The organism is Nitratidesulfovibrio termitidis HI1 (genome assembly GCF_000504305.1).
Classification (GTDB): domain Bacteria; phylum Desulfobacterota; class Desulfovibrionia; order Desulfovibrionales; family Desulfovibrionaceae; genus Cupidesulfovibrio; species Cupidesulfovibrio termitidis.
In genome coordinates, this window is record NZ_KI632512.1 from 949,267 (window position 1) to 1,064,609 (window position 115,343).

Here is a 115,343-nt window from a genome sequence, read left to right on the forward strand (position 1 = left end):
TGCCGCCGTTGGCCACCACGCCCTGCGCCGGATCCACGTCGTCGTTGACGGCCGTGATGGTCACCGCCGCCGTCGGGGCCTGGGTGTCCACGGTCAGGGTCACCGGGCCGGAGTCCGCGCCCACGTTGCCCGCAGAGTCCTCCACCCGCGCCGTGTAGGCGTAGTCGCCGTCCGCGAGCCCGGAATCCTGGAACGTCCAGGTCGTGCCGGACACGGAGGCTTCGCCGATCTTCACGCCGTCGCGGTAGATGGCCACCACCTCGTTGCCAGCCAGCGCGGAAGAGACCGTGCCCTCAAGCAGCGGCGTCGTGTCGTTGGTCGGAACGTTGAACCCGAAGCTGCCCGTGCCGGCAACCTGGTCGTCCGCGTACCCGTCGATGCTCACCGTCTGCGTGGGCGCCGTGCCGTCCACGTTGATCACGTACTCGCCGCTCTGGCAGATCAGCGCGCCGGTCCCGGGGTTTTCCACCTGCGCGGTGTAGGTATGCTCGCCGTCGGCCACGCCGCTGTCCGCGAAGGTCCAGGACGTGCCGGTAACCGTCGCCGTGCCCACCACCACGCCGTCGCGGTAGACCGCAACCACCTCGCCGCCGGACAGCGCCATGAACAGCGAACCCGTCACCGTCGGCGTCGCGTCGTTGGTCCAGCCGTGGTTGGTCACAAGGCCCGTGTCCGGAGCCTGGTCGTCGGTCACGCCAAGGATGCTCACTTCCTGCACGCCGCCGGAGGTGTCCAGGGTGATCTGCCAGCTGTTCGACGAAGCACCGGCGTTGCCCGCGCCGTCCACAACCTGCGCGGTGTACGTGTAGCTGCCGCCGCTCGAAAGGCTGCCGTCCGTGAACGTCCACGTGGTCCCGCTCACCGTCGCCGTGCCGATGTCCACGCCGTCGCGGAACACGTGCACTTCCTCCGTGCCCGAGAGCGCCGCGGAGATCGTGCCGTGCAGTTCCGGCGTCGAGTCGTCAGTATGCCCGCCGTTGGCGACCGGACCCGTGGCAGGGGCCATGTTGTCCACGACTTCCGTGATCGCAACCGTTTGCGGCGGGGAAACCGTGTCCACCGTGATGGTGTAGATGTTCGACATCGCGCCCTGAAGGCCCGTGCCATTCTCCACCACCGCCGTGTAGGCGTGCTCGCCGTCGGTCACGCCGGTGTCCGTGAAGGTCCAGTTCGTGCCCGAAACCGTGGCCTCGCCCACCTTCACGCCGTCGCGGTAGACCGCGACCACCTCGCCGCCGGCAAGCGCGCCCGAAAGCGTGCCCGAAAGCGCCGGGGACGTGTCGTTGGTCTGGCCGCCGTCCGCCACCACGCCCTGCACCGGGTCAACGTCGTCGTTGATGGCCGCGATGGTCACCACCGTGTCCGGACCCGTGGTCTGCAGCGTCAGGCCGTACGCCGGGGAAACCGCGCCCGCGTTGCCCGCCGCGTCTTCCACCACCGCCGTGTAGCTGTACGTGGAGCCGTTGCTCAGCCCGCTGTCCGTGTACGTCCAGCCCGTGCCCGACACCGTGGCCTCGCCCACCTTCACGCCGTCGCGGTAGATCGAAACCACTTCGTCCGCGCCAAGCGCCGCGCTCAGCGAACCGCGCAGTTCGGGCAGGGAGTCGTCCGTGGCGCCGCCGTTGGCGATCACGCCCTGCACGGCCCCCACGTTGTCGTAAATCGTATCGATGCGCACCGTCTGTGACGGCGCCGTGGTGTCCACCGTGATCACGTAGTCGGAGGAAATCCCGCCCACGTTCCCGGCCCCGTCGACCACGCGCGCCGTGTAGGTGTAGGTATGCCCGTCCTCAAGGCCCGTGTCGCCGATGCTCCACGTCGTGCCCGTCACCGTCGCGGTGCCGATCACCACGCCGTCGCGCAGCACTTCCACCACTTCGCCCGCGCCCAGCGCGCCGGACAGCGTGCCCGAAACCGCCGGGGCGGTGTCGTTGGTGCTGCCGCCGTTGGCCACCACGCCCTGCGCCGGATCCACGTCGTCGTTGACGGCCGTGATGGTCACCGTCTGCACCGGCGCCGTGGTGTCCACCGTCAGCGTCACCCCCATGGACTGGAGGCCGGCGTTGCCTGCGGCGTCCTCCACCCGCGCCACGTAGGAATAATCCCCATCGCCCAGACCCGCGTCCTGGTACGTCCACATCGTGCCCGACACGGACGCAGTGCCAATCCTCACGCCGTCGCGGTAGATCGCCACCACTTCGTTGCCGGCAAGCGCGGAAGAAATCGTCCCTTCCAGCACCGGCGTCGTGTCGTTGGTCGGCACGTTGAACCCGAAGGTACCGGTCACAGGAGCCTGATCGTCCATGTATCCGCTGATCGTGACCGACTGCGGCGGTGTCGACGTATCCACGTTGATCACATAGGCGTTGCTCATGGCCCCCAGCGCGCCGGTCCCGGGGTTTTCCACCTGCGCGGTGTAGGTATGCTCGCCGTCGGCCACGCCGCTGTCCGCGAAGGCCCAGGACGTGCCCGTCACCATCGTCGCTTCGCCAACCTTCGCGCCGTCACGGTAGACCACGACCTTCTCGCCGCTGGACAGAGCCGCGAACAGAGCCCCCGTCACCGTCGGCGTGGCGTCGTTGGTCCAGCCGTGGTTGGCGACACGCCCCTGCACGGGGTCACGGTCGTCTTCCACGCCAAGGATCGACGTCGTCTGCACGCCGGTGGAGGTATTCAGGCTGATTGTCCAACTGTTTGACACCACGCTCGTATACCCCGCCGCGGACACAACCTGCGCGGTGTACGTGTAGCTGCTCCCGCTCGAAAGGCTGCCGTCCGTGAACGTCCACGTGGTCCCGCTCACCGTGGCCATGCCGATGTCCACGCCGTCGCGGAACACGTGCACCGCTTCCGTGCCCGAGAGCGGCGCGGAGATCATGCCGTGCAGTTCCGGCGTCGAGTCGTCCGTCTGGCCACCGTTGGGGATGGGGCCGGTGGCAGGATCCATGTTGTCCAGCACTTCGGTGATCGCAACCGTCTGCGCCGGAGGAACAGTGTCCACCGTGATGGTGTAGATGTTCGACACGCTACCCTGGTCGCCCAGGCTGTTTTCCACCACCGCCGTGTAGGCGTGTTCGCCGTCCATGGCGCCGGGGTCCGTGTACGTCCAGTTCGTACCGGAGACCGCGGCGTTACCCAAGAACGCACCGTCACGGTAGATCGAAACCACTTCACCACCCCCGAGCCACGCCGTCAGCGTGCCCGAGAGATTCAGGATCGTGCTGTTCGTATGCCCGCCGTTCGCGACCACGCCCGTCACCGGGGCGGCATCCTCCGTTATCTCGGTAATCCATACGTTCTGCACGGGACCAGTGGGTTGCAGCGTCAGGTCGTACGCCGGGGAAACCGCGCCCGCGTTGCCCGCCGCGTCTTCCACCACCGCCGTGTAGCTGTACGTGGAGCCGTTGCTCAGCCCGCTGTCCGTGTACGTCCAGCCCGTGCCCGACACCGTGGCCTCGCCCACCTTCACGCCGTCGCGGTAGATCGAAACCACTTCGTCCGCGCCAAGCGCCGCGCTCAGCGAACCGCGCAGTTCGGGCAGGGAGTCGTCCGTGGCGCCGCCGTTGGCGATCACGCCCTGCACGGCCCCCACGTTGTCGTAAATCGTATCGATGCGCACCGTCTGTGACGGCGCCGTGGTGTCCACCGTGATCACGTAGTCGGAGGAAATCCCGCCCACGTTCCCGGCCCCGTCGACCACGCGCGCCGTGTAGGTGTAGGTATGCCCGTCCTCAAGGCCCGTGTCGCCGATGCTCCACGTCGTGCCCGTCACCGTCGCGGTGCCGATCACCACGCCGTCGCGCAGCACTTCCACCACTTCGCCCGCGCCCAGCGCGCCGGACAGCGTGCCCGAAACCGCCGGGGCGGTGTCGTTGGTGCTGCCGCCGTTGGACACCACGCCCTGCGCCGGGTCCACGTCGTCGTTGACGGCCGTGATGGTCACCGCCGCCGTCGGGGCCTGGGTGTCCACGGTCAGGGTCACCGGGCCGGAGTCCGCGCCCACGTTGCCCGCCTCGTCCGTGGCCGTGACCGTGATCGTATGGTCACCGTCCGTCAGCGGGGTATCCGGCGTGAACGTCCAGGTGCCGTCCTCGTCCACCGTCACCGAGCCGATCACCTCGTCGCCGTCGTGAATCGTGATGGTGGAGCCGGGCTCGCCCGTGCCGGAGAGCGTGGGCTGGTTGTCATTGGTCGCGGCGCCATCCTGGACCCCACCCGTGACCGGGGCCACATCGTCGTCGATGCCGCCGATCACCGGAGCGTCCGGCGCCTGGGTATCCACGGTGACGGTGATGGGATCGGAGGGGGCGCTCTCGTTGCCCGCCGGGTCCGTGGCCGTGACCGTGATCGTATGGTCACCGTCCGTCAGCGGGGTATCCGGCGTGAACGACCAGGTGCCGTCCTCGCCCACCGTCACCGAACCGATCACCTCGTCACCGTCGTGAATCGTGATGACCGAACCTGGTTCACCCGTGCCGGAAAGCGTGGGCTGATTGTCGTTGGTCACATCGCCATCCTGCACCGTGCCGGTGACGGGGGCGACGTCGTCGTTGATGCCGCCGATCGTCGGCGCATCCGGCGCCTGGGTATCCACGATGACGGTGGTGGGATCGGAGGGGGCGCTCTCGTTGCCCGCCGGGTCCGTGGCCGTGACCGTGAACGTGTGGTCACCGTCCGTCAGCGGAGCATCCGGCGTGAACGTCCAGGTGCCGTCCTCGTCCACCGTCACCGAGCCGATCACCTCGTCACCGTCGTGAATCGTGATGACCGAACCCGGTTCACCCGTGCCGGAAAGCGTGGGCTGATCATCATTGGTCACATCATCGATGGCATCGATCGTCGGCGCATCCGGCGCCTGGGTATCCACGGTGACGGTGATGGGATCGGAGGGGGCGCTCTCGTTGCCCGCCGGGTCCGTGGCCGTGACCGTGAACGTGTGGTCACCGTCCGTCAGCGGGGTATCCGGCGTGAACGTCCAGGTGCCGTCCTCGTCCACCGTCACCGAGCCGATCACCTCGTCACCGTCGTGAATCGTGATGACCGAACCCGGTTCACCCGTGCCGGAAAGCGTGGGCTGATCATCATTGGTCACATCATCGATGGCATCGATCGTCGGCGCTTCCGGCGCCTGGGTGTCCACGGTGACGGTGATGGGATCGGAGGGGGCGCTCTCGTTGCCCGCCTCGTCCGTGGCCGTGACCGTGAACGTGTGGTCACCGTCCGTCAGCGGAGCATCCGGCGTGAACGTCCAGGTGCCGTCCTCGTCCACCGTCACCGAGCCGATCACCTCGTCACCGTCGTGAATCGTGATGACCGAACCCGGTTCACCCGTGCCGGAAAGCGTGGGCTGATCATCATGGGTCACATCATCGATGGCATCGATCGTCGGCGCATCCGGCGCCTGGGTATCCACGATGACGGTGATGGGATCGGAGGGGGCGCTCTCGTTGCCCGCCGGGTCCGTGGCCGTGACCGTGAACGTGTGGTCACCGTCCGTCAGCGGAGCATCCGGCGTGAACGTCCAGTGGCGGTCAGAACCCACAAGTGCGGAACCGATGGCCCTGCCGTTGTCATAGATGGTAATGGTGGAGCCTGGTTCACCGGTACCGCCCAAGGTGGGACGGGTATCATCGGTCACGCCACCGTTCGCGATCGGCCCCGTGACCGGACGCACATCGTCCTCAACAGCATCGATGGTCGGCTGGCCGGGGGCCTCGGAGTCCACCAAATGCCCGCCTCCTGAACCACCCCCATCGCTTGCCAGAAGGGCCGTGGCCACGACACCGCTCAAAATCCCCAGCAGAGCAACAACAGCCCCGCTGTCATCAATAGATTCGTAGGTCACCAACGGATCCAGAATGCCGTCACCGCTGGCTTCCAGGGCCTGGTCGAAAGAGGTCAGCCAACTGCCGTCGTGGACAAACACAAGGTTATGGTAGTCCGCTCCATGTTCGAAAAACTGCGCGATGCGCAGTTCCCGTCCATCAGCGAACGAGATGATCAGGTCATTCCCTTCACGGGCATAGTTGGACACGCTGGATTGTTCGGCGGCAATGAAAAAGTTCGTCGGGGAATCAGACGCACCAATCAAGCGGGAATCAAGCGCGACCTGCACATTCACGTGATCTGCCAAAGTGGAAGAAGAAGCCATTAAACACCTCTTTTTGTTGGTGTAATTTTTATTTTGCTTTAGCCCCCCTCAATCAAATCTTTGGGAGGTGAAGATTAGCTAACACCGCCTTCTTTTATTTTTCTTACAAATCCGACACGCGACTCCCCACCTTCCAGCAGCAGGCAACCGGCCCCATCAATCCATCGCTGCCGCCCCTTCCATGCGCGCCGGGCAGGTGCGCATCTCTCCGGGGACCAGACCGTCCAGCCCCCCCCTCGTTGCGTCACGAAAACAGCGTCTCAGGCAATGAAAAAGATTTCAGCACTTCCTCTCCGCACGTTGCGGAGTCCCCTTGCCAGGACCGGCCCGCACCGCACGCGGTCTTCAGACAGGCGCCATCCCAACTTCAGGGCCTTGGCATGCTGCTTTCCACGCCAAAAACAAAATCCGATACGGCGACAATCACGCACGTATCGGATTTTTCAAGCATGGAGCCAGCATGGAGACTTGAACTCCAGACCTGCTGATTACGAATCAGCTGCTCTACCAACTGAGCTATGCTGGCACTATCGAGATAACCTTCTCATCAATACCCTTAAGCAAAATTTACCAATCGCTATATTTTGCAAAACAATCTACAATAAAATACAACACACCACGAGATAAAAATCATTCATTCCGGAGAAAAAGCCAATCTGAAACCAACACAATCAAATCGAACCCCAGGAGCATTGCTACTACGCGCAGAAGACTGGCAAAACACAGCATCATCCTTCCAGCTACAACCGCGTGCGACACGACCAGTCCCTGCTGCGGGGCCTACAGGATCCGTTTCATCCGCTGCAGGGTACTCGCCAAACCAGTCCTGCACCCACTCCCATACATTGCCGTAGATGTCATACAACCCCCAAGGACTGGCAGCCTTCAGCCCTACAGGACTAGGACCCAATCCGGAATTACCCCTGAACCAAGCATAGTCAGCCAGATGCGCATTGGCATTCACAAAAAACGGCACGCCCGCGCCCGCACTTGCCGCATACTCCCATTCCGCCTCCGTGGGCAGCCTGTAACGAACATGCCCTTCCTTCTGATTCAGACGGCGGATAAATTCCTGGGCGTCATTCCACGAAACCTGTGCCGGTCGTTCGGCGTCCTCGGGTTTGCCCTGAATCTGCATGACGGAGTACCATTGCTCACGGGTCACCTCGTAGCGCCCCAGGTAAAACGGCCTGCTGATGGTCACCGTGCATGAATCCGCCCTCCCCGCCCCGCCAGCCGACGAATCTCCATGCACAATCAATCTTCTTTCCCTGATAAACGCTCCGGGAGAAATAAAGACAAATTCCATTCCGGCGCTATTCGTAAAATCAGCCCCGCTAGCCAGGAGCGGACGAAAGACATCGCAAGCCGCACAGGCCGTCACGACCAGGCCGAAGAGGAATGCGCCCAAACGCCACGTCTTTTCAATGCGCATACGTCCCCAGGAAGGCCCACCCAGATGGGGCCCGGCAAGACAGGCAGCACTGACACCACCAGTGAGTGACTTCGCAAGCCGTTACACTCGTGCAATCACGCCGCACACGTGTGCGTAAACCATCCGGAGCCAATCAAATCACACGTCACAAGTCGAACAACGCCCAGATTTCTTTTAATTTGACATCGCTAGCTTATATTTTTCTTACACGGCAGATGTGACCAAACCTCCCTCCCCTCCCATTCATGACATGTAACGGTGTTAATCAAAGAGTGACGCGCGCCACACATGGTTAGCGCCCCTCAGGCAACGTCACCTCTCTCCTGGCCCGACAGGCAGCGCCCCCCTCTGGAAAACGGGCAGGCTCGCACCCCTGCCGTCCCCTCCTGCGGTAATTCTGCCCCAAAAGCGAAATGAGACGCGATGGCCGTGACCACGAAACCGCTGAAGGAGACGCAGCGTGTTTTAGGTGATGTCCCGCCCTCCTCGCGTGGCGACATCCTTCATAACAAGGTCAATGGCCGCCTTACTCCCTCCCGGGGCATGGATTTGGGGGCGTATTCCCCGGAGGCGGCGTACCAACATGAGCAGCGCAGATTGCAACGGTTGGCGGGAAAAAGCACCACCGTGTCGCATGTCGCGCCCTGCTTGCTCCAGACGCATGGGTCCGAGGGCAGGGACGTGGACAAAAAGAAACTCGCCCCAATCCGAGGCGAGAGAGAGGGGGGCTCAGGTCCGCCATCCACATGTCCGCCCGGAAGGCTTGGGCGAAAATCGGGAGCGTCCCGGTGGGAGAGCTAGCCGACCGCAGCGTTGTCCAACGCCGCGCTGCCTATGCAGGCCAGACCGTTGAGCGGGGCATACCCAAGTATTTGCCCGCCTCCAAGGGATGGAAAGAAGTTGTTGCTCCGGCATGATACGCCCTTGCCGTCAGAGAGAGGAGGGGCGGGGGGGGGCATCTCTCACGAAAATTCGCAACGACCGGTTTACCGTATCACGCATGGCCTGCGAGGGATTGGAAAACAGGCTGGCAAAGCCCCCCGCTTCCGCCCCTTCGACGGCGGGTATTTCGTAGGTGCGCCCGGCGGCAAAATCATGGCTGAAGGGAATGCCTTTCTGATACTGACGATCACCCCCTGCCACATTTCTGGTATAGTCAAAAATGAAGTCATGCCTGCCTTCGGGGATTTGCACAGACGCGAAGGCATCACCAAAATCAGAGGTCCAGTTTACCCCATTGCCGTCAAAACTCACTGCTGTAAACGTAGATTCTATCTTTACTGTGCATTTATTTTCCTGCTACGCTGTGTCGCAATATCGCAACTGAGTCAACGACAGCCGCATCCCCAAGACGCGAGAACTAAAAAATATACAACGATTGCGAAAATGCGTTCTGATGCTTTTTTTATCATGCCAATTCCCTGTGCTATTCTAGAAATACTGCTGCAGACATAGGGCCACTCTCCGTTGGGGAGCAGCCCCAGATAAGCCAGCTACTGTGATACGCAGAGCACGTCGGTCGGCCAGGCTTTATTGAAATCGCAACCTCTGACGACTGGGCCGTTATCATTCCAATCCCCTAAACACACCGCATGATCTGAAGAGTACTCCGTTCCCGCCCAGTAGCGTGCACCAAGAGGCAGGCCGGAAGGCCACGGGGCATTTATGGCCCCAAACGGCGGGTCCACGGGCATGCCCGCGGAAGTGGCAGTCAAATACCCGTCTCCAGGCCCCATGTGATTCACTTCGGGCAAGCGCATGCCTTGGGATGCGCAGTAAGCTTTGGCACCTTCCCAATCCATTTCGCTCTGAGCCAACAGATATTCGGCAAGTGTCACCGTGGCCGTGTAGTTCTGGCCGTTCACCGTGGCCTGCACGGTGACGCTGCCGCCACCCGCATTCAGGCCGGTCAGCGTGGCCGTGGCCGCGCCGGAGGCGTCCGTGGCGGCCTGCTGGCCACTCAGGCTGCCCAGCGTGGAGCCGGAGATGACGGACCACGTCACCGGCAGGTTGCCCAGCCCGGCACCCGTCAGTTGCAGGGTCAGCCCGGACGTGCCGCCGTCGGCCATGATCTGCGTCGGGCTGGCCGTCAGGCTGCCGCCCGACACGGCGGACACATCGATGGTGGCCGTGTAGTTCTGGCCGTTCACCGTGGCCTGCACGGTGACGCTGCCGCCGCCCGCGTTCAGGCCCGTAAGGGTCGCCGTGGCCGCGCCCGAGGCGTCCGTGGCGGCCTGCTGGCCGCTCAGCCCGGCCAGCGTGCCCCCGGAGGTGATCGACCACGTCACCGGCAGGTTGCCCAGCCCGGCACCCGTCAGTTGCAGGGTCAGCCCGGACGTGCCGCCGTCGGCCATGATCTGCGTCGGGCTGGCCGTCAGGCTGCCGCCCGCCACGGCGGACACATCGATGGTGGCCGTGTAGTCCTGCCCGTTCACCGTGGCCTGCACGGTGACGCTGCCGCCGCCCGCGTTCAGGCCGGTAAGGGTCGCCGTGGCCGCGCCGGAAGTATCCGTGGTGGCCTGCTGACCACTCAGGCTGCCCAGCGTGGAGCCGGAGGTGATCGACCACGTCACCGGCAAATTGCCGAGGCCCGCACCCGTCAGTTGCAGGGTCAGCCCGGACGTGCCGCCGTCGGCCTGGATCAGCGTCGGGCTGGCCGTCAGGCTGCCGCCGGTCATGGCGGACACATCCACCGTGGCCGTGTAGTTCTGCCCGTTCACCGTGGCCTGCACGGTGACGCTGCCGCCGCCCGCATTCAGGCCGGTCAGCGTGGCCGTGGCCGCGCCGGAGGCGTCCGTGGCGGCCTGCTGGCCGCTCAGCCCGGCCAGCGTGCCGCCGGAGATGACGGACCACGTCACCGGCAGGTTGCCCAGCCCGGCACCCGTCAGTTGCAGGGTCAGCCCGGACGTGCCGCCGTTGGCCATGATCTGCGCCGGGCTGGCCGTCAGGCTGCCGCCCGCCACCGAGGACACGTCCACCGTCGCCGTGTAGTCCTGCCCGTTCACCGTGGCCTGCACGGTGACGCTGCCGCCGCCCGCGTTCAGGCCGGTCAGCGTGGCCGTGGCCGCGCCGGAAGCATCCGTGGCGGCCTGCTGGCCGCTCAGGCCGGCCAGCGTGGAGCCGGAGATGACGGACCACGTCACCGGCAGGTTGCCCAGCCCGGCACCCGTCAGTTGCAGGGTCAGGCCGGACGTGCCGCCATTGGCCACTATCTGCGTCGGACTGGCCGTCAGGCTGCCGCCCGCCACGGCGGACACATCGATGGTGGCCGTGTAGTCCTGCCCGTTCACCGTGGCCTGCACGGTGACGCTGCCGCCGCCCGCGTTCAGGCCGGTAAGGGTCGCCGTGGCCGCGCCGGAGGCGTCCGTGGCGGCCTGCTGGCCGCTCAGCCCGGCCAGCGTGCCCCCGGAGGTGATCGACCACGTCACCGGCAGGTTGCCCAGCCCGGCACCCGTCAGTTGCAGGGTCAGGCCGGACGTGCCGCCGTCGGCCTGGATCAGCGTCGGGCTGGCCGTCAGTTCGCCTCCGGTGATTTGCGCGAGGTTCGGCACTTCCAGCGGGAAGGTTTCCGACGTGTTGCCCGCCTTGGCCGTAAGGTCCACCATGCCCCCGCCGGGCTTGCTGACGGTGCCCGTCACCGTGCCGCCGGGACCGGTCAGGTCGGATGTGGGGGTCACTGTGGCCCCGTCGTCCACGGAAAGATCCATCCGCACGCCGGAGGGATACCGGCCAAAGCCGTCCTGCAGACGCAACACGAACTCCCGGGTTTCCCTGTTGTAGCTCAGCAGGGTGATGCGGTACGCGCCGTCCTTGGCCCGGTATTCCAGAATGATCCGGTTTTCGCGGTCCACGAATTCGTGCTTGGCGCCGGACACCGTGCGCAGTTCCGAAACCTTGGAAGGAGATATCTGCTCTTCCCACGGCATGTCGAAATGCCAGGTAACATTCAGGCCGAACTCGGTGTCGGTACGGCCCTGCTCCGTGGCCCGTTGCGAAACGAAACCCGACACCAGCGGAATGGGCGTGTATTCCACGCCGTACGACCACACCTTGGGGTCCTTCTCCAGGTCGTCCGCGCCGAAGACGCCCACGTGGTCACCATACCACTGGCTGTAGGCGCCGGTCAGCGCCACGTGCCGGTAGAATGGCAGATACGCCTTCAGCCGCGCGTCCCAGCCCTCTGCCGGGCGTTCCTGAATCAGCGAACTGTCGAAGTCGGGCGAATCCTTCCAGCCGGACAGCGGGTAATAGTAGTTGGTCGAAAGGCGCAGCCAGTCGTACTGCGCTTCCGCGCCCACCCCGCCGCGCTGGTGCCCGCGCGTGATGTCGTGGTCGTAGAAGGCGTTGTACCCCAGCATCAGGTTGCCGGCGTCCTTCTCGTCCACGGCGAACGGGTACCAGCGCTGCCCCAGGCCGAAGTTGCCCATCCAGCGGTCGTCGGTGCTTTGCGCGGCCATGGACCGCACGCCCACCTGACTGAAGATGGTGGTGTACCGGCTGTCGTAGAACGGCAGCAGCACGTCGCCTTCACCCCGGAAGTAGCCGTCCCAGTCTATGGTGAAATTCAGCCGCGCGCGGCCACCGTCCACCAGGTCGGAGACCGCCGCCTCGCCCATGGAATTCAGGAAGCCAAGGCTGCGAGACAAGGCCCTGTCCTGCGCCCGGCGGGAAAGGTCGATATCATCGTAATCGCCATAGCCGCCGTCCATGTCCCTGCGCAGGGCGTCGCGCCGGTCAAAGAACGGATCGTCGTCGGGGTTGAAACCGTAGGCGTCAAGGCCATACCCAAGACCGGAACGCAGATACGAGGCGGCGCGCTGGCCACGGTCCGACGGGCCGTGGTCCGAAGAGCCGCCCGCCTTGCGCATGGTGCCGTCCTGATGATAGCCGAGGCCCTCGTCACGGCCCGGCTCCAGAGGGCCGGGGGCATCCAGCAGCGAGGCGAACTGCTCCAGCAACACCGCCGTCATGGAACGAGGCATGTCCAGGGTTCGCGCCGGGGCGCTGGTGGCTCCTTCCGCTGCGGGTATCCATATCCATGCAGTTTCGCTGTCCGGATCGGAAGCGGAAGCGACCACCACGGCTGCCGCAGGAGGCACGGGCACCAGCCCCACAAGGGCGCGCTGCCGACCAGGCGAATGTTGTGAACCCTCTACCATACGGCCCACGCCAGCACTGCATCCGGAAAGAATGATCATCGAGCACAGAAGTGCGATCAACAGTATGGCTGCCGGGCTTTCCGCGCTACAAAACCTGTGTCGGAAGCTACGCATGGAGACTCCCTCCGAAGCATTCCACCCCAGACAGCGCTCTTGAGCCGCCCGGAATTTCGGAGAGAGTACATTTCCTCTACTCTTTTTTTTCTCACCTTCCCTCGCAAGCCACCTTTGCTCTGGCGCGGGAGCAACCGCATGATGCACCGCCCAACAAATCGTAAACAAATATAAACCCTGACGGCATATATATCGCACAACAAAATAAGACATGAAAGAATGCCCGAAGTGCCATTTCCAGAGTTTGCGCCCTGCCGGGGGCCGCTTCAAATGCCGTCGGCGCGGCAGTGAGTACTCGTGGAACACCGCCTGGGCACTTGTCCCTCTTGCCTACATGGGGAAGCTCAAGACGTCGGGACTCGTTATTCATGGCGTGCCGGTGGTTCGACAACGCTTTCGAGTCAGGGCGAGAGTCCCGATGCCGGAGCCCATGTTCCGCATCTGTCACGCCGGTCGCGCACGAGGAAAAATGCCGGGCCCTGCCCTTTCAGCGCGATGAACGCCCCCCGGCACGCACCGCCCTGGACAGGAAAAAAGCGGCCCGGATGCGAGGGGCTGTTGCCGCAGCCGCCAGCACATCCGGGCCACTTCGGAGGGCTCCGGGGGATCGGGAATGCATTACCTTGGTCAGAAAAGGGGGAGCCCCACAACGATTCAGGATTATGGGCTTCCGGCAGGAGGCGCCTTGAACTGACCCAGCCTGCACCGCTCATGAAGTTTCTGCATGTAAACCATACGTCAATGACCCAGCAAGGCTCTTTCTTCCTGATGTGAGACACATGTAAGAATGTCTGTGGTTTGGTAAAAAGGAAGGCCCTAATCATCGATAGATTTTAGTCTGGCTCCAGTTTTGCGACTGTCAATGAACACCGGATTGCAAAGGGACACCTTGAGGGATGGCTATGCATAAGGGAAAGAAAAAACCGTTAGCAGCCAAGAAAGGGGCCAATCTGCCCGAACTCTTTCATCGTGCCATCAGCCACCATAAGAACGGTCAGTTGCAGGAAGCACTGACCATCTATGACCGCATACTTGCGCTCAAACACGACCATGTCGATGCCCATACTAATCGCAGTGTTGCGTTGCGCCAGATGGGTCGTTATGCCGAATCCCTGGCAAGTTGCGACAGGGCCATCGCGCTTAAACCCGACTACGCTAGGGCTCATTGCGAACGAGGCATCGTACTGACCAGCCTTGGTCGCCATGACGAGGCCTTGGCGAGCTACGACCGAGCCATCGCGCTCAAGCCTGATCTTGTCGTGGCCCATGGCAATCGTGCAGGCATACTGTACGAGATGGGCCGTTATGCGGAGGCTGTGGCGGGCTGCGACCGAATCATCGCTCGCAGAGCCGACGACATACACGCACATCACAATCGCGCCAACGCATTGCTGAAGCTTGGTCGCTATGATGAAGCGTTGGCGGGTTGCAACCGCGTCATAGCGCTCGACCCGCAACATGCCTCCGCATGGCTCAAGAAGGCGCTGATGCAGTTGCTGCTCGGCAACTATGCAAAAGGACTTGTGAACTACGAGTGGCGCTGGCGATGCACAGGCGAGCTTGGACCACGTGATTTCATGGCCACCCTGCCCCAATGGCATGGCGAACCGATCGCGGACAAGACCATCCTGCTGCATGCCGAACAGGGACTGGGCGATTCCATCCAGATGCTGCGATACCTGCCGCTGGTAAAAGCAAGGGCCGCGCGCGTCCTGCTGGAAGTGCCCGAAACGGTCCAGCCGCTGCTGGGGCCGCTGACCGACGGCGTCCCCCTGCTCACACGGCGTTCGCTCCTGCCGTCGTTCGATGTGCATTGCCCGCTGATGAGCCTGCCGCTCGCCTTCGGTACCCGCCCGGACACCATCCCGGCACCGGTTCCGTATCTGACGGTCCCGGCTGGGCGCATGGCGACGTGGCGGAGTCGCCTGCCCAAATCCACAAGGTCGCGCGTCGGGCTCGTCTGGTCCGGTTCCACCTGGCATCTGCACGACCGCGAGCGCAGCATCGCGCTCGACCGCCTCGCCCCGCTGCTGCGCCTTCCCGGCATTTCCTTTCTCAGCCTGCAGCGGGAATACCGGGACACGGACCTGCCCGCCCTCGCGCGCCTGCCGATTGAACGCATCGACGGCGCGCTTGCCGACCTGGGGGACACCGCGGCGGCCATCGGGCAGTGCGACCTGGTCATTTCGGTCGATACCGCGGTTGCGCACCTTGCGGGCAGCCTGGGCAGGCCACTGTGGCTCTTGCTGCCCTACGTCCCCGACTGGCGCTGGCTGCTCGGCCGGGCCGACAGCCCCTGGTATCCCGGCGCGCGGCTGTTCAGGCAGGACAAGCCCGATGATTGGGAAAGCGTCATCGCCGACGTGGCCAACGAGCTTCCGGCGTTCGTTGCAGGTGTGCACCATGCCGGGCGCGACGGCGGGTAATGCGACACCGCACGCGAATATGCAGCAGGTTGCTCCCCGGATGATTCCTTCCGGCTACGCTCGGCTCCACCTGCCCACCGACGTCTTGCCGGTGGGTATTTGACGTTTGCGGAATGCGTTATCTGGCCAGTTCGGTCCGGTTGATCGCGCCGGCGCTGACCAGCATGCGCAGACGGGCCGAGCGTCATTCCGCCTGGCTGCGGATGCGTTCCTGCTGCGCATCGAAGAATGCGGCCTGGGTGTTGAGGTGTAGTAGTCCCGACCTGAGCTCGCACCTGCCCTCTTGCAGGAGATGATGCAAGACCAGATCGGGACTACCGCAATTCCCCTGCACGCGGTGCCGCAAAATCGGAACGGCACTCCAGATCAATCCTGAGCTAATAAATATCAAGCCTTGGCATACATCTTATTGTTTCTTTTTTGCTTTTTCGTCGACAACGCGGCGTCGCTCCCACAACTGCATATCTGTCATCTTCTTGCGACGCGCGCGCTGCAACGATTTGCAGACCAGCGGAACTCCTTTCTTGTAGCCCCACTTCTCTCGATATCCGTCAGGGTCCATTTCATGTTGCGCAAGATGCTTCCTAGTAATTATCTTGAAGGACTTGCCGCACTCAAGACAGGTAATGCTTCGCTCCTTGATGGCTTTTGCCATCTGCTTCTTGTCAGCACGACTGCGGCTCTGGGCGCACTCATCCGCCGCGATCCTTACGTCCGACTGCGAAGCCTCCTGAAGGGTTCTGGCAATCGCCCGAGCCATGCTCATCATCTCTTCTGCCGTCATCGTCCTCACAGAGGCTTGCGCTCTGACGAGTTCCAAAGCCGCCTTGAGCAAATCATCCATGGCCATACCTCTCGTTTGAATTGTTGGCTGGAATAGGATGTAGCGTTAACCTGCTATAGTACTTAACATGGTTTTCTCACATTTTGCTGCCACAATAGCAACGACAGGGAAACGCTGCATACCACGACCACCTCGCCCCCTAGCGTTGGAACTCCCCGGACAGCTCATCCTTCACGCAATCACATGCGTTGCACAATGCTGCACAAGGGAAATATCAGGTCGGCACGGTAGACTGTTTGCCAGATATCCCTCCCGTGCCCATCTACGTCGCACGGATGGCGAGAAATCCGGAGGAATCCCATGCCTGAATCCGCGAGATGGAGGCCCGAGGGCTTATGTCCGATGGCTCTCCCGGCACTATACTTGTTGTGCATTCTTGCAATGTTGTCGGGGTGCGGCACGCGACATCACGACTACCCCGCGGAACGGGGCCGCGCGTGGGCGGGGGCGACGCACGGCAGATCGTACGATGGATTCGGCGGCCCGACCTGGCACCGCCACATGCCCGCGCGCCACCATGAACGGCTCCGGCCAGCCCCCGACCACGGGGCAAAAGCAGGACCGCCGCAAAGACAACACCACATGCGCGACGAGGAAGGCCCCGGACCTCGCCGACATCGCTCGGGGAATCCCCGTCCCCGGCGACACTTGAACGATCACCCCGCCGCGGAGGGGCGCCAGCAACAGCATGTCCGGCCGCCCAATACTGACAGGCAGGACATACGGGATTCCGTGGGCAGGACCGGACACGGCTCGCGGCGTCAAGCCGGGCGGGCTGGACAGGTTGGGCGCTGACCTCCTGGTCCAGGCATGCGCCCCCCCCTTCCCGGTTGCGGAGATGCCGTACCACCATGCTGCGAACGCGGCATGGCCGGGCGGTCGCCTCTCTCCGTCCACGGCCAGCCAGCAAAACTATGGCACGGCGTTGTCACGTACCGCGCTTTGGCACCTTGATGTCCAGCGAAAACCGTTCGCAACCGACAATGCAGCAGAACGTTCAATGCGCCGATCGCGCATCTAAGCATGGATGGTAAAGATGGAGCTCAGCAAAAAGCATCTGCGCATCGTCCGCAAAGCGCTGGATGGATGGCAATCCGAAGGGATCCTGACCACAGGGGAACGCACTCGGTTGGAGGAGAGCATTTCGGCTTCCTCTTTTGACTGGCAACGTTTGGCGCGCTACGCTTTATGGATTGCCATCGCCTGCCTCGTTACCGCATTGGGAAGCCTATTCTCAGACAGTTATTTACTGGAACAGCTGCTCCTGATATTCCAGCTATCCGCCATTTACCGCGCCGTTCTTTCTGGAACTATTTCCGTGGCGTTATACGCATGGGGTTTTACACGCCGCCATCGGCATCCTGAGCGTCGATATACCAACGAAGCATTGCTCTCCATAGGGGTTATCGCAACTGCAATAGGCATATGGCAGCTGGGCGTTGCCCTGAGCACAGACAATAACAATCCCGCGCCGCTCCTTCTCATGGGGTGCGGTATTTATGCCACGATCGGATGGTTTGGCCGTTCAGGACTTGTATGGACGTTCTTTCTGCTATCCCTTGGCAGCTACGTTGGCCTGGAAAGCGGCTATCAATCCGGCTGGGGTGCATACTGGCTTGGCATGAACTACCCCTTGCGGTTCGTGCTGTTCGGAGCATTACTGACCATGGCGGCGTATGCGCTGCGTTCGCCGTTGATGCACAGGGGGCTTGAGCGCGTAACCTTGTCCATGGGCCTGCTTTATCTATTCGTTGCGCTGTGGATATTGTCTATTTTTGGAAACCTTGATTCCGGGCGATGGCAGGGCACACGGCAGTCGGAGCTTTTTGAATGGAGCCTTCTCTTCGCCATCGCCGCATGTACCGCAATATGGGTGGGGCTGCGCACAGACTGCGGCATGCTGCGTGGATTTGGCATCACGTTTCTTGGAATAAACATCTATACAAGATATTTCGAAATCTTTTGGGACAGCATACATAAAGTCGTTTTTTTCACGGTACTGGCCGTGAGCTTTTTCCTGATCGCGCGCCATGCGGAACGCATTTGGCAACCGGCAAGCCATCGTGGGGCGCGAGACGCCAGCCCCCCCGGACCACCTGACTAGAGCGCACGAAAAGGCGACGCTTGTCACGCGCGGCGGAGTCGCCTGCTTGCGACCGAACCCGTTCATCCACGCCCCGTGCTGAAAGTGCTGAAGGCAGGTACGCTGCACCACCCGCAACGAGCCTGCGTGCTCGAGGCTGATGCGACGGAGACAGCAGTGAGGTTGCGCCTGCGGCGGCCCGCAGCCAGAGAGCGCGTCGCGACGGGCAGGTGATCAAGCCAATGCAGGTCCGACCACACAGAGCCCTCGGCCACGATACTCCGGCGGAACTGGTTTTTGCCTCAGGCCAGCCATGTCCGACCTGAGGCAAAAAACGGGAAAATCCTCACACCGAACGGCCCGGGGCTGGGGGCATCTTCACACACCCCCGGCAACCTGCACCATTGGGAACCGGCAAGAGGTAGCCCGGAAAGGCCCAGGTTCGGCATATCCTGGCAATATGGTTCGTTTGCATTTCCAACAAAACAGTGTTCCCTCCCTTGCTCAAAAGCGGGAAGCATCAGACCAAGTCGAGCCTACCGCACTTTGACCAACCGCTCCACATCCACAATCCTCATCTATTTCACCATACAACTCCACGGTATCACCTGGCGCTACATTTTGCCCGGCCCATTTGTCCTGGTCAATTTCGACACTGATCGATTCCGTGGTATCCTTGAATAAATACTTATCCTTCCCAAGGTGTTGTATGATGCTGCCGCGCAACACGACGGGATAGTCATCACGCATGCCATGCGCTTGCTGCACCGTTCTGAAGGATACCCCAGGCCCGGAAAATCCGCCGGACAACGGAGCACTATGGAATCCTCCCTGACTTGTCGCGGCAAATGTTCTGGGCAGCCATGGCGCGGCAAGCAGCAACAACACGGCAAAGATACACAATCTCATTTTCGTCGGCATGGTACACCTCGCAGTTGTGGAAAGAGTATCGGTTGGTGTTTTCTTTGGGAATGGCACGCCGCATATCCCGTTGCCACCAGTACAAGTCATGCCGCGCACTTTTTCCCTACAGGCATACTCGCCGTCACCGCCACCGGCTCCGGCGTCTTCACCTGCCGACTCGCATGCTGTTCATCGTTGCACATCGAAACACCACAGCCCGACCGGGAAGCCGGGCCAGAACCCCGCGCGGGCAAGATGCCCTTCTTGCCGGCTGTCAACAGTAAGAAATATGCAAGACTCGTAGCGAATTTTCATATCTAAGGGCGGGGCAGGCGTGTAGGAAATGAAAGCATACCATCAGGAGGAAACAACATGCGGCTTATCGACAGCAGGAATATGGGACGAGGCAAGCACGGATGGCTGGACAGCCACTTTCACTTCTCCTTTGCCGAATATTACAATCCGGACAACATGCAGTTTGGCGTTCTAAGAGTTCTCAACGACGACACGGTGGCACCCGGAACGGGATTCGGACCGCATGCCCACGCAGACATGGAAATACTCTCGTATGTCATTGACGGCGAACTGACCCACGCCGACAGCATGGGGAACGAACGGACGCTGACGCGGGGACAGGTGCAATACATGAGCGCGGGGACAGGGGTGCGGCATAGCGAATACAACCACGGGAAAAAACTTCTGCGGTTCCTGCAAATATGGATTTTACCCGACCGGAAAGGGTATGCGCCTCAATACGGCGACCACCGCTTCGCGTTCACGGAAAGAGTAAACAACTGGCTGCCAATCGCCACGGGTGTACAGAACAGCCAGTCAACGGCGCCGATCAAAATCCATGCGGACATCAATGCCTATGCGACGTCAGTAAGCCAAGGGCAGCACATGGAATTCTCGGTATCTTCCGGACGGCAGGCGTATCTGGTGATGATCGAAGGGCAGGCCACGATCAACGGCACCAGAGTTTCCATGCGTGATGCCGTTGAAATCGTTGAAGAAAACATTTTCATACACCCTGAAAGCACGGCGCACATGCTGATCATAGAAATGGCAAAGGCATGAGCAAGAACGGAGTGAGGCATGCCGGATTCTTGCAATTCCTGTCGTGCCCTGCGGGCACGGCGACCTGAACGCGCCTCATCCCCGACATGCGCTGACAACCGCAGCACAACGCCCTGCTTTTGCCAACAACGACACAAGGGGATGTCATGAATGACCATGGCGTGATTCTCGTCAATGCCAAAATCACCACGCTGGACCGCCACACCCCCACGGCACACTCCGTTGCAATCCGTGACGGTCGTTTCCTTTTCGTCGGCCCCGAAGCCGAGGCGCGCGCCGCGGCCCCAAACGCCGCGATTATCGATGCCCAAGGCAGACGCGTCATTCCCGGCCTGATCGACAGCCACACCCACGTCATCCGGGGCGGTCTGAACTACAATATGGAATTACGCTGGGATGGCGTTCCCAGCCTGTCCGATGCGCTTGCCATGCTCAGGATACAGGTCGACCGCACGCCTCCGCCGCAATGGGTGCGCGTCGTGGGCGGTTTTACAGAGCATCAATTCGCCGAAAAAAGGCTGCCCACGATCGATGAGTTGAACGTCATCGCTCCCGACACGCCGGTGTTCATCCTGCATCTCTATGACCGGGCCCTGCTGAACGCAGCGGCACTGCGCGCCGTCGGGTACACGAAGGACACGTCCGACCCGCCTGGCGGAGAAATCGTGCGCGATGCCGCCGGTCATCCCACCGGGCTGCTGCTGGCCCGGCCCAATGCCACGATCCTGTACGCCACACTTGCCAAGGGGCCAAAACTGGCGCCGGAATACCAGATGAATTCCACGCGGCACTTCATGCGCGAACTCAATGCGCTCGGCGTGACCAGCGTGATCGATGCAGGTGGCGGTTTCCAGAACTACCCCGAAAATTACGAGATCATCGAAAAGCTGCACGCCGAAGACTTGCTGACGATTCGCATCAGTTACAACCTGTTCACGCAAAAGCCGAAGGAAGAACTGGCGGAATTCTCGTCCTGGGTAAAGCGGCTTTCGCCGGGCCAGGGCGATGACAGATACCGCCACAACGGCGCCGGGGAAATGCTTGTCTATTCCGCTGCGGATTTCGAAGACTTCCGGATGGAGCGTCCTGAAATGCCGCCGAACATGGAGGCGGACCTCGAACCCGTCATCCGCCTTCTGGCAGAGCACAAGTGGCCCTGGCGTCTGCATGCCACCTACGACGAAACCATAGGGCGCGCGCTGGACGTCTTTGAAAAGGTCAATCGGGATATCCCGCTCTCCGGCATCAACTGGTTCTTCGATCATGCCGAAACGATAAGCGACCACAACATAGACCGCATCGCGGCGCTTGGCGGCGGCATTGCCGTGCAGCATCGCATGGCCTACCAAGGTGAGTATTTTGTCGAACGCCATGGCGCGGCGGCCGCGGCGCGCACCCCGCCCATCCGCCGCATGCTGGAGGCGGGGCTTCACGTCGGGGCCGGTACGGACGCCACGCGTGTGGCGAGTTACAACCCGTGGGTTTCGCTTTCCTGGCTGGTGACATCGAAAACCGTCGGCGGGCTTTCCCTCTATCCGGCAGCCAACCGCCTGGACCGCGAAACCGCGTTGCGCCTCTGGACCGACGCGAACACCTGGTTCTCTGCCGAGCACGGCAAGAAAGGCCGGATCAGCGTCGGCCAGCTTGCGGATCTGGCTGTTCTTTCAGATGATTATTTCTCCGTGCCAGAAGACCAGATAGTGCATTTGCGGTCCGTGCTCACCCTTTTGGGCGGCAAGGTAGTTCACGGCGAGGGGGATTACGCCCCACTTGCGCCGGAATTGCCAAAGCCGATGCCGGCGTGGTCGCCAGTGACCAGTTTTGGCGGCTATCACCGGCCGCAAGAATTCCGCACGAAGCTGGCCCGGCATTGCGGGTGCGCCAACAACTGCGTGGTGCATGGCCATGACCACGCGGCGGCGCTTGGCGCGGCGTCCCCCGCAGCGGACGCCAGAACCTTCTGGGGCATCTTCGGATGCAGTTGCTGGGCAGTGTAGCAACGCCTGCACGCACACCTTTGGGCGCACGGCGTTGCCGTGCGCCCCGTCTGCGGAAAGGCCGTGCCGCCGGTCCCCGTTCCCTGCATGGCCGAACCGGCACATCCCCCCCCGAGAGGCCGCAAGGGAAATACCCTGCCCCTCGCCCATGGAAGGCGCATCATGACTGCATCGCGCAACGTGAACCCGTTGAGTACCCCGGTATTCCGGGCGCTATGGATCGCCACCATCATCTCCAACATCGGCACCTGGATGCACGATGTGGGGGCGGGTTGGCTGATGACGTCGCTATCGCCCAGCCCGCTTCTGGTGGCGCTCGTGCAAGCTGCGACAACCCTGCCGATGTTCCTGCTGGCGCTGCCTGCCGGGGCGCTGGCCGACATTGCCGACCGACGGCGCATGCTGCTTGCCGCGCAGACGGCAGGGCTTGTTGCGGCCGCCATTCTCGCCGTAATGACGTGGCAGAACCTGACGACGCCATTCGTGCTGTTGGCCGCGACATTCGCGCTGGGCATATCCGCCGCGTTCAGCGCCCCCCTCCAGCAGGCCATCGTCCCTGAACTGGTCAGTCAGGCGTCCCTGCCTGATGCCGTCGCGCTCAACAGCCTGGGGGTCAACATTTCACGTGCCATCGGCCCGGCGCTTGGAGGCGTGATCGTCGCGCTCGCAGGTCCACCCGCCGTTTTCGCGCTGAACGCCCTTTCCGTCATGGCGGTCCTGCTCGTCTTGTTCCGCTGGAAACGCCCCCCTCCTTCCCACCCCTTGCCCCCCGAGCATTTTCTGGGCGCGGTCAGGGCCGGCTATCGCTATGCCCGCCACGCCCACGCGGTACGCCTTGTCCTCATCCGCTCCGCCGGTTTCTTCATATCCGGCAGCGCGCTGTGGGCAATGCTCCCCCTTGTCGCCAGACGCGGCCTGAGCCTGGGCGCGGCGGGTTATGGGACACTTCTTGGCTGCATGGGGGCAGGCGCGGTCATGGGTGCACTCCTGCTCAAACTGCTGCGCAAGCGGACCTCGGCCAACAGGGTATCCGTTGGCGCGACAGTGCTGTTTGCCATTGCAACGGCTGCGCTGGCGCTAGCGCGGAGCATCTGGGAAGGAAGCGCGATCATGTTCGTGGCCGGCCTTGCCTGGATCGGCATGCTGACATCCTTGAATGTCACGGCGCAAATGGCCGCGCCGAACTGGGTGAGGGCGCGCGTCCTGGCTGTCTATCTGCTTGTGTTTCAAGGCGCCATGACGGGGGGCAGCATACTTTGGGGGACCGTCGCGGCCCGCACCGGTGTTTCCACGGCGCTGGCCCTGGCCGCCTGCGGCCATGTCGTCGGGCTGCTCCTGGCGCGTGTCTGGCGGCTTCCGGAGGATTCCGGCGCGGATCTGGCGCCATCCAATCACTGGGCGGAGCCTGTGGTTTCAGTGCAGCCCGCCGACGACAAGGGCCCCGTGCTTGTCCAGATCGAATATCGGGTCTTGCCGGAACAACAGGTGGAATTCATCAAGGCCTTGCGCCGTTTTCGGGCTGTACGCCAGCGCGACGGAGCCCTGCGCTGGGATATATGGGAAGACCTCGCCGAACCGGGCCGGGTGATGGAATGCTTCGTGGTGGAAAACTGGATGGAGCACCAGCGCCAACACGTGCGCATCACACATGCAGACCAAGCTGACCAGGGGATTCTCAATGCATTCCATGACAACGAGAATCCCCCGGTCATACGTCATCTGGTGAAACCCGCCTGAAGTGTCACGGGCGCTTCCGGTCGCCCGATGCCGAAGCGTCACTTCTGGCTGGCAGCATGGGTGTGGCTGGTGATGAGATTGCCGTAGGCAGGCATATAGCTGGCCAGCAACCCGGCAAGCCCCTCCATGTCATTGCGCCAGTCGCGCATGAGTTCGCAGGCGACGCTGAACCAGTTGAGAAGTTGGGCGCCGTTGGCGCTCATACGATTCCAGGAAGCATCGCGGACCTCCGGGGTGAACGTCCCCGAAGCATCGGTCACCACGAAGACCTGGTACCCTGCCTCAAGCGCGGACAGCGTCGCGTGGGCTACGCACACATCGGTCACGATGCCCGCGATAATCAGTTGCTTGCACCCCGTCTTTTCGACTGCTTTCACGAAATCTTCATTATCCCAGGCATTGATCTGACCGGGACGGTGCACCAAGGGAGACTTAGGGAACATTTCCTTCAGTTCCGGAAGGATGGGACCGTTGGGACCTTTTTCCAGACTCGTGGTCAGGATGGTCGGCAAGTTGAAGAACTTGCCTATGGCGCCAAGGGCAAGGACGCTGTTCCTGAAGTCGGCCGGAACATAATCCTGCACCAGGGAAAAAAGTCCCGTCTGGTGGTCTACCAGAAGCAGGGCGGCATCTTTCTTGTCGAGTCGGACGTACGGCTTTCTTTTCATTGTGCACTCCTTCGGTGGAAATTTCTAAAGGCTCTAGACCATCAGGTCTTCGTTTTTTGAGACTAGTCGCTTCAGTTCGCCAATGAGTTGGGGCAGAGGTTTGTTGTAGCGCCATTCACATTCTTTGAGGTGTAATTCGAAGTTCTTCTTCACCCCATTGAATTTTGTGAGGCGGCGCTTGGTGAAACTCCAGAAAGCCTCTATCCCGTTAATATGAACACCATTCTCGGCGAAGTGCTTGGCTTTGTTGACGCGAAAGTGTTTGTCATAGCCGACATCGTATCCTCGCCACCCATCGGAGTGCACGACGCTTTCAAAGGCAACCTTTCCCCGGATGATCGCCTGGAGCGACTTGGCCGAGCAGTCTGGCACCAGTTCGGTATATACGGAGCCGTTTCGCTCGTAGATCCCAAACACGGATTGCTTGAGCGTCCCTCTTCCTCGCTTTCTGGGGCCAGGGCGTCCTCTGACCCTGGCGGGACCGAAGAAGCTTTCATCAACCTCGACAACGCCCAGGATTTTCTCCTTTTGGGATGTCTGGTGAACATAAATCAGCGTCCTGAATGCCAGAAAATACCTGTTCACGGTCTTCCGGTTGAACTTCAGGAGCAAGGCAGTTTTAGTGGCATCAATATCGATGCAAAAGCATTCAGCAATTTTTCCGGCTTTATATCGGCTTAATTTGCTGTTTTTAAACATCATCCTAGCCTATCAGGGCTTGCCCTGATGGTCTAGAGCCTTCTAAATTTTTGGGACACACCTGCTAAGCATCCTTAACGGCCAATACGTCATCTCAACCATGGACACTTGTACCATGACAAGGCATATTTCCACAAAACACGCAAGAAATACTTTTGTAAGATAAAAACAAGAAGAACAGGTTCATCCCGAGATAACAGACGGGCGTCCAGACAGGCATGTTACACTGGACAATAGCCATACGCAGCATCAGGGGAATGAGACCCAAGCTTGGGACGCCACTCGTATTATCTTCCCGCCACATACGGCTGAATGCGGAGTTGTCGTGCCGATCCACCAGACATGCATTTTCGGCCATATTCGGCGTGATGGAATGTGCTGAACTAGTATTATCTGACAGTAGGCCATCCGAAAGGAAGTGGTCATGCCGTGCCCGACGGGGGTAGCGATGAGGTTGCGACACTTCATCAACCACCAGCCAGGAGACCGACATGACCACTGGCAAGAAGGTAGCACGAAGAAAGCTTAGCCTGCTGGAGCTTGCAAGCGAACTGGATAGCGTGAGCAAGACGTGCCGCATTATGGGGTATTCACCGCAGCAATCCTACAAAATCCGTCGCGATTACCAGGCGTTCGGGGCTTAAGGACTCGCGGACCGTCTGCCAGGGGTACGAGAGTCGCACCCGAACCGGGTGGATGAGACGACGGCGGAAAAAATTCTGGAGTACAGCCTTGAATTCCCGGCGCACGGCCCGGTACGCGTGGCCCAACAACTGGTGCTGCAAGGTGTGCAGGTCCCCTCCGGGGGGCGTGCGGGGCGTCTAGAACCGCAGCCGGATGTTGACCCGACATGAGCGGCTGCTGCGTCTGGCGCGGCATGTGCGAGATACCGGAATCGCCCTGCATGACGACCATGCTCGCAACTTGGAGCGGCTCAGCCCAAAATTCCGGTGCCATATCGAAACCCGGTGCAGCGGCGGCTTGGTAGCTGTGGACAAATTTTCGTGGGCACAAATCTACCTGCAATCACCATCGCCGGCCATAGCCGTTACGCCTTCGGCAGGCTGTACACCAGCAATCAGCCGGTTACGTCGGTACTCATGATCAACGAGCCCGTGCTGCCCTTTTTCGAGGAGCACGACACGGCGATCATCACAGTACTTTCCGACAATAGCCGGGATGTTGCAGTCGTCCCGACAGGCACTCCTACGAACTGTTCCTGCAACTGGAAGGCGTCAAACACCGGACAACCCGCGTCAGACGCCCGCAAAGCAACGGCTTCGTGGAGCGGCTGGACAGGACATTCACGAACGGGCGCAGCAAGGCAGAAACATGAATGGTCGGATACCCAGCCATCTTTGATGGCCTCCCCAAAGGTCGGCAGGAAGAGGACAACAAAGGGCAACAGACAGCCTGACAGCACCCCACCGGACACGGCAGTGTCAGGTGAATACTATCTCTGTACATGCATCCGTACCTTTGGCCGCAAAAAATGCTTGCCACCTCGGCGCAGTCCATACATGTCTCTGTGCATATGTTATTATGTATAAATTCATCTTCCTTCATCATTAATCAACGTAGACTATCGAATTATTTCTACGCATCAACGTCGTTATTTACTATTTTTAAGTACGATCCCAGCATATCATTGCCTAGCATTACGGCATATACCACCCTCAAAAAATCATTACCAGTATAAGCACAACGTTTAGATAGATCTAAAATACTTATACGCACCATCTACTCTCTCCATTACATACCCACACTTCTGTCATTCATAAATACTCATGTATATATTACATATCTGAGCAAACAGATATTTTTTCTTATATACCCCGAAATGCCTATCATAGCGTTTCTCATTCCAAGGAGTCGCCATGGACAGCCTTCAGTACACCTCCCCCGAGGTCACCGACCTCGCCAAGGCCCTCATCGCCGTTCAGCACACCCTGCAACCGGCCATCAAGGACCGCGAGAATCCATTCGCCAAGTCCCGCTATGCCACCCTCAACTCTGTCATGGATTCCTGCCGGGATGCGCTGCTGACCAACGGCATCTGGGTGACCCAGTACCCGGTTCCGGCCGAGGCCGGGCACCTCGGCCTTGTCACCAAGCTCACGCACGCGGAATCCGGCCAGTGGCAGTCGTCGCTGTTGGTCATGCCCCTGCCCAAGGCCGATCCGCAGGGGTACGGCAGCGCCATGACCTATGCCCGTCGGTATGCGCTTTCGGCCATGCTCGGCATGGTGACGGAAGACGATGATGACGGGGAGGCAGCATCCCGCGACAGGCCCGCACGGCAGAGAACGCCTCGCCAGCCGCGGCCTCAAGAGCCTGCTGCCCCACCTGCGCAGCAACCGTCCCAACCACCGACGACACCACAGCCCAAGCCCGCAGAAACAGCACATCCAGCCCTGGCGTTACTGCCACGGCTGGATGGAGTCAGTTACACGACGGCCACCGCCCAGGATGGCCGTCTTTGCATTCTGGCGTCGGGCAACACGTCTGCCCGCAAACAACTGCTCTCGGCTGCCGGGTTCAAATGGAACGCCGAGCGCAAAGTCTGGTGGCGGTACGCCGAGACCGCCTGATCCTCATCACCACGCCAAGGGCGGGGATTCCCCCGCCATGGGGGAGCCTCGTCCACTTGATGGAGCCTCCCATGACAAAGCCCCCGCAATCCCCCATGTCTCCGGCACTGTCGGCCCCACTCTCCCTCCTCGCCGAATCCCTGCTTACGCAGGAAATCCACGCCACGCAGACCCAACTGGGCGACCGCAGCACCTACGTCGGCATGTCCGACATCGGCGCCGCAACGGAATGCCTGCGCTCGGCGGCTGCCCGCAAGTTGGCACCTCCGGGCACGCAGCCCCACATCATCCCGCCTCAGCATGTCGGTTCCATCCTGAAGCGCCACCTCCCCCTGCATCGAGGCCACTGGCAGGAGGCTGGGATCACCGACGCCCTCACCAGAAGCGGCCACCGGCTCATTCCGCAGTTGGAAATCAGCGCCACCTTCCACGGTGTGCCTATCAAGGCGCACCTCGACATCACCCTCATCCACGAAGCCCCGACACCCGTCATCCGGGTGCTTGAGCTCAAGAGCAACGGGCACCTGCCCGAAACCCTCTACACCTCCAACGAGGTGCAACTCTACGGGCAGATCGGCCTGCTGGAGAGTACCTGGCATCGCCCGTGCTGCTCGCTTCGCGGCGAAGACGGCCAACCGGTCTTCACCCGCAAGACCTTCCCGGAGGCGGCCCGGCTGCTCTTCGGCATCGACCTGCCAAACACACCGGAAGGCGTGACCATCGAAGGCTGGGTGCTCTCCATCTCCATGGCAGATGCCAAGGCCTTCGGGCCATACACGCCCAACCGGGCCATGCTCGGCATCTGCTGCAACACTGCCGCCGACCTCTGGCAAACCGTCAACGCCGTCAAGGCGGGGCGGCTGACGCTTGACGACCTCCCGTACTGCCAGGGGTTTCACCCTCTGTGCGACTGGTGCGACGCCAACGCCACCTGCCCAAAGTTCCGACCCATGCGGGTTGACGGCATGCCCGTGGACCTCGGCCCCGCCCACGCGGCGGACCTCGACCATCTCGCCAGCCTGAAGGAACGCAAGCTCGCCATCGAAGGCGATATCACGGCCATCGAAGGGCGCATCCGCACCGCCTTCCAGCGCATCGCGGCGGTAAGCGACTGCATGGCCAGGGACTGGATAACGGCGGGCAGGCACCGATTTCGGGTGGCATCCATGCCCGGCAGACAGACCATCGACCAGGCTGCCCTGCAGGAGGAACTGCAGGCCCTGACCGGAGATCCCCAAACGGCGACAGACATTCTGGAGCGAGCCCGGAAAACCGGCCAACCCCATGAACGGCTGTTCATCAGCCCCATCAACGGAAAAGGAGAATGACCATGGGATACTACAGCGAAGTCGCCCTGTGCCTGTCCGGCAACGGGCGGGCACGGCTTGATGCGGCGATGCACGAGGCAAGGCAGCATGCCACCAACCCCGGCGACATCGAACTGTTCCTGCAAAACGGCCTGAGGCAGGACGCGCCGGACTCGGAAGGCGTGCTGTACTATTGGGAAGGCGTCAAATGGTACGCGGATTTCGAGGAGGTACGGTTCATCACCGACGTCATGGATGAACTTGACGTTGACGACTACCTCTTCCTGCGCATCGGCGAGGATGTTGACGATGCCGAGATTCTCGGCGGCTGGTGGGACAATCCCTTCGACGCACGCCTGTTCCGAACCATCGACTTCGGCTAGGGGGCGTCGGCGCAGCCCCCTCGGTCAGCGCCAGCCCCAGGCGCACCGCTTCCGGATCATTCCAGGGTGATGCCAAGGGCGCGTATCCGGGCCTTGGCATCAGCATGGCTCACCACGCGACCTTCGCGCACGGCGTTCAGCCCTTGCTGCACCATGCGGCAAAACCGCGCATCGCGGTCAAGGAACTGCGCCACGGCATCCTTGATGACTGCGGCACGCGTACTGCCAGTGGCTGCGGCGATCTCATCCAGCCGGTCCACGGTGGCCTTGTCGAAACGGATGATCGTCGCATGCAGCATGGTCACTCCGTAGGCATTCACGCCTAATCTGGTAGCTTCACGGGCCCTTTCGAAGTTCCGTTCCACGCCCCACTGCGCGAAGCACTCCCGGACCTCATCATCCGATGCGAAGAGTCCGGCATCCGCCTGACGGACGCCTTCCGCGATGGCGGCCACAGCACATTCCTCGTCCCGGACATACCGCCGCACGGCGTCAGCCACGAGCTCAGGGACGGGCCTGCCCATGGCCTTGGCCAGAGCATCCAGCCGTTCCTTCGTTTCCGGGTCGAGATGCGTATCCCAATCGACCATGCGCACCTCCCCATTCCGACGGCATACTCAACATCCCTAACCGACACAACATCAAGGAGCACCCCATGCCCCATACCGATTCGGGCCTGCACGCGTTGCAGCCCGTCGATCTTGACGCTGGCGCCGTGTTCAGCGGCACCCCGTCGGGCCGCATGATCAAGGGCTACCGCCAGCCCTCGACGTATACCCCAAAGGCTGACCCTGACTACATCTTCCACGAGGCCACGCGCGACATCGTGGTCTGGCTGATGACCGCATCCGATCCGCTCTATGTGTTCGGCCCCACCGGCAGCGGGAAGTCCAGCGCCATCCGGCAACTGGGCGCCCGGCTCAACTACCCGGTCTTCGAGGTCACCGGGCACGGCAGGCTGGAGTTTCCCGACCTGGTGGGCCACCTGTCCGTGCATCAGGGTTCCATGGAGTTTCGGTACGGACCGTTGGCGCTGGCCATGAAGCACGGAGGAATCCTGCTCCTCAACGAACTGGACCTGCTGGAACCCGCCACGGCCACGGGACTCAACGGCATCCTCGACGGCCAGCCCCTGTGCATCCCGGAGAACGGCGGCGAACTGGTCACGCCGCACCCCATGTTCCGGTTCGCGGCCACAGCCAACACCAATGGCGGTTCCGACGAAACGGGCCTCTACCAGGGCACCCTGCGCCAGAACCTCGCCTTTCTCGACCGGTTCTGGCTGTGCGAGATGGGCTACCCCGAACCCGTAGCCGAAGAACGGTTGCTGGAACGCATCGCGCCGCAACTCCCTGCACCTCTGCGGCGCACCATGATCGACTATGCCAACGAGGTCCGGCGTCTGTTCATGGGCGAATCGGGCACGGCGCATGGCGCCTCCATCGAGGTGACCTTCTCCACTCGTACCCTGATTCGCTGGGCCGACCTGACCCAGCGGTTCCAGCCCCTGGCCCGACAGGGCATCCAGCCCGTGGCCTACGCCCTCGACCGGACACTTGGCTTCAAGGCCACCCGAGAAACCCGAACTCTGCTCCACGAGATCGCCCAGCGCATGTTCCCCACGGGGGAGTGAGCGGGGACGCCGCTACCGCGCCGAACACGTCCGCTGCGGACACCCCCGGCAAGGATGCCGCGACTCCCCGAATCCCGGGCAATACCGGCCTGGTGCTCCAGTTCATGGATTCCCTGCTCACCCGTCAGGCCCGTGACCCCGCCTTCTTCGCCTCCCTCCCTTCTCCTCCCTGGCTGCGCCTCGAAAAGGACACGCCTTCGGGCGGCAAGTTCTGGTCCTGCACCATTCAAGAACACGGCATCGACCTCCACTGGGGCAAGCGCAACACGCAAGGACAACAGCTCGCGTTGGCCATCACCCGGTGCAACCGGGGCAACCCCATCCGCGAGGCGCGGTCACGCGTCTTCGGAAAACTCAAGGAAGGCTACCGGCTCGTCTCGTCATACGGCCCCCTCCCGTAACCGCGATTTCCCTCCCGACGGTTCCGTATTTTGGAACGACTCCGACCTACACCGCACCCACGAGGAGCACACACTCATGAAAGCGACATCCGCCATGCGCATCTTCCCCTTCTCTCGCAGCATCCACCTCGTCCGGGATATCCACACCAACGGCGTTCGCCACCACTGGAAGGCGGAAGCGGAACTCTACCTCCTCAAGGTCAGCACCTGGACCGGGGATGACGAGGAACCCCATCCCTCGCGGGTCACTGTCCACACCATCGGGTGGGGCCGGTGCCTCGACGAGGACCCGGTACAGGAGATGTGGCGACAGGCCGCGGAGAAGATCGAGAAAGACCACTACCACTTCCACAACGGAATCTAGGACGCCCCTCCCCCGAGGGGCGTTCCGCTTTTATGGAGCACGCACATGAACGACACCATCCTGAACTGCCTCATGGCCATCAACCTCGATGTGAACATCTGGACCGCCCGCCGCAAGCTGACCCCGGCGGACTTCGGCGGCGCGGACCTGCCGCCGGAGGAACTTGCCTCGCTCGGCAGCAAGCGCATCTGCGACCCCGAGGAACTGAAGATCTTCGGCACGCTGAAGGCGCGCGCGGTGAACCTGCTCGACCGCCACGGCGTACGCTTTCTTGGCGGTTGGGGCATTCCGGAGGAAAAAGCCCCCGTCCTTGTGGAAGAACTCGACCGCATTCGGGCCGAATTCCTGGCCGCCAGGGATACCTTCCTCACCCGGTACGATGACGCCGTTCGGGACTGGATAGCCCGGCACGGCGAGTGGGAACGCATCATCGCCGATTCCACGGTCAGCGCGGACTACGTGCGCAGCCGCATGGGATTCCGCTGGCAGGTCTACCGCATTGTGCCGCCCGCGCCGGGCGATGTGGAGCCGGTGGCCCAGGGGCTTGCGGAAGAGGTGCGCGGGCTTGGCCGGACCCTGTTCGACGAGGTGGCCAAGGCCGCCACCGAGGCCTGGCACAAGTGCTATGCGGGCCGCAGCGAAGTGACCCACAAGGCGCTGTCTCCCCTGCGGACCATCCACCAGAAGTTGGCCGGACTCACCTTCGTGGAACCGAGGGTGGCTCCGGTGGCCGACCTCATCGGTACGGCCTTCGCCAACCTGCCCAAGCGGGGCAGGATACAAGGGGCGCACCTGCTCATGCTGCAAGGGCTGGTGGCCTTGCTGCGCGATCCGTCCGCGCTCATGGAGCACGGTCAGCGGATCATCGAGGGGCACCGCCCGTCCGATCTGCTGGATGCTCTGCTGCGGCAGGATGGGAGCATGGAGAATGGACGGATAGCGTCCGCAGACGAACCCGAAGAAGGAGAGGACGACATGCCCGACCTTGGGGACGATCTTGCGCTGGACGCCATCCCCCGCGAGGTCATGCCCGACCTGCAACCCGTGCTGCCCAATTGCGGACTGTGGTAGGTGGCTGGACAGGCCACGCCAACCCGTTTACCTATCGAAACGGTTAACTTGATTTCAAGCTACTTGCGAGCACGCCATGACAACCCCATCGCCCACACCGCTCATCGACTTCGCCCAACTCGACGCCCTCAAGGCGCGGCTCGACCGGCATCGTCCGCTGCCGCCCGACATCGTGGCCAACCTGCGGGCGGACATGGTGCTGCGGTACACCTTCCACTCCAACGCCATTGAGGGGAACACCCTGACCCTCATGGAAACCAAGGTGGTGCTGGAAGACGGGGTGACCATTGGCGGCAAGTCCATGCGCGAGCACCTTGAAGCCATCAACCACAGGGAAGCCATCGGCTTTCTGGAAGAGGTGGTGCAGGATGGACGCGGGCTGGACGAACGCACCCTGAAGGACCTGCACCAACTGGTGCTCCGGGGCATTGCCGATGACGCGGGGCGCTACCGGACCCGCAACGTCATCATCTCCGGCGCGGGGCACACCCCGCCCGATGCCCTGCACGTGCAGGAGCGCATGGACGCCTTCTTCGGGTGGTACGCGGATGCGGCGGCGCACCTGCATCCCGTGGAACTGGCCGCGCGCGTCCATGCCGACTTCGTGGTGATCCACCCGTTCACTGACGGCAACGGGCGCACCGCCCGGCTGCTGATGAACCTTGAACTTATGCGGGCCGGGTTCCCCACGGTGATCATACCGGTGGAACAGCGGGCCGCGTACTACGAGAATCTCGACGCCATCGGGGTGCGCGACGACTACGCCCCCTTCCTGGGCCAGATCGGCGCGCTGGTGGCTGCCAGCTTCGAACCATACTGGCGGCTGCTTGGCACCGCTGCCTGATCATCCGATACACACCAGCCACGAAAGGCCCCGGAGCACCACGCTTCGGGGCCTTTTCGCATTTGGAGGACAACATGCTGGATACACGCGCCGTGATGCGCTCGCTGCCGCTGGTGGCGAACGTGCTCGGCAGGAAATACGGCGTTACCGTGACCATCGGGGGCACGGAGGCCTACACGGACGGTAGCGCGATCCACCTCCCCGCACTGCCGGTGGACGCGCCCGACACCTTCCTCGCACTGGCCCGTGGCTACATCGACCATGAGGCCGCCCACCTGCGGGATACCGACTTCACGGCGCTGAAGGCTGCGAATCTTACCCCCTTTGAGCACCATGTGTGGAACATCATCGAGGACTGGAGGGTGGAGAACCGGCTGGTCACGGCGTTCCCCGGTTGCCGGGGAAACTTCGACTGGCTCATCGGTCACTTCTTCGACGGCAAGGCGACAGGGCCAACGGACGATCCCGCAGTGCTGTTCCTGAACTGGCTGCTGCTTACGGTTCGGGCGTGGGACGTCCCGGCCATCGGGAAACGGCGCGACACCATCGCGGCACATCTCGATAAACTCTGCCCGGGCCTGCTTACCCGCATGAGTTGCGCTGTAGAAGCGGTACCTACCTCGTGCGCATCAACAATCGAAGCAATTGCCCATGCTCGGGGCATAGTCGCGGAACTGGACAAGGCAACGCAAACGCCGCAACCCGCGTCAGGTACGAATCCGGACACCAGCCAGGCCGGGGGTGACCCTGAGGGTGGGGCTGGCAATGGCAACCAGCCCACGGCATCACCGTGGGAACGGATACGAAACCTGCTGCATGCCCAGGAGGACGAGCTTCCGCAGGAATTCGGTGCAATCCTTGGTGAGGCCCTGAAGCGTGAGGCACCCGCCAGCGACGGATTGCCCGTGAACGTGGCCACCGTTACCCACAAGGTAAGCTGGGACCTGCACCCCGACGACATCGCCGAGGCCAAACGGGCATCGACGGCCCTGCGGACTCGGCTACATGGCCTGTTGCAGGCTGCGACCGTCAGCCGGACCCACGGGGCACGAAGCGGGAAACTCGACCCGCGCAGGCTCCACCGCATCGCCACGGATGACGCTCGCATCTTCATGCGCAAGGGAACGCGCGTCGGCATCAACACCGCCGTGCATCTGCTTCTCGACTGCTCCGGGTCCATGACCCCGAACATCAGGCTGGCCAGCACGACCTGCCATGCCGTGGCCTCGGCTCTTGAGACCGTCGGCATCAACGTGGCCATCACCGCTTTTCCGGCTAGCCATGACCCGGCGTCAACGGAACAGAAAACCGTGGGCCGTCTGGTGCGGCACGGCCAGCGGGTACATTCGAGGCTCCTGATGTCCGCGGTGGGGACCACCCCACTGGCCGAGTCCCTGTGGTGGGTGATGCAGGAAATGCTGCCCCTGCGTGAGGCTCGCAAGCTCATCCTGCTGCTGACCGATGGCGATCCTGATACGCCGACATGCGCCCTGAAAGCCATCCGGCACGCCGAACGGCTGGGGTTCGAGGTCTACGCCATCAGCATCGGCGCGGTGAACATCCTGCAGCACCTGCCGGGACGGCACCGGACGATCAACACCATGGCCGAACTCGCCCCGGCGATGTTCGGCTTGCTCCAAGGCGCGCTGGTCGGAAGGCGCCGAGCATGACGGAAGTAAGGAGATCAACGACTACAAGACAATGGGGAAGCGTGATGTAATGCCCCCCTTAAATCAAGCGGCCTTTAAGGGAGAATTCCGCCAGGTTTTGTTTGCCTGCTGATGGACGCCTTGCGGAGTCTTCCAGCCAAGCGCCGAATGCAGGTATGTGGTGTTGAAGTTTTCTATCCAGTCAGAGAGGGCGCGGTCGAGGTGTTCCAGGCTACGCCATTCGTGCAGCCAGAAGAGCTCTTCCTTGATCGTACGCATTGTCCGCTCGGTATCCGCGTTCCCTTTGGGATTGTTGTAGCTGGTAAACGCCTGCGTGATGCCGAGAGTCGCGCAGTCGCGCATAAAAGCCGTTCCTGTCGGTTGGCAGCCGTTGTCGCTCATCAGGCTCAGGCCGTGCCCCCGGACGCCTCCGGGAAAGTGCGTCTGGATAGCCGTATCCAGAGCTCGCAGCCACTCATGGCTCCGGCTCCGGTAGTCGGCATGGTGGCCCACGATCTTCTTGGAAAACCAGTCCACCACCAGCACGATATACACCCAGCCGCCTTCCGTCATGACCTTGGTCATGTCGATGCCCCACCACTGACACGGGCGGACGGGGCGCGGCTTGCTTCCGGAAGGGGTGCGCTTTGCCCGCAAGGCTGCGCGCTTCACCCCAAGGCCATGCAGACGCATCAGGCGTGCCACTCGTTTGACGTTGATGATCAGGCCGTTTTTATACCGAAGGGTGGCCCATACGCGGCGATAGCCCCAAAAGGGATGTTCCATTTTCAGGGACTCGATCAACGGCAAGAGTTCGGCATCGCGCTGAAGCTGGGCCTGGCCGGATCGGCGCTTGCCGCTTACCAGTCGTTTTTTTTTAACTCCAGCGTCAGTTCGCCAACGGCTTGCTTGAGTTTTTGGTTCTCTGTCGCAAGGCGTTCTTCTCGTCGGTTAGTGGCGCCCACCTCAAAAGCCAGGGCGGCATTGGCCAACAACGTGTCGCGCCAGCGGTAATACATACCCTGAGTGATTTGATACTCACTGCAAATGCTTGCCACAGAGCGACCCTGCAATCCCTCAAGCACAATGCGGGCCTTGCTTTTGCTGTCCCAGACTCGGCGTTTCATGCTTCCTCCAAGGATGGAAGAAAACTACCTTAACAGAGCCACCTTGTTAATGGGGGGCAGTATATTCCGATATCTTGCCATCCTCGTGCGCGAATAGAGCCAGGCAGAGGCCGGAGCCGCACCGATACGCAGTGCAGGTTCGCCGTCTCTCTCGACTCGGCTCGCGAGCACAAAAAAATCGTCATTGCCGTTGGCATAGCGGCAGACAGCCTGCTCCTTGAATCCGCTGAAGTCATGCAGATAGTCCACATCTTCGAGTTGGTAGGAGCGCCCTCGAACGATGAGTTGCTTCGGGATATACTCCCCAATGATGCTGGTGCGCGTTGGCAGGGGGGGAGGGGTATTGCTCCCAGCCGGAAAAGTATGGAAGCAGTATTCCGGCTTCAAGCCGAGCAGCCCTCCCACGACCTGAGCCGCTTCGAGTGGGCCTCTATTCAGGCTTAAAGACGCCAGGGAAATGATACTCTCATCCCCCTTGTTACTCTTGGGATTCCCGCCTCGGCGAAGCCACAAATGCCTGTCAACGTCAATGCCAAGCGCCATAAGCAGGCGCTCGCGACGGTCAGCGGCGAGCCTTGCAAATTCCCACTCGACCAGCGCGCTGAATACTTCCGCATTTGAATCCGCCGTAAGGTCCGACGGCAGATTCGAGCCGTCAATCCCGGCCAGCACCTGTCTTACCTTGGGTGATATTTCAGGGAAATATTGAGTCGTATTTGCCGAGTAGTTCGCCTGAGTATATGGCTGATGCGGGACTGGTGATGCTTGGTCCCGCGCCCATGAGGCCTCCCGTTGCCAGCTAGGGGATAAACTTGACTGGGGTAACGAAGTGGCCTGTACAGGAGCGATGTCAACGGCAGAAGACTCGACATGTGAAACTGGCTCCCCAAGCATGCAGGAACTGGTTACCGGTTGCCTCGTTCTGCACGCAGTTTCTATCATTTTTTCAATGCGCAACTCTTTCATAAGAAATCCTTTGCATGGGCAGGGAGGGATGCCTCCCTGCCCATGTCAATTACCGCTTCGGGATAATCGTGATATCCATGCGCGTTGCGATGACAGGGACGAGCGATATCTGGATAGCTTCGACCTGCGCAAGATCCTCTGGCGAGGTGTGGAGAGCTTCCCTGATTCGCTCGGCAAGAGCACTGACATCATCCTGCGACACCATGGGAACGTAAAACTCTTCTTTCGGATGCATATGTACTTCTCATGAGTTGACGGTTGGGTAGCCAGCAGTCTGCCGCGTTGGCGGACAACGCGGTCAACCGGCCTACGAAAAGTCAATTCTGTTCGCCTGCATGAAGTAGGCTATGTCTATTGGCCGCGCTACACAGAAACAACGCGGCCAATCACAGGGCACGCCTAGCGTGCCCCAAAACCATCAGTAAGATAGCCAAGTACTTCAGCACTCCGGCTTTGTGGGGCAGGTGCGCCGCCCCGGATGGTTTTAGGTTCAGGCTCCTTCACCCGGCGAGCAAACCACTCCATGAACGAATCTCGCTCATAGAAGACTCTTCGTCCCACTCGCCAACGCTTTGTGGGGCCTAAGCCAAGGCTGTCTAGGTTGGCCAAGGTCTTGGGATTGATAATGCCTTCCGTAAGTTCACCAATGCTTGATCGCGGAAAAATCAACGGCAAGCCCAACTGCACAGAGTTCACAATCTCACTCATCTTGTTCTCCTCATATAAAAAATTAAGCAAATGAAGATTAATTCATTAAAAAATTAAAGTAATATGTTTAACATGAATAATTTTTTCGCCATAATAGTAGCATTTATAGCAATATTAGTGAAAATTCATTCCATAAAAAAGCAACGTGTTAATTATCTACCAGTGCAAGCTACACAAACAGACAGTGAATAATCCCCAAAAAAAGGTCATGCCGCGCTCACCTAGTAGGTAACGATGAGGCCGTGAAGCTTCATCAACCACCAGCAAGGAGGCCGACATGACCACTGGCAAGAAGGTAGCGCGAAAGAAGTTGAGCCTACCTGAGCTTGCAAGCAAACCGGAAAACGCGAGCAAAGTGTGCCACATCATGGGATATTCGCGGCAGCGGCTCTACGAAATCCAGAGTAATAACTCAATGTTCGGAACTGAAGTGCTCGTGGATCCCCTACCGGGGCCACGAGATTTGTACCCGAACCAGGCGGACGAGGCGCCGGTGGAACGGATTCTGGCGTACAGCCTTGAGTACACTACACACAGCCGGGTACGCGTGACTCAGCAACTGGTGCTGCAAGGTGCTCAGGTCAGTTCCGGGGGCGTGCGAGGCGTCCGGATTCGCAACAGGATGCTGAATCGGCATGAGCGGCTGCTGCGCTTGGAGCGACATGTGCGAGATAACGGAATAGCCCTAAATGCCGACTAGGTTCGCACCCTGGAGAGTTCAGCCCAGAATTCCGGGAGCGGCATATCGAAACCCGGTGCAGCGGCGATCCTAGTGGCCGTCGATACGTTTTTCGTGGACACACTGAAAGGCGAGGGGAAAATCACCTTCAATCAGCCATCGACTGCCACAGCCGCTACGCCTGCGGCAGGCTGTACACCAGCAAGCTGCCGGTTACGGCGGTACACATGCTCAACGAGTCCGGGCTGCCCTTTTCCGAGGAGCACGACACGTCAGTCATCACGGTGCGTTCGGGCAATAGCCGGTAATTCTACGGACGCACCAAGACAGAAGCATGAATGGTCAGACACCCCACTGAGTCTTCCTTGATGACCTTCCCAGGGACCAAGCGAGAGAAGGCGCGACAGGCAGTAGGCAGCCTAATCAGCACCTCGCCGGGCACGGCAGTGTTAGGTGAATACTATCTCTGTACACACTTCTTGATGGAAAGAAGCTCTGGGAAGAAAAGGTCGGGCAACTCAACTAACCTGACAAACGGCGCCATCAGGACGGAGCAGGGTGTCAGATCAAGTCTGAACTACTACATGTTAAGCCTCAGCATTTTTTCCCTTCCGCCCGCGCAAACTTTTCATCTGCGGAGGAGGCATTGGCAGATCATGAGCCATTGCGTATTTTAAAATGTCCTTCTTCAACATATTTAATATTTTTTGTTTATGCGCTTTCGAATTTTTGAGCCTCAGCTCTCTATACACGGCAGCACACTCATCTGTAGGCTTCTCAACAAGCAAGCTCAGCGACCTAAATATTCTTTCTAGTTTTTTTCCACTATACCTACCAATAACAACAACAGCAAAAGCCTTATCTTTTACGCCACCACGGCGAGATATATCCGCCCACCGCGACACAGCGATACTACGCAAAAATTCATTTACATATATCTCTACACTACTGGAACCTTCAAGAATATCAAAATTATTCCCAATATCAAAATTACGAAAGACAGTGTCCACAGCCCGCTTATTTCGAAGCGATATATAAAATCTATCCAGCTTCAACACTGAAGAAAAATTTTCACCTTGATAAACGTTACTCTCATCATCATCACCGCTTTTACACAATGTTGATGTTAACATAATAGCAAAATAATAAATCGATGCGAATACATACCTATTCGACAAATCCAATCCTCCAAAAATATTCATCGCGAAACAAAGAACAGACTCATTAACGCTATAAAAAGAATATTGTAAAAGGTGACTCTTGCCACGAAACACATGCTTTCCACCACCAACACTAAGCACCTCTACAACTATTGCATCTATAGAAAACGTTCCACAACGGCTCACCCTTAGATACAAGACACTCCTATTCCTGTATTCATATTTTTCGAAAAATCGAAATACGATCTTCTTTTTCGCATTATCTACTATAAAACAATAGTCATCGCACAAACATCCATCCACAAGATCGCAATATTCATACACACCATTAAAATCAAAAACCATATATCCACGAAATACGCCTTCAGCACGAGAAACTCCGGCAAGCTTAACATAGCCTTCACGATTGACATCAAAAACAGTATTATCTTCAGAAAAAAGCGCGCATATATCCCGCATCCTCACTCGATAAAAATCCAACAACACCGACAAAGCAACTCTCTCTTGAAGATAAATCTCACAGTCATTTACAACATTTAAAATACCATAAGGACTAAAACTTGCAGCAGGAATAACCCTATAACGATAACACCACCGCAAATACGCTCGTATTCTATTTCTCAACATTGCAAACGCTACATGAGCTGAGCGAAATGTCTCAACACTAGAAACCCATGGAACACCATAAACTTCGCCTCTCCAACAAACTGAACCAGCTACTTCATCATACCCTCTTGACACCTTGCCTTTCCCAACCCCAACTTGCCACACGCACATGCGATAGCGTTGCACAAAGATCATCTCTTGCATTCGTACGCCCTCCACAAGGCGTGCCCATTACCACCCAACCTGACTCGCGCCAAGGTGGGGCTATAGTGGGGCTAAACACCAACAACAAAAAGAGGCTTACAAGTATTTCCTTGTAAGCCTCTGATTTTTCTGGTTGCGGGGGCCGGATTTGAACCGACGACCTTCGGGTTATGAGCCCGACGAGCTACCGAGCTGCTCCACCCCGCGACACGATGTGGGGACTGCCTCCCCAGCGAAGAAGGTGTGTATACGTGGCGCGGGCCGGGCTGTCAACCGCGCATTTACATCGCCGGGCAAATTCCTTATGTAGTGCGGGCCATGCAGAACAAGAACATCACCTCTCTTTCCGTCGTGCTGCCCGTGTACAACGAACAGGACAACCTGCCCGCCCTGTTCGAGGAAATCCGCCGCTCCATCGCCAACATCGGCAAGGAGTGGGAAGTGCTGTTCGTGGACGACGGCAGCAAGGACCGCAGCCTTGAGGTCATCAAGACCCTTGCGGCGGATCATCCCCAGATTCGCTACCTGTCGTTCCGCAAGAACTGCGGGCAGTCCGCCGCCTTTGCCGCCGGGTTCCAGGCCGCGCGCCACGAGGTCATCGTGACCATGGACGCCGACCTGCAGAACGACCCTGCCGACATCCCCGCCATGCTCATCGAATTCGAACGCGGGTACGACATGGTCATCGGCTGGCGCGCCAAGCGCAAGGACACCTTTGCCAAGCGCATCGCCTCCAGGTGGGCCAACGCCATCCGCAACCGCCTGACCGGCGAGACGGTGAAGGACACCGGTTGCTCGCTGAAGATATTGCGCACCACCATGGCCCGGCACATCCCCATGTTTACCGGCATGCACCGCTTTCTGCCCACGCTGATGAAGATGCAGGGCGCCACCGTGTCCGAACTGAAGGTGAACCACCGTCCGCGCCTGCACGGCGTGTCCAAGTACGGCGCCTTCAGCCGCGCCAAGACCGCCGCCTTCGATCTGCTGGCCGTGGCGTGGATGAAGCGCCGCTACATCAACTACGACATCGCCGAGCGCAACTGATCGATACGGAACGACGCGCCAAACGTGACGTAATGCCCGTACGCGCCTTTCCGCCGTTCCCGATCCACGGAACCGGGCCGAGGCTCCCTTTCCCGCCGCAGGCAGTACTGGATGGACACGCTGGAATGGACGCTCTGGCCCGCCCGCTGGGCCATCCTGCTTATCGGCCTGCTGGCGCAACTGGCCGCGCTAGTGCTGGCCGTGCGCCGGGAAGGCGCGCGGGCCTGCTCCACACTACCGTCACCCCAGCGTGCTTGCCGACCTGAAAGCTCGCCCTCGCCCGACTCCAAAGCGACATACGATTTCACACCCGCCATGGCCGCAGCCCCCGGCCCTCCCGCAGGCGCGCACGAGGCTACGCCCGGCGACTATCCCGATGAAATTCCACCCCGCATGCCCTGCGTTTTCCGCATCTCTCGCGGGCTGTTGCTGACCGGCGGCGCGCTGGTGGCCACTTTTGCCCTGCTGGAACGCGACATGCTGCTGCTGGCCGGACAGATGCTGGCCCTGCCCCTGCTCTGGCCGCGCCAGCGCTGACACCCCGGCACCTTGACGACGCGGCCCGTTGCCGCTACTGCGCACATGCGGTGTGCGCCGCCCATCCGTCCACCCTCACCCGGCCCCAGCCATCACCCTGCATGACCAACCGCCCCACCCGACTTCTCAAACGCGTGCTCAAGGGTGCGTTCGTCTTTCTCGGCCTTGCCGCCGCCATTGCGCTGTTGCGCCTCTCCGGCCTGCACGACGCCCTGGACACCGCCTGGGTGGATGCCAACATCCGCGACCACGGCGTTGCCGGTCTGGCCCTGTACCTTGGCGTGGGCTGCCTGCTCACCGCCGTGGGCATGCCCCGGCAGGTGGTCAGCTTTCTGGGCGGCTACGCCTTCGGCGCGGTGCTGGGCACCGTGTGGGGCACGCTGGCCACGGCCATGAGCTGCGTGGTCACCTTCTACTATGCGCGCCTTGCCGGGCAGTCGTTCGTGGCGCGCCGCTTCAGCCGCAGGGTGGCCAAAATCAACGCCTTCCTCGGGCGCGACCCGTTTGCCATGTCGTTCATCATCCGCTGCCTGCCCGTGGGCAACAACGTGCTGACCAACCTGCTGGCCGGGGTCAGCGCCATTCCCGCGCTGCCGTTCATTGCCGGGTCCGCCGCCGGGTATGTGCCGCAAACGTTCATCTTCGCCCTGCTGGGCAGCGGCGTACGCGTTTCTCCAGAATTGCGCACCACTGCCAGCGCCGTGCTGTTCGTCCTGTCCAGCCTGCTGGGCTACCTGCTGTACCGCCGCTACCGGGTGGACGACACCCTGGAAGCTCCAGAGGACGGACCGGAAGACGGACCGGAAGGCAGACCGGACGGCGGCAGCCAATCCTCGCCCTCCGACAAGGGCGCATAGCCCATTACAAAAGAACCTGCCCGCAGGCGACTGACTGGGGCAGCCCCCCCCACCCGTCAAACACGCCATCTGCGCGCCCCCCCTTCCCGCAACGACGCAAAACCGCCCGCCGACATGCATCGGCGAGCGGTTTTCATTCTAGACTGGAGAAACGGTTTCCGCGACTCTCGCGGCACGCCGCCTTACGACACCTTGGCCCCGTTGGCCACCGGGCCGGACGCGGCCACCAGTTGCATGCCGCTTTCGGTGCGCACGGCAAGGATCATCCCCTGCGATTCCAGGCCGCGCAGCTTGCGCGGGGCAAGGTTGGCCACCACGGCCACCTGACGCCCCAGCAGGAAGTCCGGTTCGAAGTATTCAGCAAGCCCGGCCACGATCTGGCGCGGAGCAGCCTCGCCAAGGTCCACTTCCACACGCAGCAGCTTGTCGGCGTTGGGGTGGCGTTCCACCACCACCACAGTGCCGAAGCGGATGTCCAGCTTCTGGAAATCGGCAAACTCTATGGTGGCGGGTTCGTCGCCAGCAGCAGGCGCGGCGGATTGGGCGGCAGCCTGCGCGGGCGCGGCGGCCTTCTCCTTCTTCTTGCCTTCCGCCTTGGCGGGTTTGGCTTCTTCCGTCTTTTCCAGTTCCACGCGGGGGAACAGGTTGGACGATGCCGCCACGGTGGTCCCGGCGGCCAGCCCGCCCCAGCGGTCGGCCTCGTCAGCCAATTGCACGGTGGCAGGGTCCAGTGTCTGGCCCAGTTGCCCCAGCAACACAGTGGAAGCCTCGGGCATCACCGGCCACAGGTGCACGGCCACCTTGCGCATGCATTCCAGCATCACGTACATGACGGTGCCCAGACGCTCGGTGTCGCCCTGCTTGAACAGGGCCCACGGCGCGGCATGGTCCACGTAACGATTCAGGGCCCGCACCAGCTCCCACAGCGATTCCAGCGCGTTGGAAAAACGCACCCGCTCGAACAGCCGCACGTAGTTGCGTTGAGCCTCTTCCGCCAGGGTACGGATGGCCTCGTCTTCCTCGGTCAGCGGCCCCTGCGCGGGCACCACGCCGCCGAAGTACTTGGCGGTCATGGACAGCACGCGGCTGAACAGGTTGCCGAGGTCGTTGGCAAGGTCCGCGTTCAGGCGGGCCACCAGCGCGTCTTCCGAAAAGCTGGCGTCACTGCCGAAGTGCATCTCGCGCAGCAAAAAGTAGCGGAAGGCGCTCAGACCGTACTTGTCGATCATGGACAGCGGGTCCACCACGTTGCCCAGCGATTTGGACATCTTGGTGTCGCGCACCAGCCAGTAGCCGTGCACATTCAGATTGTTGTAGGGCTCCAGCCCCGCCGCCTTCAGCATGGTGGGCCAGAATACCGCGTGCGGCTTCAGGATGTCCTTGGCCACCAGATGCTGCACGCCGGGCCAGAAGCGACCGAACTTCTCGCCATCGGGCCAGCCCAGCGCGGAGATGTAGTTGATCAGCGCGTCGAACCACACGTAGCACACGTAGTCCTTGTCGAACGGCAGTTCGATGCCCCAGGTCAGGCGGGACTTGGGCCGCGAGATGCACAGGTCTTCCAGCGCGCCGCTGTCCAGAATGCCCAGCACTTCGCTGCGGTAGCGCTCGGGCCGGATGAAGTCGGGGTTGTCCAGAATGTACTGGCGCAGCCACCCCTGATACTTTGACATGCGGAAAAAGTAGTTCTTCTCGCTGATGTATTCCGGCTTCACCTGGTGCTGTGGACAGAGGCCGTTTTCCAGTTCCTTCTCGGTGTAGAACCGCTCGCACCCGTAGCAGTAGTGGCCGCCGTATTCCCCGAAGTAGATGTCGCCGCTGTCGTAGACCTTCTGCAACACGTCCTGCACGCACTTCTTGTGTTCCGCGTCGGTGGTGCGGATGAACTGGTCATACTCCACGCCCAGATGCGGCCACAGGTCGCGAAACTGCGTGCTCACGCCGTCCACGAATTCCTGCGGCGAGCACCCGGCCTTTTCGGCGGCCTGCACGATCTTGTCGCCGTGCTCGTCGGTGCCGGTCAGGAAATAGGTGTCCTTGCCCAGCAGGCGGTGGAAGCGGCGCAACGAGTCGGCCACGATGGTGGTGTAGGCATGGCCGAGATGCGGCTTGGCGTTGACGTAGTAGATGGGGGTGGTGATGTAGAAGCGGTCCACGTGAGTCTCCCGATTCGGGCGCTGCGGGCGGTACGGGTCTGCCGCGCCGCCCTTGCGATATGATGCCCGCCCCCGGCGCACGCCGGGGGCGGAAGCTGTTGCCTGTATGGTCGCCATGCCCTGCTCCGAACCACGGAGCCGGGGCTGGCCGGTGTCGTCAGTTATTCGTTGCCGTGGCCGCCGTCGTGCCCGCCGCCGGAACCGCCCTCTCCGCCTTCACGGGGACCGGAAGGCCGCCGCTTGCGCTTGCGCCGCCCCCGGCTGGACCGCAGGGTGGACGGGTCGGTGTTTTTCAACGGGCCGCGCGCGCGGGGCATGGCGATGGCCGCCGGTGCGCTCGCCACGGTCGGTGCCACTACAGGTGCCTGTACGGCAGGTGCAGCACCGGGCTGGTTTTGGGACGAACCAGCTTCAGGAGCCGCTGCCCCTGTGCCGGACGCCTGCGGCGCAGTGCCACCGTAGGGTTCGCCCGACCCGGCAGGTACCCCCGCCGGAACAACAGACTCGCCCCCCGCAGCGGAAGCAGCCGTAGTAACCGGCGCAACCGTAGCAACCGAGGTAATCGGGGCTGCCGCATCCGCCGGGGTGGAAACAGCGCCGTCACCGGTCAGGGCCGCGGGACCTGTCTCCACGACCACCGGGGCATCCGCCCCTTCGGCCTGCGGTACGGGGCCGCCGGTCATGAACGTATCGAAGGTTGCGGCAAACGCGGCCTGGGCGATGCTGCCAGCCGGAGCGGCCTCGCGCGCGGGGCGCGGAGCGTCATGAGGCGCGGACGGGGCGGGCTGGGCCTGTGGGGCACGTCCATCGCGCCGTTCTCCACGATCCGAACGATCCGAACGGTCGGGCCTGTCAGCCCTGTCCGATCGCTCCGGCCGATCGCCACGTTCACCCCGTTCCGGCCTGTCCCCACGCTCGGGCCTGCGCCCGTCACGCCCCTCGCGCGGCTGACCTTCCGGCCCATCCGCGCGGCGTTCATGCTGCCCGTCCGGGCGCGGCATGTTGCCGCCGTGACCGCCAGCGGGACCACCGCCGCCCTGCTCCGGTCGGCGCGGTTCCATCTGCTGCCATTCTTCCAGCGTGACCTCGACCTCTTCATTGGATTCGGTCAGCAGGGCCAGACTGCCCCGGAACATGTTGGCGCGCAGTACCTTCACCGCGCCGCGCGAGGTCAGGTACTTCTTGCCCAGGCGCGGGCAGCGCCGGTGGAATTCCTCGTAGTTTTCCTGCTCGTAGCTCAGGCAGCACAGCAGGCGCCCGCAGATGCCGGAAATCTTGGCCGGGTTCAGGAACAGATTCTGTTCCTTGGCCATCTTGATGGTCACCGGGGCGAACTTGCGCAAAAAGCGGCGGCAGCAGCAGACCATGCCGCAGTTGCCCACCGCGCCGATCATCTGCGTTTCGTGACGCACGCCGATCTGGCGCAGTTCAATGCGGGTGCGGTAGTTCTTGACCAGGTCCTTGACCAGTTCGCGGAAGTCGATACGGGTCGGCGCCGTGAAATAGAAGATGATCTTGCTGCGGTCGAAGAATACCTCCACGTCCACCAGCTTCATCTCCAGGTCGCGGCCCCGGATGCACTCGTTGCAGAAGGCGCGGGCCTCGTCGCCCAGCTTCTCGTTTTCCGCTGCCTGCTCCAGGTCCTCGCCGCTTGCCACGCGCAGGATGGGCCGAAGGTCGGCCTCGGCCTCGCCCGCGTCTTCCGGCAGGTCGTCGCGCAGGGTCACCACTTCGCCGATGCCCTGCCCCTGATCGGTTTCCACGATCACCCTGTCACCCACGGCAACGGGCTGACCACCGCTGAGAAAATAGTATATCTGTCCGTATTCACGGAACTTGATGCCAAGTATTCGTTCCATCATGCTCGCCGGTTTCAGCCGGTTGACGCCCGTCCGGAAACATTCCGGCGAAAGGGGATGCGAACGGATTACGCCGCATGGCCGCGTGGCGGCCATCTCCACCTTCCTTGGCGAAATAACCTCCTCTTTTCCGCTTTTATGAGGCCTGTGTCAATAAAGCCGCGCCCCGCGCGGCCTTGGCGGCATTGCGCCGTTTCGGCAAGCGCCTGTTCCCGGCGGTTGCAACGCCCGTGCTCGTACCGTACAAGGTTCAAAGCCCATGTGACCAGTTTCACGAAGACCGTCCACCGGAGGCCCGCATGCTCCCCCGCACCGAAGCCATCGAACTGCTGCGCTCGCACAACCCGGAACCCCACCTTGTCCAGCACGCCCTGGCAACCGAGGCCGTCATGCGCGGCCTGGCCGCCCGTTTCGGGCAGGACGCCGAACTCTGGGGCTTGGCCGGGCTGCTGCACGACATCGACTACCCCCTCACCAAGGAAACGCCCGAACGGCACGGTCTGGTTGCCGTGGACCTCATCGGCGACAGGCTGCCGCCGGAAGCCGTGCAGGCCATCGTGGCCCACAACAGCGAATACACCGGACGCGAACCGGCCAGCCTGTTCGACCGCGCCCTGCGCTGCGGCGAAAGCGTGACCGGCCTGGTCAGCGCCGCCGCGCTGGTGCGCCCCACCGGCATGGACGGCATGCAGGCCTCCAGCCTGAAAAAAAAGATGAAGGACAAGGCGTTTGCCGCCAGCGTCAGCCGCGAAAGAATCCGCGAGTGCGAGGCCATAGGCCTTGAGCTTGGCGAATTCCTGACCATCGCCATCGAGGCCATGACGCCTGCTGCCGCAGAACTGGGCCTGACCCGCTAGTCGGCCTGACCCGCTAGTCGGCCTGACCCGCTAGTCGACCTGCCCCGTGCGCCCGGGCCGGTAGAGTCAGTCAGGCCAACCGGGCCGAGAGGGCCAGCCGGGCCGATCAAACAAATCAGGCCTATCGGGCCACGGCGCACCCCTTTCCGGCAACACCGACACCGCTCCAACGTACAACAACTCGAAGGAACCCCGCATGAAGCTCTCGTTCGTCATCGTCGCCGCCAACGCGGCGAAGTACATCGGCGACTGTCTTGCCTCGGTCCGCGCCGCAGCGGCCGAAATGACGGGCCTTGCCGAATCCGCCGACATCATCGTCGTGGACCGCGCCTCCACCGACGCCACCATTCGCAACGCACGCGACATCGCGCCCGAAGCCGTTATCGTCGAAGCCCCGGCCAGCGCCGGTTTTGCCGCCGCCGCAAATCTTGGCATCGCCCGTGCCAGCGGCGATGTGATCATCTTCGTGGACCCCGCCGTCACCCTGAGCCCCGGCGCTGCCCGCCGCCTGGCGGAACACATGGATACCACCCCCGCCTGCATGGTGGCCGGCGGCATGGTCACCGGCCCCAAGGACGCCGTACTGCGCGGCGCCGTCCGCCTGCCCGGCCTTATCGTCAAGCTGGCCCGCCTCAGCGGGCTGCCGGGCCGCCTGCCGCGCACCTGGTTCAACTGGCCCGCCTACGGCGAAAAGCACTTCCAGCAGCCCACCCGCGTGCAGGCCGTCTCGCTGGCGTTCGCCGCCGTGAAGACCGCCGCCCTGCGCAAGCTGGGTCCGCTGGACGAACGTTTTCAGGGCGATGCCTTCACCGGGCACGACCTGTGCCGCCGCATCCGCCGCGCGGTGATGTTCGACTGGAACGTGGCCGTGGTGCCGCAGGCCCGCGCCTGTGCGCAGGACGCCTTTGTCCTGCGGCCCGAAGTAGAGGACTTCGACCTGAACGGCGACGGCGTGGTGCGCGCCCGCGTGCGCGACGAAATGCTATACGTGTGGAAGAACTATTGCGTGCTCACCTCGCTGGGGAACAGCCTGCTGGAACTGGTCGGCACCAGCATGCGCTACGTGGTGTCCGCGCTGCCCGGCATCGGCTGCGACAAGTGCGCCCGCCACAACGCCGCCGTGCTGCGCGAAACATCGCGGGCCATGCTGGATACCCAGCTTGGCATGCAGTACCCCACCACCCCCTGGTAGCCGGGCGTCGGCACCGCGACGCGGCCTTTATCCGCGCGCGAAAGGCCGACGCCAAACATGAACGCTACGGGGCGGACGGCGCTAAACCGTCCGCCCCTTTGATTCCGGGCGCGCAGTCTGGCCTTATGGACTGCGCCATGCTATCCTGTGCAGGTATCTCCGGTGAAAAACCACCCAAAATGCCCATGAAGCCGTGGGACCGTTTTCACCCGGCCCTTTCGGTTCCGCCCACTACACTCCAAGCCGCCATCCCCGGGAGGACAGACCCCATGCCCTCGACCCGTTACGACAACGGCGTCCTGCAACTGGACACCACCATTCCCGTCCTGGGACCGGCCAAGATACCCACCCCGCTCTGCTACGGCAGCTACGCCGACGAACAGGGCATCCCCCTGTTCCTCGACCGCGAGCACATCGCCGAACTGGGCGCGGAATCCGTGCCCCTGCTGTTCGAGCCCGCCGGGCCGCGCAGTCACCTGTATTTCGATTCCTCCAAGACCAAGTGCGCCATCGTCACCTGCGGCGGCCTGTGCCCCGGCATCAACGACGTGATCCGGGCCATCGTCATGGAGGCGTACCACGCCTACAACGTGCCCGCCGTCATCGGCATCCGTTACGGGCTGGAAGGGTTCATCCCCAAGTTCCGCCACGAATTCATGGAACTGACCCCGGACAAGGTCTCGGACATCCACCAGTTCGGCGGCACCATCCTGGCCTCGTCGCGCGGGCCGCAGTCGCCCGAAGAAGTGGTGGACGCGCTGGAACGCATGAACGTCAGCGCCCTGTTCATGATCGGCGGCGACGGCACCATGCGCGCGGCGTCGGGCATCGTGGCCGAGATCGCCCGGCGCAACCTGCGCATCTCGGTCATCGGCATCCCCAAGACCATCGACAACGACATCAACTTCATCAGCCAGTCATTCGGCTTCGAAACCGCCGTGTACAAGGCTACCGAAGCCATCCAGTGCGCCCATGTGGAAGCGCTGGGGGCCATGAACGGCGTGGGGCTGGTCAAGCTGATGGGCCGCGAGTCCGGCTTCATCGCCGCGCACGCCACCCTTTCGCTGAAGGAAGTGAACTTCGTGCTCATCCCCGAGGTGGGCTTTACCCTGCACGGCGAAGGGGGCCTGCTGCCCGCGCTGGAAAAGCGGCTGCGCTCGCGCGCCCATGCCGTGATCGTGGTGGCCGAAGGCGCAGGCCAGCACCTGCTGGAAGGCACCGGAGAAACCGACGCCTCGGGCAACCCCATTCTGGGCGACATCGCCACCCTGCTGCGCACCGAAATCAAGCGCTACTGCGACGAGCATTCGCTGCCGTTCTCGCTGAAGTACATCGACCCCAGCTACATCATCCGCTCCGTACCGGCCAACGCCAACGACCGGGTGTACTGCGGCTTTCTGGGCCAGCACGCCGTGCATGCCGCCATGGCCGGGCGCACCGGCATGGTGGTGTCCAAGCTGATGGACCGCTACGTGCACCTGCCGCTGGACCTGGTAACCCGCACCCGGCGCAGGCTGAACGTGGCGTCCGACTACTGGCGGGCGGTGCTGGAGTCCACCGGGCAGGTGGATCTGGCGGGGATGGTGCCGGATACCACCCGCGCCTGCCCCATCTAGGCGCGGCCCCCAAAGCGTCCTTTCGCCCGCTGGCGTCGTCAAACTTCGCCGGCCATGTCGGTCGAATACGATAAGAGTATACTCCCTCATGGCCGGCTTGTTTTCCTTGCCAGCGAACGAAAATCCTGCTTTGGAGACCGCGCCTCGAAGACAGTGACGGGGCGTCACGTAAAGCACATGTTTCTTGCCGGAAGCCCGAAATCCTGTCGTCCGGGCACGGTCGGAAAGACAGTAACGTGCTGTCCTCAACCAGATAGCACGCAAAAATTCCTTCATTAGTCCTGGATACCCCCTCCCCATGCCCACGCCAGCACTGACGCAAATCAAGGCCTCCGCCGGATCGGGAAAAACCTACACCCTGACCCGGCGGTTCCTGTCGTTGCTGGCGGGCGCGCGCGACGAGGACGGGCGGGCCTGCGCGCTGGCCGTGGAAGGTGGGCACTGCTGGCCGGACATTCTGGCGGTGACCTTCACCAACAAGGCCGCGTCGGAAATGAAGGAGCGGGTCATCCGGCTGCTCAAGGAGCATGCTCTGGCGGATCCGGCCAAAACAGGGAAAGACGGGGGGGATGGCGCATGGCCCCCGGCCCGCGCGGCCCGCTGGGTGGACATCATCCTGCGGCGCTACGGCGCGCTGAACATCCGCACCATCGACAGCCTGCTGACCATGCTGGTGCGGCTGGCCGCGCTGGAACTGTCCCTGCCGCCCGACTTCGAGCCGTCCTTTTCGCCCGACGAATATTTCGAGCCGTTGTACGACCTGATTCTGGACCGCGCCCGCCGGGGCGACGTGCAATTGCGGGACGACGTGCGCGACGCCTGCCGCCTGCTGCTCTTCCACACCGATCTCAAGGGGTTCACCGTGGGGGCCGGGCTGCGGGTGCGCCTTTCGCAGCTGTTGCAGTTGCATCTGGCGGAAGGTGGCATGTCCGGCCCCGACCCGTTTGACGAAACCCCTCACCGGGGTGGCCTGCCTGATGTGGATACCGACGCCCTGGCCGCCAGGCTGGTGACCATCCACTCGGACATGCAGGACGCCACAGCCACCCTGTCGCGCGTCCTGGCCGAAGAGCAACTCTCCGCAGCCGCCAACCTGCACAAGTTTCTGGACAAGTGCGCGGAGAACAGCGCCTTTTCTCCGTTGTCCAAGTCGGTCTATCTGGAAAAAGGCGGGCTGGACGACTGCCTGCTGAAGGCCTCCAAAGGCAAGGGCAGCGACGATGCCCGCGCGGCCTTCGACGCCTGGCGCGACGCCTGCAACGATTTTGCCGTGCGCGGGCGGCTCATCCAGCGCGCCTTGCAGGTGGCCCCGCTGGCCGGTCTGGCCCGCGCCATGGCCGCGCACCTGCCCGATTTCCAGCGGCGCGAGGGCAAGCTGCCCCAGCCGCTCATCCCCCTGCACGCCCGCGACGTGCTGCACGGCGAGTTCGGCGTGTCGGAAGCCTTCTGCCGCATGGGCACGCGCCTCGCTCACATCCTTATCGACGAATTTCAGGACACCAGCCGCGACCAGTGGGCCGCCATCGAGCCGCTGGCCGTGGAATGCCTGTCGCGCGGCGGCGGGCTGACCTGGGTGGGCGACGTGAAGCAGGCCATCTACGGCTGGCGCGGCGGCGATTCCGCCCTGTTCGACGACATTCTGGCGTCCCCCGCGCTTACCGCCATCGTGCCCGACCCGGAGCAGGATACCCTGCCCCGCAACTGGCGCAGCCGTGCGGCCATCGTGCAGCACAACAACACCGTGTTCGCGCAACTGGACGACCCGCTGCGCGCGCGGGGCGTGCTGTCGGCCATGCTGGGCGACAAGACGCCAACCCACGTACTGGACGAGGCCGCCGCGTCCGTGGCGCGGGCCTTTGCCGGGGCGGCGCAGGAAGTTCCGGACAGGGATTCGGCCCGGGGCGGGCTGGTGCGCATCGTCCCCCTGCACGGCGAGGATAACGGCGACCTGCGTGACAAGGTGCGCCAGCAATTGCGCGCGCTGTTTCTGGACGATCTGGCCGCACGCCGCCCGTGGCGCGACGTGGCCGTGCTGGTGCGCAAGAACGACGAATCCGCGCTGGTGGCCTCGTGGCTCATGGACTGGGGCGTGCCGGTGGTGACCGAGAACAGCCTGCGGCTGGCCGACCACCCCCTCGTCACGCAGACCGTGGCCCTGCTGTCCTTCCTCGATTACCCGCCCAACGCGCTGGCCCTGTGGGAAGTGCTGACCGGTGCGGAACTGTTCGGCGGGGTCAGCGGGCTTTCCGACCGCGCGCTACGCGACTGGCTGGCCGACCGTTGCGCCCGCCCCGCCGACGACCCGCGCGGCGGCAGGGGGCTGCTGGCCGATTTTCGCGCCGCCTTCCCCGTGGCGTGGGAAACGTGGCTGGCCCCGTTCTACGCCCGCGCCGGGCTGATGGGCCCCTACGACACGGTGCGCGAAATCTTCGAACGCTTCCGCGTGGCGCAACGCCACCCGGAAGACATCGGCTACGTGCGCCGCTTTCTGGAGGTGGTGCACAACGCGGAATCGCGCGGGCTCACCTCTCTGGCAACCTTTCTGGAATTCTGGGTCGAAAGCGGCGGCGAGGAAAAGGTGCCCATGCCGGAAGCCATGGACGCCGTGCGGGTGATGACCATGCACAAGTCCAAGGGGCTGGAATTTCCGGTGGTGGTCATCCCCTTCCACCACCAGCCCGACCGTACCGATCCGCCGCTGGTTGTGGCCGAACTGGACGGCCAGCCGCTGCTGGCCCCGCTGTGCCCGGAAATGGGTGACCGCTACCACCACGCACAGGCGGCTGCCGCCGCCGAAAAACTGCACCTGCTCTATGTGGGCTGGACGCGCCCCGTGGACGAACTGCACGCCTACGTCACCTCCACCCCGTTTGCCGAGCGGAGTTCGTCCCTGCTGGCCGGGGTGCGCGCCCTGCTGGCCGGGTGCAACATCGACACGGGGCAGGAGTATGTGGCCGGGGTGGTGCCCCCAGCGCAGGAAGATGCCACCGATGACGACGCGGCAAGGCAGACGGCACCCTCCGATGCTCCGCAGCCCTTGCCCGAACCGTCACCAGCCCCGGCGTCAACTCCCGACGTGGGCCACGCACCGGACCAGTCCTCCACAGCCGCCCCGTGGCGGCCCATGCAATGGCTGCCGCGCCTGAAGATTTTCCGCAACCAGCTTGAGGAATTCACCTTTACCGAACGACGGCGCGGCATGCTGGTGCATGCCTGCCTTGAGCAATTGCGCCTTACCGGCGCGCCGGACCAGGACGCCGCCCGCGCCGTTGCCCACGGCATGCGGGCCTTCCCCTTGCCCGTGCCGGAACCGGAGGCCACCGCGCGTGAACTCACTGCCATGCTGGCGTGGCTGGCGGCGCTGCCGCAGGCCGCGCACTGGTTCACCCACGGCGTGCCGGAACAGTCCATCATGGACGCTCAGGGCAGCATCCACCGCACCGACCTCATGGTGGACGACGGGGAAACCTGCACCGTGGTGGAATGGAAAACGGGCCGCCCCTCAGACGATCATGTGGCGCAGGTGCGCCGTTACCTCGGCCTGCTGGCCGATGCCACAGGACGCGGCCCCGCTGGCGTGCGGGGCGTGCTGGTATACCTTGACGGGCGCACCGTGCAGCCCGTGGCCCTGCGCACCGCCGATACCGCCACGCAGAACGCCGCCCCCCTGAATGATGCCCCCCAGAACGAGGCCCCTCAGAACGACCCCAGTGAAGGACACCGCCCGTGACCGGTCCAGACGATATCCTCATGCCCGGTGCGCCATCCACGAAGCGGCCCAAGCGCACTGCCACCCGGCGCGCGCCCACACGCGCCGCGTCCCGCACCCCGTACGGCGTGCTTGCCCCCACCGGGCCGCGCCCGTTCCTGATCTTTCCGTGGGATACGGACTTCCTGGCCGGGCTTACCACAACGCTCATCGAAGCCACGGACGGTCGCCCCGGCGATGCCGTGTTCGTCTTTCCGCACGGGCGCCCAGGGCGCTACCTTGTGGACCGCATCCGCCGCGCCCCGGACATTGCCCGGCCCTGCCTGCTGCCCCGCGTGTTCACGGTGCGCCAGATGTTCACCCTGCTGCGCGCCCACGCGGAAGACCCCACCGCACGCCCGGCCCGGCCCATCCCCCTGCTGGACCGGGTGGGGCTGCTCATGGACTGCGTGCGCGATCTGGCCAGGCCCGGCGATGAATTGTACGAGCACCTTGCCGCCACGGACCAGCGGCGGTTCTTTCCGTGGGGCGTGCGCCTTGCCGCACTGATGGAGGAATTCTTCGTCCAGAACCGCGTGCCGGAAGACTACCAGTACATGGAAGGCCAGGTGGCCCCCTTTGCTGCCGCCCTGCTGGGCGCGCTGGGCCGCATCCACGAGGCGTACGCGGCGGCATTGACCGAACGCGGCTGGACCACGCCGGGCTTCGATGCCTTCCGCTCCGTGCGCCTGCTGCCCGGCCCCGCCGAAACGGGCCGCGCCACCGAACGCCCGGACGGCTTCACCCTGCCCCCGCTGCTGGCGGGCAAGCGACTGTTCGTGGCGGGGTTCTCCACCCTCACCGGCACGGAAGAAGCGCTGTTCCTGCACCTGTGGCGGCACGAAGGGGCCACGGTGTGCCTGCACACCGACGCGGCAGTGGCGGAACTGGGCGCGCGCCCGGTGCACTGGACCTGCGAGGACCATGTACGCTGGCTGACCTCCTGGCGGACCGGGGCCGAGTTGGCCTGCCCGCCTTCCGGGCACACCCCGTCGATCACCTTTCATGAAGGGTACGACCTGCATTCACAATTGCTGGTCATGGAACGGGAACTGCGCGCCGAAAGCGGTGATACACCCGACGCCCCGGCGGCCAACGCAACTCCATCCGGCAATTTGAAGGAATCGCGTCTAACGCCAGCAATCGAAAGTACCGAAAATTCCATCCCGGTCGCCCCGATCCCCCTGACTGCCCCGAACGCCGACGAACTGGCAGGCACGGCGGTGGTGCTGCCGGACACCGGGCTGCTCATGCCCGTGCTGCACCACCTGCCGGACAAGGACGTGAACATCTCAATGGGCTACCCGCTGGTGCGCTCCACGCTGGTGCGGCTGGTGGAAACCCTGATGCGCCTGCAAGAGACTGCCCGGCCCGCCGCATCGCTGGCAGTGCCCGAACAAGGGCCGGACGAACTGTTTCCCTCTGCCCCAGGTGGAGCGGACGCCGCGCCGTCCACCCTGTGCTACCACTGGCGCACGGTCATCGAGTGCATCCGTCACCCCTACCTGAAGATGCTGGAACTGGACGGCGAACGCCCCCTGCGCGACCTGTTCCACCTCATGGAAAACGTGGTGCGCGGCGGGGCCAGCTACGTGGACCCGCGCGCGCTGGCCCGCGAGGTGGCCCAGAAGGCCCCCGGCGGCGAGCACGGACCGGCAGCCGACCTGCTGCACCGCGTGCTGGAGTTGTGCCTGACCCGCTGGGAAACGGCGGACACCCCGGCCCGCGTGGCCGATGTGGTGGGCGCGCTGTGCGACCTGCTGCTGGCCCACGGCGGCACCCTGTGGGAACGCTTTCCCATCGACGCGGAGTGCCTGTTCCGGCTCATGCAGCGGGTCATACCCGCCCTGCGCGACTGCGAACTGGCGGACACGCCCTTCCCGCGCGAGGTGCTGCACACCATCCTGCGCGAAACCCTGCGCGAGGAACGCGTGCCCTTCGAAGCCACGCCCCTGGCCGGGTTGCAGGTGCTGGGCATGCTGGAAACGCGCCTGCTGCGCTTTCGCCGGGTCATCGTGCTGGACGCCACCGAAGATCGCCTGCCCGGCGCGCCGGGGCACGACCCGCTGCTGCCCGACAGCCTGCGCGCCATGGTCGGGCTGCCCGATTCGCGCCGCCGCGAACGGGTGGCCGCGCACAACTTCCACCGCCTGCTGGCCGGAGCTGAAGAAGCCGTGCTGTGCTACCAGACCGGCGTGGACCGTAGCGGCCTGCTGGACGAAAAGAAAATCCGCAGCCGCTTCGTGGAAGAACTGCTGTGGCGCGAGGAACGCGCGCGCGGCGGCCTGCTCTCTCCCGGCCAGCCCCCGTTGCATGCCGCCGCCTGCACGGTGCGTCCGTTCCGTTCCGCGCCGCGCCCCATCGAACGCACCACCGCCATCAACGATGCGCTGGAACGGCTGCTGGACGCGCCCGTGTCGCCGTCCACCCTTGATGCCTGGCTGACCTGCCCGGTGCGCTTCTTTCATGAGCGGCTGGCCGGGCTGGCCCCGCCGGACGAGGTGAACGAGGGCGACGACCCCATTGCCGTGGGCGAACTGCTGCACAAGGTGCTGCTGGACTTTCACCTGCCCCACAAGGGGCGCGAGGTTCGCCGCGACGAGCTTTCCGCCGATCACCTCACCCGGCTGTTCCTGCAACGGCTGGCGACATCCGGCCTTTCGGCCCAGTTGCCGCCCGACGCCCTGCTGATGCTGGAAGTGGCCGGGCCGGAACGCCTTGGCCGCTACCTGGCCCGCCAGCCGGAACGTTTCACCGTGCTGGACCTGGAAGAAACCGTGGAGACCACCATCGACGTGCCAGGCAGCGCGGGCCGCCGCGTGCGCCGCCTGCATGGCCGGGTGGACCGGGTGGACCTGCGCGGATTCGAGGACGGCGAAGGCGCGGTGATCCTGGACTACAAGACCGGCAAGGTGGAATGGAAGCCCTCCGCATGGTCCGACGACGACCTGTGGGAACGCATCGAGGTGTGGACCCCCGACCGCGACCCCGATCTGCTGGCCGACGTGGCCGCCGCACTGCACGGCGTGCAGTTGCCCGCCTACGTGCACATGTACGGGCAGCATTCCGGACGGGACGTGCACGACGCCGCCTGGGTCATCCTGCGCGATGCCGGGCAGGAACTGCCCCTGTTCGACGAAGGCACGGACGACGAAACCCGCGATGCGGCCATCACCACCCGCATTCCCGCCCTGCTCTCCTTCCTGTTGCGGCACATGGCCGAAGCGCCGTTGCTGCTGCCGCGCGACGGCAAACATTGCGACTGGTGCTCTTGCGCAAAACTGTGTAAAATGCGCGCCTGAGGGAACGGGCCGCATCGGCCCTTCCGCGCCGCCAGCGCGGCGTCCGCCCGGCCACGGCCGACGACGCATGCGCCCGCGCAGTGGGGACTGCGCGGGATAAACCGCACCGCCGCCACCGTACCGCACGACGCCACCCGCGTTTGCTGCCCGAAAGACTCCGATGCAGTCCACGGAGACCACGCGATTCCGGCATCCCGCCGCATCGCGGGTCTTCCGCGCGCCGCCCGCGCATGGCGGCACACCGGAGCGCCCACGACCATGCCTTGCATGCGCGCGGGCCCGGTACATTCCGCGTGCCTTCACCGGCACGCACGCACCGGAGGACTGAATCATGCCTTTTCCGACCCTGAATATCGGCGACCTGGTCGCCCGCATACCCATCGTGCAAGGCGGCATGGGCGTCGGCATCTCGCTGTCGCGCCTGGCGTCCGCCGTGGCCAATGAAGGCGGCATCGGCGTCATCGCCGCCGCCATGATCGGGATGAAAGAACCCGACGTGGCCAAGAACCCCATCGAAGCCAACGTCCGCGCCCTGCGCCGCGAGCTGCAAAAGGCCCGCGAAATGACCCAGGGCATCGTGGGCGTGAACATCATGGTGGCCCTGACCACCTTTGGCGAAATGGTCCGCACCTCCATCGAGGAGCGGGCCGACATCATCTTCTCCGGCGCGGGCCTGCCGCTGGACCTGCCCAGGCACCTGCGCGACGCCTGCGACCAGAAGAAGGAAGAATTCCGCACCAAGCTCGTGCCCATCGTGTCGTCCGCCCGGGCGGCCTCGGTCATCGCCAAGAAGTGGATATCCCGCTTCGACTACCTGCCCGACGCCTTCGTGGTGGAAGGCCCCAAGGCGGGCGGGCACCTTGGCTTCAAGGCCGAGGAGATCGACGATCCCGGCCATTCGCTGGAAGCGGTCATCCCCCAGGTGGTGGAAGCGGTGAAGGCCTTCGAGGATGAAAAGGGCCGCCGCATTCCGGTCATTGCCGCGGGCGGCGTGTACACCGGCGAGGACATCACCCGGTTCATGGAACTGGGCGCCGCCGGGGTGCAGATGGGCACCCGCTTCGTGGCTACCCACGAATGCGATGCCGACGACCGCTTCAAGCAGGCCTACGTGGACGCCACCGAACAGGACGTGACCATCATCAAGAGCCCCGTGGGCATGCCGGGCCGCGCCATTGGCAACTCGTTCATCGAGGCCATGCGCGAAGGCGCGAAAAAGCCCTTCAAGTGCGTGTTCAAGTGCATCAGCACCTGCGAGCAGGAAAAGACCCCCTACTGCATCGCCGCCGCGCTGATCAACGCCATGCGGGGCAACCTGGAGAAGGGCTTCGCCTTCTCCGGCGCCAACGTGTTCCGGGTGGACCGCATCCAGTCGGTGCACGAACTGGTTTCCTCGCTCCAGCAGGAGTTCGAGGAGGCTATTGCCAAGCGCTTCGGCATGTTGCGCGCGTAGGCGTTGCCGTTTTTCGTTGAGAAAACCGGGAGAAGGAACCTTTTGCAAAAGGTTCCTTCCCCCGGACCCCCAACCTCCAAAACTTTTCAGTTGGCAGCAACCCCATCGCAACCCCATCGCAACCGGGCGGTGGGGTTTATTTTGCCTGGGCGATGAGGAGTTATCCCTTGGGCGCCCCCTTCCTCTTTTTAGATCGCGCGGCAACAGTTGCGGGCGCATCCGGTCGTCCGGCGGGCTTGGGACGAGCCGCCCGGCCCGACTTGCCCGCCAGATCCGAGCGGGGGTGGGCCCGGTCATACACGTCCACCAGGCGCGAAAGGGTCAGGTGGGTGTACCGCTGGGTGGTGGATAGCCGGGCATGGCCCAGCAGTTCCTGCACGCTGCGCAGGTCGGCCCCGGCCTCCAGCAGGTGGGTGGCGAAGGAATGGCGCAATCCGTGCGGGGATATGGCCTGCGGCAGCCCGGCCCGCAGGCACAGGGCCTCGATGATCCGCGCGGCCTGCCGCCGGTTCAGGCGTCCGCCCCGCGCGCCCAGGAACAACGCGGGTTCGCCCCGGCCCTCGTCCACCTCGTGGCGCACGGCCAGCCAGGCGGACAGCGCATCGCGTGCCGTGTCGCTGAGCGGGCTCATGCGTTCGCGCCCGCCCTTGCCCATCACCCGCACCACGCCGGATGTGGGGTCCGCGTCCAGCACGTCCAGTTCCAGCGCTTCCGACACACGCAGGCCGGAGCCGTACAGCAGTTCGGCCAGGGCCAGGTCGCGCGCCAGCAGGACCGCGTCGCCGTGGCCGGAATCCGTGCCGTGTCCTGTGTGAGCCGTGGCAAGGGCCTTGCGCTGCCGCCGCTCGTCCAGCAGGGCGAAGGCCTGGTCCACGTTCAGGGCGTGGGGATGGCGCTGGTCTTGCTTGGGGTTGTGCACGCCCGCCGTGGGGTCCGTGGTGACCCGGCGCAGCCGCAGCAGGAAACGGTAGAACGCCCGCAGTGCCGAAAGTTTGCGGGCCACGCTGGACTTGGCGATGCGCTGGCGGTGCAGTTCGGCCAGAAACCGCTGCACGTGGCGCTTGGTGATGTGCTCCGGGGTATCCAGCGAAAGCCCGGTGGAGGACGGTTCGGGATTCGGCAAGGACGGCTTGCCGGGTATGGCCGGGCCGCTACCCGCTTCCGCCAGAAACGCCGCGAACTGGTCCATGTCCGTGCCGTAGGCGGTCACGGTGGCATCGGCGTAGCCCTTTTCCATGCCCAGATGGGCCAGGAACATTTCCAGCAGTTCCGCGCGGGCGGCAGGAAACGGACCGTCGAACGCCAGTTCGTGGTCGGATGGAACAGCAGCGGGCGGGGAAATGGATGGGGCTGATCTGGAGCCGCGCGCGGGTGCAGCTACCGTGGGGCGTGCCGCCGGTCTGGTCCGTTCAGCTGGCGCATCCGCACCGCCGCCATCCGCACCGGATGCGCCGCGCCCGCCCCGTTCACGCCTGTCGCCGGTCGAAGACATAGCAACTGCCCGTCCTGTCCTTGGCCAGCTTCTTGACCTGACTGGCCCGGTACGAGGCCTCGCCGTAGTGAGCCAGCGAAAGCCCGGTACTGGGCTGATTGCACACCACCGCGATGGAAACGGCCATCAGCGGAAAGCTGCGCACCTGTCCCTGCCGGTCGTGGGCCACGATGGCCCCGCGCGTGCGGTCGTCCGCGTCATAGAAGCCGGGCACGATGGCGTCGAAGGAGCCCACCACCCTGCGGCAGGCGTCTTCCGCCTCGTCCACGGGCGTCACGAACACGAAGTCGTCGCCGCCCACATGCCCCACGAAGGCGGGCTGGCCGCGCACCTCGCGCACGGTGGTGGCCAGCAGCCGCGCGGTGAGCATGAGCACCTCGTCGCCGCGAGAAAAGCCGTACTTATCGTTGAAGGCCTTGAAGTTGTCGAGGTCGGCATAGGCCAGCGCGAAATCCATGCGCCGGTCGATGAGCCCCTGGATGAACTTGATGATCGAAGTGTTGCCCGGCAGCCTGGTCAGGGGGCTGGCATCAAGGGCGCGGCCCGCACGGGTCAGGGCCAGTTCGATGCGCGCCGAAAGCTCCGTGGCCAGCGGGGGCGGCAGGGGCATGCAGCCCGTGCCCTCGGCAGGTGCCGGGGTGGCGGGCAGCACCATGAAGTCGTCGGCCTCCACGCCCTGCCAGTCCATCCCGGCAACGCCGGGTACGTCCATGGCCAGCACCGTGGCCACCTGGCGGTAGACGTTTTCGCCTTTCACCAACTGGATCAGCGAAACGCCCGACATGTCCGGCAGCGCGGCGGAAACCAGCAACAGGTCCGGCGGGTCGAGAAAGAACTGTTCCAGCACGGCCCGCCCGTTGTCGAACACCCGCCAGTCCATGGGACGGGCCGGTGCCGGGCGCTGCCCCGCCGCATCGCCCTCACCAGACCACAGGGCGCGCACGGTGGCGGCCAGACAGCCATCCGCCGTAACCAGCCAGCAACGCGGCACCGCAGCGGCAGCGGCAGCGCCGAAACCCAAGGGGCGTGTGCTCACGGCGCGCCCCCTCCCGCGTGCGGCGGGCGCGGGCGCGCAGACGACGACAGGCACGACGCCCGGCAAAATGATTGGCGCGGCGATGGGGGCGGCGACTGGCGCAACGGCAGAGTGGCGTCAGAAATCATGCGAAGCCCAGTTCCCCGGCATCGGCGAATTTCTCGCACAGGGTGTCCAGCAGCGCTTCCAGCGCGCTCTGGTTCATGCCCAGCAGCTTCAGGGCGTGCGGAGACAGCGGCGGCACGTTGTCGTCCCCGCCGGAACCGTACTCGAACAGCCGGGCCATGAAGTTGCCCACATGCACCACGCAGGCCATCTGCGGGTAGATGCGCGCGCTCATGGGCTTGTGGTGGAAAGCCATGCCCTCGCGGATGGCCGGGGGCAGGTTCCAGTGTTCCGCCAGCCAGGCATTGATGCGGTCGTGCCCGAAGCCGAGCACCTGTGTTTCCGCGTCGATGTACAGAAGGTCCTGTTCCTGCACCACCGCGTCCACCCTGGCCTTGGCCTCGGGCAGTTGCAGAGCCGACACCACCTTGCCGAGGTCGTGCAGCAGCCCGGCCACGGCGTATTCTTCCGGGTCTTTCATGCCCAGCGCGCGGGCCAGTTCGCCGCAGGCCAGCGAACAACCCACGCTGTGGTCCCACAGGCCGCGCATGGCGCGGTTCATGTCGTCGTAGACCGAGGTGGAGATGATCAGCCCCCGGATGACGTTGAACCCCAGCAGCACCAGGGCGTGCTTTACCGTGCCGATGCGCCCCGGAAAGCCGTAGATGGGGGAGTTGACCATCTTCAGCACCTTGGCCGCCAGCACCTGGTCGAAGGAAATGACCTTGGCCACCTGGTCGGTGGTGGTGTTGGGCAGTTCCAGCAGGCGTGAAACTTCCTGCAACGCCGTGGGGAGCGTGGGCAGGTCCTTCACCGCCAGCAGCCGCCCCTTGTAGATGGTGCGCAGGTCTTCGCTCATTGCCCGTTCTCCCGTGGCGCGCCGTTACCGTTGGCCACTTCGGGGCGGGCGGGCACGCCTTCCGGCCCCTCGTCTACCAGCGGGATGCGGTTCTGCGCGGCCTGGGCTTCCGCTTCTTCGCGTGCGGCCTCGGCAGCGGCGGCAATGGCGGCCGCCTCGGCCTCTTCCGCCGCCCTGGCGGCGGCGATGCGCTCGGCAAAGAAGCGGCGCAGCATGTTGCGCAGGGTGACCATGAACCTGTCCTGCCCGTGCTTGCGGAACAGGTGGTCCAGCCGCCCTGCGATGCGCTCCAGGTCGTTGCCGCCGTCGTCGCCAAGGTCCACGGGGCGGCCCTGCACGGTGAGCGACTGCACCCCGCTGGCGCGGAAGCGCGAAATGATGGTGGTGGTCAGTTCAACGTCTGCGCCAACCAGCACCAGCCCGTCGGACTTGGTGACGGGTTTGGCCAGTTTCATGCCGGGTGCGGCGAGGTCTAGCGGTATCTTCTGCATATCCTTCCCCGGTCGGGCAATGCCCGCCGTTCATATCCTGTAGATGCGCGTCCCCTACATACGCTCGTAGCGCATGCCGGGCAACCGGCGCACGCCGCCCTTTACTTCCAGCAACACGAGGCGGCAGCTGACGTCCGCCGCCCCCATGGACAGCGCGCGGCATATGTCGTCCACATGGGCGCCGGGGCGACCGTGCAGGAAGGCCAGGATGGCGTCATCAGGGCCATCGCCGGCGCCATCACGGCCACAGGGCGGGCATGCTGCGGAGGATGCCGACTTGCGGGGGCGCGCCGGGCGCGGTGCTGGCCTGGGCGCAGGCGGGCCGGATGAAGCGGGCAACGGAGGATGCACGGCAACGGATTCCGCTGACGGCTGCATGGCCTGTCCGGCAGATACTACGGCTGTTTCATCGAAAAAGTTACGCAGCGGATCGGCGGCATCGCGCGGAATGGGCTTGATGCCGTCGGTGGGTGTACCCGCCGCCGCATCCCTGCCCGGTGCGGTGTTCGGAAAATCCGACGCACCGTTGAAGACTGGAGAATGCGGCGGAAACAACCCGTCCAGCGGGTCGTCGTCCCAACCGCCCCAGCCCCCCCATCCGGGGATCGGGCACGGCGCGGCCAATGCGGCCAGCTCCATGCCCAGCACCGGGGCCAGGTCCGCCAGCATGTCTTCCGCCGTGGTCACGGGCCGCGCGCCCTGTTCCAGCAGCCCGCGGCAGCCGCAGGTATACTGGGCCGTGGCCGGTCCGGGCACGGCGTAGACTTCGCGCCCCTGCTCCAGCGCCAGACGCGCGGTGATCAGGCTGCCGCTGCGGGCCGCTGCCTCCACCACCAGCACCCCCACCGAAAATCCGCTGATGATCCGGTTGCGCACGGGAAAGTGCCCGGGCAGGGGCAGCGTGCCGGGGGCGTATTCCGACACCAGCAGCCCCGTGGCCTCCATGCGGGTGAACAGTTCCGCGTGCTCCGGCGGATAGACCACGTCAATGCCCGTGCCCAGCACGCCGATGGTGGAGCCCACCTCTTCCAGCGCGGCCACGTGCGCCTCGCGGTCGATGCCGCGCGCAAGGCCGGACACCACGGTGACGCCCGCCGCCGAAAGGCTGTAGGCGATGTCGGCGGCCACCCCGCGCCCGGCCCGCGAGGACAGGCGCGAACCCACCACCGCCACGGCGTGGTTGGCCAGCAGGGATGCGTCACCCCGGCAGTACAGCACGGCGGGAGCGTCGGAAACTTCGCGCAGGCGGGCCGGGTAGCGCGGGTCGGTCCACAGCAGGATGGAGCACCGGCAGGCGCGTACCGCGTCCCATTCCTGCCGGGCCGTGTCGCGCCACACGCCGCGCGCCACCGGCGCAGCCATGTGGGTCGCACCCCCGCCCGTGTCCAGTCCTGCCCGCCCCGGTCCGCCGCCTGCACGGCGGCCAGCGCGGACCCCAACCCGGCCAGCAGGCGACGCACCGTACGCGGTCCGATGCCGGGGCTGTGGCGCAAGGCCAGTGCGGCCCACAATTCGGCGCGGCCCGCCGCATCCAGGTCGGCAAAGGCGGGCAGTGCGGAGGGGCCGGACGGCATGCTGCGGAAGCCTGGGCTATCCGGGCGTTCGGGGGCGGGAGGCTGGGAAGCCATGACGGGGCGCGGGCAGGCTACCCGTTGGGGAAGCGCTGTCGGGCCAGCTTGGCGGCCGGGGAATCGGGGTGGTCTTCACGCAGCGCCTTCAGATGAAAGCGCACGTTCTCGTCATCCCCCAACTGCTTGTAGGCCAGCGCCGTCTTGAGCAGCGAATCCGCCGCCTTGTGATGCTTGGGGAAGCGCGCCGTGACCTCCTTGAAGGCCACGATGGCGTCGGCGTAGCGGCGCTGGGCATACAGGGACTCGCCCTTCCAGTACAGGGCGTTGGGCACCAGCGAACTGTTGGGGTAGTCGCTCAGGAACCCTTCGAAGCCCACGCGGGCCTCGTCGGCCTTGCCGCGTTGCAGCAGGTTCAGCGCAGCCGCGTAGGCGGCCTTGTCCGAAACGGATTTGGCGGGCCTGGGTTCCGGCTTTTGCGCGGCTTTGGCGGCGGGAGCGGCCTTGACCGGTTCCGGCTGCACGCGACGCTCGCCCTTGCCAAGATCATCGGCGTCGACAGACGGTGTGCCCTCCGAAGCCGTGGCGGACATGGTGGCAGGAGTTGCCCCGCCCGTCTTGCCCGCAAGCGCGCCTTCCAGCGCGTCGAGCCTGCGGCCATCGGATTCGCGGTCGCCATCCACACGGGCGGACAGTGCGGCCTGCTTTTCCTCCAGTGCGCGCAGCCGCTCGTCCACCGAGCCGTCGCGGGCCTTGCGGGACTCTTCGTAGGAAAGGTACTTTTCCTCCAGCATGCGCAGCCGCCATTCGGTGCTGCCCTGCGCCGCGCCCTGTCCTGTCCCCTGTCCTGTCCCCTGTCCGGCGCAGCCGGAGCAAAGGACCGTGGCGAGTAGAAGGGCCGGAACAAGCAATGCCGCCGATGCGCGAATCCGCCGATGCTGCATGAGGAATCTCCGAACTGGCCGTGTACGTTGACGGAACTGTACACTCCATAGGCGATGGCCGTCATTTTTTCAAGGAAATCCACGCGCCGCCGCGCTCCGGCCGGGCAGTGCGCGGTATCGCCCGCGCCAGCGGCCACGGCCCGCCCCCACGCAGCCACGGCTGGCTGCCGCCAGGCCCGCGCCCTTGCGCCCCAAGCGGTTTTGGGGCACAAGACCGGTGCGGCACCGCCCTTCCGGGGCACCGCGTCACCCCAACGGAGCTTTCGCGAATGATTCTGTTTCCCGATGCCGCCGTCTGGTCGCTGGCACTGCCGGGCGGCATTCTGGCCTGTCTGCTGCTGGCCGTGACGGGCCTGCCGTTTCTGTGCCTGGCCTGGCAGCGCCTGTCCGAAACCAAACGCACCGCCTTCCCCGACAAGCTGGCCCGCCAGGGCGCCCTGCTGGCAACCCTGGCCGCCGCAATACTGCTGGCCGTGACCGTGGCCGTCATGGTCCGCATGGTCCAGATGCAGCCCGACCTGGTGGAAGGGCCGTTCCGGGTGCCCCTGATGGCCCCTCCCGCCCTGCTGGCGGGCAGCATGATCTGCGCGGGCATCTACCTGTTCGGCTGGCGGCACATCCGGGGTTCGGTCATGCACCGCTTCGTGGGGCTGGCCGCAGGCATCGGGGGCCTGGAGGCCACGGTGACCAGCTTCGCCCTGGCCCGCGCCCTGCTGGTGCCGGGGCACCCCCTGCCCTCCGCCGCTTCTCCCGCCGACACCATGAACGCCCTCATCGCGGCCCCCACGGATTCACTGCTGTGGCCGGTACTGGGCCAATCGGCCTTCGTGGCCGCAGGAGCCGCCGGTGCGCTGTGCCTGGCCTGGCTGCTGACCCGCCGCGACAAGGACGACTTTGGCCGCGACTATTACAACTACGCCCTGGGTGTAAGCGCCCGCTGGGCCCTGGGCGGCACCCTGTGCGCGCTGCCGGTGGGCGTGTACGTGCTGTACCGCGCCGCCACGCTGACCAGCCCGGACCTGACGGCCCTGCCCCCCCTGCTGCCCCTGATCGGCACGCTGGTGCTGCCGCTGGCCGCCTGCGGCCTGTGGGGCACGGTGATCCGTTCCGCCACGCCCCTGCGCCACAAGGTGGGCATCGTGACCGCGCTGGTGCTGCTGATGATCGCCTGCGGCTGCGAGGCCAGCACCCTGGCCTATGTGGTGCGTTTGCACGCGCCCATGTAACGCCGTTCCGGATTCACAAGAAAAACGCCCCCGCCCGGTGCTGCCGGACGGGGGCGTTTCAGTTTCGATAAAGCTATTGCTTGAGGCCTGTCTGCGTTATGAGGATTTTTGTTCCCTGACAAGGAAGAACGGCTTTTTATGAAGGGAGTGCGGCAGCCGTTATGCGAATCTTCGAGCATTACGGATGGCGACCGCAGCGCGCTCTTATAGTATTCGACCGGAATAAAAAGCCGTTCTGACGCAGGCAGGGGGCAAAAGGACCACAACGCCGACAGGCCTTAGATGGCCTTGGAAGTGGCCATCATGTACACCTCGTGCGGGTCCAGGATCAGGATGACGCTGCCGTCGCCCATGATGGTCGCGCCGGAGATGCCCTTGAGGTCCCCAAGGTAGGCGCCCAGAGGCTTGATGACGATTTCCTGCCGTTCCAGCAGGCGATCCACCACCAGGCCGAGACGCCGGTCGTTGTCGTGGATGACCACCACGGACAGCACGTCCTGCTTGTCGCCCTTGGGCAGGCCCAGCAGTTCGGACAGCGAGGCGATGCCCAGCACTTCGCCGCGCAGGGTCACGGCCTTGCGGCCCTTGACGTCGGTAAGGCGGCGCGCCTCGATCTTGGTGGTTTCGGACACGGCGTCCAGCGGGATGGCGTACATCTCGCCCGCCACGTTGACCATCAGCGCGTCGATGATGGCGAGCGTCAGCGGCAGGGACAGGGTGAAGCGGGTTCCCTTGCCGATCTCCGAATGGATGCTGACGCTGCCCTTCAGGTTCTTGATGTTGGTGCGCACCACGTCCATGCCCACGCCGCGCCCGGAGATGTCGGTGATCTTTTCCGCCGAGGAGAAACCGGGGGCGAAGATGAGTTCCATGGCTTCGCGGTCGTCCATGGCCTTTGCCTCGTCGGGGGTGATGATGCCCTTGCGCACGGCCACTTCGCGCATCTTTTCCGGGTCGATGCCCTTGCCGTCGTCCTCGATCTCGATGGCGACGGAGTTGCCCTTGTGGTAGGCGCGCAGAACCACCTTGCCCTTGGCCTTCTTGCCCTTGGCCACGCGCTCGTCCTCGGACTCCACGCCGTGGTCCACCGCGTTACGGATGAGGTGCACCAGCGGGTCGCCGATGACTTCCACAACGCTCTTGTCCAGTTCCGTTTCCTCGCCTTCCAGGATCAGGTCCACTTCCTTGCCGCTCTTGCGCGACAGGTCGCGCACCAGGCGCGGGAAGCGCGAGAACACCGACGACACCGGCACCATGCGCACCTTCATGATGGTGTCCTGCAGGTCGTCCGAAATGCGCGCCATGGCGTAGGTGGTTTCGGACAGATCCTGGGCCACTTCGGCGATGACGACGTTGGTGTCGTCCTCCAGCCTGCGGGCCAGCATGGTGTAGCGGTTGCGGTTGATGATCAGTTCGCCGATGAGGTTCATCAGGTGGTCCAGCTTTTCGTGGTCCACGCGGATGGTGGACGAGGCCTTGGCCGTTCCGGCCTGCTGGGCCTGCGCGGCTGCGGCGCCCTGACCGCCGGAAGCGGCAGGAGGAGTGGCAGGAGCTGCCGGGGCCGCGGGCTTGGCAGGTGCGCCGGGTGCGGCAGGTGCGGCAGGCTTGGCCGGTGCGACGGGTGCGGCAGGTGCGGACACGGCAGCGGCAGGGGCCGGAGCCGCAGGCTTCACCGCCGCTGCGGGCGCGGAGGTTCCGGTCACCGAGGAAATGGTGACCACCGCTGCGTCGTCGTCCTCCGCGTCCTCGTCATCGGCGTCCGCCGAAGCATCAGCCGACGCGGCAACGGCCTTGACCTCCGCCGCCGGGGCGGAAGCCGCCTTGGCTTCGGGCGCGGCAGCCGGGGCTGCTTCGGGAGCCGGAGCAGGTGCGGGCGTGCTGATGCGGGCGATCTGCTTTTCCAGCATGTCGCCGATGATGGAGGTTTCCTGTTCCATCAGGTCCACCATCAGGCTGAAATCCATGCCCGAAAAACGCGCCTGATCCACCAGGCCCGCCGTGCGCTCCGCGTACACGCGGATGTCGTCCAACCCCATGTAGCCGGAAGAATTCTGGATGGTCACCAGGCACCGGTACAGCGCGTCGACATACTCGCGCTGGGTGCCGTCCACGGCCAGGGTCTTCAGGGCCACGCCCACGTTGTCCATCTGCTGGCGTACCGTATTGATGAACAGGGCCACGTCGTCGGGGTCGTAGCCGGGGGCTGCGGGCGGCGACGGGGCGTCTTCGTCGTCAGTTGCGCCAGGTGCGCTGGCTGCGGCAGTCGCGCTGGCTGCGGCAGTCGCGCTGGCCGCGGCTTCCGACGCCGGGGCTTCAGCGGCGGGCCCGCCGTTGCGACGGGCTCCCAGGCCCTCGGGCAGGGTGATGTCACCGCCAGCCACCGCCTTGCGCAGGCATTCGAGAATGACCGAAATATCGAACGGGGTGACGTTGCCAGATGCGGGGTCGATGCGCGCCACCAGCGCTTCCAGCAGGTCCACCACCAGCAGCAGCAGGTCCACCAGTTCGTGCGAGCCGGTCATTTCGCCCCGGCGCACGTTGTTGAGCAGGGTTTCCGCCTCGTGGGTCAGGCTGTTCAGTTCGGCAAAGCCGATGATGCCGCTGTTGCCCTTGAGGTTATGGAAGAAGCGGAACAGGTCGTTGACCAGTTCGCCCTGCTCCGTGGGGTTGCGCTCCAGTTCCAGCAGCCCGGAACTGAGATTTTCCGCCATCTCGCGGGCTTCGTCGATGAAGTCCTTGAGATGCCCTTCGCCGAAGGCGGTAAGGGCGTAGGGCTCCGTGGGTGCCAGCGAAGCGATCCATTCCGCGGAGCCGCCTTCCACCGGGGCCTCGGATTCGGCCTGGGCCTGCGGCGCAGCAACGACGGATTCCGGGGCTGCAACGGGGGCCGGTGCGGGCGCAGGTTCCGGAGCCGCAGCCGCAACAGGCTCGACCACCGGGGCGGGTTCCGGCGCGGGCGCGGGCGCGGCGGGCGCGGGGCGCGGGGCCGCTGGCGGTGCGCCGCCAGCCATGATGGCATCGATGGTGGCGATGATGGATTCCGTCTCCACATCGCCCTCGCCGCCGGTGGTATCAAGGTTGTCCACCATCTGGCGCAACGCGTCCGTTGCGGAGAGGATGACGTCCATGATCTCGGAGGTGACGGTCATATCCCCCTTGCGCAACTCGTCCATGATGTTTTCGGCACGGTGCGCAAGGCCGTTGATCCGGTTCAGCCCCAGAAAGCCGGACGCGCCCTTCAGCGAATGCATGGGGCGGAATATCTCGTTCAACAGCGCGAGATTGTCCGGCGCCTTCTCGAGTTCGAGCAGGTTGGGCTCGATGGTCTCGAGGTGCTCTTTGGCTTCGACGATGAAATCGGCGAATATTTCCGGATCCATGAAATCCTGACTCATACCCTCACCTCAGGTAGGCCGGGGCGTGGCCGTGCTCGATAGCCGGGATGCCGCGCGGCGCGGCGCCCTGGCCGCATCCGTCGGTTTCTCCGGGCCCCCAGAAAGCCTTGGCACGGCGCAACGCCGCGCGTTCAGAACCACTACATTGCATCGTATCGGTCAACCGAGCAGCATCTTTATGTTCTTGACCATCTTTTCCGGTTGGGCGGGCTTGACCATGTACAGGTTGGCGCCAAGGCTCATGCCCATCTGGATGTCCTTTTCCTGCCCTTCGGTGGACAGCACCACTATGGGCAGGTCGCGGTAGGCTTCCTGCTCTCGCACCGTCTTGATGAACGTGAACCCGTCCATGCGCGGCATGTTCACGTCGGAAATGATCAGGTCTACCTTTTCGGAGGAGTACAGTTTCTCCAGACCGTCGAGTCCGTCCTCCGCCGTGGTAACCTTGAAGCCTTCCTTTTTCATTATGAAGGCAACCAGGTTGCGAACGGTCTTGGAGTCGTCCACGATCAATATATGCTTGCTCATGAGTGCCTCCTCAGCGTTTCAGAACACAATCGAGTATCTTGTCCACCGAAACGATGCTTATCAGGCGTTCGTCCGCCTTGAGCAGGCCGGAAACAAAGTCGACGCTGATACCGAGATGCGATTCGATGGCCCAGTCGATATCCTGTTGCGGCACCCGGTACATGGTGTGCACGCGCTCGATCATCATGCCCATTTGCAGGCCCCGCCTGCGGCAGACGATGATGAACTTGTCTTCACTGCCAGCGGCATCGCCCCCGTCGCCACCCCCACTGGGCACGCCCAGCAGTTCGCGCAGCCGCACCAGCGGGGTGACGCGCCCGCGCAGGTTGACGATGCCCGCCACGAACGACGGGGCGGCGGGCAGGCGCGTGGGCGCGGCATACTTGATGACTTCCTGCACGGCTTCCGTGGGCACGGCAAATTCCTGGGCTCCCAGGAAAAACCCCACCATCTGCAAGACCGGCTCGTTGCGCAGGCGGGCGTCCAGCGATTCCGACTCGTCCTCGGGCCCGGCGGGCCCGGCGAGCCCGGCGGCTGCTCCTGCCCCGCCCGAACGGGCAGGATCGATGCCGATGCGGCGCAGGATGTCGCCTTCCTCCACGCCCAGATACTTCTGCATGAAGGCCCGTTCGGCGGCGGTGAACTCGCCCCCGCCGCCCGTGGCCGCTTCCGAGCCGAAATCGTGCTGGCGGAAGTACTCCTCGGGTGAACGTTGGGTCATGATTGCAGCATCTCTTCGGCCAGCGCGTCATAGGCACGCGCCCCCCGGCTGTCGGGGTCGAGATCGTAGATCACCCTGCCCTGCGCACTGGCCTCGCGAAAGCGGGTATCCATGCCGACCACCGTGTTGAACATCTTCGGCCCCATCTTCTGCGCCAGCAGTTCGAGCACCCTGTTGCACGCCCTGGCCCGCCTGTCGAACATGGTGGCCAGGGCCCGGTACCGTATGGGCTGCGGCAACACCTTGTTGAGCACCCGGATGGTGTCGAACAACAGCTTCAGGCCGTGCAGCGCCAGAAAATCCGTCTGGATGGGAATGACAAGCAAATCGCAGGCCACCAGCGCGTTCACCAGCAGGATGCCCACGTGCGGCGGGCAGTCGATGATGATGAAGTCGTAGTCCTCGCGCACGTGCGCGATGGCCTGTTGCAGTATCGCTCCCTTGCCCTTGCGTCCCTTCAGGTCCACATCCAGTTCGGCAAGCTGGATGCTTGCCGGGGCCACATCCCAGGCCTGGCCTTCGTTGCGGCGCACCAGGCGCTTCCACAGGCCGGGCCAAGACGCCTCGTCGACCATGAACAGGTCGTACATGGTCACGTCCAGGTCCTCCGGGTAGAACCGGAGGTGCACCGAGGCGTTGGCGTGCGGATCCAGGTCCATGATCAGCACGCGCTTGCCCCGGCGCGCAAGCGCCGCGCCAAGCGTCAGGGTGGAGGTGGTCTTGCCCACGCCCCCCTTCTGGTTGGCGATGGCCACTACGCGCGCGCCCATCGACCGTCCCTTGCGCCCGTCTCGCACATGTCGCCCATGCAGCACATGCCGTCCATGTCCGCCGGGGGCGTTCCGGGCGTGCCCGCCGCCCCGGACACGGGTTGGTTCCGTTCCGTCACGTTGCCGTCTCCCTTGCCGCCGCCGTCATTCCAGCTTGCGGTAGATGATGGCGCCGGTATGGTGTTCCGGCTTGAAGGCGCGGGTGATGTTGTGCAGCGACTCCGAATGCCCGATGAGCAGAAAGCCGCCCTGCAACAGGTTGTCGTAGAACGAGCCGATGACCTGCTTCTTCATCTCGTCGTCGAAGTAGATGATGACGTTGCGGCAGAACACGATGTGCGAGCGCTCCACCCGCTTCAGCCCCATGCGGTCGCTGAGGTTGATCTGCCCGAAGTTCACCATCTGCTTCAGCTTGGGGTCCACCTTGAACTGGGTGCCTTCCTTGATGAAGTAGCGGTCGATGATTTCCTTGGGGGTGGTGCGCAGGGCGTAGTCGGAATAGACGCCCCGCCGGGCCGAGGCAAGTACCGCCTCCGACAGGTCGTTGGCGGTGATCTTGATGTCCCAGCTGGCAAGCTCGGTCTTCAGCACTTCGTGCAGGATGATGGCCATGGTGTACGGCTCTTCACCCGTGGAGCACCCCGCCGACCAGATGCGCAGGCGCTTCTGCCCCTTGGCGCGCAGTTCGTTCAGGGTGGTCTTCAGCACGTGTTCCTGAAAGATCTGCAACTGCGGAGGGTTTCTGTAGAAGCTGGTTTCGTTGGTGGTCACCACCTCGAACAGCCGGTTGAGTTCCGTCCGCTTGTTGGCGTCGTACCGCAGGTAGTAGTAGTATTCTCCGAAATTCTTGAGGTTCAGTTCCTTGAGGCGGTTCGACAGGCGGTTCTCCACCAGGTACTTGCGGTTTTCCGCAATATAGATGCCGCATTGCTGGTAGATGAAATCGCGCAGTTGCACGAACTCCTCGTCGGATATCTTCTGTTCCTTGCGCAGCGTGATGGAGTTGGAGAACAGCGAGGACATCAGTCATCCACTCCTTGTTCGTCGTGGATGCGGGCGGCCGCCGTCTCGGCGGCCTGCTGGACCTCGGGGTCCTCCGATTCCATCAGGTGCAGCAGCGCCCGGAACGCGACGTTGCCCCCTATGGCGCCCAGCGCCTCCACCACCTTCAGCAGCACCAGGTGCCCGGCGCTTTCGGTCAGGGCCACCAGTTGCGGCACGGCGTCGGCGTCCTTCAGCGAACCCAGCGCCTCGATGGCCCGCACCCGCACCCAGTCGTCCGGGTCGTCCAGGGCCTGAATCAGGTAGGGAAAGACGTTGCCTTCGCCGCAGTTGCCCAGCAACTCTATGAGGGCCAGGCGCACCTCGCGGTTTTCGTCATGCAGCCGGGGCACCACCAGTTCCAGCCGTTCGCTGGTGAAGGGGCACACGTTGGCCACCGCCTCCAGCGCCACCTTGCGCACGTCGGGCACTTCATCTTCCAGCGCCTCGGTGAGTTCGGCCAGGTTCTCGTCCACGTCAAAGCGCCCCATGGCATACACGGCCATCATGCGGTGCAGCGGATCGGGGCTGCGGAACGATTCGCGAAAACGGGCGTTCATGGTGGGGTTGTTCAGGGCGATGCACGCGTCCAGCGCGGCTTCCTTCACGTCGTCGTAGGGGTGTTCCAGCAGGGCCAGCATGCGCTCGCCCGCCTCCACCGCCTTGGCCCGGCGGCCCAGGTAGTGCAGCGCCGCCTTCAGCACGTGGGCGTCGTTGTGGCGGTCCAGCACGTCGATGAAGAAGTCGCGGTCGCTGGGGTCGCACCGTTCTGCCAGCACCGTGGACATGGCCCGCTGCGCGTCGCGCGGCTTGTCCCAGAACACTCCGCGCAGCACGTCGATGCCGTGGCGGCTGGGCATGCCCCGGATGGCCTCGACGAGGATGAGCAGGGTGTGCTCGTCGTCGCCGCGCACGTGGCGGTCCACCGCGCTGTTGAAGCCGATGTCGGCCAGGCTGTGCACGCAGGCCACCAGCCGTTCATGGTCGCGGTCGGGGTCCAGCGCCACGGCCACCTTCAGCACCGCCTCCGTCGCCTCTGCCCCGCCGATGCTGGCAAGGCCGCGCATGGCGGCGTTCTGCACGTCCTCGTCCTCGTCGTCCATGGCGGCCAGCAGGTAGTCGCGCAGGCGCAGCCTGTCCTTTTCGCCCAGCAGGGACAGCGACTTGCCGCCCAGCACGTTGACGATGGCCTTGGCGATCTTGTTGCGCAGCGGCCCGGGCGACTTGTCCAGGCGCTTGAGCAGCAGCGGCACGGCCTTGATGTTGCCCATCTCGCCCAGGGCATCCACGATCATGGAGGCCACCAGGTCCGAGGCCGCATCCAGCGCATTGACCAGCGCATTGACCGACGATTCGGCCCGGATCTTGGTCAGCGCCTCGATGACCGAAAACTGCACCCATTCCTCGTCCATCATGGCCTTGTTCAGGCACTCCGCCGCCTCGGGGAAGGCCAGGGTGCCAAGGCTGACGGCGGCCTGGTAGCGCACGTTGACCTCGGGGTCGCGCAGCAGCGCCTCGCACAGCGAGGGCACCGCAAGGATGCTTTCCGAGGTGCCAAGGATGTCGGATGCGAAAATGCGCATGTCGGGGTCATCGTCATGCAGCAACTGCTTCAGCGAGTCGAAGTCGTCGGCCCCGATCTCGCGCAGCACGTCCATGGCGATGTTGCGGATGGGCGCGTCGTCCGAGCGCAACAGGGGCAGCACCCCGTGCACGGCGGCAATACCGCCGATCTTGCGCAGGGCCCGGTCGGCCGCTTCCTGCACCCCGATGTTGTGGCTTTGGATGCGCGCCACCAGATGCGGTACGGCGCTTTCCAGCCGAAGGTTCCCGGCGGCATAGGCCGCCTCGCGGATTGCCTCGCCGTCATCGCTCTGGAGTTGCTCGATGATCTGCTGTTCGGACATACTCCCGTCCTTCCGTGGAATGGCTGGCCCTATTGCCTGACCCGGTGCCGCCCTGCGGCCTTTCCGTCCTGTTCCGGCACCCGAACGCACCCGGTATTGTCCGGTCGCGTCCGGCGCCGTGCCCACCGGGCGCCCTGCGGCACCGCGCCAGCGCGGTGTCTTGCCGGGGCTACTTGTACAGTCCCGCCATTATGGCAGAGGCCATGTCGTCTATGTCTATGATTTCATCGGCCAGCCCGGCATCCACGATGGCCTTGGGCATGCCGTAGACCACGCAGGTGGCGTCGCTCTGCGCCAACGCCCTGCCGCCCTTCTGCTTCAGCACGCGCATGCCTTCCAGGCCGTCACTGCCCATGCCGGTAAGAATTACCCCCAGGGTGCGGCGGCCCATGGCCTGCGCCACCGACTCGATGAGCACGTTGGCCGAGGGCTTGTACAGCGCCTCCGCCGGCTCGGGGGTAACCACCACCTCTACCATGCTGATTTTCTGGTCCACCCGCAGATGCTTGCCGCCCGGCGCGATGTACGCGGTGCCGGGGCGCAGGCGTTCACCGTTTTCCGCCTCTTTCACCGCGATGCGGCACACGCCGTCCAGCCGCTTGGCAAAGGGACCGGTGAACGCGGCGGGCATGTGCTGGGCGATGAGGATGCTGGCGGGAAAGTCGGCCGGAAGCTGCGACAGCACCTTCTGCACGGCGGGCGGCCCGCCGGTGGAAACGCCGATGGCCACGATGTCGCGCACCGGGCGCCCCGTGCGCGGGGTAAGCACCGGACGGAAACCGTCGCCACCGGAAGGTGCGCCCCCCACCGCGCCCATTGCCCCCGAGGAGGAAGACGCGGAAGAGCCCCCTTCGCCCACGGGGCGGGGGGCACGGAACGTGCGGGGGGTGCGCAGGAACTTGCGGCGCGAAATTTCCTTCACCTTCTCGCGCAGTTCATCCTCTATGCGCACGATATCCAGCGAAACCTTGGACAACTGCTTGGGAATGAAGTCCACGGCGCCCAGTTCCAGGGCCTTCAGCGTGGACTCGGCCCCCTCGGTGGTCAGCGAACTGACCATCAGTACCGGGCGAGGCATTTCCATCATGATGCGGCGCAAGGCGGTCAACCCGTCCATGCGCGGCATTTCGATATCCAGGGTCACCACGTCCGGGTTGTGCTTGCGCACCAGTTCAAGCCCTTCCTCACCGTCGCGGCCCACGGCCACCACGCTGATTTCGGGATCTTTTTCAAGCATGCTGGAAAGCGCCTTGCGCATGAAGGCGGAATCATCGACGACGACAACCGTGATCACTCGAGTCTCCTAAAGAACGTCCGGGCGTCGGGTTCCTCCCTCTACCGGAACGAATGTTCCGGCCCCGGAACTCGCGTGCGATTTGCAGTGATGCTCCGTAGCGTGGGCCAGATTGCCGGGCGTGACTTTCAGGATGCTTGCGGCACGGGGATGTGCCCGCGCAGCGCGCCCTGAGCCACGAAGCCCCCAGTAAACTTGGCCGTATGTACAATAGGTGAACGCACTCTTTTTGACAACCGCCCATAAAAACGCTTGCCATTCCCATCCACCCGCGCTAAACACCTCTTCCTCGACGGGATGTGGCTCAGCTTGGCTAGAGCGCAGCGTTCGGGACGCTGAGGCCGGAGGTTCGAATCCTCTCATCCCGACCAGAATGGTCGAAGGGCTTGTGGTTACCACCACAAGCCCTTTTTCGTTGGTGCACATACATGCCTGGCAGACTTGACTGCTCGGGCCGCACAGCCTAGTTTACCGCGAAACGGTAAACGCTGGGCGGACAATGATCTCGTCATTCAGGTGCAAGGAAACACGGGCTCTCTTCGAAGGCGCACCAGCCCGCAGATTCGTCGCCTTTGCCAGCGTCGCCCTGCGCAAACTCGACATGCTCGACGCCGCTGCCGGTCTTGACGACTTGCGCATTCCGCCCGCCAACCGCCTCGAAGCGCTCAAAGGCGACCGGCAAGGGCAGCACAGCATACGGATCAACGACCAGTGGCGCATTTGCTTCGTCTGGCAAGACGGGACAGCCCACGCTGTAGAAATCGTGGATTACCATTAGGAGGCCGCCATGCGCATACGCACCCACCCCGGCGAAGTCCTGCGCGAAGAATTCCTGGCCCCCCTGGGCATCACGCCGCACGCCCTTGCCGTTGCCCTTGGCGTGCCTGCCACGCGCATCGCGGACATCGTCCACCTGCGGCGCGGCGTCACCGCCGACACGGCGGCACGGCTGTCGCGGTTCTTCGGCACCAGCGCCGCATTCTGGATGAACCTTCAGGCAGCATACGACCTGTCCATCGTGGAACGCGACAAGGGCGATGACCTTTTGCACATACGGCCGCACCCTTCCGCTGGCGCATCCCTGGCGTGCTGACAGCAGGATAGCGCGTCCCTCTGTTTTTCTTCAAGAATTCTCCAGCATGTGACCAGCAGCTTGCGCCCCCCGTCACGAGCGGGTTGCCAAAACGTCGTTTTCTTGGCACCAAGGAAACGTCGGCATGAAACATTCGTCTCCGCCGCACACTCACGAACTCCTGTTCCTGTCCTGATTCTCCAAGCACCGGATGGCCGCAGGCCCCGCAACGCAGGGCGTGCCGCCGCACACTGCGCATTCACCTCCCCATTCACCACCACCGCCAACACCCCCTAAGCCGCCATGCACATGACGACAAAGCACGGACCGTCGCCGCTCTACCGCGCCTGCGCCCGCCTTTTGCCGCTGCTGCTCGCCCTGGCCCTGGCCGGTCCCGCCTGTGTCCGCCAGCCTTCGCAGCCCGGCCAGACAGACAGAGCCGCGCAGGGCGCGAGCCAGCCTGCCGCCACCGCGGAATCCGATACCGTCAACGAAGGAGCCGGGGCATCCTGCGAAATCGCCTCACGTTACGAGGCATCCGCCCATTCCGACGGCTCCGATTCCCGGTTTTCCGAGGACGAGGAAGACGGCGACGACACCCTGGCCGATGGCGTGCTCAGCGACATTGCCGAACTGGACGAAGCCCTGGCCGCCATGGATGAAACCGGCGACCATCACCCCAAGGCTGAAGACGACGACGACATGAGCGCCATCGACGCGCGCATGCAACTGGTCAACGTGGCCATGTCCAAGCTGGGCACCCGCTATCGCCGGGGCGGTTCGGGCGAGACGGGGTTCGACTGCTCCGGCTTTACCGGCTGGGTATACGAGAACGTGGGCGTCGACCTGCCGCGCACCTCGCAGTCGCAGTTTCTGGAAGGGCGCTCCATCCGCCGCGAACAGCTGCAAACCGGCGACCTGGTGTTCTTCAAGCGCAGCAAGAAGCGCCGCATCCACCACGTGGGCATCTATCTGGAGGACGGCAAGTTCATCCACAGCAGTTCGTCCGACGGTGTGGTCATTTCAAAGCTGAACGCCAAGCCGTGGTGCAACCAGTGGGCCGGGGCCAAGCGGGTATTCTAGGCTCGCAGCCGTTCATGCCGCATCCATACGCGCCGGGCCTGCCCGGCGCGTTCGTTTTGGTGCGGCGCATCGCCGCCTCCGCGCGCTGTCGCTCCTTCCCACAGCCCCCCTGATTCGACTCCCCACTTCAATCCCCCCGTTCAGTCCCCCCTGTTCAATTCTCCCAGTTCACTTTCACCGATCCGACTCCCCCGTTTCCACTACCGACGTGCCGCCACCGCGCCCGCGCGCATCCGCACCAGTCCTGCCTTCATCCTGCGGTTGCGGGCCGGGCCGCGCTCTGATACGCCGAAACCGCGCGGCATCCGCCGCCCGCAACCAAAACCCTCCCTCCCATGCACCCGACACACGCAAGCTGCGTAACCCACCTGACCGTAGAACCCGTTGCCGACCCGGAAATCCATCCCTACACCATCGACGCCCTGCACAACGGGCGCGTGGTGGGGCGACTGCGGGGTTTTGTTCTTGAATACCACAACCTGGAAGGCGTAGCCGCACTGGCCGGCCTGAACCACGACGACCTGCGCGAGGCCGTGGACGCCGTGCGTTTCGCCATGGCCGCCACCCACGACGCGCCCATTTCCTACGTGGACGTGCTGCTGGTGGCCCCCGCCTACCGGGGCTACGGCCTTGCCCGCCAGATGCTGGAACGCTCGTGGCTGCATGCCGAGTGCGGCGCCTCGCTGCTGCGCCCGTGCCCCTTGCAGTTCTGCCTGGACTGGCTGCGCCCGGAAGACCTTGCCCTCATCGGACCGCAGTGCATCGGGGTGGACCCCAAGCGGTCGCTGGTCAGCCTGACCAAATTTTACCAGCGCATCGGCTATGCGGCCCTGCCGGGCACCGACTTCTGCTGGCGCCCCCTGCCACTGCAACGCTGACGCCCCCCCCGACGACCATGGCAAGGGAGTGCAACAGCGCGACCTTTGCTTGCCATTTCCACGCGGCCCTGCAACAGTGGTGAAATCGACAGGTTTCCCGCGCCGGGCCGCTCTTTTTTGCGCAACGCCGCCGGACGTCCGTCGATCACGCCCACGTAGCACGTCCACGTAGCACGTCCACGCACCGCCCCTTCATCAGCAAGACCGCAGGGAGGCCGCATGCGCACCGTGACCGTCCCACCATGCATCCATTCCGTCCGATCTGCCCGGCTTGCCCGACTGGCCCGGCCTGTCCGGCCTGTCCGGCTGGCCCGATCTGTCGGGCTGGTCCGGCCCGTCGCCAGTATTCGCCCGGTCCGCTGCATCGCCGCAGTGCCCGCCGCCTCCTTCCGGATAATCGCCCTGCTGTGGCTGGCCCTGCTGGCACTGCCGGTTCACGCCGCAGCTGCCGTTCCGCCCCAGCTGGATGCCCCCGTGGCCGCCCCGCGCACCGTGGTTGCCCTTTCCGTGGCGCCTCCGGCCCCGGCCGCGCTGGCCGTGCCCGACGACCTGCCACTGGACGAACTGCGTCTGCCACCGGGCTTCACGGTGGAACTGTACGCCCGGGTGCCCAACGCCCGGCAGATGGCCCTTGGCACGCGCACCCTGTTCGTGGGTTCCCTGCGCGCAGGCCTGGTGCACGCCCTTCCCCTGGATGATGCGTTGCGCCCCCTGCGGGTGCTGCGCCTTGCGGAGGGGCTGACGCTGCCCGCCGGGGTGGCCTTTCATGAAGGGGCACTGTACGTGTCCGCCGTGTCGCGCCTGCTGCGCTACGACCGGGTGGAGGAATGGGCGCATGCCGGGACCGACGCCGCGCCATCCGGTCTTGTTCCTGCCGTATCCGCTTCCGCCGCGCCACCACCCGCACCGACCATCGTGCGCGCCGACCTGCCGTCAGAGACGCACCACGGCACCAAGGTGCTGGGGTTCGGGCCGGACGGCCTGCTCTACGTGCCCGTGGGCGCGCCGTGCAACATCTGCCGCACCGGGCCGCGCCACGGCGTGATCCTGCGCATGCGGCCCGACGGCACCGGCGAAGAAGTGTTTGCGCGCGGGGTGCGCAACACCGTGGGGTTCGACTGGCATCCGGAAACCCGCGAAATGTGGTTTACCGACAACGGCCGCGACTGGCTGGGCGACGATCTGCCCCCCGACGAACTGAACCGCGCCCCCGGTCCGGGGCTGGACTTCGGCTTTCCCTACTGCCACGGCGGCACCATTGCCGATCCGGAGTACGGCGAGCTTGGCACCTGTGCCGCCGCCACGCCTCCGGCCCGCAATCTGGGGCCGCACGTGGCCTCGCTGGGGATGGCCTTCTATACCGGACGGCAGTTTCCCGCCGAGTATCGCGGGCAGGTGTTCATCGCGGAACACGGTTCATGGAACCGCTCCACGCGCATCGGCTACCGGGTGACGCTGGTGCGGCTGGAAGGGGGACGGGCCGTATCCTACGAACCCTTTGCCGAAGGCTGGCTGCGCGGCGGATCACCCTGGGGGCGTCCCGCTGCCCTGCTGATGCTGCCGGACGGCTCGCTGCTGGTGGCCGACGACTACGCCGGGGCCATCTACCGCATCCGCTACGCCGGTCGCTAAAGGGGCCGGGGGGGGGGACCTGCCCGCCGGCCGGCCCGCCGGTTCACGGGATGCTGCTGTCGGCCAGACGCGTGTCTGGCGTCCGGCAAGCCGAGGTTCCCCATGGTGACTCCCCGTGGTGGCCGACATGCGGGCTGCACGAAGGACGTCAGGAAGGGCGAGCGGAAAGCGGCAGGTGCCGCCACTGCCGGACAACTCGTGGGGTTGCCATTTTTTCCGCGCGCGCTACTATGCGAAGGGCGCAACATTCACTGCAACGGCCAGAGGTCTTCCATGGCAACCCTGCCCGCTTCCGAATGCACGTCAGGACACATGCATGGCCGCACCGATGGCCCTGCGTATGGTGCCGCCCCGGAATCGTCCCGTGGTCCGCGCCAGGGAACCGAGGAAACCAACCGCGTTGCGCATCGGACCCGGTTGGTGCTGGTCTGCGCGCTGGCACTGGCCCTTGCGCTCGCACCGGGCTGCGTCGTGCGTTCGCGCGGCCAGTATGACGTGGGCGTGAGCAAGACCTCCCACTCCTGACCCGCAGCCCATCGGACAAGCACCTTTTCACACGCCATGCCTGCACCCGCCGGACGTACCATGACCCAACCTTCCCAGCCTGCCCAGCCCGGCCAGTCTTCGCAGTCCGGCCACTCCTCACGGCCTGGTCACCCCTCACAGCCCGGTCACCCCTCACAGCCCGGTCAGGGCGGCGACCACACCGCGCCGCCAGCCGCCGCGACCACCGGGCACCCCGCGCCTTCATCCAGTCAGCCAGCCCCGATGGACTTTCAGGCCGTTGCCCCGAGCCCGCCTGTACCCCTTGACGAAGCGACCTGCCCACCGCCCCCCGCCCCCATCATCATCAACGAGGCGCAACTGGTCCTGGCGGAAAAGCGTACCTCTTTGGCCGCATTGCGCACGGGCATCGCCATCGTGGCCCTGCCCATGTCGCTGACCACCTTCCTCATCGCCACCTCGCGCTATTACGACACCGAAGACGTGCTGCACTTCCTGCTGCCGGTGGGCACGCTGAACCTGGCCCTGCTGGTGCTGGGGGCGTGGCTTTCGTTGCGGGCCGTGCGCCGCCTGCGCCAACAGGAACGGACGTTGCGCATGCTCAAGGAGCGCAACAACGCCCTGGCCGAATTCCTGAAATAACTTCGCGCGCCCGCCTGCACGCAACAGGCGCCGCCCCCTCCTGCCACCCTGCCCATCCCGGCTCAGCTTGGCTTGCCCCATCTTGCCCCATCTTGGCCCGTCTTGACCCGTTCGGCATCCGCCGCGCGGGCCTTTTTGCGTCCGGCCATTGGCATGCCGCTGCCTGCCGCCCCCATCACCGCTCGACACGGGAGGCTCCATTTTCTGCCGCCATGGCGATGGGGCAGCCCCCTGTCGCGCTCCCTCGTGCCGCAGAAAATAACGCGACAGATAATGCAAGTAATCACACGTTGATACGGAAAGGTTACAGGAGAAAACAAAAAAACAGTGCCCCCAGCCCTAAAGTGCTTTTTATAGCCGCCGATAGGACCGGCGAGTGGGGAGGGGAGAATCTACGGCCAACCGGAGGTGATTTCCGCGCCACAGGCGCAAGGCCGCGTCCCCCAGTTTGGCAAGGGAAGTCGTGACGACACATTCAAGGAGGAATGGTCATGTCACTGGTTATCAATCACAACTTGATGGCGATGAATGCCACCAACAACCTGAGCCTGTCGTACGGCAAGCTCGCCACTTCGGTGCGTCGGCTCTCTTCGGGCCTGCGCGTGGGCACCGCTGCCGACGACGCCGCCGGTCTCGCCATCCGCGAATTGATGCGTGCCGACATCGCGTCGCTCAATCAGGGCGCGCGCAACGCCAACGACGCCATCTCGCTGATCCAGACCGCCGACGGCGCCCTGGGCGTCATCGACGAAAAGCTGATCCGCATGAAGGAACTGGCCGAACAGGCTGCCACCGGCACCTACACCTCGGACCAGCGCCTGATCATCGATTCGGAATACCAGGCCATGGCCTCGGAAATCACCCGAATCGCCAATTCCACCGACTTCAACGGCGTGCACCTGCTGAACGGGCACCTTTCCGGTGCTCACGACGGCTCGGGCATCGAAGCCTCCGGCAAGCTCAAGGTGCACTTCGGTTCGGCCAACGACTGCGCGGAAGACTACTACTACATCAAGATCGGCAACGCGACCGCGTCCGCCCTTGGCGTGGGTGCCCAGGCCGCCGACGGCAAGGGCAAGTCCATCTCCACCCAGTCTGCGGCGCAGGCGGCCCTGGAAGGCCTGACCAACGCCATCATCTCCAAGGACAAGATCCGCGCCTCGCTCGGCGCCCTCCAGAACCGTCTGGAAAACACCATCAGCAACCTGCAGATCCAGGCCGAAAACCTTCAGGCCGCCGAATCGCGCATCTCGGACGTGGACGTGTCGATGGAAATGACGGAATTTGTGCGCCAGCAGATTCTGTCCCAGTCGGCCGTGGCCATGCTTTCGCAGGCCAACTCCCTGCCCCGTCTCGCGTTGAACCTGCTCGGCACGTAATAGGAGGGCGGGACGGCAAACCTGGATTTTTCATCGCTGGCAAGGAAAGCGAACCGGACATGAGGGAGTATGCGGCAGCCGTTATGCGAGTCTTCGAGCATTACGGATGGCGACCGCAACGAGTTCTTCTCGTATTCGACCGAGCCTCAGCCGTTAGGTGAGCAAAGCGAACCTTACGGATGAGGACAGCAGAGCAATGGACGGTGAAGCCTGACGCAGCCAGCGGAGAAAAGGACGGTTTGCAGCACGCCCGATGCAGGGGAAAGACAAGGACACCGTCAATCCCGACAAGACTTCCAGACCACGCCGGGGCCGCGGGCACACACCCAAGGGAAACGGCCAGCCTCTCCACTCACAAGCGCCAGCAAAAGGGGCCTCCGCAAGGAGGCCCCTCTTTTGTCGCACGCACCAAGTGAAAAATACCGGTACGAAACCCAGGCGCTTCGCCGTGGCTTCCGGCCCTTTCCGCCCCTGCTCCGCTTATTCCATGGTCGATGTGGAGCGCAGCACCTCCACCACCGTGGGCAACTTGCGCAGCTTGTCCAGCGCCCGGTACAGGTGCGCCACGTCGCGCACCTCCACGGTGAAGTCCACTTCCGACTTGCCGTCCACCATGGAGCGCATGGTGCCGGAGTCGATGTTGACGTTCTCTTCTGCCAGCAGCGCGGTAATCTGGGCCAGCACGCCCTTTTCGTTGCGGCACACCAGGTGGATCCGCGCCGGATAGGGCTTGTCCTCCTGCCCGTCCCAGAACACCGAGATGAGCCGTTCCGGCTCCATGGTCTGCACGTTGGCACAGTCGGAGGTGTGCACCGTCACCCCGCGCCCCCGGCTGATGAAGCCGATGATGGGGTCGCCCGGCAGCGGGTTGCAGCAGCGGGCGAAGCGCACCAGGATGTCGTCCACCCCCTTGATGCTCACGCTGTCCGCCCGGCGGTTGGCCTCGCGCGTGGCGGCGCTGGCGGCGTTGGCCTCGGCAGCCTTGGCGGCTTCCTCCGCCGCGGCCTCCTCGTCCTTGGGCAGCAGGCGCTTCAGTACCTTCTTGGGGGTATAGCGGGCGTAACCCACGTTGGACAGCAGGTCCTCCACGCTGCCCAGCGAAAGCTCCTTGACCACGGGCAGCAGGTCGCCGTCGCGCAGGGCCTTCATGATGTTGATGCCCATGCGCCGCCCTTCCTTTTCCAGCATCTCGCGTCCCAGCGCGATGGACCGTTCGCGCTCTTCGGTGCGGATGTAGTGCTGGATGCGGCTGCGGGCCTTGGCCGTCTTGACGAACTTCAGCCAGTCGCGGCTGGGGCGGCGGCTGTTGTCGGTGATGACCTCTATGGTGTCGCCGCTTTTCAGGGCGGTGCCCAGCGGCACCAGCTTGCCGTTGACCTTGGCCCCGGCGCAGTGGTTGCCCACCTCGGTATGGATCAGGTAGGCGAAATCTATGGGGGTTGCCCCTTCGGGCAGCTCCTTCACGTCGCCGCGCGGGGTGAACACGTACACCTCGTCCTTGAACAGGTCGAGGCGCAGCGACTGCATGAACTCCTTGGAGTCGGTCTCCATCTTCTGGCGGTCCAGAATCTCGTGCAGCCAGGTGAACTGCTCGAGGTCGCGCGGGTTCACCCGGCCGCCTTCCTTGTACAGCCAGTGCGAGGCCACGCCGTGTTCCGCCAGACGGTGCATTTCCTCGGTGCGGATCTGGATCTCCATGCGCTCGCCTTCCGGCCCGATGACCGTGGTGTGCAGGCTGCGGTACCCGTTGGCCTTGGGCATGGAGATGTAGTCCTTGAACCGCCCGTGCACCGGCTTCCACTGGGCGTGCATCAGCCCGAGCACGGCGTAGCAGTCGCGCAGGTCACCCACGATCACCCGGAAGGCGATGATGTCGTGCATGTCGTCCAGCGTCAGGTCCTGCTGCACCATCTTCTTGTAGATGCTGTACTTGTGCTTGATGCGCCCGCGCACCTCGCCCTTGATCTCGTTCTTCTCCAGTATCTCGCGAATGCGGATGATGACCCGCTCGATGTAGTGGCTTTCGACCACCTGGTTGGTTTCCAGCCATTCGTCGATCTGGGCGTAAACGTCGGGCTTCAGGTAGCGGAAGCTCAGGTCTTCGAGCTCCAGCTTGATGCGGTGCAGCCCCAGCCGGTTGGCCAGCGGGGCGTAGATGTCCATGGTTTCCTGGGCGATCAGCTTCTGCTTGTGCGACTTCTGGAAACCCAGGGTGCGCATGTTGTGCAGGCGGTCGGCCAGTTTGACGATGAGCACCCGGATGTCGTGCGCCATGGCCAGGATCATCTTGCGGATGTTCTCGGCCTGGGCCTCTTCCTTGCTCTCGAAGGTCATCTGGCTGATCTTGGTCACGCCATCCACCACGTCGGCCACTTCTTCGCCGAACAGGGTGTCGATGTCCTCGATGCTCACGGTGGTGTCTTCCACCGTGTCGTGCAGCAGCCCGGCGGCTATGGCCGCCTCGTCGAAGCGCATTTCCGCCAGGGTGTAGGCCACCGCCAGCGGGTGCGACAGGTATGGCTCGCCCGAAAGGCGCGTCTGCCCGGCGTGCGCGGCGGCCGCGTACACGTAGGCTTTTTGTATGAGGGCAAGGTCGGCGTTCTTGTTGACCGACGCGACCTTGTCGAGAACGTCCTGGATGCGGATCATGCGGTTCTGGCCCGTGTGCGTCGGCCAGGGCGGGATGGCGCCGTGGCCGGAGTTGGCTGTGTGGTCCCGCCGATCACTGCCGTGAAATCGCGCGCACCCGGCGGCGGGGCCGGGTGCGGAGAGGGAGTTGAATATACTTCTTGATGGGCTGTTTCCGGAAAAGGCTCCGAAATCAAGCTATTGCTGCTGCATGCGGTACCGCTGCTGCTCCCGCGGCGTCCACCAGCGGGTGAAGTTGTGCGTCAGCCCGGCCGGGGCGGGTTCCAGCCCCTGGAAGCGCGAACTGACGATGGGCAGCGAATACGGCACGTACAGGAAGCAGTACGGCTGGTCGCGATGCAGGATTTCCTGGAACCGGTCGTACAGCTTCTTGCGCTCGGCCTGGTCGAAGGTGGAGCGGGCGCGCTCCAGCAGGTCGTCCACCTCGGGGTTCTTGTAGCCCACGAAGTTCAGCCCGCCGGGCACCGCCTTGGACGAATGCCACACGTCGTACAGGTCGGGATCCTGCAGGATGTTCCACCCCAGCAGCACGGCGTCGAAACGCCCCTTGTCCACGAATTCCTTGATGAAGGCCGCCCACTCCACCGTGCGTATCTTCACGTCGATGCCCACGGCCTTGAACTGGCTCTGGATGATGGTGGCGGCCTTGATGCGCTGGTCGTTGCCCTGGTTGGTCAGGATGGTGAACGCGAAGGGCGCGCCGTCCTTGTCCAGAAGGCCGTCGCCGTTGGTGTCCGCCCATCCGGCCTGGGCCAGCAGTTCCCTGGCCTTGGCAGGATCATACGGATACTCATCAATTTTGTCATTGTATACCCAGGTGCCCGGCTTGTACGGCCCCAGGGTGGGCATGCCCTGCCCCAGCAGCACCCCGGCCACCAGCGCCTTGCGGTCGATGGCGCAGGTAAGCGCCTGGCGCACCTTCACATCCTTGAACATGGGCAGCGCCAGGTTGTAGCCAAGATAACTGTAGCCAAAGGACAGGTACTGGAACTTGCGCCAGGCCATGTCCCATTCGGCCCCGTTGGTCTGGTGCAGATACTGCTGCGGGCTCAGGTTCATCATGTCCAGGCGCTGGGCCTTCAGTTCCAGGAACATGGTGGAAAGGTCGGGAATGACCCGGTAGACCACCTCGTCGATGTACGGACGGCCCAGGAAGTACGTGGGGCTGGCCTCCAGCGTCAGGCGGGTGCCCGCCTCCCATTCCTTCAAACGGTACGGTCCGGCCCCCACCGGCTTGCGGGAGAAGGGCGTGTTCATCAGGTCCTGCCCTTCCAGCAGGTGCCTGGGCATGATGCCGTGCATCCAGGTGATCAGTGAACGTGCAAAGGGTTTCACGTAGCGCACCTCGAACGACAGCGGCCCGGTCTTGCGGAATTCCTTGATGGCCAGGTAGTCCTCGGCATAGGGCGTGGGCGTCTTGGGGTCCACCATCAGCTTGTAGGTGAACTCCACGTCGTCGGCGGTCAGGGGCTTGCCGTCTTCCCATCGGATGTCGTCGCGCAGGGTGAAGCGCAGCAGGGTGCCGTTTTCCAGCACCTCGTACGAGGCGGCGGCCCACTTCTCGATGTTCAGGTTCTTGTCGTAGCGTAGCGGGGCCACGAACAGCTGGTCGCTGACCTCGTGCGACGAGGCATCGGAGGCGATGAACGGCAGAAGGTTGGACGGTTCGCCGATGGTGCCGAGGATGATCCTGTCGCCGGTGACCGGCTCACCGGGCGTGACGGCTGGCTGCCCGCCCTGGGTCGAGGTGGCGTTGACGCCCGTGGCGCCGTTCTTGCCGCCGTCCTTGCCGCCGTCCTTGCCGCCCTGGGGGGTGGAATCGCCGCAGGCGGCCAGCAGCAGGCACAACAGAAGCGCCAGCAGCAGCTTGGGGACGAACAGGCCTGCGCGCGCGGCGCGCGGCGCGGAAAGAACGGTGCGGTTCATGCGATTGCCTCCGGCTATTGCCTATTCCCGTGGATGGGGTATGGTTTCACGATAGCATGGGCGTATCCCCGCGCGCGGCGCGCCGGATTCCGCCCGAACGCGTTGGATATCATTGTCCCGCGCCGTGGGCAAACGTCCCTGCTATTGATAATGGCGCAATTTTGGACTAAAATGGTCAATTGCGCTTCGGCCGGGGGGTCAAATCCGAAGCGTGCCCCGCCCGTACCGGCATGCGCGCCTCCCCTCCGGTTGCGACTCCAGAGGAGCACACGAGCATATGGAACTGAACGAGGAGCAATCCGTCCGTTCGCTCCTGCAGGACTTCGTCCATGATTCCATCCCGGAATACATCCTGGACGGATCGCAGGACATTCTCGCCGAAGGCGGCGTCCAGAAACTGAGCCTGAAGAAGGCCGACGGCTATTGGGAAGTTGAAGGAAGCATCCAGGGGGAAGACTTCCAGATATATTCGCCCAAGCTGTCCATCAGCCTTGGCGAAGGCACCACCGCCTACCACTGCAATTGCCCGGACTCGTTTTCCGGCGTGTGCAGGCACGTGGGGGCCACCGCCCTCAAGATGCTGTCGTCGCTGGAAACGCGCCCCGGCGGCGAGGAACCCGCCCGGCCCAAGACCGAATGGCGGCAGAATTTCCGTGCCTTCTTTTCCACCGCCATAGAGCCGGAGGCGGGCCAGCACTACCTGATCTTCCGCTTTCACCCCGAGCCGGGGCGCCTTCTGGTTTCGCTGTTCCGGGGCCGCCAGAACAAGTCCGGCCTGTCCACGGTGCACAATGAAATCACGCTGGAACAGATTCTGCGCAACCCCGACTGGTGCGAACTTTCGCCCCAACTGGCGCAGGTGGCGCAGCAGATCGGCCAGATCGTGGATTACTACGGCCACCGTATAGAAGTGCCCGACGGCCTGCTGACCTGGTTCCTGTGGGCCATCCGCAACGAATACTACCTGTTCTGGGGCGACACCGACCAGCCCTGCCGCATCGAGCGCACCTCCATGCGCCTGAAGCTGAAGCCGCAACTCACCGACGACGGGCTTTCGTTCGACGTGATGCTGCACCGCGAGGGCAAGCAGCCGTTCTCCATCATCGGCAGCGAGGTGACCTTTCACGGCCAGATGCCGCTATGGGTGTGCTGGAACAAGGGGTTCTACCCCGTGCACACCAGCCTGAACTCGCAGCTGGTGCAGGATCTCGTCCGCCAGCCCCCGGTCATTCCGCAGGAAGACATTTCCGAATTCCTCGACCGGGTGTGGACCAAGCTGCCCACCAGCGACCTGTACGGGCAGGAAGAGTTCCTGAAGCACATGGAACCCATCTTCCAGCCGGCCACGTACAACCCCAAGCTGTTCCTGGACGAGGAAGGCAGCCTGCTGACGCTGGAAATCCAGAACATCTACGAGACGGTGCACGGCGAATTCTATCTGCCCGGCCCCAACCCCGACTTTCAGACCGGCAGCTACACCATCGACGGTCACACCTGCCTCATCCGCCGCCACCAGGAAGAAGAGGCGTCGCTTACCGCGCTGCTGGCCGAAATGCGCTTTCAGCCACGCAGCAACCGCATGTGGTTCCTGGAGCCGGAAGAAGCCATCAACTTCCTGCTCGACGCCTACCCCAAGCTGGTGGAACTGTACCGCGTGTACGGCGAAAAGGCCCTGTCACGCTACAAGGTGCGCCTGTCGCAGCCCGTCATCACGGCCAAGGTGGAAACGAGCGAGGAAGACAAGTGGTTCTCGCTCGACATCACCGTGGAATACGACGGCCAGAAGGTGCCCATCGACAAGATCTGGAAGGCGTGGAGCCAGGGCAAGCGCTACGTGCAGCTCAAGGACGGCTCGTACACCAGCCTGCCGGAAGCCTGGCTGAAGCGCATCGCCCACAAGTTGCAGGCCCTTGGGCTGGACCCGGAAAAGCCGCCGCAGAAGCAGTTCCAGCAGTTCGAGGCCCCGGTGCTGGACAGCCTGCTGGACGACCTGCCCGACGCCCAGACCGACCCGTTCTGGAACAGCCTGCGCGACAAGATCCGCAACTTCCGCGAAATACGGCCCATCAATCCGCCCAAGGGGCTTACCGCCTCGTTGCGCGGCTACCAGCAGCAGGGCCTGTCGTACCTCAACTTTTTGCGCGAATACGGCTTCGGCGGCATCCTGGCCGACGAAATGGGCCTCGGCAAGACCATCCAGACCCTGTCGTTCATCCAGCACATGGTGGAACGCGGGGCGGTGGGGCCGAACCTGATCGTGGTGCCCACCTCGGTGCTGCCCAACTGGGACCGTGAAGCCCAGAAGTTCGTGCCCGACCTGCGCCGCCTGATCATCTACGGCACCCGGCGCGAGGGCATGTTCCGCCGCATCGACGAATCGGACCTGGTGGTCACCACCTACGCCCTGCTGCGGCGCGACCTGGAAGAACTGCAGGAGCACGAGTTCAACTCGATCATCCTGGACGAAGCCCAGAACATCAAGAACCCCAACACCATCACGGCGCGTTCCGTGCGGCGCATCAACGCCCGCATGCGGCTGTGCCTGTCGGGCACGCCCATCGAGAACAACCTGTTCGAGCTGTGGTCGCTGTTCGAGTTCCTGATGCCGGGCTTCCTGGGGTCGCAGCACGCCTTCCAGCGGGGCATCATCAAGCCCATCAAGGACGGCGACAGCGAAACGCTGGACTACCTGCGCACCCGCGTGCGCCCGTTCATCCTGCGGCGCACCAAGTCCGAGGTGGCAAAGGACCTGCCGCCCAAGATCGAGAACACCTACTACTGCGCCCTGGCCGAAGAGCAGGCGGAACTGTACACCGCCCTTGCCCGCAAGCTGAAGGAGCAGGTGATGGCCGACGTGGACGAGAAGGGCATCGCCAAGAGCCAGATGTCCATCCTGGACGCGCTGCTGAAGCTGCGCCAGATCTGCTGCCACCCGCGCCTGCTGAAGCTGGACATGCCGGGGCTGACCACCAACCTGCCCTCCGGCAAGTTCGACGCCTTCAAGGACATGATCACCGACATCGTGGAGGAAGGCCACAAGGTGCTGGTGTTCTCGCAGTTCGTGCAGATGCTGCACATCATCCGCTCGTGGCTGCAGATCAACGCCATCCCCTTCTGCTACCTGGACGGCACCAGCAAGGACCGCTTCGAGCAGGTGGACCGCTTCAACAACACGCCGGAAATTCCCATTTTCCTCATTTCGCTGAAGGCGGGCGGCACGGGCCTTAACCTGACCTCGGCAGACTACGTCATCCACTACGACCCGTGGTGGAACCCCGCCGTGGAAAGCCAGGCCACCGACCGCACGCACCGCATCGGCCAGACCCGGCAGGTGTTCAGCTACAAGCTGATCTGCGAAAACACGGTGGAAGAAAAGATCCTGAAGTTGCAGGACATGAAGCGCGGCGTGGCCGAGGCCATCATCCCCGGCCAGGAAGCCTGGAAGTCGCTGACCCGCGAAGACCTGGAGATGCTGTTCGACGTGTAGCGGCGGGCTGCTGCCCCCTCTCGTTGCATTGCCGGTTCCGGGCCATTCCGCATCCTGCTCCACATGCGTACAGCCGAAAAAAACGGCGCGCCTCCCACGGGAAGCGCGCCGTTTTCTCTGGCTGAAAATGGACGAAGGCGGGGGGCATGTCCTATGCCCCCGCGCCTTCGCGGTCGGCCCGCCGCCCTTGGGGGGACCCGCCATGTCGGGGATGGAGGCGGGGTGGCGACGGGCCGCCATGCAACGTGGGCGTTGCCGCGCGCTCGGGCGCGGCGGGGGATCGCGTTTCACGCCATCGCGCGTGGCACACTCACGGAGCAGTCGTTGAAGTGATCCTGCCGTCCGGCGTACCGGTTCAGTGCGGACTGGTCGGCACCGAACCGGCCACGGGGGGCAATGCAACCTAGCGGATGCCGTCCAGCACCGCCTTTTCGCTTTCGCCCAGCAGCAGGTCCAGGTCGAGCAGCAGCAACAGCCGCCCTTCCAGCTTGCCCACGCCGCGAATGAAGTCGGACCCGCCCCCCTCTATGACGGCGGGAGGCGCCTCCACCGTGGAGGCGGGCAGGCGCAGCACCTGGGACACCGAATCCACGATGAACCCGGCCACGCGGCCATCCATCTCCACCACCATGATGCGGGTCTTTTCGTCAGCCGCCCCGGCCCGCAGGCCGAAGCGCGCCCGCATGTCGATGACGGGAATGACCTTGCCGCGCAGGTTGATGATGCCTTCGACAAACGAGGGTGCCGCGGGCACGCGGGTAACCGGCATCATGCGGATGATTTCCTGTACCCGCAGGATGTCCACGCCGAATTCTTCTTCGCCCAGGGTGAAGGTGACGAGTTGCAGCAACCCGCCGTCTCCACCATCCAGCCGGAACTGGCCGGATATTCCCGTTACGCCCGATGCACCGGATGCGATGCCTTCGTGGGTGGTTTCCATGGCGCGCCTATGCCTGCTTCAGTTCTTCGACCAGGCGACGCAGCACCTGGGCCTGGTTGGACAGCTCGGATACCGCCTTGGCCGCCTCGCGCATGGCCTGCGCCGTTTCGGCAGAGATGGTGCTGACCTGCTCCACCGCCCGGTTGATCTCTTCGCTGGCGGCAGACTGCTGCTCCGACGCGGTGGCGATGCCGCGCACCTGGTCGGTGGCCGAATCCACCAGCGCCACGATTTCCTTCAGCGACGCGCCGGAGTCCTGGGCCAGGCGGGTGGTTTCCTCGATGGCGCGCACCGAGCGGTCCACATTGTCCATGTTCTTCTGGGCGCCCTGCTGGATGCCCCGGATGGCGCTGCCCACCTCGCTGGTGGCCTGCATGGTCTTTTCGGCCAGCTTGCGCACCTCGTCGGCCACCACGGCAAAACCGCGTCCCGCGTCACCGGCGCGGGCCGCCTCGATGGCGGCATTCAGGGCCAGCAGGTTGGTCTGGTCGGCGATGTCGGAAATGACGTTCATGATCTGGCCGATGGCCTCGGCCTGTCGGCCCAGGTCTTCCATGTCGCGCTTCAGGTCCATGGACTGCTGCTGCACCTGCGAGATTTCGCGCACCACGTTGTTCACGATGTCCGCGCCCGATTCGGCCTTGTTGCGGGCGTTTTCGGATGAGGTGGCGGCGGTGCCCGCGTTGCGGGCCACTTCCAGCACCGAGGCGTTCATTTCTTCCATGGAGGTAGCGGTTTCGGCCACGCGCTTGGACTGCTCTTCCGCGCCCCGGTCGGACTGTTCGATCTGGGCGGAAAGTTCTTCAGAGGCGGAGGACACCACTTCCACCACGCCTTCCAGCTTCTGGGCGGCCTGGATCATGCCTTCGCGCCTGGCATTTTCCGCCTGCTTGCGGGCTTCCTCCGCCGCAGCGGTGGCGGCCACGGCTTCGCGCTCCTTGGCCTCGGCCAGCACGGTCTTTTCGTCGGCCTCGGCGATCTTGCCCTTGAGGGTGGCCACCATGGCCTGCATGGCCTGATACACGCCGGACAAGGGTCGCTCGGAGCGGAAGCTCACGTTCAGGTTGCCTGCGGCGATCTCTGTCGAAACACCCTGCAAGTAGCCGGGATCTTCACCAAGCTGATTGAGAGTGGAGCGGATCAGGAACACGGCGGCCCCCACGCCGATCAGCAACGCCACGGCAACCAGCACGATGTTGACCTGCTGAGTGGTGGACACGCGTTCACCCGCTGCATCGCCGGAATCCTTGGAGCCCTTGTCGTTCATTTCCACGCAGCGGCGCAGGGCGGTAATGGCCGCGTCAAAAGCCGGCTTGAGCTCCTTCGTGTCCAGGGCCATGGCCTCTTCGGTGCGATTCTGGCGCGAAAGGGCGATCATCTTGTCCACCCCTGCCAGGTATTGCTCGAAATTCGAATTGTATTCCCGGAAGGCCGCACGTTCCTCTGGGGAAGAAATCAGCTTCTCGTAGAGCGTGCTGTTGGCCAACCGCCGCCCGTTGATGACCTTCAGGCTGCGCTCGATTTCCTCCATGGCGGATTCATCACGCGCAATGACGTGCTGCAATTGCTGGCGTCGTACTTCATTAATGTTACCACGAATATCTCCAACAGCCTTGATGCTTGGCATCCAGTTTTGCGTAAGATTAATGACATCACCAAGAATATCACGCAATTGAACAGACGAATACCCACCAACGCTTGCGAGAAGAAAAATTAGAACAACAAAACTTGAGATTAATTTCGCTTTCAACGTCATGATTCACTCCAATACATATTCAGTCCCACTCATTCCACGCCCCTGACACCATATTTCATACTTTTTGCAGCAAATTATAATTCATTGATAATGGCAAAAAAAATAATTCCATCATAAAGATATTCCCAATTAATCCGATCCGTATAAAATTAATTCATTTCGTATTCATGCATAACGCAATACATGAATTAAATATACACACAGCCAAACACAGACGAATGAACAGCACATACTGTCCTGTAACGCTACGCATGTTCGCATGCCATGACCTGAAAAAAACTTTTTACATAACCCACTACAAACATACGCCCGACCCATCGACAAAAAAGTACATGCTTACAGACAAGACACTTGAAGCAACGCGCGGCCATCTTTTCTGAAATAGACTTTTGCGTACATGGCCTTAGGGATCGAAGATGGCGTGCGATACTTATAGTCTGTAGACTTATAGTCGTCAACGCAGAACCTGAATGGATTCCCGCAGCCACTGGAGGAAGCCATGCCAGGATACTCTGCTCAAGAAAAACAGCATCTTATTGCGCTAGGGAGCACAATCCGCCAGGTTCGTGAAACACTCGGCTGGTCACAGGAGCAGTTGGCCGAAAGAGTTGAGTTGCACCGCACCTACATTGGTGGTGTGGAGCGGGGTGAACGCAACCTGTGCCTGCTGAACATCCTTGCCATTGCCGAGGCCATGGGGATATCGCCGGGCAGGCTCATCGACAGGGCCTTCCCCGTACGCGTCGGCGGCGTTCCCGATTCTGCTGATGCCACGGCGCGGGGCGGCGGCTCCGGCAACCGCTGACCCGCACCCCGCGCTTGCCGCCAGCGCTTCGTGGGGCGAACCATCTGCCGCGCTGTCCCTTGGTCCTTTCGCCCATTCTTCCGGTGTTCCGAAGGAAGGTGCTTCCGCAAGACCAGTCCTGCCGGACGCCTTGCGGCAACGCCGGAAAATAACGCCTCCGGAACGAAACTTGCCTCGTCCTGCCCAGCCCGAAGACCGGGCAAAACCTTCCGCCGCCGTTCGTGTTGCGGCATGACACCCGGGGCCATGCCCCGGGCAGACCCGGGAGGGCAGACGGAGGACGCATGAGCATCGAAAACCACGGAGGAATCTCTGGCACGGGGTGGGACCCGTGGCACGGCAAAGGCAGAGGCTGGGGCAGAACCACCAGCCGCCTGGCAGGAGCCATGATGGCGGAGCTGGATGCCGACGACGACGGCAGCCTTTCCGTCACCGAATCACAACTGTCCGAGTCGGCGTTTGCCGAACTGGACAAGAATGACGACGGCGCGGTCAGCAGTCGCGAACTGCGCGCCGGGCTGCGCAGCAAACGCGACGAACTGATAGATCTGATGCGGTCGGAACCCGGTGATGCATCGTCCGTTCCCGGCGCGATGTCCGGTCCCACTGCGGAGCAGGCGGCAGCGATGGCCGGGCTGCTCGTCGAAAAGGGCGATACCGACGGCGATGGCGCACTCTCCGCCGCGGAAACCGGCCTTGCGGATGACATGTTCACCAGCCTGGACACCGACGGCGACGGGCTGCTCTCTTCCGGCGAGCTTTCCAGCGCCGCACTGGCGGGCGCCATCGCCGCCACCCTGGACGGCAAGCTGGCCGTGCGCCTGACGGCCCCCGCCACCCGACAGGATGCCGACACCACGGATTCCACCGATCCCACTGACGGGGGCACGGACACCACCGCCACAGCCGCCAGTGGGGCTGCCGCCGACACGGCGACCGCCCAGGGCAGTACGGTGGGGGCCATGGCTGCGCGCATTGCCCAACGCATCGTGGAAACGTTGGACGCAGACGACAGCGGCGGGCTGTCGCAGTCGGAATCGGGCCTGGATCAGGACCGCTTCGCGCAGCTCGACACGGATGGCGACGGCAGCGTCACCGCCAATGAATTCGGCGGATCGTTGCAACAGATGCTGGACGTCATGGGCGCACTGCACGCGCTGAGTTCCGTGGCGCGCAACAGCTATGGCCGCCGGGCCTACGGCATGGCCGCGCACGAGGCCATGGACCGGTACGAGGGCAACATGGGCGGCCTGATGACCGCCCTGTTCGAAACCGCTCCCACCGGCAGCACGGGCGCCACCACCGGGTCATCCAGCGCCGTTGCCGCCACTGGCGGCTCCGCATCGGGTGACGCGGGCACCTCCACCGATGCCTCGTCCGATGCCGTAGGCGACATTGCCGACGTGCTGGCGGACGCAGCCGCCGCCGAAACGGAACAGACAGGCGTGGGGGCAGCCACGGGGGCAGCCGAAAGCACGGCCTAGCCCGCCTCCCTTACCTCACGCACACATCGCCAGCCGGGTGGGCTTGTTGCGGCCCATCACGCCCAGCCCCCCGGCGGGCCATGCGACAGACGCCTGCCTGCCCATCACGGGCGGGCCGCACATGCAGCAGGCCTCCCCATGGCGGCGGCCTCCAACGGTCGCCTGCCATCCCCCACCGTTCCCGCCGCCGCTCGCACCACCCGGCAAGCTTTGCCGTTGGTGCGATTCTTGCTTTTTCGCGACCGTGCCGCATGGTGCGGCACGCTTTTCCTGCCCTCGGGCTGCGGGCGAGCACGGCGCTGCGCACATGAGGTACGTTAGGAGGTACTCATGAGCATATCAGGAATACGTTCCAGCAGTTCCACGCTACAGGAATTGCTGGCGTCCTGGGGCAGCGACCAGACGTCGCAGATTACCCAGAGCGCCACATCGTCATTGACCAGCCTGTTCGGCGGGTCCGACGACAGCGAAGGCACCACGCAGGCCAGCGGGCTGTTCAGCAACCGCGACAAGCTCATCGCCATGATGCAGGACGGCGAGGAAGGCTCTGCCTTTGCGCAGACGGCATCGCTGCTGGGCCAGTTGGACAAGGACGTCAGCGGCGGGCTTTCGCTGGACGAATCGGGGCTGGAACAGGAATCGTTCGACGCGCTGGACTCCGACGGTGACGGCACGGTGACCGGCTTCGAACTGGAGGCCGCCCTGAAGTCGGGCGTGGCCAGCGTTGGCGATGACGGCACGCTTTCCGTGGATGCCTCCGCCGCATCCGATGCCGCCGCGCAGGCATACGCCTCGCTTACGGCCATGATCATGGGCCTTGCGGATTCCGATAAAAGCGGCGACCTGACGCAGGAGGAATCCGGGCTGGATGACGATACGTTCAGCCAGTACGACCTTGACGGCGACGGGGTGATCACCGGCGACGAACTGAGTGCCGCCATCGAAAACGGCGTGGCCTCCTCGTCCGAATCCGACTCCACCCTGGCCGCGGCGGCTTCCGGCTCGTCGGCCAGCAGCGCGTCCGGTTCATCGAGCGAGGACGAAGAAGACGAAGAATACGACGACCTGGACACCAACAAGGACGGCGTGGTTTCCACCGAGGAACTCGCCGCCGCCATCCCCGGCTATGCCGAGGCGCTGCGCCTTGCGCGCGGCGAAAACGGGTCCGATTCTTCCACCTCCGAACTGCGGCGGGCCATGAATGCCTACGGCAGTGCGGGCGGCTTCGACTTCTCCAGCCTGTTCGCCTCCTCGGACTCGACGACGATGTCCGCTGGCATCTCCGGCCTGCTGGAGGAAATTGCCTGACCGGAAGTGTCCTGTCCGGCGTATCCATCGCACCGTTGCTGCATGCAATGAACAACGCGGCGCTGCCCTTTCGGGAGCGCCGCGTTTTTGCGTGCCGTATGGAGAAGACAGGGAAGACGGGGAAAGACAGGGAAAGACGGAGACATGTGGCGTCAGGGGGCGTCAGTTGGAGACAGACGGGGCCAGACGACCGCAGATGCAAACAATCACCACGCAGGCGCGGCACAGGTGACGGAGCGGGCTACCCCTGCGGCGCACCCATGGCCGCGCGCGCCTGTGCCAAACAGGCGGCGACATCGTCCGCGCCCACGATTTCGGAAACCAGCGCGCAGCACCGCGCGCCGTGCGCGGCAACCTGCCCGATGTTATGCAGCTTGATGCCGCCAATGGCCACGAAGGGCAGCGCAATGTTGCCCACAACCCAGTCCAGGTATTCGAAGCCCACCGGTGCGCAGACGTCCTTCTTGGTCTTGGTGGCGAAAATCGGCCCCACGCCGATGTAGTCCGCCCCGCTTGCCACGGCAGCGCGGGCCTGCTCCGGCGAATGGGTGGACAGCCCGATGATGCGCCCCGGCCCCACCAGTTGCCGCACCGCTGGCACGGGCAGGTCCCCCTGCCCCACGTGCACGCCGTCGGCGTCGCACAGCATGGCGATGTCCACGTGGTCGTTGACGATGAAACAGGCACCGGCCTCGCGGGTCATGCGGCGCAACTCCTGACACTCGCGCAGCATCTCCCCGGCGTGCTTGTCCTTTTCGCGGTACTGCACGATGCGCGCGCCCCCGCGCAGCATGGCGGCCACCACGTCCACGGCGGACCGCCCGCGCGACAGCCCGTCATCGGTCAGGCAGTAGATGTCGGCCTCCGGCGTGCTGCCGGGAAGGATGCGCGGCATGGGATGCTCCTTGGGGTTGATGACTGAATTCTGCCCAGTACGACGATGCATGGCACATCAGGCACGACGGACATCGCCAACCTTCCGCAGACGTTACGGGATTTGCACACCCTGTAAACGCGGGCAGGGTGGGCAGAGGCAAGGAAAGCCGGTTTTCCGCAAGGGGAGTGTGCGCCAGCCGTTAGGTGAGCTTGCGAACCTTACGGATGGCGACCGCAGAGCGCTCTTCGGTACGTGACCCGCGCGGAAAGCCTGTTTGACGCAGCATATGCCCGCCCTGACGCCGATTACACAAAGCCGGGGCAAGGGCCAAGTATGTGGGCAATAACCGCATCCGCCTGCATGGCCGCCGCCATGGTCACGCGCGGGGCCAGCGGCGGCAGGTCATGGCCCACCTCGCTGGTGAAGTCGCCCACCAGCACCATGCGTTCGCCCATGCGGCGCATCTGCATGGCCGGGCCGCCCCAGCCGCCCATGCCGGAGGCGGACACCACGAAGGCGCCCATTTCCAGCGCGGCCTCCACGAACATGCGCTTGGCTTCGGGGTCGTCCAGGGCCTCCACCAGAATGTTGCAGCCCGCGAACACGTCGGCCACGTTGGTGGGGGTCAGGTCCACGCGCCGGGCGGTGACCACCAGGCGGGGTTCGATGACGCGCAGGCTTTCGGCCAGGGCGTCCACCTTGGACTTGCCGAGATGAAACGGCTGGTACTGCTGGCGATTGAGGTTGGAGGGTTCGACCACGTCGCGGTCGGCCACCACGAGACGACGCAGGCCGCTGCGCACCAGCATGGCGGCGCAGTTGGAGCCAAGGCCCCCTGCCCCCGCGATGCCCACGCGGGCCGCGGCCATGCGTTCAAGGTGGTCATGTTCGAGATACCGGGCGAGACCGTCGGAAAGAATGCTCACGAAAGCTCCTGAAAGGGGGGGATTGCGGCGCGAATGCCCCGCCTCGCCCGTCCCGCGTGCACGTCCGGCCTTATGGAAGGCGTCAGGCGTGGCCCGGGGCGCCTGTCAGCAGGCTGCCGGGCTGGGGGCTTCAGACGAGGTGCGTCGCGCGGCGCACGCTATCCCACACCCGTACCCGCCGTCCAGCACCGATTCCCAGTCCTTATACACCGGCTGGTAGCCGCGCGCGGCAATGGCCTCGGCCATGTCGTCGGCGCTGCGCGGATCGGAAATCTCGAACTGCGGGGTGGCGCCATCCCCATCCCCCTGCCCGTCCGCATCCGTATGCGTGGCGTGACCGCCCACGGCGGTGCTCACCCCGGCGGACATGCGGGTGACGCCAAGGGGAATCAGGTTGTCGCGCAGGCCTGCCCGTTCTCGGGTGGACACGGTAATGCCCGCGCTGGGCATGAAGATGCGGTAGGCCAGGATGACCTGCACCAGATCGCGGTCGGATACCGTGTGGGCAGGCTGGAAGGCCCCGGCGTGCGGGCGCAGGCGGGGCACGGAAAAGCTCACGTCCACATAGGGGTAGTGGCGTTGCAGCCACTGGCCGTGCAGGGCGGTGAAAAAGGCGTCACGCCGCCAGTCGTCCAGCCCCAGCAACGCCCCCAGCCCCACGCCGCGCATGCCCGCGCGGGCGGCGCGCTCCGGCGCGCCCAAGCGGAAATGGTAGTCGCGCTTGGGTCCGGCGGGGTGCAGATCCGGGTACAGTACCTCGTTGTAGGTTTCCTGGAACATGGTCATGCCGTCGATGCCCGCGTCCACCAGCAACGCGTACTCCTCATCCGTCAGCGAATAGACCTCCACCGACAGCGAGGGGAACAGCGGGGCCAGCAGCCGCGCGGCGTGGGCGATGTAGTCCGGCCCGGACATGTGGCGCGCATCGCCGGTGAGCAGCAGCAGATGGCGCAGCCCGGTGGCGGCAATGGCCGTGCCCTCGGCCACGATTTCTGCGTCCGTCAGGCGCTGGCGGGGGATGTGGTTGCGCGCGTTGAAGCCGCAGTACCTGCACTGGTTGGTGCAGTGGTTGGAAAGGTACAGCGGGGTGAACAACTGGATGGTGCGACCGAAGTGGCGCACGGTCAGTTCGCGGGCGCGACGGGCCATGGGCTCCAGTTGCGTGGCCGCCGCCGGTGAAAGCAGGGTCAGCAGGTCGTGCGGGGAAAGACGTTCCTTGCGCAGCACGCGGGCAACATCGTCCGGGGTGGCAACATCCATGAAGGCGCGCAGGGGGGCGTCCGCCACGTGGGGGGTCCATTCGCGGACCACGTCGTACATGCTCATGTCCTGCTCCTTGTGCGGAAAGACGCGGGGGACGGCAAACGCGGGATAAAGACAGGTCAGCCAGACCGGTCAAACAAATCGGCCAGGCAGACTGAGCAGGCAGACTGGGCAGGCACTGCGGGCAGGCTGGCATGCCCCGCCGCAACGTCCGCCCCTTCGCCGCTATTCCCCCAGAAAGCCCGTCAGCGGCGACGAGGCGCTGGCCCCGTCCGCAGTCGCCGTGGCCACCGGCCCCGCGCCCGAACGATACGCCGCGCGCCCGGCGCGCACCGCCTCGCCAAAGGCGCGGGCCATGGCCACCGGGTTGCCCGCCGTGGCGATGGCTGTGTTCACGAGACACGCGGCGGCGCCCATTTCCATGGCCTCGCAGGCCTGCGAGGGCTTGCCGATGCCCGCGTCCACGATGACCGGCAGGTCGATTTCCTCGATGAGCACGCCGATCATCTCTGCCGTGCGCAACCCCCGGTTGGTGCCGATGGGCGCGCCCAGCGGCATCACGGCGGCGGCTCCGGCGTTGACCAGGTCGCGCGCCACGTACAGGTCCGGGTTCATGTACGGCAGCACCACAAAGCCTTCCCTGGCCAGCGTTTCCGTGGCGCGGGCCGTGGCGTAGCCGTCCGGCAGCAGAAAGCGGCTGTCGGAAATGATCTCGATCTTGATCCAGTTGCCGCACCCGGCGGCCTGCGCCAGCCGGGCGATGCGGACGGCCTCTTCGGCCGTCCGCGCGCCGGAGGTGTTCGGCAGCAGCCGCATGTGCGGCGGAATGTGGGCCAGCACGTTGGATTTGGGATTGGCCAGATCCACGCGCCGCAGCGCCACGGTGATGACCTGGGAGCCCGAGGCCCCGGCCACGTCAGGGATGAGGGAGTCGGTGCCGTACTTGCCGGTGCCGATGAAGAGGCGGCTTGTCAGAGCCGTCCCTCCGATCACCAGCGTGTCGTTGTCGTGTGTGTCGTGCGTCACTAGCCCCCTCCCACGAAGTGCAGTAGTTCGAGTTCGTCTCCCTGATCGAGCCGGGTGGCCCCGTACTCCCCGGACTTCACGATGGCGCGGTTGCGCTCGACCACAACGGCCTCGGGCCGCAGGGCCATCTGCTCCAGCAACTGGAGCAGCGTCGTGCCGGTTTCGCATTCCATCTGCTGTCCGTTCACGCGTATCGTCATTGCCGTAAATCTCCGCTGCCGCGACGTTCGAGAAAGCGAAGGGAGCCTGCGAATGGCAAGCTCCCCTTTGATGGCCCGAAGGCGAGGAAGCTTCCCTACGGCAGGATGACCTGCATCAGGTTCTCGGGGTCGGAAGGTTGCCCTTCCCTCTCAGCCCGCACGGGCTCCCCCAGCTTCGCGTTATGGCGCGTCCGGCGCGCGGTTTTTCCCGCTTTGCTGCGGCGGGCGAACAAAAAACGCCCGTCGCAGGGTGGACGGGCGTTTCCGGCATTTCGGGCGCGGTACGCTCAGCTTCCCTACGGCAGTGTAAACTGCTTCAGGTTCAGAGGGTCTGGAGGCGTGCTCCACTCTCAGCCCTACGGGCTCCCCTAGCTGAATGAGTGATCAATACCCCCGGCGCGGGGGGATGTAAAGCGCTAATCGGCGACAGCGACGCCACGTAGCGCCGGGCAATGCCGCCGTGGCATTTTTTGCCAATGCATCCAGCATGGTGCGCGCGGCAGGTACCTACGCCGCAAGCAGGGCATGTTCATGAGGCGGGCGCGACAAACGCGCCCGCCTTCCTGCAAATCATGATCCGACAGGGCGGCAGGCCGAATGCTCCCGAATGCTCCCGAATGCACCCGGACGCACTACACGAACCTACCGCACCACCAGCACCGAGCAGGCGGCGTGCGACACCACCTTGGCCGCCACGCTGCCCAGCAGGAACTTTTCAAGCCCCGTACGGCCGCGGCTGCCGGTGACGATCAGGTCCACGCCTTCCTTCTTCGCCAGTTCGATGATGTTGTCGGCGGGAGAACTGCCGCCTTCCAGCACCGAACGCAGGGCCATGCCCTTGGACTTGGCGATGTCGACGGCCTTTTCCAGCGCCTTGGCGGCCACCGCCTCGTAATGGACGGAAAGATCGACGGGAACGGCGATCTCGCCCATGTCCAGCGGCTGTTCGGCCACGGCAAGGGCGATCAGTTCCGCGCCGCCCTTCTGGGCCAGTTCCACCGCCTTGGCCACGGCCTTTTCGGAATACTGCGACGAATCGACGGCAACGAGAATCTTCATGGCTCCTCCTTTCCGGTGTTCCGGCAGTCCGGATAAAGCGCGCCACACCCCAGCGGGTGGCACGCGTGGCAGCGGAGGAAGCGTCCGTGAAGCGTCAGGCGGAGGGTAGGTCGGCGGAAAGGATCGTCGGAAGGGAAACCATCGGAGAGAACGGGCCGACTTCGTGACGGCAGGAACAAACACGGACGCGGAGGGAAAGCAGGCACTCTCCCCTACCTTTCCTATATGACGCGATGTCGCCAGCGGCAATGGATTTTCGCCCCGCGCCGCCATCTTTCCGCAAGAGGGCGGCGCACGCCAACGGAAGGCCACCTACACGCCACCGGCGGACCACCAGCGAGCCACTGCCGGGCCGCCAGGGGGAGCAACGCGGCATGGTCGCGGCACTCGCGGGGGAAGACGCCCGACGCCGAGTGGCGAAGGACGGTAAAGGGCGGCGAAGGGCGATTCCGAGGGGCTCGGCCCTTCACCGTTCTCCGTCCCCCCGCATCAGCGCCGGGTCACGCACCAGATGCCGCACAGCACGCAGGCCACCCCGGCCAGATGCGCCCAGCCCACCGGCTCGCCCAGCAGCAGTGCGGAAAAGCCAAGGGCGCTCACCGGCAGCACGGCGGTAAAGGCCCCTGCCGTTCCCGCGTTCACGCGGGCCACGCCCCGAAACCAGAAAATGTATGCGGCCACGGTAATCACCGCGCCATAGTACCCCACCAGCAGCCAGCCGGTGATGTCCAGTTCCGCCACGCGGTGCGCCTGTGGCAGGGCCAGCGGCAAAAACTGCACCGCGCCGAACAGCGTGCACGCCGTGGACGCGGCCAGCGGCGAGACGGGCGTGCGCAGGGTGCGCCCCAACAGCAGGAACAGGGTTTCGCAGCACACCGCGCCCAGCACCAGCAGCAGGCCGATGCCGTCAACACCCGACGCCGCCAGTCCCGACACAGCCAGACCCGCCGCATCGCCGCCCGCCGCGCCGGGAACAGGCGCCAGCCGCAGCACCAGCACCCCGGCCACGCAGCAGGCGATACCCGCCAGCGTGCGCGCGCCGGGACGTTCGCGCAGCAGCACCAGCGAGGCCAGCGCCATCACCGCCGGGGTCGTGCTGGTCACCACGCCCGCCGCCGCCGCATCCAGCCGGGCCACCCCGGCCAGCAGCAGCACGTTGAACAGCAGCGAACCTGCGGCGGCCTGCAGGAACAGCACGCCCCAGTCGCGCAGGGGCAGGCACGGCAGGCCGCCTTCGCGCCGGTACAGCAGCGGCACGGCGATGCAGGCGGCCACCAGAAAGCGCAGTTCCTGCACCAGATGCGGCGGCAGCGTCAGGGAAACGAAGCGCGCCGCCGCCACCGACGAACCCACGATGACCATGGCGGCGGTGAGGTCGAGATACGCGCGCCATGCGGAACCGTGCGCCGCCCCGGCGGCGGGCAACGGCGGGCGCACGGTGACGCGGGGCGAGGTTGCGAGGACGGGGAACGATGGCGTGGGCTGCGGGAGCGAGCCTGGCGTGTCTGCCGCCGCGGCGTCAGGCGCAGCGGAAGGCGGGGTGGCGGAGGGCGTCGCGCCCGTGGACGTGAACTCAACGGCGAGGGGCGCTGCCTCCGCCATCTCTGGCATCTCCCCCATCTCTGTATGGGCGGCAGGCGTCTGCGCCTGCGCAGCCATCCGGCGCGGTGTGTGCGTGGTCATGGGAATCCTCCGTGGAAATCCTGTTTTCCACGAAGGCTACGGCCCATGTGCCGCGCGCGTCTTGAAGCATCTTGCGGAATCTGGCCGGGGTCACGCCCACCTGCGCCCGAAAGGCGCGGGTAAGATGGCTCTGGTCGGCAAAGCCTGCCGCTGCCGCTGCCTCGGCGGGCGTGGTTCCTGCGGCCAGCAGGCCACGCGCCCGGCGCACCCGCGCCTGCACCAGATAGGCGTGCGGGGGCAGCCCCACGGCTGCGGCAAAGGCGCGGGCGAGATGGAACGGGCTCAGGCAGGCCACCCCGGCCAGGTCCGCCAGCCGCACGTCGTCGGCGCAGTGGGCGTCCAGATAGTCGCGGGCGCGGCGCACGGCCACGGGTTCCCCATCGGCACGCAGCGCACGGGCGGCGGGCGCGCGCTGTGCCGCATGACGGGTTATCCAGCGGGCAAGTACGGCGGAAAGCCGTATTTCCTGCGCCAGTGTGGGCATGCATGGCCCGGCGCGTTCCATGTCGCGGTGCAGGGCGTCGATGGCCGCCGCCAGTTCCGGGTCGTCCAGGACGCCGCTGGCGAAATCGGGCAACGCGCCATGCGGCAGCCCCGCCTCTTCCCCGGCCATGCGCACGATGTCCGGGTCGAGGTAGAACATCCGGTAGGCCCAACCCGCATCGCCAGCGTCACCCGCACCACGGCCGTCGTGCGTTTCTCCGGGGGCCACCAGGTTCACCGCGCCCCGGGCGGCCACGTGGTCGCGCCCCAGATAGCGGAAACGCAAGGCCCCCCCCTCTATGACGCCCAGTGCGTACCCCTCGTGAAAATGCCGGGAGAACACCTGACGCGTATAGCGGGCCCGCAACAGATCCAGCCCCGGCAGGCGCGAGGCGGCCATCCAGGACACATCGTCCTTCGGGGCTGCATTACCCTTCGGGGCGCGAGGCGCGGGCGAGGTATCGGTTCTGGTGGTACAGGCGCACATGCATCTCCTGTGCGGCAGACGGCTCGGAAACGCAAGCCCCTCCGCGTGCGGGCACGCGGAGGGGCTGCAAGGGGATGAGGCGGAGAGAGATGTTACGAACGGCTGGCAGCTTCCATGGCCGCACCTGATGCGGGAGTGGCCGCTTCCGCCTGCCCCGCCGAATCGCCACGCCCTTCCCGTTCCAGTTGTTGCCCATGTTGCTGCATGCCCCGAGCGTAGCGTTCGGCCAGAATGGAGCACACGAACAACTGCAACTGGTGGTAGAACATGATGGGCAGCACGATGACCCCCAGCGCCGGGTGCGCGCCGAACAGCAGCCGGGCCATGGGCACGCCGGAGGCCAGGGTCTTCTTGGACCCGCAGAACACGGCGGCGATTTCGTCCGGCTTGTCGAAGCCCAGCGCGCGGGCCACCACGGTGTTCAGCACCAGCACCACCAGCAGGAACAGGGCCGCACCGCCGATGGTCAGGGCCAGCAGGTCCATGCCGTGGTCGCGCCACAGGCCGCCCCGCACGGAATCGCAGAACGAGTTGTACACCAGAATCAGGATGGCCACCTTGTCGAAGGTGTTCACCTTCTTCTTGTGGCGGGCGATGAAGCTGCCCAGCCAGGGGCGGGCCAACTGCCCCAGCACGAAGGGCAGGAACAGCAGCCCGGCGATGTTGATCATGGCGTCGGTGAGCGACAGGGCCCCGCCCTGCGCACCGGCGGCCAGGGCGATGATCACCGGCGTCAGGAAGATGCCCAGCAGGCTGGACAGGGTGGCGTTGAAGATGGCCCCCGGCACGTTGCCGTGGGCGATGGCGGTCATGGCCACCGAAGAGGATATGGTGGACGGCAGCGCGCACAGGTACAGGAACCCCAGCATCAGGTCCGCCGGGACCAGGTCGTCGAAGGCGAAGCGAAAGCCGAACCACAGCAGCGGAAACACCACGAAGGTGGTCAGCTGCACCATGGTGTGCAACTTCCAGCGGGACATGCCGTGGCGCATGCTTTCGGGCGAAATGCCCGCGCCGTGAAAGAAAAAGATCAGGAAAATACCGGCGTTGCCCAGCATGTCGGCGTGCAGCGTGCCGCCGCTGGCCCCAAGGTCGGGCAGCAGCGTGGCCAGGGCCACGGCGCCCAGCATGCCGGCCAGAAACCAGTCCTTGGCCATCCGTCGTGCGTACTTTGCAAACATGGTCGTCTCTCCATCAAGTCTGGGGGTCGGTGGGCGGCCAGTGTGCCGCCCGCACCAGACATCTAGCCACCCGCGCGCCTTCCTGCTATCGACACGGAGACAAGATATGTCGGGAATACGCCAAAGAGTGTTTTTCCACTCCCGCTCAGCCGCCCCCTGCTCTTCCGAATACGCGCGGCACCCGATGTTCCACGACTGACGAAGGACCGCCGCATGACCATCCCCCGCGCCATACCCGACATCGCCGCCCTGCCCCGCCCGGTGTTCGCCCGGGCGGAATCGCTGTCCGCCGGGTCGTGGACCCATCCGCACAGCCATGACTGGGTACAGTTCAGCTATGCCGTGCACGGCGTGCTGGAGATACGCACCCGCCACGGCAGCCACATGGCCCCGCCGCAGCGGGCCATCTGGATACCGGCAGGACTGCCGCACGAGGTGATGACCAGCGGCCCGGCAGAGCAGCGCAGCATGTACATAGATCCCGCCGCACTGGCCCCGTTGTGGGATGCCATGCCCACCCGCTGCCGGGTGGTTGAAGTGACGCCGCTGGCCCGCGAACTGGTGCTTGCCTTCACGCAACTACCCAGGAACTATGACGAGCACGGCGCGCACGGGCGGCTGGTGGGAGTGCTGTTGGACGAACTGGTGGCCCTGCCGGAGGCCGGGCTGTCGCTGCCTCTGCCTGCAGATGCCCGGCTGGCCGCCCTGTGCGAGGCCATGCTGGACGCCCCCGGCGAGGACCATTCCCTGCCGCGCCTGGCCGCACGGGCAGGCATGAGCGACCGGACCCTGACCCGGCTGTTCCGGGCCGAGACAGGCCTTTCACTGCGCGAATGGCGCCAGCGGGCCCGCATGCTGGCCGCCCTGCCGGAACTGGAACGGGGACGCGGGGTCACTGCCGTGGCGCTGGAGATGGGCTACGATTCCACCTCTGCGTTCATCGCCGCCTTCCGCCAGTTGATGGGCCGCACGCCGGGGGAATTCTTCAGCCACACGGCGCGGGAATAGCCGCGCGACCTCATTCGCGCACCGCCACTAGCCACCCCGATCGCCCCAGTCATCCAAGGTCCCCCACGTTCGCTTCGCCAGCGTCACAGTTTTGCCCCTCTGCCCGACAACGTAAAAACGCCGGGAAGGTTGCCCTTCCCGGCGTCGATCATTCAGTGGTGCCTATGCGGCTTTGTCTTCAGGGGCTGTTTCTAAAGCAGGATTTTCGTTCGTTGGCGAGGAAAACTAGCCTGCCATGAGGGAGTGCGGCAGCCGTTAGGCGAACTTGTGAGCCTTACGGATGGCGTCCGCAACGCGCTCCTATCGTATTCGACCGAGCCTTAGCCGTTAGGCGAGCGCGTTGCGCGAGTCTTACGGATAAGGACAGCAAAGCCATGGCAGGCGACGTTTGACCTCGTTGCGCACGATGTCCGTAGGGCTCGCAAGCTCGCCCAACGGCCACGCTTCGCGCCCTTCGGGTCGGAAGCCAACGGGCGAAAAGACAATTTGGAAACGGTCCCTATTCCTGCGCCCAGGCCTTGGCCCGCTCCACCGCCCGCTGCCAGTCGTGCACCAGCTTTTCGCGGGTTTCGGCGGACATGTTGGGTTCGAAGCGGCGGTCGAGCTGCCACATGGCCTCGATTTCCTCTTCGCTCTTCCAGAAGCCCACGGCCAGACCGGCCAGATAGGCCGCGCCCAGCGCCGTGGTTTCCGTCACCTTGGGGCGTTCCACCGGCACGCCCAGCACGTCGGCCTGGAACTGCATCAGCAGGTTGTTGCGGGTTGCGCCGCCGTCGGCCCGCAGGGCCGCCAGCTTGATGCCCGCGTCCTTCTGCATGCAATCCATGATATCCAGGGTTTGCAGGGCGATGGATTCCAGCGCGGCGCGGGCGATGTGGGCCTTGGTGGCGCCACGGGTAATGCCCACCATGGCGCCGCGCGCGTACTGGTCCCAATGGGGCGCGCCAAGGCCCGCGAAGGCGGGCACCAGGTACACGCCGCCGTTGTCCGGCACGCTCAGGGCCAACTGTTCCACTTCGGGCGCGGCCTTGATGATGCCAAGGCCATCGCGCAGCCACTGCACCACCGCACCGGCGATGAACACGCTGCCTTCCAGGGCGAAATAACGCCCCGAAGGGGTGGCCCAGGCCATGGTGGTCAGCAGGTTGTTCTTGCTGGCGTGCACTTCCTTGCCGGTGTTCATGAGCATGAAGCAGCCGGTGCCGTAGGTGTTCTTGGCCATGCCGGGCTTCAGGCAGGCGTTGCCGTAGGTGGCGGCCTGCTGGTCGCCCGCGTTACCGGCAATGGGAATGGCCTTGCCCAGGAATTCCGGATGGATGTCGCCCACCACTTCGGACGAGCGAGTCACCGTGGGCAGCATGGAGCGCGGCACGCCCAGAATGCCCAGCAGTTCGTCGTCCCACTGGCCGGTGTTGATGTTGAACATCAGGGTACGGCTGGCGTTGGATTCGTCGGTGGCGTGCACCTTGCCCTTGGTCAGGTTCCAGATGAGCCAGGTGTCGATGGTGCCGAACAGCAGTTCGCCCTTTTCGGCCTTGGCGCGGGCGCCGGGCACGTTTTCAAGGATCCAGCGCACCTTGGTGCCGGAGAAGTAGGCGTCAAGCACAAGGCCGGTCTTCTGGCGAAAGGTGTCGGCCAGGTCACGCGCCTTCAGTTCGTCGCAGAAGCCCGCCGTGCGGCGGTCCTGCCACACGATGGCGTTGTACACCGGCGCGCCGCTGGCCTTGTCCCAGACCACCGTGGTTTCGCGCTGGTTGGTGATGCCCGCGGCGACCACCTGCGAGGCGTCAATGCCCGCCTGCTTCAGGCAGTCACGCATGACCCACGATTCGGTGTCGAATATCTCGTTGGCGTTGTGCTCCACCCAGCCCGGCTGCGGGTAGATCTGGGTGAATTCCTTCTGCGAAATCTGGATGATGTCGCCTTCGCGCGAGAAAAGGATGGCGCGAGAGCTGGTGGTGCCCTGGTCAAGTGCGAGAACGTACTTGGTCATGTCGTGCTACTCCCTGGGTTGGGGTATTGCGGCACGGGCGGCGGGGTTGCGTCCCGGCCGCCCGTCGGGAACACTTGCAACGAATGCAAACCGTGATTTCCTGTCCACATGCATGGCTATTGCCCTGGCATGCGCAAAAAAGGACGGTTTACACCACCACTAGGCGGACTGGGCCTTGTGCACGGCGCCCGTGGTCCAATCGTAGATGAACGCGCCGAGCGGGCCGCCGATCAGCGGGCCGACGATGGGCACCAGCACGATGCCGGGCTCCATCAGGTTGGGCTGGGTAAAGCCCGCCACCAGGGCGAAGAAGCGCGGACCGAAGTCGCGCGCGGGGTTGATGGCGTACCCGTGCATGGCGCCAAGGCTCATGCCGATGGCCACCACCAGCAGCGCCACCAGGATGCCGCCGATCCAGCCGATGTTGTTCTTTCCCGCGAAGTCGCCGATGGCGAGAATGCCGAACAGCAGCACCGCCGTGCCGATGATCTGGTCGATGAAGCCGGGCAGGTAGGACGTGGTGATGGCCGGGAAGGTGCAGAAGATGCCTGCGGTGCTGGCCAGTTGCGGGTCGGCGCCGATCCACTTGGCGTGGAAGTCGGCGAACACGATGGCCGCGCCGACAAAGCCGCCCGCCACCTGCGCGATGGAATACGGCAGCACCTTTTTCCAGGGGAAGCGACCCGTGGCCGCCAGCCCCAGGGTGACGGCGGGGTTGATGTGCGCGCCCGAGGGCAGGCCGGCCATGATGCCCAGCAGCACGGCAAGACCCCAGCCGAAGGTGATGTTGTCCCAGGTGATGTTCAGGCTCTTGCCGAAAAGCACGGTCATGGCCACGTTGCCGGCGCCGAAGATGATAAGGACCATGGTGCCCATGAATTCGGACACCATTTCCCGTCCCAGCGAAAGTTCCTTCATAGAATCCTCCTGATGGTACACCCTCTCTTGGATACGCGGAGTACCCTGCGTTCTCCGCGCGATGGTCGGCACCCTTGCGGGTGCCCATCCCGCCACGTCCATCCGTAACGCCGGATGTCGGGCGGGTCAGGCGGCCTGGGAGTTGCGTCCCTCCTTGCGACACGCCGGGTCTGCACCAACCCGGTGAATCCGTTGACGGTTCAAATCTCGCCTGCGCGGCGGGCCGGGCCGCCTCGTGCCATGTTCCGGGCAACCGCCCGGAAGTTCTGCCAGGCATGGCACGGTGACTGTCCCGTGGCGACCCTTGCGCCGCGCGCATCTTCCGTATCGCGGGGCGGGCAGGGACCACGCCCTCCCCACCCCGCGTGGCAAACCTTAATCCCTGGGCGCGCGCCACCCCGAAAGATACGTTTCGAGGTATTGCAGTTCCGCGTCGGTCCGGGCTGCATCCCAGCCGAGTTCGGCGGCCATGACCCGGGCAACGCCCGGCGCGGCCTGAAGCGTGTGCTCCACATCCAGCAGCCCCATGGGCAGGCGGCGCACCAGCACGTCCACAAGCTTCATGGCCAGTTCGTTGCGCACGATGAAGGCAACTTCGGCCATGATGTGCGGGTGGTCGGGGTGCACCCGGTCGCCCAGGTTCTCGTCGCGGGCGATGGCCAGCACCTGGCCTGTTTCGTCGCCATAGGTGCCGTGCAGCGCCTTGGCCAGTTCCGCCGACACGCCGTATTCGCGCGCGATTTCGGTGTGGCCGCCGGGGATGAACCCGCGCGCGCCCACGACCTTCAGGTGGCGGGTCACGCAGGGGCGCGTCAGGTTCAGGCCGAAGGCCACGTCGGCGCGGTCCACGGTATCCTGGGCCATCATGCGGTAGCTGGTCCACTTGCCGCCCGCGATGGTCAGCAGCCCGGCGGGCGAGACATCGATGACGTGGGTGCGGGCCAGTTCCTGGGTGCTGCCCTTGCCAGGCGCGAACACCAGCGGCCGCAGCCCGCTCCACACCGCGCGCACGTCGCCCCGCGTGACGGGCCGCGACAGGTACTTGCTGGCGTAGCGCAGCAGGTAGTCGATGTCGGCCACGTCGGGCACGGGATCGTGCTCGGGGTTGGCGTGCTCGTCCGTGGTGCCGAAGACCACATGGTTCTGCCACGGTATCATGAACAGCACGCGGCCGTCTTCGGTTTTGGGAATCATCAGCGACAGGTCCGGCGGGGTGAAGCCCGCCTCGAGCACGATGTGGATGCCCGAGCTGACCTTGAGGATTTCATCCGCGCCGGGGTCGTCCATGCGGCGCACGGTGTCGGCCAGGGGACCGGTGGCGTTGATGATGCCCCTGGCGCGCAGGGTCCACGTTTCGCCGGTAAGCATGTCGCGCAGTTCCGCACCGCGCAGCCGCCCGCCTTCCTTGATCAGGTGGGTGACTTCCACGTGGTTGCAGCAGGTGGCCCCGTGGGCGTTGGCGGTGCGCGCCAGGGCCACTGCCATGCGCGCGTCGTTGAACTGGCCGTCCCAGTAGGTGACGGCGGCCTTGTAGTCGCCCATGCGCAGGGTGGGGAACATGCGTTCCGCCGCCCGCTTGCTTACGAACTTGCTGTGCCCAAGGCCAAGACGCCCGGCCAGCAGGTCGTACAGGGTAAGCCCCGCAAACATGTAGCCCGCGTCCTTCCAACTGGGCACGGGCGTCAGCAGGCGCACCGCGTGGGCCAGATGGGGGGCGTTGGCCAGCAGAAAGCCGCGTTCGCGCAGTCCTTCACGCACCAGGCCGAACTGTTCGCGGTCGCACTGCAGCACCGCCTTTTCCAGGTAGCGCACCCCGCCGTGCACCAGTTTGGTGCTGCGGCTGCTGGTGCCCTGCGCGAAGTCGGCCCGATCGACCAGCGCGACGTCCAGCCCGCGCGTTGCCGCATCCACGGCCACGCCGCAACCGGTAGCCCCGCCGCCGATCACCAGAAGATCGAATTCGCGACCGGACTTCAGTCGTTCCAGCAACCCTGACCTGTTCATGCATCTCCTCCGTGTTCCCGATCGAGCAGGCGCAACGCGGTGCTTTCGTCCGTGACCAGCACATTGACGAAGCCGCCGGTAAGCGCCGCCCTTATGATCGCAGTCTTGTTCTCGCCGCCCGCGGCGGCGATGGTCATTGGTATGGAGCGCACCTCGTCGAGGCTGGGCCCCATGAAACAGGCGTTCATGGGGTGTTCGACGGGCACGCCGGAAGCGTCGACGAAGGTGCCGAACACCTCGCCGACGGCCGTGGTGCGCTGCAACGAGCGCACGTCATCCTGGGTTATGGCGCCGAGCACCGCGTTGGTGGCGTCGGGGGCAAGCTGGCCTATGCCGATAAGCGCCACGTCCACCCGCACCGCCCGCGCGTACACGGAACGGAACAGCTCCTGCGACTTCAGCAGGCGGCACGATTCCGGGCTGGGGGCAAACATGGGCGCGGCAATGTAGTAGGTCTGCGAGGCGGACAGGCGCCGCGCGAAAGTGGCGACTATTTCGTAGGGATTGATCACCACGCTGTAGGGCAGGCCGCCATACAGCGAAACCACCGTAAGACCCTGGGCGGGCTTGCGCGGAACGGCGGTGGCGGCGGCGGCAACGGTGGTGCCCCAGCCAAGGCCCAGCGACGAACCATCGCGCAACACCCCGGAAAGGTACTGGGCGGCGGCGTGGCCAAGATTGCGATTGAGCGATTTCTGCGAAGGCGGGGTGGGTATGACCACGGCGCGGCGCAGGCCGAAGGCGGCCTCCATGCTGCGCTCGAGCTCGTAGCAGACGGCCCGGTCTGCGTTGACCAGAATCTGCACGTAGCCTTCGTCGCGGCAGACCTGGAGCAGCCTGTTGACGCGCACCCGGCTGATGCCCAGCCAGTCGGCCACGTCGGACTGGGTCATGCCCTCGACGTAATAGGCCCAGGCTATGCGGCTGAGCAGCGCGCGCTCCATGGGGTCGTGCATCATCTGCGTCTCCTGCCGCGCACGGCGGCGGAAGGTGGTACCGCAGACCCTGCGCGCGTTCCCTGTTGCTGGTCCGGAAGCGGTGCGAAACACCGGCTTTCGTCATGGCGCGCGGCCTGCCCGGCACTTTTGTTCACAGAGCGTACATATGTCACTTTTCTGCGTCATGGCAACAAAAAACTTGGAATGGCGCACAATATTTTTTTGACATAAAAAGCAAACACTCATGCTTCTAGAAAGTTATGACGCGCAATTCGCTAGTTTCCCGCAAGAGCATTCACTCCTGATTTTGAATGCACCCACAGCGTTGGCGCACGGCCCACAAAAAACCGGCGGCTCCTGGGAGCCGCCGGGGCTGGAAAATGCGCAGGGGCCGCCCTGTGGCGGCCCCTGCCAGGTGAACCGGAGCGCACGGCTCAGGTCGACAGCGGTACAGACGGTCAACCGCCTGCGTTCCGTTGCGCATCACCGCGCGACGGTACGGTCTGGCGTCATGTGCATGGGCACGGGGGTGATACCCGAACCACGTCAGACAGGAATCACTTCGTATGCCGCCGTTCCCATCTTCAAGGCTTTCATGTGCGCAAGCTGGTGCAGGCCGCTACGGCTTTCAATGCGCTCCACCAATGCCTGCCGCTCGACCGCAGGGAGAGCGTACACCATGTCCACCGAAGCCTGATCCACGGCAAGGATATCCGTCGACGCAAGAATGCCGATGTCCGGCGTGACCACCGGGGCAGCGGAGAC

The 115,343-nt window shown here is 64.2% G+C and carries 85 protein-coding genes, 3 tRNA genes, 2 pseudogenes and 2 riboswitches (1 of these 92 running past the window's edge); of the genes and pseudogenes, 40 read left to right on the forward strand and 50 right to left on the reverse strand.

The window, feature by feature from the left end; all coding sequences use genetic code 11:
• From DESTE_RS18165 to DESTE_RS03955, 5 genes are all read right to left on the reverse strand, one after another.
• Positions 1-6,151: Ig-like domain repeat protein (locus DESTE_RS18165; RefSeq protein ID WP_035065256.1), on the reverse strand; the 6,151-nt coding region annotated here is incomplete at its 3' end.
• Between the two features lie 450 nt (positions 6,152-6,601).
• Positions 6,602-6,677: transfer RNA gene (locus DESTE_RS03945), tRNA-Thr, on the reverse strand.
• A 108-nt stretch (positions 6,678-6,785) separates the two neighbouring features.
• Positions 6,786-7,586, reverse strand: a complete 801-nt coding sequence (locus tag DESTE_RS17475; protein WP_084559350.1) for a formylglycine-generating enzyme family protein — start codon at positions 7,584-7,586, stop codon at positions 6,786-6,788.
• Positions 7,587-8,516: 930 nt separating this feature from the next.
• Positions 8,517-8,840, reverse strand: a complete 324-nt coding sequence (locus DESTE_RS17875) for a hypothetical protein (protein WP_156925261.1) — start codon at positions 8,838-8,840, stop codon at positions 8,517-8,519.
• A 239-nt stretch (positions 8,841-9,079) separates the two neighbouring features.
• Positions 9,080-12,745 (reverse strand): inverse autotransporter beta domain-containing protein, encoded by a 3,666-nt coding sequence (locus DESTE_RS03955; RefSeq protein ID WP_198015323.1) that lies wholly within the window; start codon positions 12,743-12,745, stop codon positions 9,080-9,082.
• 1,016 nt (positions 12,746-13,761) lie between these two features.
• Here DESTE_RS03955 and DESTE_RS17480 point away from each other — a divergent pair.
• A complete protein-coding gene (locus DESTE_RS17480) occupies positions 13,762-15,285 on the forward strand; it encodes a tetratricopeptide repeat protein (protein ID WP_198015324.1) in 1,524 nt (507 codons plus the stop codon).
• Positions 15,286-15,691: 406 nt separating this feature from the next.
• Here DESTE_RS17480 and DESTE_RS03965 read toward each other — a convergent pair whose 3' ends face one another.
• Positions 15,692-16,129, reverse strand: a complete 438-nt coding sequence (locus DESTE_RS03965; protein ID WP_035069639.1) for a Ros/MucR family transcriptional regulator — start codon at positions 16,127-16,129, stop codon at positions 15,692-15,694.
• A 1,036-nt stretch (positions 16,130-17,165) separates the two neighbouring features.
• On the opposite strand from DESTE_RS03965, the gene DESTE_RS03970 reads away from it, so the two are divergent.
• Positions 17,166-18,233, forward strand: coding sequence for a hypothetical protein (locus tag DESTE_RS03970; protein WP_051384303.1), 1,068 nt, complete (start codon positions 17,166-17,168; stop codon positions 18,231-18,233).
• 483 nt (positions 18,234-18,716) lie between these two features.
• Here DESTE_RS03970 and DESTE_RS17485 read toward each other — a convergent pair whose 3' ends face one another.
• Positions 18,717-19,133: a NirD/YgiW/YdeI family stress tolerance protein gene (locus tag DESTE_RS17485; protein ID WP_198015325.1), complete on the reverse strand. Its 417-nt coding sequence runs from the start codon at positions 19,131-19,133 to the stop codon at positions 18,717-18,719.
• 354 nt (positions 19,134-19,487) lie between these two features.
• Between DESTE_RS17485 and DESTE_RS03975 the strand changes: the two genes are divergently transcribed.
• The 3 genes from DESTE_RS03975 (at position 19,488) to DESTE_RS03985 (ending at position 23,926) form a co-directional block, all read left to right on the forward strand.
• Positions 19,488-20,192, forward strand: coding sequence for a pirin family protein (locus DESTE_RS03975; RefSeq protein ID WP_035065262.1), 705 nt, complete (start codon positions 19,488-19,490; stop codon positions 20,190-20,192).
• Positions 20,193-20,338: 146 nt separating this feature from the next.
• Entirely contained in the window at positions 20,339-22,189 is a 1,851-nt protein-coding gene (locus DESTE_RS03980) for an amidohydrolase (RefSeq protein ID WP_035065265.1), read from the forward strand.
• A 162-nt stretch (positions 22,190-22,351) separates the two neighbouring features.
• Entirely contained in the window at positions 22,352-23,926 is a 1,575-nt protein-coding gene (locus DESTE_RS03985; protein ID WP_035065266.1) for an MFS transporter, read from the forward strand.
• Positions 23,927-23,964: 38 nt separating this feature from the next.
• Here the strand turns inward: DESTE_RS03985 and ycaC are convergent, their stop codons facing one another.
• A complete protein-coding gene (gene ycaC, locus DESTE_RS03990; protein WP_035065268.1) occupies positions 23,965-24,594 on the reverse strand; it encodes an isochorismate family cysteine hydrolase YcaC in 630 nt (209 codons plus the stop codon).
• A 33-nt stretch (positions 24,595-24,627) separates the two neighbouring features.
• Positions 24,628-25,293 (reverse strand): IS1595 family transposase, encoded by a 666-nt coding sequence (locus tag DESTE_RS03995; protein WP_035069645.1) that lies wholly within the window; start codon positions 25,291-25,293, stop codon positions 24,628-24,630.
• Between the two features lie 491 nt (positions 25,294-25,784).
• Here DESTE_RS03995 and DESTE_RS04000 point away from each other — a divergent pair.
• The 4 genes and pseudogenes from DESTE_RS04000 (at position 25,785) to DESTE_RS04015 (ending at position 29,574) form a co-directional block, all read left to right on the forward strand.
• Positions 25,785-26,710: pseudogene (locus DESTE_RS04000) on the forward strand (helix-turn-helix domain-containing protein).
• A 460-nt stretch (positions 26,711-27,170) separates the two neighbouring features.
• Positions 27,171-27,884 (forward strand): ERF family protein, encoded by a 714-nt coding sequence (locus tag DESTE_RS04005; protein WP_035065272.1) that lies wholly within the window; start codon positions 27,171-27,173, stop codon positions 27,882-27,884.
• A 71-nt stretch (positions 27,885-27,955) separates the two neighbouring features.
• Positions 27,956-29,212 carry a hypothetical protein gene (locus DESTE_RS04010; RefSeq protein ID WP_156925262.1) on the forward strand — a complete coding sequence of 419 codons (1,257 nt, stop codon included), beginning with the start codon at positions 27,956-27,958 and terminating at the stop codon, positions 29,210-29,212.
• Between the two features lie 2 nt (positions 29,213-29,214).
• Positions 29,215-29,574: a hypothetical protein gene (locus DESTE_RS04015; RefSeq protein ID WP_035065277.1), complete on the forward strand. Its 360-nt coding sequence runs from the start codon at positions 29,215-29,217 to the stop codon at positions 29,572-29,574.
• A 56-nt stretch (positions 29,575-29,630) separates the two neighbouring features.
• Here DESTE_RS04015 and DESTE_RS17490 read toward each other — a convergent pair whose 3' ends face one another.
• Positions 29,631-30,164: a ribbon-helix-helix protein, CopG family gene (locus DESTE_RS17490; RefSeq protein WP_084559353.1), complete on the reverse strand. Its 534-nt coding sequence runs from the start codon at positions 30,162-30,164 to the stop codon at positions 29,631-29,633.
• A 65-nt stretch (positions 30,165-30,229) separates the two neighbouring features.
• Between DESTE_RS17490 and DESTE_RS04030 the strand changes: the two genes are divergently transcribed.
• The 6 genes from DESTE_RS04030 to DESTE_RS04055 all read left to right on the forward strand — a co-directional run bounded on the left by DESTE_RS04030 (position 30,230) and on the right by DESTE_RS04055 (position 35,557).
• Positions 30,230-31,207, forward strand: coding sequence for an AAA family ATPase (locus DESTE_RS04030; protein ID WP_051384304.1), 978 nt, complete (start codon positions 30,230-30,232; stop codon positions 31,205-31,207).
• 104 nt (positions 31,208-31,311) lie between these two features.
• Positions 31,312-31,608, forward strand: coding sequence for a hypothetical protein (locus tag DESTE_RS04035; protein WP_156925263.1), 297 nt, complete (start codon positions 31,312-31,314; stop codon positions 31,606-31,608).
• A 76-nt stretch (positions 31,609-31,684) separates the two neighbouring features.
• Positions 31,685-31,972: a hypothetical protein gene (locus tag DESTE_RS04040; protein ID WP_051384305.1), complete on the forward strand. Its 288-nt coding sequence runs from the start codon at positions 31,685-31,687 to the stop codon at positions 31,970-31,972.
• A 45-nt stretch (positions 31,973-32,017) separates the two neighbouring features.
• A complete protein-coding gene (locus tag DESTE_RS04045; protein ID WP_035065282.1) occupies positions 32,018-33,043 on the forward strand; it encodes a DUF3150 domain-containing protein in 1,026 nt (341 codons plus the stop codon).
• 76 nt (positions 33,044-33,119) lie between these two features.
• The gene (locus tag DESTE_RS04050) at positions 33,120-33,887 is read left to right on the forward strand and encodes a Fic family protein (RefSeq protein WP_035065285.1); all 768 of its coding nucleotides are present in this window, start codon (positions 33,120-33,122) and stop codon (positions 33,885-33,887) included.
• A 74-nt stretch (positions 33,888-33,961) separates the two neighbouring features.
• Positions 33,962-35,557 carry a cobaltochelatase CobT-related protein gene (locus DESTE_RS04055; protein WP_035069661.1) on the forward strand — a complete coding sequence of 532 codons (1,596 nt, stop codon included), beginning with the start codon at positions 33,962-33,964 and terminating at the stop codon, positions 35,555-35,557.
• A gap of 63 nt (positions 35,558-35,620) precedes the next feature.
• Here DESTE_RS04055 and DESTE_RS04060 read toward each other — a convergent pair whose 3' ends face one another.
• From DESTE_RS04060 to DESTE_RS17880, 5 genes are all read right to left on the reverse strand, one after another.
• Positions 35,621-36,403, reverse strand: coding sequence for an IS3 family transposase (locus tag DESTE_RS04060; RefSeq protein ID WP_051384306.1), 783 nt, complete (start codon positions 36,401-36,403; stop codon positions 35,621-35,623).
• On the reverse strand, positions 36,397-36,663 hold the full coding sequence (locus tag DESTE_RS04065) for a transposase (RefSeq protein ID WP_035065287.1): 267 nt from the start codon (positions 36,661-36,663) through the stop codon (positions 36,397-36,399). Before DESTE_RS04065 ends, DESTE_RS04060 begins: the two co-directional genes overlap by 7 nt.
• Positions 36,664-36,687: 24 nt before the next feature.
• A complete protein-coding gene (locus DESTE_RS04070; RefSeq protein ID WP_156925264.1) occupies positions 36,688-37,629 on the reverse strand; it encodes a hypothetical protein in 942 nt (313 codons plus the stop codon).
• Between the two features lie 49 nt (positions 37,630-37,678).
• Positions 37,679-37,864 carry a hypothetical protein gene (locus tag DESTE_RS04075; RefSeq protein ID WP_035065290.1) on the reverse strand — a complete coding sequence of 62 codons (186 nt, stop codon included), beginning with the start codon at positions 37,862-37,864 and terminating at the stop codon, positions 37,679-37,681.
• Between the two features lie 164 nt (positions 37,865-38,028).
• Positions 38,029-38,337, reverse strand: a complete 309-nt coding sequence (locus DESTE_RS17880) for a hypothetical protein (protein ID WP_156925265.1) — start codon at positions 38,335-38,337, stop codon at positions 38,029-38,031.
• Positions 38,338-38,614: 277 nt separating this feature from the next.
• On the opposite strand from DESTE_RS17880, the pseudogene DESTE_RS04080 reads away from it, so the two are divergent.
• Positions 38,615-39,321: pseudogene (locus DESTE_RS04080) on the forward strand (transposase family protein); the annotation flags it as partial.
• 282 nt (positions 39,322-39,603) lie between these two features.
• Here the strand turns inward: DESTE_RS04080 and DESTE_RS17885 are convergent.
• Positions 39,604-40,986 carry a hypothetical protein gene (locus tag DESTE_RS17885; RefSeq protein WP_156925266.1) on the reverse strand — a complete coding sequence of 461 codons (1,383 nt, stop codon included), beginning with the start codon at positions 40,984-40,986 and terminating at the stop codon, positions 39,604-39,606.
• A gap of 130 nt (positions 40,987-41,116) precedes the next feature.
• A tRNA-Met gene (locus tag DESTE_RS04085) sits at positions 41,117-41,193 on the reverse strand.
• A gap of 111 nt (positions 41,194-41,304) precedes the next feature.
• Here DESTE_RS04085 and DESTE_RS04090 point away from each other — a divergent pair.
• From DESTE_RS04090 to DESTE_RS04100, 3 genes are all read left to right on the forward strand, one after another.
• Positions 41,305-42,033 (forward strand): glycosyltransferase family 2 protein, encoded by a 729-nt coding sequence (locus DESTE_RS04090; protein ID WP_035065293.1) that lies wholly within the window; start codon positions 41,305-41,307, stop codon positions 42,031-42,033.
• Positions 42,034-42,144: 111 nt separating this feature from the next.
• The gene (locus tag DESTE_RS04095) at positions 42,145-42,570 is read left to right on the forward strand and encodes a hypothetical protein (protein WP_035065296.1); all 426 of its coding nucleotides are present in this window, start codon (positions 42,145-42,147) and stop codon (positions 42,568-42,570) included.
• Positions 42,571-42,671: 101 nt separating this feature from the next.
• On the forward strand, positions 42,672-43,427 hold the full coding sequence (locus DESTE_RS04100; protein ID WP_035065299.1) for a TVP38/TMEM64 family protein: 756 nt from the start codon (positions 42,672-42,674) through the stop codon (positions 43,425-43,427).
• Positions 43,428-43,609: 182 nt separating this feature from the next.
• Here the strand turns inward: DESTE_RS04100 and metG are convergent, their stop codons facing one another.
• Together metG and DESTE_RS04110 are read right to left on the reverse strand one after the other, a co-directional pair.
• Entirely contained in the window at positions 43,610-45,700 is a 2,091-nt protein-coding gene (gene metG / locus DESTE_RS04105; RefSeq protein WP_281172042.1) for a methionine--tRNA ligase, read from the reverse strand.
• Between the two features lie 44 nt (positions 45,701-45,744).
• Positions 45,745-47,442 carry a PSP1 domain-containing protein gene (locus tag DESTE_RS04110; protein ID WP_035069670.1) on the reverse strand — a complete coding sequence of 566 codons (1,698 nt, stop codon included), beginning with the start codon at positions 47,440-47,442 and terminating at the stop codon, positions 45,745-45,747.
• 299 nt (positions 47,443-47,741) lie between these two features.
• Here DESTE_RS04110 and DESTE_RS04115 point away from each other — a divergent pair, with 299 nt between their 5' ends.
• The 6 genes from DESTE_RS04115 to DESTE_RS04140 all read left to right on the forward strand — a co-directional run bounded on the left by DESTE_RS04115 (position 47,742) and on the right by DESTE_RS04140 (position 59,610).
• Positions 47,742-48,299: an HDIG domain-containing metalloprotein gene (locus DESTE_RS04115; RefSeq protein WP_035065304.1), complete on the forward strand. Its 558-nt coding sequence runs from the start codon at positions 47,742-47,744 to the stop codon at positions 48,297-48,299.
• A 196-nt stretch (positions 48,300-48,495) separates the two neighbouring features.
• Positions 48,496-49,491 (forward strand): glycosyltransferase family 2 protein, encoded by a 996-nt coding sequence (locus DESTE_RS04120; protein ID WP_035065307.1) that lies wholly within the window; start codon positions 48,496-48,498, stop codon positions 49,489-49,491.
• 269 nt (positions 49,492-49,760) lie between these two features.
• The gene (locus tag DESTE_RS04125) at positions 49,761-51,107 is read left to right on the forward strand and encodes an ATP-dependent 6-phosphofructokinase (protein ID WP_035065308.1); all 1,347 of its coding nucleotides are present in this window, start codon (positions 49,761-49,763) and stop codon (positions 51,105-51,107) included.
• Positions 51,108-51,405: 298 nt separating this feature from the next.
• Positions 51,406-54,837: a UvrD-helicase domain-containing protein gene (locus tag DESTE_RS04130; RefSeq protein ID WP_035065311.1), complete on the forward strand. Its 3,432-nt coding sequence runs from the start codon at positions 51,406-51,408 to the stop codon at positions 54,835-54,837.
• Complete coding sequence (locus DESTE_RS04135; protein ID WP_084559356.1) at positions 54,834-58,157, forward strand: PD-(D/E)XK nuclease family protein; 3,324 nt, start codon at positions 54,834-54,836, stop codon at positions 58,155-58,157. The genes DESTE_RS04130 and DESTE_RS04135 overlap by 4 nt, the downstream gene beginning before the upstream one ends.
• A gap of 331 nt (positions 58,158-58,488) precedes the next feature.
• Complete coding sequence (locus DESTE_RS04140; RefSeq protein WP_035065314.1) at positions 58,489-59,610, forward strand: NAD(P)H-dependent flavin oxidoreductase; 1,122 nt, start codon at positions 58,489-58,491, stop codon at positions 59,608-59,610.
• A 160-nt stretch (positions 59,611-59,770) separates the two neighbouring features.
• On the opposite strand, the gene DESTE_RS04145 is transcribed toward DESTE_RS04140, so the two are convergent.
• The 6 genes from DESTE_RS04145 to ybgF all read right to left on the reverse strand — a co-directional run bounded on the left by DESTE_RS04145 (position 59,771) and on the right by ybgF (position 66,105).
• A complete protein-coding gene (locus DESTE_RS04145; RefSeq protein WP_245590719.1) occupies positions 59,771-61,102 on the reverse strand; it encodes a tyrosine recombinase XerC in 1,332 nt (443 codons plus the stop codon).
• Complete coding sequence (locus tag DESTE_RS04150; RefSeq protein WP_035065316.1) at positions 61,077-62,138, reverse strand: GGDEF domain-containing response regulator; 1,062 nt, start codon at positions 62,136-62,138, stop codon at positions 61,077-61,079. Before DESTE_RS04150 ends, DESTE_RS04145 begins: the two co-directional genes overlap by 26 nt.
• A 124-nt stretch (positions 62,139-62,262) precedes the next feature.
• Positions 62,263-63,102, reverse strand: a complete 840-nt coding sequence (locus DESTE_RS04155; RefSeq protein ID WP_035065319.1) for an HDOD domain-containing protein — start codon at positions 63,100-63,102, stop codon at positions 62,263-62,265.
• Complete coding sequence (locus DESTE_RS04160; RefSeq protein ID WP_035065322.1) at positions 63,099-63,593, reverse strand: hypothetical protein; 495 nt, start codon at positions 63,591-63,593, stop codon at positions 63,099-63,101. Before DESTE_RS04160 ends, DESTE_RS04155 begins: the two co-directional genes overlap by 4 nt.
• A 54-nt stretch (positions 63,594-63,647) precedes the next feature.
• Positions 63,648-64,955 (reverse strand): DNA-processing protein DprA, encoded by a 1,308-nt coding sequence (gene dprA, locus DESTE_RS17115; protein WP_245590720.1) that lies wholly within the window; start codon positions 64,953-64,955, stop codon positions 63,648-63,650.
• 283 nt (positions 64,956-65,238) lie between these two features.
• Positions 65,239-66,105: a tol-pal system protein YbgF gene (gene ybgF / locus DESTE_RS04170; RefSeq protein ID WP_035065325.1), complete on the reverse strand. Its 867-nt coding sequence runs from the start codon at positions 66,103-66,105 to the stop codon at positions 65,239-65,241.
• 269 nt (positions 66,106-66,374) lie between these two features.
• Between ybgF and DESTE_RS04175 the strand changes: the two genes are divergently transcribed.
• A complete protein-coding gene (locus DESTE_RS04175) occupies positions 66,375-67,331 on the forward strand; it encodes a hypothetical protein (protein ID WP_035065327.1) in 957 nt (318 codons plus the stop codon).
• A 278-nt stretch (positions 67,332-67,609) separates the two neighbouring features.
• Here the strand turns inward: DESTE_RS04175 and DESTE_RS04180 are convergent, their stop codons facing one another.
• From DESTE_RS04180 to DESTE_RS04210, 7 genes are all read right to left on the reverse strand, one after another.
• Positions 67,610-70,726 (reverse strand): chemotaxis protein CheA, encoded by a 3,117-nt coding sequence (locus tag DESTE_RS04180; RefSeq protein WP_035065330.1) that lies wholly within the window; start codon positions 70,724-70,726, stop codon positions 67,610-67,612.
• A gap of 159 nt (positions 70,727-70,885) precedes the next feature.
• Positions 70,886-71,254 carry a response regulator gene (locus DESTE_RS04185; RefSeq protein ID WP_012611924.1) on the reverse strand — a complete coding sequence of 123 codons (369 nt, stop codon included), beginning with the start codon at positions 71,252-71,254 and terminating at the stop codon, positions 70,886-70,888.
• Between the two features lie 10 nt (positions 71,255-71,264).
• Entirely contained in the window at positions 71,265-71,975 is a 711-nt protein-coding gene (locus tag DESTE_RS04190; RefSeq protein ID WP_035065334.1) for a chemotaxis protein CheW, read from the reverse strand.
• The gene (locus DESTE_RS04195) at positions 71,972-72,745 is read right to left on the reverse strand and encodes a ParA family protein (protein ID WP_035065336.1); all 774 of its coding nucleotides are present in this window, start codon (positions 72,743-72,745) and stop codon (positions 71,972-71,974) included. Before DESTE_RS04195 ends, DESTE_RS04190 begins: the two co-directional genes overlap by 4 nt.
• A gap of 144 nt (positions 72,746-72,889) precedes the next feature.
• Positions 72,890-73,768, reverse strand: coding sequence for a CheR family methyltransferase (locus DESTE_RS04200; protein ID WP_035065339.1), 879 nt, complete (start codon positions 73,766-73,768; stop codon positions 72,890-72,892).
• Positions 73,768-75,693 carry a HEAT repeat domain-containing protein gene (locus tag DESTE_RS04205; RefSeq protein ID WP_035065340.1) on the reverse strand — a complete coding sequence of 642 codons (1,926 nt, stop codon included), beginning with the start codon at positions 75,691-75,693 and terminating at the stop codon, positions 73,768-73,770. Before DESTE_RS04205 ends, DESTE_RS04200 begins: the two co-directional genes overlap by 1 nt.
• 169 nt (positions 75,694-75,862) lie before the next feature.
• Complete coding sequence (locus DESTE_RS04210; protein WP_035065343.1) at positions 75,863-76,987, reverse strand: protein-glutamate methylesterase/protein-glutamine glutaminase; 1,125 nt, start codon at positions 76,985-76,987, stop codon at positions 75,863-75,865.
• Positions 76,988-77,280: 293 nt separating this feature from the next.
• Here DESTE_RS04210 and DESTE_RS04215 point away from each other — a divergent pair.
• The 9 genes from DESTE_RS04215 to DESTE_RS04255 all read left to right on the forward strand — a co-directional run bounded on the left by DESTE_RS04215 (position 77,281) and on the right by DESTE_RS04255 (position 84,177).
• Positions 77,281-77,358: transfer RNA gene (locus DESTE_RS04215), tRNA-Pro, on the forward strand.
• Between the two features lie 128 nt (positions 77,359-77,486).
• A complete protein-coding gene (locus tag DESTE_RS04220; protein WP_035065346.1) occupies positions 77,487-77,765 on the forward strand; it encodes a type II toxin-antitoxin system RelE/ParE family toxin in 279 nt (92 codons plus the stop codon).
• 9 nt (positions 77,766-77,774) lie between these two features.
• Entirely contained in the window at positions 77,775-78,080 is a 306-nt protein-coding gene (locus DESTE_RS04225; RefSeq protein WP_035065348.1) for a HigA family addiction module antitoxin, read from the forward strand.
• 288 nt (positions 78,081-78,368) lie between these two features.
• Positions 78,369-79,142 (forward strand): C40 family peptidase, encoded by a 774-nt coding sequence (locus tag DESTE_RS04230; protein ID WP_245590721.1) that lies wholly within the window; start codon positions 78,369-78,371, stop codon positions 79,140-79,142.
• 335 nt (positions 79,143-79,477) lie between these two features.
• Positions 79,478-80,020, forward strand: coding sequence for a GNAT family N-acetyltransferase (locus DESTE_RS04235; RefSeq protein ID WP_035065352.1), 543 nt, complete (start codon positions 79,478-79,480; stop codon positions 80,018-80,020).
• Positions 80,021-80,239: 219 nt separating this feature from the next.
• Positions 80,240-81,652: a PQQ-dependent sugar dehydrogenase gene (locus tag DESTE_RS04240; RefSeq protein ID WP_035065355.1), complete on the forward strand. Its 1,413-nt coding sequence runs from the start codon at positions 80,240-80,242 to the stop codon at positions 81,650-81,652.
• 273 nt (positions 81,653-81,925) lie between these two features.
• Complete coding sequence (locus DESTE_RS04245; protein WP_156925267.1) at positions 81,926-82,177, forward strand: hypothetical protein; 252 nt, start codon at positions 81,926-81,928, stop codon at positions 82,175-82,177.
• A 60-nt stretch (positions 82,178-82,237) separates the two neighbouring features.
• The gene (locus DESTE_RS04250; protein ID WP_245590722.1) at positions 82,238-82,798 is read left to right on the forward strand and encodes a YidH family protein; all 561 of its coding nucleotides are present in this window, start codon (positions 82,238-82,240) and stop codon (positions 82,796-82,798) included.
• Positions 82,799-83,289: 491 nt separating this feature from the next.
• A complete protein-coding gene (locus tag DESTE_RS04255; RefSeq protein WP_035065360.1) occupies positions 83,290-84,177 on the forward strand; it encodes a flagellin N-terminal helical domain-containing protein in 888 nt (295 codons plus the stop codon).
• 480 nt (positions 84,178-84,657) lie between these two features.
• Here the strand turns inward: DESTE_RS04255 and DESTE_RS04260 are convergent, their stop codons facing one another.
• Positions 84,658-86,826 carry a RelA/SpoT family protein gene (locus tag DESTE_RS04260; protein ID WP_035065364.1) on the reverse strand — a complete coding sequence of 723 codons (2,169 nt, stop codon included), beginning with the start codon at positions 86,824-86,826 and terminating at the stop codon, positions 84,658-84,660.
• A 177-nt stretch (positions 86,827-87,003) separates the two neighbouring features.
• Positions 87,004-88,752: a peptide-binding protein gene (locus DESTE_RS04265; RefSeq protein ID WP_035065367.1), complete on the reverse strand. Its 1,749-nt coding sequence runs from the start codon at positions 88,750-88,752 to the stop codon at positions 87,004-87,006.
• Positions 88,753-89,029: 277 nt separating this feature from the next.
• Between DESTE_RS04265 and DESTE_RS04270 the strand changes: the two genes are divergently transcribed.
• Positions 89,030-92,239, forward strand: a complete 3,210-nt coding sequence (locus DESTE_RS04270; protein WP_035065369.1) for a DEAD/DEAH box helicase — start codon at positions 89,030-89,032, stop codon at positions 92,237-92,239.
• A 403-nt stretch (positions 92,240-92,642) separates the two neighbouring features.
• Here the strand turns inward: DESTE_RS04270 and DESTE_RS04275 are convergent, their stop codons facing one another.
• Together DESTE_RS04275 and DESTE_RS04280 are read right to left on the reverse strand one after the other, a co-directional pair.
• Positions 92,643-93,179 (reverse strand): chemotaxis protein CheW, encoded by a 537-nt coding sequence (locus tag DESTE_RS04275; RefSeq protein WP_156925268.1) that lies wholly within the window; start codon positions 93,177-93,179, stop codon positions 92,643-92,645.
• A gap of 7 nt (positions 93,180-93,186) precedes the next feature.
• Entirely contained in the window at positions 93,187-94,935 is a 1,749-nt protein-coding gene (locus DESTE_RS04280) for a HAMP domain-containing methyl-accepting chemotaxis protein (protein ID WP_035065372.1), read from the reverse strand.
• A 499-nt stretch (positions 94,936-95,434) separates the two neighbouring features.
• On the opposite strand from DESTE_RS04280, the gene DESTE_RS04285 reads away from it, so the two are divergent.
• The 3 genes from DESTE_RS04285 (at position 95,435) to DESTE_RS04295 (ending at position 98,532) form a co-directional block, all read left to right on the forward strand.
• A complete protein-coding gene (locus tag DESTE_RS04285; protein ID WP_084559357.1) occupies positions 95,435-95,740 on the forward strand; it encodes a helix-turn-helix domain-containing protein in 306 nt (101 codons plus the stop codon).
• Positions 95,741-96,024: 284 nt separating this feature from the next.
• Positions 96,025-97,224, forward strand: coding sequence for an EF-hand domain-containing protein (locus DESTE_RS04290; RefSeq protein WP_035065374.1), 1,200 nt, complete (start codon positions 96,025-96,027; stop codon positions 97,222-97,224).
• A 330-nt stretch (positions 97,225-97,554) separates the two neighbouring features.
• Entirely contained in the window at positions 97,555-98,532 is a 978-nt protein-coding gene (locus DESTE_RS04295) for an EF-hand domain-containing protein (protein WP_035065377.1), read from the forward strand.
• Positions 98,533-98,773: 241 nt separating this feature from the next.
• On the opposite strand, the gene thiE is transcribed toward DESTE_RS04295, so the two are convergent.
• From thiE to DESTE_RS04340, 9 genes are all read right to left on the reverse strand, one after another.
• Positions 98,774-99,427: a thiamine phosphate synthase gene (gene thiE, locus DESTE_RS04300; protein ID WP_035065380.1), complete on the reverse strand. Its 654-nt coding sequence runs from the start codon at positions 99,425-99,427 to the stop codon at positions 98,774-98,776.
• 287 nt (positions 99,428-99,714) lie between these two features.
• Positions 99,715-100,335, reverse strand: coding sequence for a sulfur carrier protein ThiS adenylyltransferase ThiF (gene thiF, locus DESTE_RS04305; protein WP_035065382.1), 621 nt, complete (start codon positions 100,333-100,335; stop codon positions 99,715-99,717).
• 105 nt (positions 100,336-100,440) lie between these two features.
• A complete protein-coding gene (gene thiH / locus DESTE_RS04310; RefSeq protein WP_035065385.1) occupies positions 100,441-101,661 on the reverse strand; it encodes a 2-iminoacetate synthase ThiH in 1,221 nt (406 codons plus the stop codon).
• A 162-nt stretch (positions 101,662-101,823) separates the two neighbouring features.
• The gene (locus DESTE_RS04315) at positions 101,824-102,624 is read right to left on the reverse strand and encodes a thiazole synthase (protein ID WP_035065388.1); all 801 of its coding nucleotides are present in this window, start codon (positions 102,622-102,624) and stop codon (positions 101,824-101,826) included.
• Complete coding sequence (gene thiS / locus DESTE_RS04320; protein ID WP_012611949.1) at positions 102,624-102,824, reverse strand: sulfur carrier protein ThiS; 201 nt, start codon at positions 102,822-102,824, stop codon at positions 102,624-102,626. Before thiS ends, DESTE_RS04315 begins: the two co-directional genes overlap by 1 nt.
• A gap of 75 nt (positions 102,825-102,899) precedes the next feature.
• Positions 102,900-103,005, reverse strand: a riboswitch (TPP riboswitch).
• A gap of 95 nt (positions 103,006-103,100) precedes the next feature.
• A riboswitch (TPP riboswitch) is annotated at positions 103,101-103,204 on the reverse strand.
• A 262-nt stretch (positions 103,205-103,466) separates the two neighbouring features.
• Positions 103,467-103,883: a universal stress protein gene (locus DESTE_RS04325; protein ID WP_035065393.1), complete on the reverse strand. Its 417-nt coding sequence runs from the start codon at positions 103,881-103,883 to the stop codon at positions 103,467-103,469.
• Positions 103,884-104,372: 489 nt separating this feature from the next.
• Complete coding sequence (locus DESTE_RS04330; protein ID WP_245590723.1) at positions 104,373-105,485, reverse strand: DMT family transporter; 1,113 nt, start codon at positions 105,483-105,485, stop codon at positions 104,373-104,375.
• Positions 105,457-106,449 carry an AraC family transcriptional regulator gene (locus DESTE_RS04335; protein WP_245590724.1) on the reverse strand — a complete coding sequence of 331 codons (993 nt, stop codon included), beginning with the start codon at positions 106,447-106,449 and terminating at the stop codon, positions 105,457-105,459. Before DESTE_RS04335 ends, DESTE_RS04330 begins: the two co-directional genes overlap by 29 nt.
• A 179-nt stretch (positions 106,450-106,628) precedes the next feature.
• On the reverse strand, positions 106,629-107,717 hold the full coding sequence (locus DESTE_RS04340) for a bile acid:sodium symporter family protein (protein ID WP_035065396.1): 1,089 nt from the start codon (positions 107,715-107,717) through the stop codon (positions 106,629-106,631).
• Positions 107,718-107,930: 213 nt separating this feature from the next.
• Here DESTE_RS04340 and DESTE_RS04345 point away from each other — a divergent pair, with 213 nt between their 5' ends.
• Positions 107,931-108,725 (forward strand): AraC family transcriptional regulator, encoded by a 795-nt coding sequence (locus tag DESTE_RS04345; protein WP_051384311.1) that lies wholly within the window; start codon positions 107,931-107,933, stop codon positions 108,723-108,725.
• A 499-nt stretch (positions 108,726-109,224) separates the two neighbouring features.
• Here DESTE_RS04345 and glpK read toward each other — a convergent pair whose 3' ends face one another.
• From glpK to DESTE_RS04370, 5 genes are all read right to left on the reverse strand, one after another.
• On the reverse strand, positions 109,225-110,718 hold the full coding sequence (gene glpK, locus DESTE_RS04350) for a glycerol kinase GlpK (protein ID WP_035065401.1): 1,494 nt from the start codon (positions 110,716-110,718) through the stop codon (positions 109,225-109,227).
• 159 nt (positions 110,719-110,877) lie between these two features.
• Complete coding sequence (locus tag DESTE_RS04355; protein ID WP_035065404.1) at positions 110,878-111,636, reverse strand: MIP/aquaporin family protein; 759 nt, start codon at positions 111,634-111,636, stop codon at positions 110,878-110,880.
• 375 nt (positions 111,637-112,011) lie between these two features.
• Positions 112,012-113,640, reverse strand: a complete 1,629-nt coding sequence (locus DESTE_RS04360) for a glycerol-3-phosphate dehydrogenase/oxidase (protein ID WP_035065407.1) — start codon at positions 113,638-113,640, stop codon at positions 112,012-112,014.
• Positions 113,637-114,599, reverse strand: a complete 963-nt coding sequence (locus DESTE_RS04365; RefSeq protein WP_035065409.1) for a sugar-binding transcriptional regulator — start codon at positions 114,597-114,599, stop codon at positions 113,637-113,639. Before DESTE_RS04365 ends, DESTE_RS04360 begins: the two co-directional genes overlap by 4 nt.
• A gap of 525 nt (positions 114,600-115,124) precedes the next feature.
• Positions 115,125-115,343 carry the final stretch of a DUF362 domain-containing protein gene (locus DESTE_RS04370; RefSeq protein ID WP_035065412.1) on the reverse strand. Its footprint extends 753 nt past the window's final position, so only the last 219 of its 972 coding nucleotides appear in the window; the start codon falls outside the window, past its right edge; the stop codon is at positions 115,125-115,127.

Coding starts and splice junctions, on each gene's coding strand:
- DESTE_RS04050 (WP_035065285.1), top strand. CDS start 33,120: ATGACAACCCCATCGCCCACACCGCTCATCGACTTCGCCCAACTCGAC.
- DESTE_RS04095 (WP_035065296.1), top strand. CDS start 42,145: ATGGACACGCTGGAATGGACGCTCTGGCCCGCCCGCTGGGCCATCCTG.
- DESTE_RS04225 (WP_035065348.1), top strand. CDS start 77,775: ATGCGCATACGCACCCACCCCGGCGAAGTCCTGCGCGAAGAATTCCTG.
- DESTE_RS04340 (WP_035065396.1), bottom strand. CDS start 107,717: ATGTTTGCAAAGTACGCACGACGGATGGCCAAGGACTGGTTTCTGGCC.
- DESTE_RS04120 (WP_035065307.1), top strand. CDS start 48,496: ATGAAGCTCTCGTTCGTCATCGTCGCCGCCAACGCGGCGAAGTACATC.
- DESTE_RS03980 (WP_035065265.1), top strand. CDS start 20,339: ATGAATGACCATGGCGTGATTCTCGTCAATGCCAAAATCACCACGCTG.
- thiE (WP_035065380.1), bottom strand. CDS start 99,427: ATGCCGCGCATCCTTCCCGGCAGCACGCCGGAGGCCGACATCTACTGC.
- DESTE_RS04325 (WP_035065393.1), bottom strand. CDS start 103,883: ATGAAGATTCTCGTTGCCGTCGATTCGTCGCAGTATTCCGAAAAGGCC.
- metG (WP_281172042.1), bottom strand. CDS start 45,700: ATGGCGACCATACAGGCAACAGCTTCCGCCCCCGGCGTGCGCCGGGGG.
- DESTE_RS04055 (WP_035069661.1), top strand. CDS start 33,962: ATGCTGGATACACGCGCCGTGATGCGCTCGCTGCCGCTGGTGGCGAAC.
- DESTE_RS04100 (WP_035065299.1), top strand. CDS start 42,672: ATGACCAACCGCCCCACCCGACTTCTCAAACGCGTGCTCAAGGGTGCG.
- DESTE_RS04185 (WP_012611924.1), bottom strand. CDS start 71,254: ATGAGCAAGCATATATTGATCGTGGACGACTCCAAGACCGTTCGCAAC.
- DESTE_RS04180 (WP_035065330.1), bottom strand. CDS start 70,726: ATGAGTCAGGATTTCATGGATCCGGAAATATTCGCCGATTTCATCGTC.
- DESTE_RS04195 (WP_035065336.1), bottom strand. CDS start 72,745: ATGGGCGCGCGCGTAGTGGCCATCGCCAACCAGAAGGGGGGCGTGGGC.
- DESTE_RS04265 (WP_035065367.1), bottom strand. CDS start 88,752: ATGAACCGCACCGTTCTTTCCGCGCCGCGCGCCGCGCGCGCAGGCCTG.
- DESTE_RS17480 (WP_198015324.1), top strand. CDS start 13,762: ATGCATAAGGGAAAGAAAAAACCGTTAGCAGCCAAGAAAGGGGCCAAT.
- DESTE_RS03965 (WP_035069639.1), bottom strand. CDS start 16,129: ATGGATGATTTGCTCAAGGCGGCTTTGGAACTCGTCAGAGCGCAAGCC.
- DESTE_RS04255 (WP_035065360.1), top strand. CDS start 83,290: ATGTCACTGGTTATCAATCACAACTTGATGGCGATGAATGCCACCAAC.
- DESTE_RS03970 (WP_051384303.1), top strand. CDS start 17,166: ATGGAGCTCAGCAAAAAGCATCTGCGCATCGTCCGCAAAGCGCTGGAT.
- DESTE_RS04235 (WP_035065352.1), top strand. CDS start 79,478: ATGCACCCGACACACGCAAGCTGCGTAACCCACCTGACCGTAGAACCC.
- thiH (WP_035065385.1), bottom strand. CDS start 101,661: ATGAGCATGTACGACGTGGTCCGCGAATGGACCCCCCACGTGGCGGAC.
- DESTE_RS04365 (WP_035065409.1), bottom strand. CDS start 114,599: ATGATGCACGACCCCATGGAGCGCGCGCTGCTCAGCCGCATAGCCTGG.
- DESTE_RS04275 (WP_156925268.1), bottom strand. CDS start 93,179: ATGGAAACCACCCACGAAGGCATCGCATCCGGTGCATCGGGCGTAACG.
- DESTE_RS17485 (WP_198015325.1), bottom strand. CDS start 19,133: ATGCCGACGAAAATGAGATTGTGTATCTTTGCCGTGTTGTTGCTGCTT.
- DESTE_RS04175 (WP_035065327.1), top strand. CDS start 66,375: ATGATTCTGTTTCCCGATGCCGCCGTCTGGTCGCTGGCACTGCCGGGC.
- DESTE_RS04230 (WP_245590721.1), top strand. CDS start 78,369: ATGACGACAAAGCACGGACCGTCGCCGCTCTACCGCGCCTGCGCCCGC.
- DESTE_RS04045 (WP_035065282.1), top strand. CDS start 32,018: ATGAACGACACCATCCTGAACTGCCTCATGGCCATCAACCTCGATGTG.
- DESTE_RS04075 (WP_035065290.1), bottom strand. CDS start 37,864: ATGCATCCGAAAGAAGAGTTTTACGTTCCCATGGTGTCGCAGGATGAT.
- dprA (WP_245590720.1), bottom strand. CDS start 64,955: ATGGCTGCGCCGGTGGCGCGCGGCGTGTGGCGCGACACGGCCCGGCAG.
- DESTE_RS03995 (WP_035069645.1), bottom strand. CDS start 25,293: ATGTTTAAAAACAGCAAATTAAGCCGATATAAAGCCGGAAAAATTGCT.
- DESTE_RS04190 (WP_035065334.1), bottom strand. CDS start 71,975: ATGACCCAACGTTCACCCGAGGAGTACTTCCGCCAGCACGATTTCGGC.
- DESTE_RS04145 (WP_245590719.1), bottom strand. CDS start 61,102: ATGTCTTCGACCGGCGACAGGCGTGAACGGGGCGGGCGCGGCGCATCC.
- DESTE_RS04030 (WP_051384304.1), top strand. CDS start 30,230: ATGCCCCATACCGATTCGGGCCTGCACGCGTTGCAGCCCGTCGATCTT.
- ycaC (WP_035065268.1), bottom strand. CDS start 24,594: ATGAAAAGAAAGCCGTACGTCCGACTCGACAAGAAAGATGCCGCCCTG.
- DESTE_RS04005 (WP_035065272.1), top strand. CDS start 27,171: ATGGACAGCCTTCAGTACACCTCCCCCGAGGTCACCGACCTCGCCAAG.
- DESTE_RS04240 (WP_035065355.1), top strand. CDS start 80,240: ATGCGCACCGTGACCGTCCCACCATGCATCCATTCCGTCCGATCTGCC.
- DESTE_RS04270 (WP_035065369.1), top strand. CDS start 89,030: ATGGAACTGAACGAGGAGCAATCCGTCCGTTCGCTCCTGCAGGACTTC.
- DESTE_RS04345 (WP_051384311.1), top strand. CDS start 107,931: ATGACCATCCCCCGCGCCATACCCGACATCGCCGCCCTGCCCCGCCCG.
- DESTE_RS04260 (WP_035065364.1), bottom strand. CDS start 86,826: ATGATCCGCATCCAGGACGTTCTCGACAAGGTCGCGTCGGTCAACAAG.
- DESTE_RS04010 (WP_156925262.1), top strand. CDS start 27,956: ATGACAAAGCCCCCGCAATCCCCCATGTCTCCGGCACTGTCGGCCCCA.
- DESTE_RS04035 (WP_156925263.1), top strand. CDS start 31,312: ATGGATTCCCTGCTCACCCGTCAGGCCCGTGACCCCGCCTTCTTCGCC.
- DESTE_RS04280 (WP_035065372.1), bottom strand. CDS start 94,935: ATGACGTTGAAAGCGAAATTAATCTCAAGTTTTGTTGTTCTAATTTTT.
- DESTE_RS17475 (WP_084559350.1), bottom strand. CDS start 7,586: ATGCGCATTGAAAAGACGTGGCGTTTGGGCGCATTCCTCTTCGGCCTG.
- DESTE_RS03955 (WP_198015323.1), bottom strand. CDS start 12,745: ATGGTAGAGGGTTCACAACATTCGCCTGGTCGGCAGCGCGCCCTTGTG.
- DESTE_RS04065 (WP_035065287.1), bottom strand. CDS start 36,663: ATGAAACGCCGAGTCTGGGACAGCAAAAGCAAGGCCCGCATTGTGCTT.
- DESTE_RS04250 (WP_245590722.1), top strand. CDS start 82,238: ATGACCCAACCTTCCCAGCCTGCCCAGCCCGGCCAGTCTTCGCAGTCC.
- DESTE_RS04220 (WP_035065346.1), top strand. CDS start 77,487: ATGATCTCGTCATTCAGGTGCAAGGAAACACGGGCTCTCTTCGAAGGC.
- DESTE_RS04335 (WP_245590724.1), bottom strand. CDS start 106,449: ATGGCCGCCTCGCGCCTGCCGGGGCTGGATCTGTTGCGGGCCCGCTAT.
- thiS (WP_012611949.1), bottom strand. CDS start 102,824: ATGACGATACGCGTGAACGGACAGCAGATGGAATGCGAAACCGGCACG.
- DESTE_RS04155 (WP_035065319.1), bottom strand. CDS start 63,102: ATGAGCGAAGACCTGCGCACCATCTACAAGGGGCGGCTGCTGGCGGTG.
- DESTE_RS04360 (WP_035065407.1), bottom strand. CDS start 113,640: ATGAACAGGTCAGGGTTGCTGGAACGACTGAAGTCCGGTCGCGAATTC.
- DESTE_RS04285 (WP_084559357.1), top strand. CDS start 95,435: ATGCCAGGATACTCTGCTCAAGAAAAACAGCATCTTATTGCGCTAGGG.
- DESTE_RS04070 (WP_156925264.1), bottom strand. CDS start 37,629: ATGAAAGAGTTGCGCATTGAAAAAATGATAGAAACTGCGTGCAGAACG.
- DESTE_RS04205 (WP_035065340.1), bottom strand. CDS start 75,693: ATGTCCGAACAGCAGATCATCGAGCAACTCCAGAGCGATGACGGCGAG.
- DESTE_RS17490 (WP_084559353.1), bottom strand. CDS start 30,164: ATGGTCGATTGGGATACGCATCTCGACCCGGAAACGAAGGAACGGCTG.
- DESTE_RS17880 (WP_156925265.1), bottom strand. CDS start 38,337: ATGAGTGAGATTGTGAACTCTGTGCAGTTGGGCTTGCCGTTGATTTTT.
- ybgF (WP_035065325.1), bottom strand. CDS start 66,105: ATGCAGCATCGGCGGATTCGCGCATCGGCGGCATTGCTTGTTCCGGCC.
- DESTE_RS03975 (WP_035065262.1), top strand. CDS start 19,488: ATGCGGCTTATCGACAGCAGGAATATGGGACGAGGCAAGCACGGATGG.
- DESTE_RS04115 (WP_035065304.1), top strand. CDS start 47,742: ATGCTCCCCCGCACCGAAGCCATCGAACTGCTGCGCTCGCACAACCCG.
- DESTE_RS04355 (WP_035065404.1), bottom strand. CDS start 111,636: ATGAAGGAACTTTCGCTGGGACGGGAAATGGTGTCCGAATTCATGGGC.
- DESTE_RS04330 (WP_245590723.1), bottom strand. CDS start 105,485: ATGGCGGAGGCAGCGCCCCTCGCCGTTGAGTTCACGTCCACGGGCGCG.
- DESTE_RS04130 (WP_035065311.1), top strand. CDS start 51,406: ATGCCCACGCCAGCACTGACGCAAATCAAGGCCTCCGCCGGATCGGGA.
- DESTE_RS04160 (WP_035065322.1), bottom strand. CDS start 63,593: ATGCAGAAGATACCGCTAGACCTCGCCGCACCCGGCATGAAACTGGCC.
- DESTE_RS04040 (WP_051384305.1), top strand. CDS start 31,685: ATGAAAGCGACATCCGCCATGCGCATCTTCCCCTTCTCTCGCAGCATC.
- DESTE_RS04110 (WP_035069670.1), bottom strand. CDS start 47,442: ATGGAACGAATACTTGGCATCAAGTTCCGTGAATACGGACAGATATAC.
- DESTE_RS04125 (WP_035065308.1), top strand. CDS start 49,761: ATGCCCTCGACCCGTTACGACAACGGCGTCCTGCAACTGGACACCACC.
- DESTE_RS17885 (WP_156925266.1), bottom strand. CDS start 40,986: ATGCAAGAGATGATCTTTGTGCAACGCTATCGCATGTGCGTGTGGCAA.
- DESTE_RS04015 (WP_035065277.1), top strand. CDS start 29,215: ATGGGATACTACAGCGAAGTCGCCCTGTGCCTGTCCGGCAACGGGCGG.
- DESTE_RS04290 (WP_035065374.1), top strand. CDS start 96,025: ATGAGCATCGAAAACCACGGAGGAATCTCTGGCACGGGGTGGGACCCG.
- DESTE_RS04200 (WP_035065339.1), bottom strand. CDS start 73,768: ATGTCCTCGCTGTTCTCCAACTCCATCACGCTGCGCAAGGAACAGAAG.
- DESTE_RS04245 (WP_156925267.1), top strand. CDS start 81,926: ATGGCAACCCTGCCCGCTTCCGAATGCACGTCAGGACACATGCATGGC.
- DESTE_RS04090 (WP_035065293.1), top strand. CDS start 41,305: ATGCAGAACAAGAACATCACCTCTCTTTCCGTCGTGCTGCCCGTGTAC.
- DESTE_RS03985 (WP_035065266.1), top strand. CDS start 22,352: ATGACTGCATCGCGCAACGTGAACCCGTTGAGTACCCCGGTATTCCGG.
- DESTE_RS04140 (WP_035065314.1), top strand. CDS start 58,489: ATGCCTTTTCCGACCCTGAATATCGGCGACCTGGTCGCCCGCATACCC.
- glpK (WP_035065401.1), bottom strand. CDS start 110,718: ATGACCAAGTACGTTCTCGCACTTGACCAGGGCACCACCAGCTCTCGC.
- DESTE_RS04295 (WP_035065377.1), top strand. CDS start 97,555: ATGAGCATATCAGGAATACGTTCCAGCAGTTCCACGCTACAGGAATTG.